The sequence below is a fragment of the Kutzneria viridogrisea DSM 43870 genome (assembly GCF_000525635.1).
GTDB classification, from domain to species: domain Bacteria; phylum Actinomycetota; class Actinomycetes; order Mycobacteriales; family Pseudonocardiaceae; genus Kutzneria; species Kutzneria viridogrisea.
Genome location: NZ_CP007155.1, coordinates 4586168 through 4699342, shown reverse-complemented (window position 1 = coordinate 4699342; position 113175 = coordinate 4586168). Strand labels below are relative to the sequence as shown.

At 68.7% G+C, this 113175-nt stretch carries 107 protein-coding genes and 4 pseudogenes (2 of these 111 only partly in view); 21 read left to right on the top strand and 90 right to left on the bottom strand.

Annotated features, from left to right (window positions below):
- The 5 genes from KALB_RS20580 to KALB_RS20565 all read right to left on the bottom strand — a co-directional run.
- A protein-coding gene (locus KALB_RS20580; RefSeq protein WP_025357604.1) for a hypothetical protein crosses the window boundary here: on the bottom strand, window positions 1-234 show its beginning. The gene continues 528 nt to the left of window position 1, outside the view; 234 of the gene's 762 nt are visible here — the first part of the coding sequence; its start codon is at window positions 232-234; its stop codon lies off the left edge, out of view.
- Between the two features lie 84 nt (window positions 235-318).
- The gene (locus KALB_RS20575) at window positions 319-633 is read right to left on the bottom strand and encodes a hypothetical protein (protein WP_025357603.1); all 315 of its coding nucleotides are present in this window, start codon (window positions 631-633) and stop codon (window positions 319-321) included.
- 8 nt (window positions 634-641) lie between these two features.
- A complete protein-coding gene (locus tag KALB_RS20570) occupies window positions 642-1445 on the bottom strand; it encodes a sigma 54 modulation/S30EA ribosomal C-terminal domain-containing protein (protein WP_025357602.1) in 804 nt (267 codons plus the stop codon).
- Window positions 1446-1570: 125 nt separating this feature from the next.
- Window positions 1571-2254 (bottom strand): hypothetical protein, encoded by a 684-nt coding sequence (locus KALB_RS46610; protein WP_148309548.1) that lies wholly within the window; start codon window positions 2252-2254, stop codon window positions 1571-1573.
- A 433-nt stretch (window positions 2255-2687) separates the two neighbouring features.
- Window positions 2688-3080, bottom strand: a complete 393-nt coding sequence (locus KALB_RS20565; protein ID WP_236650299.1) for a DUF2267 domain-containing protein — start codon at window positions 3078-3080, stop codon at window positions 2688-2690.
- A 739-nt stretch (window positions 3081-3819) separates the two neighbouring features.
- Between KALB_RS20565 and KALB_RS20560 the strand changes: the two genes are divergently transcribed.
- Window positions 3820-4308: a universal stress protein gene (locus tag KALB_RS20560; RefSeq protein WP_025357600.1), complete on the top strand. Its 489-nt coding sequence runs from the start codon at window positions 3820-3822 to the stop codon at window positions 4306-4308.
- Window positions 4309-4450: 142 nt separating this feature from the next.
- On the opposite strand, the gene KALB_RS20555 is transcribed toward KALB_RS20560, so the two are convergent.
- From KALB_RS20555 to KALB_RS20425, 30 genes and pseudogenes are all read right to left on the bottom strand, one after another.
- The gene (locus KALB_RS20555; protein ID WP_025357599.1) at window positions 4451-4906 is read right to left on the bottom strand and encodes a hydrogenase maturation protease; all 456 of its coding nucleotides are present in this window, start codon (window positions 4904-4906) and stop codon (window positions 4451-4453) included.
- Window positions 4903-6195 (bottom strand): Ni/Fe hydrogenase subunit alpha, encoded by a 1293-nt coding sequence (locus KALB_RS20550; protein ID WP_025357598.1) that lies wholly within the window; start codon window positions 6193-6195, stop codon window positions 4903-4905. Before KALB_RS20550 ends, KALB_RS20555 begins: the two co-directional genes overlap by 4 nt.
- Before the next feature lie 21 nt (window positions 6196-6216).
- The gene (hypE, locus tag KALB_RS20545; RefSeq protein ID WP_201771950.1) at window positions 6217-7266 is read right to left on the bottom strand and encodes a hydrogenase expression/formation protein HypE; all 1050 of its coding nucleotides are present in this window, start codon (window positions 7264-7266) and stop codon (window positions 6217-6219) included.
- On the bottom strand, window positions 7266-8372 hold the full coding sequence (gene hypD / locus KALB_RS20540; protein WP_025357596.1) for a hydrogenase formation protein HypD: 1107 nt from the start codon (window positions 8370-8372) through the stop codon (window positions 7266-7268). The genes hypE and hypD overlap by 1 nt, the downstream gene beginning before the upstream one ends.
- Window positions 8369-8617, bottom strand: coding sequence for a HypC/HybG/HupF family hydrogenase formation chaperone (locus KALB_RS20535; protein ID WP_025357595.1), 249 nt, complete (start codon window positions 8615-8617; stop codon window positions 8369-8371). Before KALB_RS20535 ends, hypD begins: the two co-directional genes overlap by 4 nt.
- Window positions 8618-8623: 6 nt before the next feature.
- A complete protein-coding gene (hypF, locus tag KALB_RS20530) occupies window positions 8624-10906 on the bottom strand; it encodes a carbamoyltransferase HypF (RefSeq protein WP_025357594.1) in 2283 nt (760 codons plus the stop codon).
- A gap of 97 nt (window positions 10907-11003) precedes the next feature.
- A complete protein-coding gene (locus KALB_RS20525; RefSeq protein WP_025357593.1) occupies window positions 11004-11753 on the bottom strand; it encodes an NADH-quinone oxidoreductase subunit B family protein in 750 nt (249 codons plus the stop codon).
- Window positions 11753-12583, bottom strand: a complete 831-nt coding sequence (locus KALB_RS20520) for an FAD/NAD(P)-binding protein (RefSeq protein ID WP_025357592.1) — start codon at window positions 12581-12583, stop codon at window positions 11753-11755. Before KALB_RS20520 ends, KALB_RS20525 begins: the two co-directional genes overlap by 1 nt.
- Window positions 12573-13037: a Crp/Fnr family transcriptional regulator gene (locus KALB_RS20515; protein WP_025357591.1), complete on the bottom strand. Its 465-nt coding sequence runs from the start codon at window positions 13035-13037 to the stop codon at window positions 12573-12575. Before KALB_RS20515 ends, KALB_RS20520 begins: the two co-directional genes overlap by 11 nt.
- The gene (locus KALB_RS20510) at window positions 13024-14097 is read right to left on the bottom strand and encodes a 4Fe-4S dicluster domain-containing protein (protein ID WP_025357590.1); all 1074 of its coding nucleotides are present in this window, start codon (window positions 14095-14097) and stop codon (window positions 13024-13026) included. The genes KALB_RS20515 and KALB_RS20510 overlap by 14 nt, the downstream gene beginning before the upstream one ends.
- Before the next feature lie 248 nt (window positions 14098-14345).
- Window positions 14346-16556 carry a sensor histidine kinase gene (locus KALB_RS20505; protein WP_025357589.1) on the bottom strand — a complete coding sequence of 737 codons (2211 nt, stop codon included), beginning with the start codon at window positions 16554-16556 and terminating at the stop codon, window positions 14346-14348.
- A complete protein-coding gene (locus KALB_RS20500) occupies window positions 16553-17143 on the bottom strand; it encodes a V-type ATP synthase subunit D (RefSeq protein ID WP_158510779.1) in 591 nt (196 codons plus the stop codon). The genes KALB_RS20505 and KALB_RS20500 overlap by 4 nt, the downstream gene beginning before the upstream one ends.
- Window positions 17070-18551, bottom strand: coding sequence for a V-type ATP synthase subunit B (locus KALB_RS20495; protein ID WP_025357587.1), 1482 nt, complete (start codon window positions 18549-18551; stop codon window positions 17070-17072). The genes KALB_RS20500 and KALB_RS20495 overlap by 74 nt, the downstream gene beginning before the upstream one ends.
- Window positions 18552-18553: 2 nt before the next feature.
- Complete coding sequence (locus tag KALB_RS20490; RefSeq protein WP_035975586.1) at window positions 18554-20272, bottom strand: V-type ATP synthase subunit A; 1719 nt, start codon at window positions 20270-20272, stop codon at window positions 18554-18556.
- Window positions 20269-20778, bottom strand: a complete 510-nt coding sequence (locus tag KALB_RS20485) for a V-type ATP synthase subunit E family protein (RefSeq protein WP_025357585.1) — start codon at window positions 20776-20778, stop codon at window positions 20269-20271. The genes KALB_RS20490 and KALB_RS20485 overlap by 4 nt, the downstream gene beginning before the upstream one ends.
- Entirely contained in the window at window positions 20775-20945 is a 171-nt protein-coding gene (locus KALB_RS20480; protein ID WP_201771949.1) for a hypothetical protein, read from the bottom strand. Before KALB_RS20480 ends, KALB_RS20485 begins: the two co-directional genes overlap by 4 nt.
- 54 nt (window positions 20946-20999) lie before the next feature.
- Window positions 21000-21425, bottom strand: coding sequence for an ATP synthase subunit C (locus KALB_RS20475; RefSeq protein WP_025357583.1), 426 nt, complete (start codon window positions 21423-21425; stop codon window positions 21000-21002).
- Complete coding sequence (locus tag KALB_RS20470) at window positions 21422-22762, bottom strand: V-type ATPase 116kDa subunit family protein (protein WP_025357582.1); 1341 nt, start codon at window positions 22760-22762, stop codon at window positions 21422-21424. The genes KALB_RS20475 and KALB_RS20470 overlap by 4 nt, the downstream gene beginning before the upstream one ends.
- On the bottom strand, window positions 22749-23669 hold the full coding sequence (locus tag KALB_RS46600; RefSeq protein ID WP_025357581.1) for a hypothetical protein: 921 nt from the start codon (window positions 23667-23669) through the stop codon (window positions 22749-22751). The genes KALB_RS20470 and KALB_RS46600 overlap by 14 nt, the downstream gene beginning before the upstream one ends.
- Window positions 23669-24097, bottom strand: a complete 429-nt coding sequence (locus tag KALB_RS20460; RefSeq protein ID WP_148309547.1) for a hypothetical protein — start codon at window positions 24095-24097, stop codon at window positions 23669-23671. Before KALB_RS20460 ends, KALB_RS46600 begins: the two co-directional genes overlap by 1 nt.
- Before the next feature lie 170 nt (window positions 24098-24267).
- A complete protein-coding gene (locus KALB_RS48560) occupies window positions 24268-24996 on the bottom strand; it encodes a hypothetical protein (protein WP_201771948.1) in 729 nt (242 codons plus the stop codon).
- Window positions 24997-25005: 9 nt separating this feature from the next.
- A pseudogene (locus tag KALB_RS48555) lies at window positions 25006-25356 on the bottom strand (transposase); the annotation flags it as partial.
- Window positions 25319-25411, bottom strand: a pseudogene (locus KALB_RS50205) (hypothetical protein); the annotation flags it as partial. The pseudogenes KALB_RS48555 and KALB_RS50205, both read right to left, overlap by 38 nt.
- 57 nt (window positions 25412-25468) lie before the next feature.
- Window positions 25469-25936 (bottom strand): nuclear transport factor 2 family protein, encoded by a 468-nt coding sequence (locus KALB_RS20450; RefSeq protein WP_025357578.1) that lies wholly within the window; start codon window positions 25934-25936, stop codon window positions 25469-25471.
- Between the two features lie 403 nt (window positions 25937-26339).
- Window positions 26340-28019: an AMP-binding protein gene (locus tag KALB_RS20445; RefSeq protein WP_025357577.1), complete on the bottom strand. Its 1680-nt coding sequence runs from the start codon at window positions 28017-28019 to the stop codon at window positions 26340-26342.
- Between the two features lie 115 nt (window positions 28020-28134).
- On the bottom strand, window positions 28135-28611 hold the full coding sequence (locus KALB_RS20440) for a LuxR C-terminal-related transcriptional regulator (protein ID WP_158510778.1): 477 nt from the start codon (window positions 28609-28611) through the stop codon (window positions 28135-28137).
- Window positions 28612-28619: 8 nt separating this feature from the next.
- Window positions 28620-28928: a histidine kinase gene (locus KALB_RS20435; protein ID WP_148309546.1), complete on the bottom strand. Its 309-nt coding sequence runs from the start codon at window positions 28926-28928 to the stop codon at window positions 28620-28622.
- Window positions 28929-29450: 522 nt separating this feature from the next.
- Window positions 29451-29900 carry a nuclear transport factor 2 family protein gene (locus KALB_RS20430; RefSeq protein WP_025357574.1) on the bottom strand — a complete coding sequence of 150 codons (450 nt, stop codon included), beginning with the start codon at window positions 29898-29900 and terminating at the stop codon, window positions 29451-29453.
- A 151-nt stretch (window positions 29901-30051) separates the two neighbouring features.
- Window positions 30052-30219: pseudogene (locus KALB_RS45460) on the bottom strand (IS5/IS1182 family transposase); the annotation flags it as partial.
- Between the two features lie 269 nt (window positions 30220-30488).
- Window positions 30489-31391, bottom strand: a complete 903-nt coding sequence (locus KALB_RS20425; RefSeq protein WP_051913245.1) for a LysR family transcriptional regulator — start codon at window positions 31389-31391, stop codon at window positions 30489-30491.
- Between the two features lie 77 nt (window positions 31392-31468).
- On the opposite strand from KALB_RS20425, the gene KALB_RS20420 reads away from it, so the two are divergent.
- The 4 genes from KALB_RS20420 to KALB_RS49865 all read left to right on the top strand — a co-directional run bounded on the left by KALB_RS20420 (window position 31469) and on the right by KALB_RS49865 (window position 37107).
- A complete protein-coding gene (locus KALB_RS20420; RefSeq protein WP_025357572.1) occupies window positions 31469-32545 on the top strand; it encodes a 1-aminocyclopropane-1-carboxylate deaminase/D-cysteine desulfhydrase in 1077 nt (358 codons plus the stop codon).
- A gap of 399 nt (window positions 32546-32944) precedes the next feature.
- On the top strand, window positions 32945-35542 hold the full coding sequence (gene rph / locus KALB_RS20415) for a rifamycin-inactivating phosphotransferase (RefSeq protein WP_025357571.1): 2598 nt from the start codon (window positions 32945-32947) through the stop codon (window positions 35540-35542).
- A 399-nt stretch (window positions 35543-35941) separates the two neighbouring features.
- Window positions 35942-36604, top strand: coding sequence for a DUF6461 domain-containing protein (locus KALB_RS20410; RefSeq protein ID WP_025357570.1), 663 nt, complete (start codon window positions 35942-35944; stop codon window positions 36602-36604).
- A gap of 368 nt (window positions 36605-36972) precedes the next feature.
- Window positions 36973-37107, top strand: a complete 135-nt coding sequence (locus tag KALB_RS49865) for a hypothetical protein (RefSeq protein ID WP_268872260.1) — start codon at window positions 36973-36975, stop codon at window positions 37105-37107.
- 104 nt (window positions 37108-37211) lie between these two features.
- On the opposite strand, the gene KALB_RS49860 is transcribed toward KALB_RS49865, so the two are convergent.
- Both KALB_RS49860 and KALB_RS20405 read right to left on the bottom strand, forming a co-directional pair.
- Window positions 37212-37343 carry a hypothetical protein gene (locus tag KALB_RS49860; RefSeq protein ID WP_268872259.1) on the bottom strand — a complete coding sequence of 44 codons (132 nt, stop codon included), beginning with the start codon at window positions 37341-37343 and terminating at the stop codon, window positions 37212-37214.
- A gap of 691 nt (window positions 37344-38034) precedes the next feature.
- Window positions 38035-39600 carry a GMC family oxidoreductase gene (locus tag KALB_RS20405; RefSeq protein WP_025357569.1) on the bottom strand — a complete coding sequence of 522 codons (1566 nt, stop codon included), beginning with the start codon at window positions 39598-39600 and terminating at the stop codon, window positions 38035-38037.
- Window positions 39601-39708: 108 nt separating this feature from the next.
- Between KALB_RS20405 and KALB_RS20400 the strand changes: the two genes are divergently transcribed.
- On the top strand, window positions 39709-40362 hold the full coding sequence (locus KALB_RS20400; protein WP_025357568.1) for a TetR/AcrR family transcriptional regulator: 654 nt from the start codon (window positions 39709-39711) through the stop codon (window positions 40360-40362).
- Window positions 40363-40483: 121 nt separating this feature from the next.
- Here KALB_RS20400 and KALB_RS20395 read toward each other — a convergent pair whose 3' ends face one another.
- Window positions 40484-41104, bottom strand: coding sequence for an NAD(P)H-dependent oxidoreductase (locus KALB_RS20395; protein WP_025357567.1), 621 nt, complete (start codon window positions 41102-41104; stop codon window positions 40484-40486).
- 76 nt (window positions 41105-41180) lie between these two features.
- Window positions 41181-42020, bottom strand: coding sequence for an NAD(P)H-binding protein (locus tag KALB_RS20390; RefSeq protein ID WP_025357566.1), 840 nt, complete (start codon window positions 42018-42020; stop codon window positions 41181-41183).
- 82 nt (window positions 42021-42102) lie between these two features.
- Here KALB_RS20390 and KALB_RS20385 point away from each other — a divergent pair, with 82 nt between their 5' ends.
- Window positions 42103-43104, top strand: a complete 1002-nt coding sequence (locus KALB_RS20385; RefSeq protein ID WP_025357565.1) for a cupin domain-containing protein — start codon at window positions 42103-42105, stop codon at window positions 43102-43104.
- Here KALB_RS20385 and KALB_RS47645 read toward each other — a convergent pair.
- The 18 genes from KALB_RS47645 to KALB_RS20305 all read right to left on the bottom strand — a co-directional run bounded on the left by KALB_RS47645 (window position 43092) and on the right by KALB_RS20305 (window position 59857).
- Window positions 43092-43319 carry a hypothetical protein gene (locus KALB_RS47645; protein ID WP_025357564.1) on the bottom strand — a complete coding sequence of 76 codons (228 nt, stop codon included), beginning with the start codon at window positions 43317-43319 and terminating at the stop codon, window positions 43092-43094. The genes KALB_RS20385 and KALB_RS47645 overlap by 13 nt on opposite strands.
- A 76-nt stretch (window positions 43320-43395) precedes the next feature.
- Window positions 43396-44316, bottom strand: coding sequence for an SAM-dependent methyltransferase (locus KALB_RS20375; protein WP_025357563.1), 921 nt, complete (start codon window positions 44314-44316; stop codon window positions 43396-43398).
- 187 nt (window positions 44317-44503) lie between these two features.
- A complete protein-coding gene (locus KALB_RS20370; RefSeq protein WP_025357562.1) occupies window positions 44504-45730 on the bottom strand; it encodes a cytochrome P450 family protein in 1227 nt (408 codons plus the stop codon).
- Window positions 45727-46047: a putative quinol monooxygenase gene (locus tag KALB_RS20365; RefSeq protein ID WP_025357561.1), complete on the bottom strand. Its 321-nt coding sequence runs from the start codon at window positions 46045-46047 to the stop codon at window positions 45727-45729. Before KALB_RS20365 ends, KALB_RS20370 begins: the two co-directional genes overlap by 4 nt.
- Entirely contained in the window at window positions 46044-48317 is a 2274-nt protein-coding gene (locus tag KALB_RS20360) for an FAD-dependent monooxygenase (RefSeq protein ID WP_030107820.1), read from the bottom strand. The genes KALB_RS20365 and KALB_RS20360 overlap by 4 nt, the downstream gene beginning before the upstream one ends.
- Window positions 48314-49555 carry a beta-ketoacyl synthase N-terminal-like domain-containing protein gene (locus KALB_RS20355; RefSeq protein WP_025357559.1) on the bottom strand — a complete coding sequence of 414 codons (1242 nt, stop codon included), beginning with the start codon at window positions 49553-49555 and terminating at the stop codon, window positions 48314-48316. Before KALB_RS20355 ends, KALB_RS20360 begins: the two co-directional genes overlap by 4 nt.
- On the bottom strand, window positions 49552-50832 hold the full coding sequence (locus tag KALB_RS20350; RefSeq protein ID WP_025357558.1) for a beta-ketoacyl-[acyl-carrier-protein] synthase family protein: 1281 nt from the start codon (window positions 50830-50832) through the stop codon (window positions 49552-49554). The genes KALB_RS20355 and KALB_RS20350 overlap by 4 nt, the downstream gene beginning before the upstream one ends.
- Window positions 50829-51260, bottom strand: a complete 432-nt coding sequence (locus KALB_RS20345; RefSeq protein ID WP_025357557.1) for a cupin domain-containing protein — start codon at window positions 51258-51260, stop codon at window positions 50829-50831. The genes KALB_RS20350 and KALB_RS20345 overlap by 4 nt, the downstream gene beginning before the upstream one ends.
- A complete protein-coding gene (locus KALB_RS20340) occupies window positions 51257-51715 on the bottom strand; it encodes an SRPBCC family protein (RefSeq protein ID WP_025357556.1) in 459 nt (152 codons plus the stop codon). Before KALB_RS20340 ends, KALB_RS20345 begins: the two co-directional genes overlap by 4 nt.
- Entirely contained in the window at window positions 51712-51972 is a 261-nt protein-coding gene (locus KALB_RS20335; protein ID WP_025357555.1) for an acyl carrier protein, read from the bottom strand. The genes KALB_RS20340 and KALB_RS20335 overlap by 4 nt, the downstream gene beginning before the upstream one ends.
- Window positions 51973-52135: 163 nt before the next feature.
- Window positions 52136-52807: a TcmI family type II polyketide cyclase gene (locus tag KALB_RS20330; protein WP_025357554.1), complete on the bottom strand. Its 672-nt coding sequence runs from the start codon at window positions 52805-52807 to the stop codon at window positions 52136-52138.
- Between the two features lie 631 nt (window positions 52808-53438).
- The gene (locus KALB_RS46595; protein WP_148309545.1) at window positions 53439-53705 is read right to left on the bottom strand and encodes a hypothetical protein; all 267 of its coding nucleotides are present in this window, start codon (window positions 53703-53705) and stop codon (window positions 53439-53441) included.
- Window positions 53706-53837: 132 nt separating this feature from the next.
- On the bottom strand, window positions 53838-54374 hold the full coding sequence (locus KALB_RS20325; RefSeq protein ID WP_025357553.1) for a hypothetical protein: 537 nt from the start codon (window positions 54372-54374) through the stop codon (window positions 53838-53840).
- 357 nt (window positions 54375-54731) lie between these two features.
- A complete protein-coding gene (locus tag KALB_RS20320) occupies window positions 54732-55103 on the bottom strand; it encodes a hypothetical protein (protein WP_025357552.1) in 372 nt (123 codons plus the stop codon).
- Window positions 55104-55222: 119 nt separating this feature from the next.
- A complete protein-coding gene (locus tag KALB_RS46590) occupies window positions 55223-55465 on the bottom strand; it encodes a hypothetical protein (protein WP_148309543.1) in 243 nt (80 codons plus the stop codon).
- A gap of 1266 nt (window positions 55466-56731) precedes the next feature.
- A complete protein-coding gene (locus tag KALB_RS20315; protein ID WP_025357551.1) occupies window positions 56732-57382 on the bottom strand; it encodes a TOPRIM nucleotidyl transferase/hydrolase domain-containing protein in 651 nt (216 codons plus the stop codon).
- 137 nt (window positions 57383-57519) lie between these two features.
- A complete protein-coding gene (locus tag KALB_RS20310; RefSeq protein ID WP_025357550.1) occupies window positions 57520-58560 on the bottom strand; it encodes an ArsR/SmtB family transcription factor in 1041 nt (346 codons plus the stop codon).
- Window positions 58561-58912: 352 nt separating this feature from the next.
- The gene (locus tag KALB_RS20305; protein ID WP_025357549.1) at window positions 58913-59857 is read right to left on the bottom strand and encodes a hypothetical protein; all 945 of its coding nucleotides are present in this window, start codon (window positions 59855-59857) and stop codon (window positions 58913-58915) included.
- 268 nt (window positions 59858-60125) lie between these two features.
- On the opposite strand from KALB_RS20305, the gene KALB_RS47640 reads away from it, so the two are divergent.
- A complete protein-coding gene (locus KALB_RS47640) occupies window positions 60126-60266 on the top strand; it encodes a hypothetical protein (protein ID WP_158510777.1) in 141 nt (46 codons plus the stop codon).
- A gap of 77 nt (window positions 60267-60343) precedes the next feature.
- Here the strand turns inward: KALB_RS47640 and KALB_RS44055 are convergent, their stop codons facing one another.
- From KALB_RS44055 to KALB_RS20290, 3 genes are all read right to left on the bottom strand, one after another.
- Complete coding sequence (locus KALB_RS44055; protein ID WP_025357548.1) at window positions 60344-61303, bottom strand: LGFP repeat-containing protein; 960 nt, start codon at window positions 61301-61303, stop codon at window positions 60344-60346.
- 194 nt (window positions 61304-61497) lie between these two features.
- Entirely contained in the window at window positions 61498-62160 is a 663-nt protein-coding gene (locus KALB_RS20295) for an SGNH/GDSL hydrolase family protein (RefSeq protein ID WP_025357547.1), read from the bottom strand.
- Between the two features lie 34 nt (window positions 62161-62194).
- Complete coding sequence (locus KALB_RS20290) at window positions 62195-63721, bottom strand: FAD-dependent oxidoreductase (RefSeq protein WP_025357546.1); 1527 nt, start codon at window positions 63719-63721, stop codon at window positions 62195-62197.
- A 181-nt stretch (window positions 63722-63902) separates the two neighbouring features.
- Between KALB_RS20290 and KALB_RS20285 the strand changes: the two genes are divergently transcribed.
- Window positions 63903-67106: an AfsR/SARP family transcriptional regulator gene (locus KALB_RS20285; protein ID WP_236650297.1), complete on the top strand. Its 3204-nt coding sequence runs from the start codon at window positions 63903-63905 to the stop codon at window positions 67104-67106.
- Between the two features lie 171 nt (window positions 67107-67277).
- On the opposite strand, the gene KALB_RS20280 is transcribed toward KALB_RS20285, so the two are convergent.
- Window positions 67278-67721 (bottom strand): hypothetical protein, encoded by a 444-nt coding sequence (locus KALB_RS20280; RefSeq protein ID WP_025357544.1) that lies wholly within the window; start codon window positions 67719-67721, stop codon window positions 67278-67280.
- 442 nt (window positions 67722-68163) lie between these two features.
- Here KALB_RS20280 and KALB_RS20275 point away from each other — a divergent pair, with 442 nt between their 5' ends.
- Both KALB_RS20275 and KALB_RS45450 read left to right on the top strand, forming a co-directional pair.
- Complete coding sequence (locus KALB_RS20275; RefSeq protein WP_025357543.1) at window positions 68164-69363, top strand: MFS transporter; 1200 nt, start codon at window positions 68164-68166, stop codon at window positions 69361-69363.
- Between the two features lie 360 nt (window positions 69364-69723).
- Window positions 69724-70008, top strand: coding sequence for a transposase (locus KALB_RS45450; protein WP_201772016.1), 285 nt, complete (start codon window positions 69724-69726; stop codon window positions 70006-70008).
- Window positions 70009-70019: 11 nt separating this feature from the next.
- On the opposite strand, the gene KALB_RS20270 is transcribed toward KALB_RS45450, so the two are convergent.
- Window positions 70020-71270, bottom strand: a complete 1251-nt coding sequence (locus KALB_RS20270; RefSeq protein WP_025357542.1) for an FAD-dependent oxidoreductase — start codon at window positions 71268-71270, stop codon at window positions 70020-70022.
- An 89-nt stretch (window positions 71271-71359) separates the two neighbouring features.
- Between KALB_RS20270 and KALB_RS20265 the strand changes: the two genes are divergently transcribed.
- Complete coding sequence (locus KALB_RS20265) at window positions 71360-71950, top strand: TetR/AcrR family transcriptional regulator C-terminal domain-containing protein (protein ID WP_025357541.1); 591 nt, start codon at window positions 71360-71362, stop codon at window positions 71948-71950.
- Between the two features lie 12 nt (window positions 71951-71962).
- Here KALB_RS20265 and KALB_RS20260 read toward each other — a convergent pair whose 3' ends face one another.
- Complete coding sequence (locus KALB_RS20260) at window positions 71963-72430, bottom strand: TetR/AcrR family transcriptional regulator (protein ID WP_236650296.1); 468 nt, start codon at window positions 72428-72430, stop codon at window positions 71963-71965.
- A 25-nt stretch (window positions 72431-72455) separates the two neighbouring features.
- Window positions 72456-75248 carry a helix-turn-helix transcriptional regulator gene (locus KALB_RS20255; protein WP_025357540.1) on the bottom strand — a complete coding sequence of 931 codons (2793 nt, stop codon included), beginning with the start codon at window positions 75246-75248 and terminating at the stop codon, window positions 72456-72458.
- A gap of 169 nt (window positions 75249-75417) precedes the next feature.
- Between KALB_RS20255 and KALB_RS20250 the strand changes: the two genes are divergently transcribed.
- Both KALB_RS20250 and KALB_RS20245 read left to right on the top strand, forming a co-directional pair.
- Window positions 75418-76332: an MBL fold metallo-hydrolase gene (locus tag KALB_RS20250; protein ID WP_025357539.1), complete on the top strand. Its 915-nt coding sequence runs from the start codon at window positions 75418-75420 to the stop codon at window positions 76330-76332.
- 21 nt (window positions 76333-76353) lie between these two features.
- Window positions 76354-77844, top strand: coding sequence for a carboxylesterase/lipase family protein (locus tag KALB_RS20245; protein WP_025357538.1), 1491 nt, complete (start codon window positions 76354-76356; stop codon window positions 77842-77844).
- A gap of 52 nt (window positions 77845-77896) precedes the next feature.
- Here the strand turns inward: KALB_RS20245 and KALB_RS20240 are convergent, their stop codons facing one another.
- The 9 genes from KALB_RS20240 to KALB_RS20200 form a co-directional block, all read right to left on the bottom strand.
- Entirely contained in the window at window positions 77897-78748 is an 852-nt protein-coding gene (locus KALB_RS20240; RefSeq protein WP_030107673.1) for an oxidoreductase, read from the bottom strand.
- 163 nt (window positions 78749-78911) lie between these two features.
- Entirely contained in the window at window positions 78912-80345 is a 1434-nt protein-coding gene (locus tag KALB_RS20235; protein ID WP_025357536.1) for an amidase, read from the bottom strand.
- Between the two features lies 1 nt (window position 80346).
- Complete coding sequence (locus KALB_RS20230; protein ID WP_025357535.1) at window positions 80347-81096, bottom strand: glutamine amidotransferase-related protein; 750 nt, start codon at window positions 81094-81096, stop codon at window positions 80347-80349.
- A gap of 42 nt (window positions 81097-81138) precedes the next feature.
- Window positions 81139-81729: a carboxymuconolactone decarboxylase family protein gene (locus KALB_RS20225; protein ID WP_025357534.1), complete on the bottom strand. Its 591-nt coding sequence runs from the start codon at window positions 81727-81729 to the stop codon at window positions 81139-81141.
- 6 nt (window positions 81730-81735) lie between these two features.
- Window positions 81736-82692 (bottom strand): VOC family protein, encoded by a 957-nt coding sequence (locus KALB_RS20220; protein ID WP_025357533.1) that lies wholly within the window; start codon window positions 82690-82692, stop codon window positions 81736-81738.
- On the bottom strand, window positions 82689-83135 hold the full coding sequence (locus KALB_RS20215) for a nuclear transport factor 2 family protein (RefSeq protein WP_025357532.1): 447 nt from the start codon (window positions 83133-83135) through the stop codon (window positions 82689-82691). Before KALB_RS20215 ends, KALB_RS20220 begins: the two co-directional genes overlap by 4 nt.
- On the bottom strand, window positions 83132-84058 hold the full coding sequence (locus KALB_RS20210; RefSeq protein ID WP_025357531.1) for a fumarylacetoacetate hydrolase family protein: 927 nt from the start codon (window positions 84056-84058) through the stop codon (window positions 83132-83134). The genes KALB_RS20215 and KALB_RS20210 overlap by 4 nt, the downstream gene beginning before the upstream one ends.
- An 11-nt stretch (window positions 84059-84069) precedes the next feature.
- A complete protein-coding gene (locus tag KALB_RS20205; RefSeq protein ID WP_025357530.1) occupies window positions 84070-84879 on the bottom strand; it encodes an MBL fold metallo-hydrolase in 810 nt (269 codons plus the stop codon).
- 59 nt (window positions 84880-84938) lie between these two features.
- The gene (locus tag KALB_RS20200) at window positions 84939-85799 is read right to left on the bottom strand and encodes an NAD(P)H-binding protein (RefSeq protein ID WP_025357529.1); all 861 of its coding nucleotides are present in this window, start codon (window positions 85797-85799) and stop codon (window positions 84939-84941) included.
- A gap of 79 nt (window positions 85800-85878) precedes the next feature.
- Between KALB_RS20200 and KALB_RS20195 the strand changes: the two genes are divergently transcribed.
- On the top strand, window positions 85879-86331 hold the full coding sequence (locus KALB_RS20195) for an Rrf2 family transcriptional regulator (protein WP_025357528.1): 453 nt from the start codon (window positions 85879-85881) through the stop codon (window positions 86329-86331).
- A 59-nt stretch (window positions 86332-86390) separates the two neighbouring features.
- On the opposite strand, the gene KALB_RS20190 is transcribed toward KALB_RS20195, so the two are convergent.
- Window positions 86391-86774, bottom strand: coding sequence for a hypothetical protein (locus tag KALB_RS20190; protein ID WP_025357527.1), 384 nt, complete (start codon window positions 86772-86774; stop codon window positions 86391-86393).
- An 818-nt stretch (window positions 86775-87592) separates the two neighbouring features.
- Between KALB_RS20190 and KALB_RS20185 the strand changes: the two genes are divergently transcribed.
- The 3 genes from KALB_RS20185 to KALB_RS45440 all read left to right on the top strand — a co-directional run bounded on the left by KALB_RS20185 (window position 87593) and on the right by KALB_RS45440 (window position 90993).
- Window positions 87593-88519: a glycosyltransferase family 4 protein gene (locus KALB_RS20185; protein WP_201771946.1), complete on the top strand. Its 927-nt coding sequence runs from the start codon at window positions 87593-87595 to the stop codon at window positions 88517-88519.
- A 38-nt stretch (window positions 88520-88557) separates the two neighbouring features.
- A complete protein-coding gene (locus tag KALB_RS45445; RefSeq protein ID WP_081789418.1) occupies window positions 88558-89913 on the top strand; it encodes a glycosyltransferase family 2 protein in 1356 nt (451 codons plus the stop codon).
- Window positions 89914-90222: 309 nt separating this feature from the next.
- Window positions 90223-90993 carry a phytanoyl-CoA dioxygenase family protein gene (locus KALB_RS45440; RefSeq protein ID WP_081789417.1) on the top strand — a complete coding sequence of 257 codons (771 nt, stop codon included), beginning with the start codon at window positions 90223-90225 and terminating at the stop codon, window positions 90991-90993.
- A 141-nt stretch (window positions 90994-91134) separates the two neighbouring features.
- Here KALB_RS45440 and KALB_RS20175 read toward each other — a convergent pair whose 3' ends face one another.
- The 3 genes from KALB_RS20175 to KALB_RS20165 are packed head-to-tail and all read right to left on the bottom strand — an operon-like array spanning window position 91135 to window position 94885.
- Complete coding sequence (locus tag KALB_RS20175) at window positions 91135-92397, bottom strand: MFS transporter (protein WP_025357524.1); 1263 nt, start codon at window positions 92395-92397, stop codon at window positions 91135-91137.
- A complete protein-coding gene (locus tag KALB_RS20170; RefSeq protein WP_025357523.1) occupies window positions 92394-93686 on the bottom strand; it encodes a glycosyltransferase in 1293 nt (430 codons plus the stop codon). Before KALB_RS20170 ends, KALB_RS20175 begins: the two co-directional genes overlap by 4 nt.
- Window positions 93687-93688: 2 nt before the next feature.
- Window positions 93689-94885 (bottom strand): glycosyltransferase family 4 protein, encoded by a 1197-nt coding sequence (locus KALB_RS20165; protein WP_025357522.1) that lies wholly within the window; start codon window positions 94883-94885, stop codon window positions 93689-93691.
- Window positions 94886-95110: 225 nt separating this feature from the next.
- Here KALB_RS20165 and KALB_RS20160 point away from each other — a divergent pair, with 225 nt between their 5' ends.
- Complete coding sequence (locus KALB_RS20160; RefSeq protein ID WP_063750685.1) at window positions 95111-95899, top strand: class I SAM-dependent methyltransferase; 789 nt, start codon at window positions 95111-95113, stop codon at window positions 95897-95899.
- A gap of 400 nt (window positions 95900-96299) precedes the next feature.
- On the opposite strand, the gene KALB_RS20155 is transcribed toward KALB_RS20160, so the two are convergent.
- The 10 genes and pseudogenes from KALB_RS20155 to KALB_RS48545 all read right to left on the bottom strand — a co-directional run bounded on the left by KALB_RS20155 (window position 96300) and on the right by KALB_RS48545 (window position 107626).
- On the bottom strand, window positions 96300-96893 hold the full coding sequence (locus KALB_RS20155) for a pyridoxamine 5'-phosphate oxidase family protein (RefSeq protein ID WP_025357520.1): 594 nt from the start codon (window positions 96891-96893) through the stop codon (window positions 96300-96302).
- A 212-nt stretch (window positions 96894-97105) separates the two neighbouring features.
- Window positions 97106-98791 (bottom strand): carbamoyltransferase C-terminal domain-containing protein, encoded by a 1686-nt coding sequence (locus KALB_RS20150; protein ID WP_025357519.1) that lies wholly within the window; start codon window positions 98789-98791, stop codon window positions 97106-97108.
- Between the two features lie 65 nt (window positions 98792-98856).
- Complete coding sequence (locus tag KALB_RS20145; RefSeq protein ID WP_025357518.1) at window positions 98857-99966, bottom strand: glycosyltransferase family 4 protein; 1110 nt, start codon at window positions 99964-99966, stop codon at window positions 98857-98859.
- Between the two features lie 34 nt (window positions 99967-100000).
- Complete coding sequence (gene folE, locus KALB_RS20140; RefSeq protein WP_035966504.1) at window positions 100001-100600, bottom strand: GTP cyclohydrolase I; 600 nt, start codon at window positions 100598-100600, stop codon at window positions 100001-100003.
- Window positions 100601-100602: 2 nt separating this feature from the next.
- A pseudogene (locus KALB_RS20135) lies at window positions 100603-101238 on the bottom strand (7-carboxy-7-deazaguanine synthase QueE); the annotation flags it as partial.
- Between the two features lie 134 nt (window positions 101239-101372).
- Complete coding sequence (locus tag KALB_RS20130; protein WP_025357516.1) at window positions 101373-101738, bottom strand: 6-pyruvoyl trahydropterin synthase family protein; 366 nt, start codon at window positions 101736-101738, stop codon at window positions 101373-101375.
- 386 nt (window positions 101739-102124) lie between these two features.
- Entirely contained in the window at window positions 102125-103015 is an 891-nt protein-coding gene (locus tag KALB_RS20125; RefSeq protein ID WP_201771945.1) for a class I SAM-dependent methyltransferase, read from the bottom strand.
- Window positions 103016-103052: 37 nt separating this feature from the next.
- Window positions 103053-103769: a 7-cyano-7-deazaguanine synthase QueC gene (gene queC / locus KALB_RS20120; RefSeq protein WP_025357514.1), complete on the bottom strand. Its 717-nt coding sequence runs from the start codon at window positions 103767-103769 to the stop codon at window positions 103053-103055.
- A gap of 153 nt (window positions 103770-103922) precedes the next feature.
- On the bottom strand, window positions 103923-106793 hold the full coding sequence (locus tag KALB_RS20115; RefSeq protein ID WP_042220582.1) for a LuxR C-terminal-related transcriptional regulator: 2871 nt from the start codon (window positions 106791-106793) through the stop codon (window positions 103923-103925).
- Window positions 106794-107497: 704 nt separating this feature from the next.
- Window positions 107498-107626, bottom strand: coding sequence for a hypothetical protein (locus tag KALB_RS48545; protein ID WP_411931097.1), 129 nt, complete (start codon window positions 107624-107626; stop codon window positions 107498-107500).
- A 1243-nt stretch (window positions 107627-108869) separates the two neighbouring features.
- On the opposite strand from KALB_RS48545, the gene KALB_RS20110 reads away from it, so the two are divergent.
- Window positions 108870-110090, top strand: a complete 1221-nt coding sequence (locus KALB_RS20110) for a GNAT family N-acetyltransferase (protein ID WP_025357512.1) — start codon at window positions 108870-108872, stop codon at window positions 110088-110090.
- A gap of 123 nt (window positions 110091-110213) precedes the next feature.
- On the opposite strand, the gene infA is transcribed toward KALB_RS20110, so the two are convergent.
- The 3 genes from infA to KALB_RS20095 form a co-directional block, all read right to left on the bottom strand.
- Window positions 110214-110438, bottom strand: a complete 225-nt coding sequence (gene infA / locus KALB_RS20105) for a translation initiation factor IF-1 (protein WP_025357511.1) — start codon at window positions 110436-110438, stop codon at window positions 110214-110216.
- A 47-nt stretch (window positions 110439-110485) separates the two neighbouring features.
- Window positions 110486-111283 (bottom strand): GNAT family N-acetyltransferase, encoded by a 798-nt coding sequence (locus KALB_RS20100; RefSeq protein WP_025357510.1) that lies wholly within the window; start codon window positions 111281-111283, stop codon window positions 110486-110488.
- A 220-nt stretch (window positions 111284-111503) separates the two neighbouring features.
- Window positions 111504-112166, bottom strand: coding sequence for a GntR family transcriptional regulator (locus KALB_RS20095; protein ID WP_201772014.1), 663 nt, complete (start codon window positions 112164-112166; stop codon window positions 111504-111506).
- A gap of 164 nt (window positions 112167-112330) precedes the next feature.
- Between KALB_RS20095 and KALB_RS20090 the strand changes: the two genes are divergently transcribed.
- A protein-coding gene (locus tag KALB_RS20090) for a YbhB/YbcL family Raf kinase inhibitor-like protein (RefSeq protein ID WP_025357508.1) crosses the window boundary here: on the top strand, window positions 112331-113175 show its 5' portion. 169 nt of this gene lie beyond the right edge of the window; 845 of the gene's 1014 nt are visible here — the first part of the coding sequence; it begins with the start codon at window positions 112331-112333; the stop codon falls past the right edge of the window.

The following is a 113175-nucleotide window of genomic DNA, read 5'->3' as shown; positions in this document are numbered from 1 at the left end:
CTCCGCCTGAAACCCCATGCCCTGCAGCGCACAGACGAGTTCGGCCAGCGTCGTACCACAGGACAACAACCGGTCCAAGCCCGCGCTGTCGTGCCGCTCGTGTCCGCCGTGGTCGACCAAGTCGATTGCCCGACCATCGAACTCCAGCAGCCAGGGCGGTTCCTGGGAGAGCATCGGAGCACGCCGCACCTGGGCGACCAGCCAAGCCCGCTGTTTGCGGGTCCACCGCCTCATCGCCAACTCCTCCCCACCAGCGGCCACCGAGAACCTCCCCTGCTTCCACCGAATGTCGGTGCGGCGCCACTCCCGAGTCCACTGTCAGTCTCGCCAGCGGTTGAGGGGCCAGCGCGGCAGCCGGTACCGCCCGTACAGGACCAGTTCAGCGCGCGCGTATGCGTCGTCCGGTGCCAGTGGCGCACTGGTGAGCTCACCATTGGCGTCAATCCAGATCGGTACCTGATCGCCGGTGTGGTGCCCGAGCGTGACATCGATGTGCCAGCACGCCTGCCATCCGGTGTCGGCCGCGAAGGAGGCCGCCACAGCTGGAACCGTGTAGACCGAGGCGACCTGGTGGCCGGTCCGCGGCAGCTCGGTGAGGGTGTGCTGAGTGGTGGGGGTGATCGGCGTGGTCATCGCTTCCCCTACTCGGCTGGCGTGATCAGGCCATAGTGCCCGTCGTAGCGGCGATAGAGCACCCCTGCGCGCGCGTGTTCGGCGTCGAGGAAGAACACGAACGGCTGGCCCGACAGGTCGAGCCTGTCGATGGCCTCGGTCGTGCTCAGCACCGGCGCGTCCTGGTCGCTTATGGTCAGTGACACGGTGAAGGGAGTCAGGTGTTCGCGGGGCGCCGGGTTGACCTGGGCCAGCCGGTACCCGGTGGGGTCCGTCCGGTAGAGCACGCTGTCCTGCTCGCTTCCGGCCTCGGTGAACAGGTGGAAGTCGTAGTCCATCATGTCCATCTCGAACGCGGCCTCGTCGATACCGATCCTGGACAGCGTGTAGGACTTGTGGCGGATGATCTCGCGTTCACCCGCTGGCCGGGGGAAGTAGGTAAGGCGGGATGTGCGCGGAGTGTCGTGCCGCCACTCGTGGGCCACAGGGGTGGACATCCTGCCGCGCCTGGCCTCCCAGTGCTGGGCGATCCGTTCCAGCCGGTGGGCGAGTCTTGTCTCGAGCAGGTCCACCGCCTCCCGCGCGGTCGGCGCTTCGACCTGGGCGCGCACGATTCTTCCGCTGATATCGAGGGTCGCCTGGGCTACGACCGGCCGCGCCACGGCGGGATCGCGATGCGTGGTCAGTCTCACCTTGGCGTACAGAACGCGATATCGGACGCGCCGGGTCACGCGGGCAACCTTGTCCCGCGCGTACTGCACGACGTCCTCGGGTATCGCCTTGCCGACTGCTACCTGCACGTCCTGAGGCGAGATCGGTTCCACCCGGTGCATGAGACCTCCTCGGCTAGGACACTCTCACTCTGAGCCGAACAGCCGCAGTGCCTAAGGTCCTGACCCGGACATGCCGGAAGTCGTTGGTCTTCAGCGGGCATCAGGCTGGTTGCCCATAGCGTTGATCACGGGTGGCGACCCGCAGTTGGAGTGCTGGTCGCCACGTCCGTCGGGGCCGTCGTAACGCTGCCGTTGCTGGTCGTCGACGGGGCGGTGGAGGCTGACGCCGTCGTTGTGGTGGACCTGGCCGGGGTGCTGCTTGCTTGCGTCGTGGTTGTCGGTGATGGGTTCGGTGTGCTGGTCGGGCCCGGAGTTCGCGTTTGGGTTGGGCGCTGCGTGGGCCGCCCGAACAGACTGCCCACCGTGGTCCCCGCGTTGCCTCCGGAGATCGGGCCACCATGGAGCAACTCCACGCCGGTCAACAAACCCATACCCAGCACGAACGCCGCTACGGCCAGAACGATCAGTGTCGGCCACTGGTGCCCGCGCCATCCGTTGCCCGTCGGTATGTTGATCGGTTCAGGCATCATGGCTGACAAGCGCTTGTCCAGCGCAGGTCGGTCTGCGGAATCACTGGAACCAGGTCGCGGCGCCTGCCGCGAACGCAGTGATTGCCATGCACGATCCAGTGAGTGCTGGTAGACGGTAGCACCGACCGCCGAGACCAGGCTGGCGAGACCAGCGCCGATCACTGTGCCGGCGACACCGAACAGAGAGCCGAGAAGCGCGGCGGTGACAGCAGCCAGAGCGCCAGCGATCAACTGGATCGGGCGCAGTGCGGATCTGCTGGTGCCCTTGTCATCAACCATGGTCCCGCGAGCGACTTTGAACGGCGCAGGGTACTTGGACAAACCGGGTGAGTTGGAATAGGACGACCTCTTCCTGGCCACCAGGGCCGATCGATTGGACACCGAAGGCCGGTACCGATCTCCAGCAGGTGCTGCGCATCGGTGAGGACGAGGCCCTCGATCACCCGCGCGGACCACGACGGCTGCGTGGTGACCTGGTTGTCGCCGCTTGGAATGACCGCATCGTGAGTGGCGAACGTAGCGTGGTCAGCGGGGGCGAACTCCGCCTGGATCGTGTCAAGCGGGGTCTCGTCGCCGACACCGGCCAGGCTATGTGCGTGAACCAGAGCCTGCCGAACCGCTCAATGAAGATGCCCATCCCGCCGTCTGGCGCGATTTGTGCACACCGTCGACCGAGAAGTGAGCGGTCCTCTGCTCCCCCATGAGCGCATCGCTACACCTGCGGCCGCAGCAGTGCGCGTATGCCGTCCGGCAACCGGTCGAGTGCCTTGCTGACCTGACCTGGGGATAGATGGCGCTGCGCGACCGCTGTCACCGCCGGTGCCGCGCGGTGCACGTCCTGCAGGGAGATGTTGGCATCCCGCGCGAAACGCGACTCATAGGCGCTGGCGTCGTACCGCTGTGGGACCGAACTGGGATCCCACCCCTCGTAATAGATTCCGCGCAGCAGTTCGGGCAGTTGCGCGGCGAAGTGCGCGCTGGCTTCTACCGTGAGCCGGTCACGCAGGGTGTGCAGCCACGCGCGAAGGACCCGGTAGGCGAACTTCCGGTCGTCGGTGTCGAACTCGCTGGCCACATCGCGCACCCACTCGTTCGCGGCCTGCACCGCGTGATCGAAGACGGACGCTTTCGTCGTTGGCATGATCAGCCTCCCAGGGCATCACTCCCCGGCAACGAGTGTCCAGCCCTCCCGCACGAGGGCTACAGAGGCGAAAGTCCACCCTGGCTCGGTGCACTGTAGGGCGACCTCAGGTACGGCGTGTGCGGGAACGCACGCCGCTACCCACTGAATCCGCGCTGCGACTGCCTTCACGACCACGAGTGCGGACCGGCCGGGCATCGGCCGTGGTCATGCGGTGAACCAACTCGCCGAGTCGGCGTTGGGCGATACGGACCAGAGTCCTCGGGTCGTAGGGCTGTACCGATTCACTGGCCCGCGCGGCGGGGCAGAAGTCCCTGCACAGCAAGGGACCGGGACCCTAGGGGCGGCAGCGCGGTCCGAACAGACTGGGAATGAGGAGAGAAGCGATCACGCTGCGCGACCGACCGTGGATCGGTGGGCAGTCGAGGGAGTGCGGAGATGGCAGGCACGGTCGTGGTCGGCGCGGACGGTTCGCCCGACGGTGCAGCGGCTTGGGAATCTGCCTACCAGGAGGCGGTAGCACACGATCCTGGAGCGACGTGATGCCGGAGTGGGCCCAGTCCTCGCCGTTCCAGGGGGCCGACTGGCTCGCCAGGCAGAGATCGGAATGCCGCACGCTCACCGAGCTCCTCGCCGATTGGTCGAGGCGGCGACAGCGCGGAGCTGCCTCCTCCCCTGCTGGACAAGTGAAGGAGGCCTCCTGATGCGTGTCAGGAAGATCGTTGTCGGGGTTGACGGCTCGCAGGCCAGTTTCGCCGCGCTGCGTTGGGCGGTGGCGGAGGCCGAGCGGATCGACGGCGCCGTGGAGGCCGTGACCGCCTGGCAGACCGATCCGCCGCTGCTTGGGTCGGCCTACAAGTCGCCCGACGAGGCGATGGCTGAACAGGGCGAGCGGCTGAGCAAAGCTGTCGAGCAGGTCTGCGGCAGGACATCCCGGGTGCCGGTACGTGAGGTGCTCGTTGACGGGTGGCCCCAGAAGGCACTGGTGGCGCAGGCTCGGAACGCCGACCTGTTGGTGGTCGGCAGGCACGGGCACGGCTGGCTCACCGAGAAGCTGCTGGGCTCGGTCAGCACGTACTGCCTGCGGCACGCGTCCTGCCCGATCGTAGTCATCCCCAGTCCGGTGGCGCCGGACCAGGCCACACCGGCGACCGAGCAGGAGACACCGCTGACTCCGGGGCCGTTGCTCTGATATGCGAGCTACCGTGTCCTGGTACTGGGCGAGGAACGACACCATAGCGCGGCGCGTTTTCCGAACGTCCGCTTCGCCCGCCAGGGCATCCACAGTGCTCGGTGGTCCGATCGGGCGGCAGTGGTGAGCGAACCCCGTCCCGTCAGCAGGGACCAAACGCCCTGCCACCGGACAGTTCGGCCATCGCCTGGCTCACCAGTGCGGGCAGGGCAGCGGCGACAGCGGGCGACAAGCCCGTCCCGAGACTGATGTCGGCGGCTTCGACGGCCAGGACCACCAGCCGGGCCGGCATCCGGCCGAGCGCACGGCCGAGCGCGACGGCCTCGGGAATGCCCAGGCCGTGCGAACTGGGTGCGCCACCGGCCAGGGGCAACTCGTCGACGCTGGTGCGATGGACGCGGCCGGGAGTCGACGGTTCGCAGACGACGGCGTCGACGACGATCGCCAGATCGGCGTTCTCCCACGCGAGCAGCATGCCTGCGGGTTCGCCGTCGGACTGCACCGCGTTGCCGCCCCTGCGGGCGACCTGGTCGGCGACCAACGGCCCGACCCCGTCATCGCGACGGTAGGGATTGCCCACCCCGATCAGGACGTTCACCGCTCGGTCCGAGTCAGGTCGAGGAAGTGCGCCGAGCACGAGATGCACGGGTCGTAGTTGCGGATCGCCCGTTCGCACAACGGGGTCAGCTGCTCATCTGGCAAAGCCAGGTTCGCCGCTACCAACGCACGGAGGTCGGCTTCCACCGCGGCCTGGTTCTGCGAGGTGGGCGGCACGATCGTGGCCGTGGTGACCAGCCCGTCGGTCCCGATGCCGTATCGGTGGTACAGCACGCCTCTCGGCGCCTCGGTGACCCCGTGGCCGATCCCCGCGCGGGGTGGCACCGGGTGGTGGGCCGGTTGGAACGGCTCGTACTCGGAGAGCAACCGCAGTGCCTCGTCCACGGCGTAGACCAGCTCCACCGCGCGCACCACGATGCTGCGGAAAGGATTTCTGCACGAGGACCCCAAGCCCGCCGCCGTGGCGGCCTGCCGGGCGATCGGCGAAAGTTGCTCGAAATTGAGGGTGTACCTGGCCAGTGGGCCGGTCAGGTAGCGGTGTCCGTCGAGCTCGGCGTGCAGCGCGGTCGAGTGGGGTACCTGGTGTTCCACGACGTGGTCGGGGAATTCGGCGACCGGGAAGTCCAGGCCGCTGCTCGAGCGCAGCCGGCCTCGTGTGATCGCGTATTGGCTCTCCGCGTGTACCGCCAGCAGGTCGTGATCCAGTTCCAGATCGGGGAACTCGAAGCTGGCGACCCAGTCGACCGTGGCCAGAGCGGTGTCCAGGGCGGACCGCAGCTGCTCGGCGACCGGCGCCAGCGTGGCGCGAGTCGGGGCCTGGTAGAAGCCGCCCACCCGGACGTTGACCGGATGGATGGCCCGTCCGCCGATGGCCGCCAGCAAGGCGTTGCCCGCCTTCTTCAGCGCCAGGCCACGTTCCAGCGTGTCCCGGTGCTCGGCGGCCATCGCGATCGCGTCGGGATAGCCGAGGAAGTCCGGCGCGTGCAGCAGGTAGACGTGCAGGGCGTGGCTGGAGATCCACTCGCCGCAGTAGAGCAACCTGCGCAGCGCCTCGACCTCGGTGGACACCGCCACGCCGCAGGCGTCCTCGATGGCCAGGCAGGCGCTGAGCTGGTAGGCGACCGGGCAGATGCCGCAGATGCGGGCGGTGATGTCCGGGGGCTCGGTGTACGCGCGGCCCCTCAACAGCGCCTCGAAGAACCGGGGTGGTTCGTAGATCCGCAGTTCGGCTCGTTCCACCGCGCCCTCGTGCAGCACTACGTTGAGCGCGCCTTCTCCTTCGACCCTGGCCAACGCGCTGACCCGCAGTTGACGTGCGCGGTGACTCATCGGTCCGCTCCCTGTCGTGAGTCAGCAGATCCGGGGCAACTGTTCGCCGACGAGCATGTCCACCACCCGGTGGGAACCGATCAGCGTCCGGGCCAGCACCCGGCCGACCGGGCCCTGGGTGAGCACTCCCACGCGGCGGGCCTGTTCACCTTCGGGCAGGGCACGCATCGCGGTCAGCACTCGATCCGCTGCCTCGGGGGCGACGAAGGCGACCAGGCAGCCCTCGCAGGCCACGTGCAGCGGGTCGAGGCCCAGCAGCTCGCAGGCGGCGGCGACCTGAGCCGACACGGGCAGGTGCTGCTCCACGAGCTCGACGCCAACACCCGAGGCGGCCGCCAGTTCGTTCAGCGCGCTGGCCAACCCGCCCCTGGTGGGGTCGCGCAGGCTGTGCACCGCGGCCCCGCCGACTTCGATCATGGCGGCGACCAGGCGGTGCAGCGGCCGGCTGTCGGAGATGATCCCGCTGTCGATGCCCAGCTCCGCCCGTGCGTCGAGGACCGCCATGCCGTGCTGCCCGAGCGGGCCGGACACCAGCACCACGTCGCCGGGCTGACCGGATCCCGCCGACGGGTAGGCTTCGCGCAGCCGCACCCCCAGCCCGGTGGTGGTGACGTACAAGCCGTCCGCGGCCCCCCTGCCGACCACCTTGGTGTCGCCGGTGACCACTGGGACCCCGACCTCGGCGGCGGCCCGGGCGACCGAGCGCGTCACGCGGCGCAACTCCTCGATCGGCAGTCCCTCCTCAACCAGGTAGGCCAGGCTCAGCGCGAGCGGGCGGGCGCCGCGCATCGCGAGGTCGTTCACGGTGCCGTGCACGGCCAACGACCCGATGTCGCCGCCGGGAAAGAACCTCGGCGTGACCACGTAGCCGTCGGTGCTGAACACCAGGTCCAGGTCGGCGATCCCGACCAGGGCCGCGTCCTCCGGCGGCGCGGTCACACCCAGTTCGGTCGCGATCACCTGGTCGATCAACTCGGCCATGAGCCGGCCGCCGGAGCCGTGGCCAAGCAGCACACGCTCGTGCTCCGTGGTGGGAGCCGGACAGGTCGCCGCGAGCGGATCACCACTCATCATTCCTCCACAGTGGACATTCGGGTGCGGCCGGCGTTGTGGAACGCGGCGCAGGTGCCCTCGCTGGACACCATCGGAGCGCCCAGTGGTGTGCGTGGCGTGCAGGCCGTGCCGTAGACGGGGCAGTCAGTGGGCAGCCTCGTACCGCGCAGGATCTCGCCCGCGATGCACTGCGGGTTCTCCGCGACGCTGAGCTCGGCGGTGGCGAAGCGCAGGTCCGCGTCGAAGGCGGTGAACCGCTCGGTGAGCGCGAGCCCGCTGTGGTCAATGGTGCCGATACCCCGCCATGTTCTCCTGGTTACGCGGAAGACCCGTGCCATCACCTCCCGCGCGGCCTGATTTCCGTTGCGGCGCACGGCACGCACGTACTGGTTCGCCACCTCGGCGCGGCCCTGTTCGAGCTGGCGCACAGCCATCAGAATGCCCTCGACCAGATCCAGCGGCTCGAAACCGGTGACCACGATCGGCACGCCGTAGCGCACGGCGATGGGCTCGTACTCGGTCCACCCCATCACCGCGCACACGTGCCCCGCAGCCAGGAACGCCTGCACCTGGTTGTCCGGGGAGTCCATGATCGCTGTGATCGCCGGCGGCACCAGCACGTGGCTGACCAGCACGCTGAAGTTGGTCAACCCGGCCTCGGCCGCGCGCAGCACCGCCATCGCGTTGGCCGGAGCGGTCGTCTCGAAGCCGACCGCGAAGAACACCACCTGCCGCCCTGGGTTCTGCTCGGCCAGGCGCACCGCGTCCAGTGGTGTGTACACCACGCGCACGTCGGCGCCTCGGGCGCGCAGCCCGAGCAAGTCGCCGTGTGAGCCTGGAACCCGCAGCATGTCACCGTAGCTGGTGAAGATCACCTCCGGCCGCGCGGCGATGGCAAGCGCCTTGTCCACGGCCGCCAACGGGGTCACGCACACGGGACACCCCGGTCCGTGGATCATCCGGACACCAGCCGGGAGCACCTCGTCGATGCCCTGGCGCACGATGGTGTGCGTCTGGCCACCACAGACCTCCATGATGGTCCAGGGCCTGGTCGCCGTCCGGTGCAGCTCGTCGAGCAGTCGCCGGGCCAGCTCGGGGTCGCGGTACTCGTCCAGGTACCTCATGCCGTCCCCAGTTCGGCGGCCAGGGCGTCCGGGATGGCCCGGATCACCGCGAGGGTGCGGGCCGCCTCATCGGGATCGACGGTGCTGATGGCGAAGCCCACGTGCACGACCACGTAGTCGCCGGGCCGTGCTTCGGGCGTGTAGGCCAGGCACACCGAGCGCCGCACGCCGTCGAAGTCCACGGTTCCCATCGCGCGGCCGTCCGGCTGGATCTCGACGATGCGACCGGGGATTCCGAGACACATCCGTGCTCACCTCCTGTCCAGCCGGGCCGCCGCCACCGCGGCCTGGCCGTAGCTGATGCCCCCGTCGTTGACGGGGACCTGTGCGCTGACCAGCCCGTGCAGTCCCACCTCGCGCAGGCCGTCGAGCACCTGGGTGAGCAGCCGCCGGTTCTGGAAGACCCCGCCGCCGAGGCACACCGTGCGCACGCCGCTGTCGCTGGCGACCTGCTCGGCCAGTGCGACGGTCACCTCGGTCATGGTGGTGTGGAACCGAGCGGCGACAGCCCCGGGTGGCGCGTCGATGGCTGCCTGGAGCAAGTGGCGCAGGGTCGGTACCGGGTCGAAGACCCACAGGTCCTCCTGCCTGCGCAGCGACCAGTGCAGCACCTTGCCGTCGGGATGCCCGGCGGCGGCCGCCTCCAGCAGCACCGGCGCCTCGCCTTCATAGCTGGCGCTGTCGCATACTCCGAGCAACGCGGACACGGCGTCGAAGAGCCGGCCAGCACTGGAGGTGACCGGGCAGTTGAGCCGCTTGCCAACCGCCGACCGGATGCCGCGCACCTCGATCGGGTCGAGTCTGTCCAGCAGCACCGCCGCCTCCGCGGCGTGCAGCGGCTCGGCGCGGGTTTCCGCCCCGTAGAGGTAGCCGAGCGCCATCCGAGCCGGTCGGCGGATGGCCGCTGCCCCGCCCGGCATCGGCGCCAGACCGAACCGCCCCACCCGACGGTGCTCGCGGAACGTGGCCAGCAGGATCTCGCCGCCCCAGAACGTGCCGTCCTCGCCCAGACCGAGCCCGTCGTAGGCGATACCGATGAACGGGCCGTCCACCCCGTGCTCCGCGGCCGTCGCGGCGACGTGGGCGTGGTGGTGCTGCACCGGAATTCGCCGGCCGGCCGGCCACCGCTCGGCGAACCTGGTCGACAGGTACTGAGGATGCAGGTCGCACGCGCAGTACTCGGGACTGACCTGGTGCAGGCGCAGCGTCCGCGCCACCCCCCGCTCGAAGGCGGCCAGCGTCTCCGCGTTCTCCAGGTCCCCCAGGTACGGTCCGAGGTAGGCGCGGTCCTCGACCGCGAGCGTGGTGGTGTGCTTGAGCTGTGCCCCGACCGCGAGCACCGGCGCGGTGGTCGCGCAGGGCAGCCGGAGGAAGTCCGGAGCGTATCCCCGGGCACGGCGCAGGAGTGTGGTACGACCCGACACAACCCTTGCCACCGAGTCGTCGCAGCGGGACCAGATCGGGCGATCGTGCCGCAGGACGCCGTCCACCAACGGACCGAGCTCGGTGGTGGCCGCGAGGTCGTCGATGACGATCGGTGAGCCGGCCACATTGCCGCTGGTGACGACCAGCGGCCGGGCAAGGCCCGCCAACAGCAGGTGGTGCAACGGGCTGGTGGGCAGGAACAGCCCCAACTCGGCCACGTCGGGGGCAACCGAAGGAGCGAGCCGCGCAGACGTTCCCGCGCACAGCACGATGGGCGCCTCCGCCGAGGCCAGGACGGTGGCCTCGGGCTCGGTGAGCGGGGTCAGTCGTCGGGCTTCGGCCACCGATCCCGTCATCACGGCGAACGGCTTGCGCTGACGGGCCTTCAGCCGACGCAGTCGCCGTACCGCCTGATCGTCAGTGGCGTCACAGACGAGTTGGTACCCACCGATGCCCTTGACCGCCACGATCCCGCCGTCGGCCACGGCCACGATCGCGGCCCCCAGCGCGTCCTCGCCGCGTGCGGTGTCCCAGGCCAGCTGTGGTCCGCAGTCCGGGCAGGCGATCGGCTCGGCGTGGAACCGCCGGTTCCCCGGGTCGTGGTACTCGGTGGTGCATCGCGCGCACATCCAGAAACCGCGCATCGAGGTCCTGCTCCGGTCGTAGGGCAGGCTTGTCATGATTGTGGCGCGCGGCCCGCAGTTCGTGCAGTTGACGAACGGATATCGGTAGCGACGGTCGGCCAGGTCCCACAGCTCGCGCAGGCAGTCCTGGCAGGTGGCCAGGTCGGGAGTGACCGTACCGGCGCTGTGGTCCACGCTGCTGCCCGCGATGGCGAACCCCGCACCGAGGTGCGTCGAGGGATCCGGAGTGACGTCCACGCGGTCGATCCGCGCGTGCGGCGGCGCGGTCCGCTCCAGCCGGGCGACGAACTCGTCCAGGTTCTGGCGGCAGCCGGACGCGGAGATCACCACGTGCCCACCGGCGTTGCGCACGAATCCGTCGATGCCGAGCTCGGTGGCCAACCGGTAGACGCACGGTCGGAAGCCGACCGCCTGCACGCGGCCGTACACCTCGATGCGTGCGCACACGCGCTCAGCTGCCTCCATGGTGGTCCCGTTCCATGTCGTTCGCTCGGGTACCACCTCATCGAAGCGCCACCTCAGACCCGCGTGCAGAGGCGAAAGCCCCCGACGCGCGTCGAGGTCACCGCCGGAATTCCGGTGCCGTCGCGTTGAACGTCCGGAACGCGCGGTCGATCGCCCGCTCGTCGAGCCCGCAAGCCCGCAACTGGTCCACCAGCGCGGTGATGTTGGGCTGGTTCATCGGGCCGAAACAGCCGAAACAGCCACGATTGTGCGCGGGGCACAACGCGCCGCAGCCGGTGTGGGTGACCGGCCCGAGGCACGGGATGCCGTCGGCGACCATCACACAGGTCAGCCCGCGCCGTTTGCACTCGGTGCAGACGCTGGTGTCGGGCAGGTTGGGCTTGCGCCCCGCCAGGAACGCGGTGAGGACCTCCAGCAGTTGGCGGCGGTCGATGGGGCAGCCGCGCAGTTCGTAGTCCACCGGCACGTGGGCGGAGATAGGCGTGGAGGTGGCCAGCGTCTCGACGTGCTGGGGGCTGGCGTAGACCAGTGACTGGTACTCGGCGATGTCGCTGAACTCGCGCAGTGCCTGGATGCCGCCCGCGGTCGCACATGCGCCGATGGTGACCAGGATCTTCGACTGCTCGCGTACTCGCTGGATCCTCGTGAGTTCTTCCGGCGTGGTGACCGAGCCCTCGACCAGCGACACGTCGTACGGTCCCTGGATGACCGTGCTGCTGGCCTCGGTGAACCGCGCGATGCGCACCGCACCGGCCAGTGCGAGCAACTCGTCCTCGCAGTCCAGCAGAGTGAGCTGGCAGCCGTCGCAGGAGGTGAACTTCCAGACGGCGAGACTGGGTGTGCCCATCACAGCTCCTTGATCGTGAGCAGTGCACCGACGGCGGCGTAGTTCACCACCGGGCCGTCCCAGCACACCAGGAGCGGGCCGAGCTGGCAGTGCCCGCACTGGCCCAAGCCGCACTGCATGTTGCGCTCCAGGGAGAGCCGGATCTGGCCTGCCAGGATGCCTCTGCGCAGCAGCGCCGAGGCGCAGAACCGCATCATCGGCTCCGGTCCGCACAGGAACGCCGTGGTCGCGGAGGGATCCAGCGCCAGCCAGGACAGGGGTTCGGTGACGAAGCCGACCTGTCCGCGCCAGCCCTGGGTGGGACGGTCCACCGTCAGCACCACGGCCATGTCCTCGCGTCGCGCCCATTCGTCGAGCTCCCGGCGATACAACAGGTCATCGGGTGTGCGCGCGCCCACCACCAGGATGAGCCGGCGGTAGCGCCACCGCTGGGCCAGCGCGGCGAGGACCACCGGGCGCAGTGGGGCCAGTCCGAGCCCGCCAGCCACTACGAGCACGTCGGTGTCGCAGGCGCTGGGCAGGTCCCAGCCGGTGCCGAAGGGTCCGCGCACCCCGATCACCGTGCCGACGGGCGCGGCGCACAGGGCACGGCTGACCGCGCCGACCTCGCGCACGGTGTGCGTCAACGAGCCGTCCACAACGGACAGGTTGCCGCTGATCGAGATCGGGATCTCGCCGACGCCCCTGACGTAGAGCATGGTGAACTGGCCGGGCCGGAGCCGGGGGATGGTCAGGCGCACCGGCTTCAACCGCAGCGTGACCGTGTCATCGGTCTCCGGGGCCCTGTCGGTGACCACGTACGGCAGCGGCAGCAGAGGATCACCGCTCATGGGGGCGTCCGTACAGGTCGAGCAGCCGTGCCCTCGTCGCCTGCAGGCGTTCCAGCAGCGTGGCCAGTAGTGTCATCGCCACCGGGTAGCCGAAGGACGGGTCGTGTTCTGCCCAGGCCCGCAGCTGCTCGGTGTCCAGCTCCACCGCGAGCGTCGGGGTGACGGCCACCGCGCCGAAATGCCAGCGGTACGGCGGGACGAGCCAGGACCAGCCGACCACCTGGCCGGGTCCGAGGGTCTGCACCACACCGGGAGCCTGGCCGGGGAGCACCGTGTCCACGGCGACACAGCCCCGGCGGACCACCCAGCAGCCCACCGCGGGTGCGCCCTCCTCGAACAGCCGCTGGCCCTCGGCGAAACTCACCTCGCGGGCGGCGCGAGCGAGTACTTCCAGGTGCGATTCCGCCAGCCCCGCGAACGGGGTGCCCTCGCCGAACAGGTCACGCGCGCGCATCGGATCCGCTTCTCTCGGCGGCCAACGCCGCCGCTTCCTCGGTGATGTCGATGCCGACCGGGCACCAGCCGATACACCGCCCACAGCCGACGCATCCCGAACTGCCGAACTGGTCGTACCAGCTGCTCAGCTTGTGGGTCAGCCACTGCCGGTACCGGCTGGCCGCGGAGGTGCGCACGCTGCCGCCGTGCAGGTGGGAGAAGTCGATCTCGAAGCAGGAAACCCAGTGCTGCCAACGCTCGGCGTGCTGACCGGTCAGGTCGGTGACGTCCTCGGTACTGGTGCAGAAGCAGGTCGGACACACCATGGTGCAGTTGCCGCAGGTCAAGCAGCGCTGGGCGACGTCGTTCCACCGCTCGGCCGCCGAGGAATCGCGCAGCAGCGTGCGCAGGTCCACCTCCGGCATCGCCCGTCCCATCCGCCCCGTGGCCGAGGCCACCTGCGACCTCGCGCTGGCCACCTCGGGGCCGCGGGCCGACCGGCGGGGCACCGGTAGCAGCGCACGAGCACCCCTCGGCGTGCCCACCTCCACCAGAAATCGGTGCGGGTCGAGGAGTTCGGTGAGCACCAGGTCGTAGCCCGGTCCCGCCGCAGGCCCGGTGCCCATCGAGGAGCAGAAGCACAGCCCACCGGGTTCCGTGCAGTTCGCCGCGATGACCAGGGGGCGCGGGCCATCGCCGAGCACCTGGCCGAGGATGCCGAGCGCGGCCAGGTCGCAGCCACGCACTCCCAGAAACGCCAGCGGTGTGCGGTCCTCCTCCGCAGGCACGTATTCGCCGTCCCGGTCGGTCTGCCAGAGCTTGCGACGCGCTGGATGCACGAACTGCTTCCAGGACTGCGGACCGGCGCTGTGCGCGAACACCGCCATGTCCTCCCTGCGGCGCAGTCGGTAGCTGCCCGGCGCGACCTCGACGCCCCAGCCGTCGGGCAGTTGCGCGCCGCCGGACAGCTCATCGAGCACGATCGCGCTGTCCCGTACGGTCGGGCCGATCACGCGGTGGCCCGTCGCGAGCAATGAATCGACGAGGTGGTTCAGGCCGTCCCTGTCGAGGATTTCCACGCCAGCCTCAGCTCCTCAGCAGATCCCGCTGCCCGATGTACACGGCCACCGCGAGCGAACCTGCCCAGAACAGCAGCATTCCCAACGCCGCTGTCACCGACGCCAGCCAACCGCCATTGGGTCCACCGCACCATGGAGTCATCGCGCACCTTCCCAGCTTGACGCGTTCAGCCTGACCAACGGGCACACGCGGTGAACAGATCTGAAAGCCCTTGTGCGGGAGGGGCCACCGCCCCTGAGACACCGCGTCACCGTGCCGAGGGCAACCGGACGATCACGCGGAGCCCACCGCCCTCGGTGCGCGCACACCGGAGCTGGCCGCCAATCGCCTCGATGAGTCCGCGCGCCACCCGGAGCGCGACGCTGGCGACAGTCGCGGGATCGACCGCGGAGTCGTGGTCGAGGATCTGGATCTCCACATGCCCCGGCGGTGTGGTCACGACAATCGACGGTGGCCTGCCGGGCAGGCTGTGCCGCAGCGCACGAGCGGTGAGCGTGGTGACGGCGCGGATCAGGGTGGCGGCATCCGCGATCACGTCGGGTACGTCCTCGGCCATCCGCAGCTCGATGTCCGGGCCACCAGGACCGAGCGCCTCCAGTGCGGCGGCGATGACCTCGTCCACGTCCACGGCGCGCAGGTACAGGTCCAGTGCGCCGGCACGCAGTCGGGTGAGCACCAGGAGATCGGCGACGAGCAGGCCGATCCGTTCCACCGCTGCGCTGGTGGCGGCAACGTGCTCGCCGTCCTGGTCGGCCAGTTTCGCGAGCGCGTCGCGGGCCTGGTTGAGCGCGGTCTGGAGGTCGTGGGTGGCAGTCGCCAGCAGCGTGCCACGGGTGCGGTCGGCCGCGGCTCGCTCGTCGAGTTCGGCGGCGTGCTCGGTGATCCGCTGGTGCGAGAGGTCGGCGGCGAGCTGGGTCGCGCAGGCCAGCAGGACCTGCCGGTCGCCGGTGCCACGCATCCGGCCGCGTCCGGCGAGGATCACCGAGCCGGTGGCCGGGACCCGCACGTCGGCCTGGTCGGGTCGTTCGGGCGGCCGGTCGCCCGCGCTGGCGATGACGTACCAGTCCGGCGAACCAGGCCTGGGCTCCAGCAGGCTGACCGCGGCCAGACCCACCGTCTCGCGGACGAGTTCGAGCAGCGCGGGCAGTTCCACCTGGCCCCGGGGCACTCCGGCCGCCAGGGTGGTCAGAGCACTGGCCACCAGTCGGGAGCGAGCCGCGCTGTTGGCCTGCCACGCCGCGATGCCGACGGCGAGGACGGTCAGCGCGGCGGGAAGGAAGGACTGCGGGCCCAATGCCACCGCGACCGCGAGCAGCAGTCCCCCGATCGCCGCCGCGCCGTACCACCGCCAGCGAGTGCTGCGCCCCGGCGAGCCGGCCGCATGTCCGTGCGTGACCACATGCACATCGACCGAGCCCAGCAGGCGGATCACCCGTGAACCGACGCCCTCTCCGAGAAGCAGTGACCGAAGTGGACCTCGGTGCCCCGCGCCGAGCACCAGCTGGGTGATGCTCTCGGACCTGGTGAACCGCCGCAGCCCCTCGGCGACATCCTCGTCAAGCACCTGGTGATAGCTTCCACCGAGGTCCTCGACCAGTTCGCGCAGCGTCGCGAGCACGGCCGGATCCGTCTCGGTCAACCCGTCCACGCTCACCACGTGGACCGCCAGCAGGTCGCTACCGGGGATCCGGGCGGTGATCCTGGCCGCCCGGCGGATGAGCACCTCGTCCTCGAGGTGACCGAGTAGCCCGACAGCGACCCGCTCCCTGGTCTCCCATGTCCCGGCAATGCCGTGTTCAGCCCGGTAGCGCTGCAGCCCCTCCTCCACCCGGTCGGCAACCCACAGCAGCGCCAGCTCCCGTAGGGCGGTCAGGTTGCCGGGCCTGAAGTAGTGGGTCAGCGCGGTGTCCACCCGGTCGGGCGGGTAGACGTTGCCGTGCACCATCCGCCTGCGCAGCGCCTCCGGGGTCATGTCGACCAGTTCGATCTGGTCGGCCCGCCGGACGACCTCGTCGGCGATGGTCTCGCGCTGTCTGATTCCGGTGATGTCCTCGACCACGTCGTTGAGCGACTCCAGGTGTTGGATGTTGAGCGTGCTCACCACGTCGATACCGGCCGCCAGCAACTGGTCGACGTCCTGCCAGCGCTTCTCGTTGACCGACCCCGGCACGTTGGTGTGTGCCAGTTCGTCGACCAGCACGACCTGGGGGCGGCGGGCGAGCACCGCGGCCAGGTCCATCTCGGTCAGGTCCACCCCGCGGTAGGTCAGCGCACGACGGGGCACCGTCCGCAGCCCCTCGGCCATCGCGATCGTCAGCTTGCGACCGTGCGATTCGACGAAGCCGATCACCACGTCGGTGCCGCGATCGAGACGACGATGCCCCTCAGCCAGCATGGCGTAGGTCTTGCCGACACCGGGCGCGGCACCGAGGTAGATCCGCAACCGCCCGCGCGTCATAGCGAGTCGGCACGCGTGGACGGCCCCGGCCGGTGTTGCGCCCAGCGGCGGCGGACGCCCTCGGCCCGTTCCAGTTCCTCCAGTTCGAACTCGACCGCAGCCAGTTCCTGGCGCAGCCGTGGCAGCCAGTGCTGCCGCAGTGCGCGGACCCGCAGTTGGGTGATGGCCAGTTCGGTGGTGATCCGCTCGCACGCCGCACGCGCTACGGCGTGCTCCACGGCAGCGACGGCTGCGGCGGCGTAGGCCGAACCCGCCTGCGCGGTCGCGGCGCCACAGGGTGGGGTCCGCGGCGACGGCCACGACGGGCTCACCCAGCGGACGCCGTCGGGGTGGCGGATTCCCATCGTGGCACCCCATTGCACGGTCAGCTCGGTCGGCGCGACCAGCTCGGCCATGCGCAGCGTTCGCTGGCCGCCGAGCAGCGAAGCCCGCAGCATCAGCGCCTCGGCGTCGGCCACGCGCTCCCGCCAGGCCGCCGCTGTCCGCCGTTCCCGGTCCAGGAACCGCTGCTGTTCACGACGGAGAACGCGTAGCTTCTGTTCGAGCGTCGCCGCGCCCCTGGTGGCGAGGTCCAGTCTGTCCCGCAACCACAGACGGCCCGCCCGCCCCGGCGGTGTCCGCATGCTGAGCACCTCCCTTCGCACGAATGCGGGCATCCACCTGTGCCGTCGGCATCATGGCCAGCTCACGCCTGGGCAGCACGAGAGCCGTTTGCCAGCACCGTTCCAGGGTGTCGTCGATGTCCCGGGTCTCGTCCGGCCGCTGGTTGACCAGTTCGCGGTCGAACGCCTCCTCGAAGCTCAGGTACGGCAGGTCGCGCTCGCTGACCGCGGCCTGCCCCACCAGATCGGCCAGCTCCCGCACCTGCCGGGCCTTGGCCAGCGCCGAGAGCAACTGCGCGGCGAGGTCCAGGTGGTCGGCGCGAGTGTGGCCGGCACCGGCACCCCTGCGCATCAGCCGTGACAGTGAGGCCAGCGCGTCCACCGGCGGATAGACGCCCCGGGCGTGCGCCTGGCTGGAGAGCACGATCTGCCCCTCGGTGATGTACCCGGTCAGGTCCGCGACCGGATGCGTGATGTCGCCCGCGGGCATCGTCAACACGGGCAGCACGGTGACCGAACCAGGCCGGTCCCTGATCCGCCCGCAGCGCTCGTACAGTGAGGCGAGATCGCTGTAGAGGTAACCGGGATACGCCCGGCGGGCCGGGATCTCGCCGCGGGCGGCGGAGACCTCCCGCAGCGCCTCGGCGTAGCTGGTCATGTCGGTCATGACCACCAGCACGTGCCTGCCACCGGTGAACGCCAGTTCCTCGGCGACGGTGAGGGCCAGCCTCGGGGTGATGACGCGCTCGATCACCGGGTCGTCGGCCAGGTTGAGCAGCAGCACCACCTCACCCTCGGCCGTCCGTGCCTCCAGCGCCTCACGGACCAGCGAGCCGTCGGCGTGGGTCAGGCCCATCCCGGCGAACACCACGCAGAACGGCGCGCCACCCGCGGTCGCGTTGGCGGCGATCTGCGTGGCCAACTCCAGGTGCGGCAGCCCCGGCACGGAGAAGATCGGCAGCTTCTGGCCGCGGACGAGGGTGGTGAGCGCGTCCACGGCCGACACACCGGTCAGCACCGGCTCACTGGGCGGTTCCCGCCACGTCGGGTTGAGCGGGTACCCGGACACCGGCGCCGTGGTCGCGCTGAGCACCGGCGGGCCACCGTCGATCGGGTCGCCGCGCCCGTCGCACACCCGGCCAAGCCACCCCGTCCCCACCGGAATGCGCATCGGGTGGCCCACGAAGGTCAGCCCGGTGCCGGTGGGGCTCATGCCCGCGGTGCCCTCCAGCACCTGCACCACGGCAGTGCCCCGATCGACCTCCAGTACCAGACCATGCCTGGTTTCCCCTGAATCGAGACGAATGCTGACGGAATCATCCCATCCGACGCCCCGCACCCCGTCGACCACGACCAGCGGTCCCCGCAATTCGCCGACGCCGGTGTACTCCACGTCTACGACACCTCCGCCTCCGCCAAGCGGGCCAGCACGATGTCCCGGCGCTCGCACACCTCGTCGGCAGTGCGGGCCTCCTCACGGGCGCGCAGCAGCGGACCGAAGTCGAGCTTCTCGACGGCCTGCGCGGCGGTTCCGGAGCCGACGGCACGCCGGCAGCCCTCGATCACCGCGAGCACGGACGACACCAGGGCCTCGGCCCGCTCGTCAGAACAGAAGGAGTCCACAGTAGACAGTGAACTCTGCTGGAGCACCGCCTCACGGATCAGGCGTCCGGCCAGCACCGCGACCCGTTCGTGATCGGGTAGTGCGCCGATCCCGACGAGCTCGGCGAGGCTGCCCACCCGGTCGGCCTCGCCGAGCAGGCTGACCAGGGTGGCCCGCATGGAGACCCAGCCGGGATGGCCGGTGTTCGCCCGGTACACACCGATCGCGGCGGCGTCCCGGGAGAACGATCCCGACCACGAAACGGCCGGATAGTGCCTGGCATAGGCAAGATCGCGATCCAGCATCCACCGGCAGCGTACGAACCGCTCGGTGTGCGCGGTGACGGGTTCGGTCATGTCCCCGCTTTGGGGTGAGACCGCACCGACGACCGTCACCGAGGCGTGTCGGCCGCCCAGCGTGACCACCTTGCCCGCGCGCTCGTAGAACGCGGCCAGCGCGGAGGCGAGTTCGGCCGGGTAGCCTTCCTCTGCGGGCAGCGCCCCCGTCCGGGAAGCGAACTCGCGCAACGCCTCCGCCCACCGGGAGGTCGAGTCGGCGATGACCACCGCGTGATAACCCATGTCGCGGAAGTACTCCGCGACGGTGATCCCGGTGTGGACGCTGGCCTCACGAGCCATCATGGGCATGTTCGAGGTGTTGGCGATGACCACCGTGCGGTCGGCGAGGCGGCCACCGGTCCTCGGATCCGCCAGCTCGAACAGTTCGGCGACCACCTCAGCCATCTCGTTGCCGCGCTCGCCGCACCCGACGTACACGATGACATCGGCATCGCACCACTTCGCGAGCTGCTGCAACAGAATCGTCTTTCCGGTGCCGAACCCGCCGGGGACCGCCGCGGTGCCGCCCTTGGCGACCGGGAACAACAGGTCCAGGATGCGCTGACCGGTCCGCAGCGGCTCCCCGATGTCGGTGCGGGCCCGGCAGGGCCGTGGCCGCCGCACCGGCCAGCTGGTCGCCATCGCGACATCGATCCCGTTGATCCTCGCGACCGGCTCGTCCTCGTTGTAGCTGCCAGGTGGCGCGATCGTGTCAACCGTGCCACCGGCCTGCGGTGGCACGAGCACCCGGTGCGGCAACAGGCCGCCATGACCCACGATGCCGACACAGTCGCCGGCCGAGACCTGGTCGCCGGAGTGGGCCGACGGTGTGAAGGACCAGGTGCGATCCGGGGCCTTCGCGTCGGCGGCTCCCGGAACCAGCCAGGTCGGCGCACCGGACAACGGTCGCAGCAGGCCGTCGAACACGTTGCCGAGCAGACCTGGCCCGAGCCTGGCGGACAACGGCTCACCACGGGTGGCGGCGGGCGCACCGGGGCGGAGGCCACCGGTGTACTCGTAGGCCTGAACCGTCACCACCCCGCCGCGGATCGACACGACCTCACCGGGCAGTGCGTGATCGCCCAGTGCCACCAGGTCGGACATCGCCGCGTCGCCGAGATCCTCGACCTCGACCAGTGGCCCGGCGACCCGACGGACACGTCCGGTCGTCATGACGTCCAGAGCTCCGACAGCCGTCCGCTCAGGCGACCGAGCGCCGCGTCGGTAAGCGCTTCGGCGGTGTACGCGACCCGTCGGCCCGGAGCCTGCCCCAGGACGCCACCGCCGGGCAGTTCGGTGATGGCGGCATCCGGCCCGAGCTCGGTTCGGACTCGGGAACACATCGTGTCCCGCAGGGCGTGGTCGCCGGACAGCAGGATGGCGCGCACCGCGGCGACGGCGCTGCTCCTGAGCTTGTCGTAGATCTCCCGCTGGGCGGAGAGGACAATGCCATGTGCCGTTCGCCGGGCTCGGGCCCGCTCAGCGGCCAGTGCCGTGGCCGCGTCTCGTTCGCCCTGGCCACGGGCCTCGGCCAGGATCTCGTCGGCCACCCGCTCGGCCTCGGCGATCCTGTCCTGGGCACTGGTCTCGGCCTCGGCGAGAGTGCGCGCGGCGTCGGCGCGTGCCCCACGCAGCAGCGCCTCCTGCACGGGCATGAGCTCGTCGGTGGCCGCGGTCATGACGGCAGCACCACCGAGAGCGGTCCACCAGGTTCATCGACGGCCGTACCGAGTACGGCGGCCGCGGCCGGGGTGAGCACGACGACCTCTACCCCGGCGGGCCGGGACTGCCAGGCACGTCGCACCTGCTCGGGTTCCGTGGCCGGGAGCACGACGGCGCCGGCCATCGCGAAGCCCTGAACCCGCAACGGTTCCCCTATGGCGCACAGTGATCCCATCGCTCATGCCCTTCCGATCAGGATGATCGCGACGATCAGCCCGTAGATCGCGATGCCCTCGGCCAGACCGACGATGACCATCGCCCGGCCGAACAACTCGGGGCGCTCACTGAGCGCCGCCAGCGCCGCGGCCCCGGTGTAGGCCACCGCCACCGCAGCGCCGATCGACGAGCCCGCGACCGCGATCGCCGCCCCCAGCAGCGCCGACCAGTTCCCGTTCCCGGCCGCGGTGCTCGTGGTCTCCGCGGCGTGCACGATGCCGGTGCCGCTGTTGAAGGCCGTCAGCGCGACCACCAGTGCACCGACGGCCAGCAGAGCGTTGACCGCCGTCAGAACTCGCACCGCGGCCCGCTTGCGACGCCACAGCAGCAGAACCGATGCCGTGGTCGCCAGCACCAAAACCGGCAGCATGACAAGCCATGCGTTCACGACGATCGCTCCTCCAAGGTAGGCACGCGCCAGGGCCGGAACGGTCGACCCTCGATCTCGAACATGCGTGAGAACAGCTCGTAGAACTCCAGCCGCAGCGCCTGCACCCCAGCGACGAGCGCCTCCAGCGAGAAGGCCACCGCGTTCCCCACCACGAACACCAGCACCGCGGCGATCGCCGCCACCACGCCACCTGTCCACAACGCCGCCGTGGCCTGCCACACCAGCAATCCCAGTGCGGCGTGGGTGAGCCCGAACGCCGCCAGCCTGGCGAAGGACACGAGGTTGGCCCCCAACCGGATCACCAGGTCGAACAGTTGCACCGCGGTCTGGAGCACGCCCGCCGCCCCGCCGCCCGAACCCGCGAACAACCCGATCGCCGCGAGCACCAGGCCGATCCCGGCCGTGCAGGCACCGATCACCAGCAGCAAGCCCGCACCGAGGTGTGCGCCGCCCGCGAGCAGACCCAGACCCAGGAACACCGAGCTTCCAGCGATCCCGGAGGAGGCGTAGAGCGCGGTCCGCATTCCGCCCTCGCGCCACCTGTTGACGATGGCCATCACGTAGGCCAGCGACAGCAGCACCGCGCCGAGGCCGACCGCCCAGATCAGCAGCCGCAGCGGCTGCTCCATCGGGGCGATCCACAGGACCGGCAGCACACCGGTCGGTCCGAAGAACTCACCGTAGAGCGCACCGAACAGGGCGCTGGCGAGCCCCGCGCCCGCGATGAACGGCCACACCCTCCGGAGCCTGGCCGGCAGGCGCCACCAGCCGGTCCGCAGCGCGAGGGCACCGGCCAGCAGGAGCAGGCCATGGCCGGCGTCGCCGAACATCATCCCGAACATCACGACGTAGGCGACGCCCGCGAACAGGCTGGGATCGACGTCGGGATAGGCAACCGTGCCATACGTGCGAACCAGAGGAGTGAACGCTGCCTCGCGCAGCAGGCTGGGCGGATCGATGCCACGGGGTCTGGCCAGCCGCACCACGGCGCCGCCGAGCCCGGCCAGCCGTTGCCTCAACTGCGGGCACCGGTCCGCGGGGCACCACCCCGCCGTGGCGAAGACCGCTCCACGGCGTACTACCGCGTCGGCGCGGCGGCGCAGTTCCTCCTCCCCCGCCAGGAGATCGGTGCGACCGGCACGGTGGAGTTCCTCGAGGTCAGGCTCACCAGGGCTGAGCGCGCGCCGCTGGTCGGCATGCGCGTCGGCGTCGTCATCGAAGTCGACACCCCCGAATTCGGCGACGGCGACGAGGACCGGCCGCAGTGCGGCCAGCGGCGCCGCCACGGCGATGCGTTCCATGCGCACCGGGAACACCATGTCAGTCAATGGCATCGAACGCCTCCAACGGCTTGCCGCCCCGTGCCGCGACCTCCAGCGCAGCCTGTACCCGCCAGGCATCCACCGCGAGCATGCCGACCAGTCCCACCACCGGGCCCGCACCGAACTTGGCGCCGTGCACCAACGTGTACCCATCCCGGTCGACCCGACGCCACCAGGCACGTTCGGCCCGCCACAGGTCGGCGGGCTGGGAGATGCCAGTCAGCACCCATCGGGCGGACGTTGGAAGGCCGCGGGAGAACTCGACGAGGCTGCCCGTCCTCTCGGCGCCGCCGATGACCCGCCGTGCGAGCAGGCTCTGCCGGTCGGTCAACGGGCGCCTGAGCAGGAAAGTCTCGGTGGCGACGAGCAGCGCGGCAGCGCCGGCCGCCCACTCGGCGGCCTCGGGCACGCGGGCGAGGACTCTGCGGGCCCAGACCAACCGCATCGCCACCGCGATCCCCGAAGCCGAATCGGTTCCGGGATCACGCCATGCCGACGCGGCCATCACCCGTCGCAGCGAGGACAGTGAGTCGGCCGCCGCAAGCCGTGTCTCGGCGGTGCCGAGGATGCCCAGGTCAAACCGAGGGCCAGTCGACGGGCCCGCGAGCCGCCGAATGTCGTTGTCCACGTTGGCGATCTCGAATCCGGCCGCCAGTACCCGCACAACGGCGGCGCCGCCACGTGGCTGCCAGCCGGCCAACACCCGCATGTGCCACAGCAGGCTCGCCCACACCGCGTGTTGTGCCTGCTCAAGGCCGTGTCCGGCGCGCACGTCGTGCCCGTACGCCGTCCCGGTCAGCGTGCGTACCGCCTCCTCGAGCGATACCGAGGCAGCGAGCCTGCGGGCACCGTCAGGCCCGACGCGGCGGCTGAGCAAGGACTTGGCCCGTGTGCACCCCGCAACCCACTGTGCGCGCATCAGCGCAGTCCCGAGGTTGCCTCGGCTACGACCAGGTCCAGGTAGTTCGGCATGAGTTTTCCGGCGCGCGCGAGCAGGCGTTCACGCGCGGCTTGTGCCTCGACGAGCACCGAAGACAGCTCTGAGCGTGCCGCGGCTCGAAGAGCCTGCATGCTCTCAGCACGGACCGTCCCTGCCCGCGACCGGGCCTGGTCAATGATCTCCTTCACACGGACGGCGGTCTCGCCCCGGCGCAACTCAACTTGCTCTGCGGCGCCCGCCCAGATGTGGTCCGCCTGTAGCTGAGCGTCGGCGAGCTGATCGAACAGTTCAGCGAGTTCAGTCTCGGACTCGGGCAGTCGTGTGGCAGGCACCGCGCCAGGCACGGGTGCGCCAGGAGTCCCGGCCGGGCGGAACCGTTCGAGGAAGTCCGCAAGTGCAACGCCCATGACCCGGTGCCCGTCTGTTGAGAACGAATGTCGCGACTAGCACGCTAGGTCCGGTGAGTTCACCGGTTCAGAGGCGCACGGACCAGGCGGACAAGGGCTTTGTCCTCTGCTGCCGGTGCTGGTCAGAGTGGGGTGGTTCGGGAGTCTCGGACAGGCCCTCTGAATGTTGATCACGTTGCGGTAGCTGTGGGCGAGTAGTCCAGACTGCTGTAGAGGCGTTTCCGGAACACCTGATAATAGGACTTTGTCAGGTGCTGTTGAGTTGCGGTGGGGCGGTTGGTGTCCAGGTGGGGACGGGTTGTCGGCAGGTGTGGCGGATACCGGTCCAGGCGGCGAGTAATCGTTGGAGTTGGCGCAGGACGGCGTAGAGGCTCAAGCCCCGCAGGGGCTTGTGGGGTACGGCGGAGCTTCGTGCAGATGGCCTGGGCAACGGAGGCGAGGGTGACGTGGCGGTGCCAACTGGTCCAGGATCGGCCCGCGAAGTGGTCCAGCCCCAAGCCGTCGTTGAGTTCGCGGTAGTCGTGCTCGATGCGCCAGCGGATCTTGGCCAGTTTCACCATGTCTGGTAGTCCGATGTCGATCGGCAGGGTGGACAGCCATTGGTCGGTGGGTTCGGGCGTGCCGGTGGGCCACTCGGCCAGCAGCCAGCATTCGGGCGGACTGCCGTCTGCGGATTTGGGGAGGTGGCGGTCGGCCGGGCGAACCCGCAGGGCCAGGAAGCGGGATCGCATCCGGCCGGTGGGGTTGCCCGCGCTTGTGTGGGAGCCGTGGCGCCAGACCACGAACCGGCCCGCGGCCATCACGAGGGTCTTCAGTCGGTCGGCGGATCGGGGTAGCGGGGTTCGGGTCGTCGGCCGATGCCGCCGTAGTCGGGGGTGAACGGTGGCGATCGGGTTCACGGCCACCACTTAGGTCAGGCCGCGTTCGGTCAGCCCCTGACGGAAACCGGCGGCGTCGCCGTAGCCGGTGTCGGCCACCGCCGGCCGCGCTGGCTGCCCCCACTGCCTGAGTTCGTCAATCATGTCCAGTGCCAGCCGCCACTTCTCCCGGTGCCGCGCTTGGTCTGGGATCGCGCACCGCCTTCGCTGAGCACGGATTCGTTCGTCCTGCCGTTCGTCGGCGGTCGTGTGGTCGTCCCAGGACTTGGGCAGGAACAACCGCCAGTCCAGCGCCGCTGACGCCCAGTCGGTCACCGCGTGCACACTCACCCCGACCTGACAGTTACCCCGCTTGCTCAACGCCCCGCAGTACATCCGCCATGGGCTGCATCGACTTGCGCTTGCCGTCCATCAGCAGCCCACGCAGATACAGCTCCCCTTTGGACCGCTGGTCACGACGGGCGAACCGCCGAGTAGGTCCCCGGCGAACTCCTCAATCACTGGGCGAACCAGTGCCATGTAGAGGTGCGGCGTCGCCGAGTCCCTGTGACCAACTGCGCTGATGGCTGCGTCGGGAAATCCGCCAGCCCTGCGGTGTGCGGACGTACTCGTCGAGGTACCACAGGCCCTGCAGCGCGACCGATGGATCGCCGTCCTCAACTGGCAGTGCGAGCGAGTTCAGGCACATCACCCGCCCTGTTGCCCGGTCACCGTCGACCCGGATGTCCGGGTTGGCGACCAGATGCTGGATCGCGGGAAGCTGAGCCAGGCTCCGCGCGATCCATTCCTTGACCTCGGCGCGATTGCCCGCGATGCCACCGAACGCCGTGTAGTCGAGGTGGGCATCGTCGGCGATTATCTGGTCCAGGGCGTCGAAATCTCGACTGTCGACGGCGGTCGCGTACGCCACCAGCAGATCCTGGATCTCCAGCCGGTCCGAAATCTCCTGAATGTTGAGCATTTGTCCTCCTAGAACGCCATAACGCGTACGTAGATCATGCTGTCCACCGAAAACGCTGTTGGAAAAATCTTAGACGGCGCAGCATGGCACGCGCCGACTAGGAACCTGACAACACCTTCGTTATCGAGCTGGTTGGAGCTGTCAGCCTGGAACGTCTGATACAGCTCCCTCTTCTGATCGGCCAAGCCGCAGACCCCTCACCAACTCATCCAGCACACCTCCACCGGCTCGATCGGCGCCGGTGGTTGGCACCAGGCCCGTGCTGTCGAGCCACCTGACGGTGTCCGCGCGACCACGGCCAATACGGGCTCCGCCAGTCCCGGCGAACTCGCCCTACTCGGCCTTACCGGATACCGGCCCCTGTGGATGAGCGACACCCTCGCAAGGGCTCGGAGCCCGTCCGTCAGCGGATCGCTGTCTGAGCCGGTGGTGTCCGGGGTTGTCGTTGTAGTTCCTGGAGCCCGACGTGATCGACTTGCTCGCGGAGTCGGTGTTTCTGGACCTTTCCGGAGCCGGTGAGGGGTAGTTCGGTGGTCTGGAACCAGCGAGTCGGTGTCTTGTGGGGTGCCAGTTGTGCGCGGCAGAAGTCGTGTAGCTCCGTCACCGTGGGTGCTTGGCCAGGCTCGGCAGGCACGAGCACGGCGGCGACGATCTCGCCCCAGGTAGGGTCTGGCAGGCCGATGACGGCGACGTCGCGCACCCCCGGATGGGTGAATAGCACCTGCTCGATGTCGGTGGCGTAGATGTTTTCCCCGCCCCGGATGATCATGTCTTTGAGCCGTCCGGTGACCTTGAGGTATCCACGTTCGTCGAAGGTGCCCAGGTCGCCGGTGTGCACCCAGCCCGCCTGGTCGATGGTCTCGGCCGTGCGCTCGGGCATCTCGAAATAACCGAGCATGGCTTGGTAACCACGGGCACAGATCTCCCCAGGCTGCCCAACCGGGACGATGTCTCCGGTCTGCGGATCGCGGATAGTGATCTCGACCTGCGGCAGTGGACGTCCAGCGGTGTTGGCCTTGTCCTTGGGCGAATCGTCGGGGCTGGTTTGTGTTATCACCGGTGAGAGTTCGGTCTGGCCGTAGACGGCGGTGAACCGGGCGCCGAAGCGGTCCTCGACGTGACGGACCAACTCGGGCGGGATGGGGCTGCCACCGGAGAGCACCTGTGACAGGTGTGACATGTCGAACTGCTCGAAGTCGGGGTGGTTCAGTATCGCCGTGAGCATCGTCGGGACCCCGCCAAGCAGGTCCGCCCGATGATCCTGAGTCGCGGTGAGCACGAGCGTGGGGTCGAACAGCTGGCACAAGACGTAGGAAGCCCGTTGGTGGGCACTGCCGAGCACGCCCATCGCGCAGCCGGCCGTGTGGAAGAGCGGCGCGGCCGATGCCATAGTGCCCCGCTCGGGCAGTTGGGCCCGGTCGATCATGAACTTCGCGTTGGTCACTAGTCCGCGGTGGTGCAGCAACGCTCCCTTGGGAAACCCGGTGGTGCCGGAGGTGTACTGGATCTGGGCAGGGTCACCGGGGCGTACCTCCGGCAGCGACCCGCTGTCCTGATGGGCACGCACGGTTGTCTGCCAGTCTGCGAAACAGACGGCCGCTCTGAGGTGCGGGAGTCCGCGCGCGGCGTCTTGAGCGATCGCGGTCATGTCACTGCCGCGGAACGCCGCGGTGTGAAAGAGCCCGGCCGAGCGGGATTGTTCGAGCACATAGCGCAGCTCCACAGCCCGCAGCGCTGGGTTGGCGGTCACCACCACCAGGCCGGTCAAGGCCGCCCCATACTGGAGAATGATCCATTCGGGGATATTGGGAGCCCAGACGGTGATCCGCTCGCCCGGAGAAAACCGGGTCAGCAACCAGTGCGCGCATTGCTCGGCCTCGGCCAGCAGCTGCCGGTAGGTCCACTGGCGGTCGGTGCGTTCAGCGCCGGACAGCGACCGGGTATCCGGCGGCGCGATCTCGATCAGGGCGGTCTGGGACCCGGCGTCCCGCACGGCCTCACGCAACAGGTCTCCGGTGGTCAAGTCCAACACGGGTGCGCTAGGGTCGGCAGGCCAGTACGACTCCGTCATGGCTTTCAACATGGTTCACTCCTTGCTGAGTTCTGTCGTGGTGCGGGTCGGTCCCCCGCCGTCGGGAATCGGTGGATCCGCCACGCGCATACCGCCCATCCTGTCGCGCCGGTACGGCGGAATACCCTCAGCAATCCAGGAACCCGTCATCTTTGCTGTGCTTGGCTAGCCGTTCCGTGGCGGTGTTGTTCACGGTGCTCGACGGCGTGACGAGGCCGAGTTCGTAGGCGTACACCACGGCCTGCAGCAGGTCACGCAGCTCCAGTTTGTCGAGTACCTGACCGAGATGGGTCTTCACCATGGTCCAGCCGATGAACAGCCGCTCGGCGATCACGGCGTTGTTGAGTCCTCGCGCGACGAGCACGTCTCGTTCGCGGTCGGTGAGCCGGGTGAGACGCCGGTCGTCCGAGGGCACGGGGTGCGCGGCGAGGTAGCGTTGCATCATCCGGTCGACGACCGTCGGCGCGAGCACGCGGTCGCCGCGCAGCACAGCACGCATCGCGATGAGCACCTCCTCGCCGCTCGCGTCCTTGAGCAGGAACCTACCCGCGCCCGCCCTGGTCGCGGCGAGGACGTATTCGTCGGGGTCGAAGGCGGTCCGCATGAGCACCTTCACCGTCGGATCCCGCCAGCAGATCCGCTCGGTCGCCTGCACACCGGGCGCCCGGCGGGGCGTACCTTGCCGATGAGCTCGCCGAGCGCGCCGACACCCGACTGAGGTTTTGTGCCGGTCTCGGATTCACGCAGCAGACCGAGGATCCGCCTCAGTTCGGCGACGGCTTCCCGTCCGGTGACGGCGATCGTCCGCAGCGCGTCGGCCAGCTGCTGCTTCCGGTTGCGCGTCAGCTCACCGGTGGCCACCGCGGCCACCATGATGGCGGTCTCCGCCACGAAGCAGCCCACGTCTGCTGATGCCCTCATACTGCGTCATGCAATTCAGCCTCCCTGGCCGACCACGTCGTCACCAACGCAAATTGCGCATCACTCAGATGCATCCGGCGCATGACACGCGTGCGGTTCGAGCTGTCGGTGTCGGCTGACGCGGCCGATGCCGACGTCCACCCCGACGGCCGCTCCATGCTCCCCGCCGGGTTCGCGCTCGAAGGGCGGCGGCTCAGTGTCCGCAATGGACCGCGGCCCGAGCCGCTGACCGACGGGGAAGTCGTGCGGGTCGGTGTCGGACGGCATGTTGGCCTGTGGGCGGCGGAGCCCCGAGCGCGACGCCCCGCGGTCTCGATGCGAGCGAGCGCTCACTTACTCGCCGGGACCGAACGGCTCCGGCAGGGGTGCCGTGACAGGTCGGCTCCGGGCGGATGCGCGACTGGCACCTGCGAATGCGTAGTCGATGCCCATGACGTCATCGTCCCGCAGTGGTGCGCTCCGGGACTTGGACAAATGGGAGCCCACGTTCGTCGTGGGCTCCCCGCCGCTCGGGAACGCGGGTCAGCGTGTGTGTTCGGCGAGGTCGCCGAGCCCCTGCGTCCAGCTGCGCTCCTGGCTGCGCCGGGAAATCCGCCAGCCCTCCGGCGTGCGGGTGTACTCGTCGATGTACCACATGCCCAGCAACGCGATCCGCGGGTCGCCGTCCTTGACCGGAAACACGAGCGTGTTCAGGCACATCACCCGCCCCGTCGCGCGGTCGCCGTCGAAGCGGATCTCCGGGTTGGCGATCAGGTGCTGGCAAGCGGTGAACTGCGCCATGCTCGACGCGAGGAATTGCTTCATTTCGGCGCGGACACCCGCGATGCCGCCGAATGTCGTGTAGTCGATGTAGGCGTCGTCGGTGAATATCTGGTCCAGGGCGTCGAAATCCTGGCTGTCGATCGCGGTCGCGTAAGCCACCAGCAGCTCCTGGATCTCCAGCCGGTCGGAAATTTCCTGAATGTCGAGCACCTGACCTCCTAGGATACTGCAGTGGTTCACGATCACCCTACCCAGCGAATACGTCAGGGCCGTTGTCGCGCGGAGAACGGGCAGAAGGGTGTACCCGTTGGTGCAGCCGTGCCCGCACCGGCCGAACGGCGGGGTTATAACTGAGCCTTTTTCATCCTGCGGCGAGCTCGCGGTCCTGTAGGACGCGGATGGCTTTGGCCAGGTGACAGGCACGGTGCGGGCCGCACCGCAGCTTGCGGAGCACGCGCCAGGTCTTGAGTTGAGCGTTGGTGCGTTCGCCCGGCCCGCGGAGCTGGACATGTGCACGGTTGGCCTCCTCGGACACACTCGCTAACCATACGAGGCGAAACCTTCACACCGCCGGTTCGCTCAGCAGGGTGTTAGCTCAGCTCCAGCCGAAGATCCCGGTAGAGCCGACTCAGGTTCTCCGGGGTTTCTTGTTTCAGAGCCCTCCTCACATCACCCAATGAGTCGATCATCGCGTGCACCTCGGCTACCGTGAGAGCGTTCGGCGCAGGCATTCCTTCCAACTCGGCTCACGCTGCTGCACGGCGCTGCCATGGCTCTGCGGAGGCTCGGTGCGGTATTTCAGAGTTCCGCCACTGCCTCCCGCAGGTACACCTCCAGCCTCCTGATCGACGCGGATACGCCTGTCGTGTCGAGTCGGCAGGTGTAGAGACGACGGAGGAGTTCGGGCTGCCGCATGGGGAGGACCACCACGCTTGGGGGAGCGTCCAGCAACAACAACCGCGGCAGTAGCGCGACACCGAGGCCCGCCGCTACGAGATTGAGAGCGGTGCGGAAGTCCGTACCGTCGAAGTCCAGACGATGTCCGCTTCCCCGGTCGCCGTCGGCGGCTGACGCTGTCAAGCCGGCGACGTCGACCTCGGTGTTGATCCACGCGTCCGACGGTAGGTCGGCCGGGGCGACACTGTCGGCTCCCGCGAGGGGGTGACCGACGGGAAGGACGATCAAGATCGGATCGTCCATGAGGTGTTCTTGCACGAGCCCGGCTGGCGCTGACTCGGGAGCGTGTTCGTAGTCGAAGGTGATGGCCAGGTCGATCTCACCCCGGAACAACAGGGCATGCGTGTCGCGCTGCTCCAGTTCCCGGAGCGTGATGTGGACGGCCGGATGGCTCGCACGCAGGCGTGCGAGCGCAGGAGGGACGATCGAGGCTGCCGCCGAGATGAACGCACCGAGCCGCACCTCGCCGCCGGTGCCCTCCGCGAGCGCCGCAAGTTCGGTGGCAGCGCGGCTCATCGAGGCGCTGATCGCGGCCTCGGCGTCGAGAAGGACCTGTCCGGCTTCGGTCGCACGGACGGGACGCCGGACCACGACTCGCGCGCCGACCCTTCGTTCCAGTTCCGCGACCTGCTGCGAGACCGCCGACTGGGTGTAGCCCAGCTCCTCCGCAGCAGCGGCGAACGAGCCGAGCCGCACGACAGCCGCAAGGGTCAGCAGATGGCGCGGGTCGAACAGCCAGGACATGTAGTTAAGCCTAACTTATCGACCAAGAAGAAATCATCGCTTGTGCTTATCTGAAGGCCTGGTTGACGCTGGACCGCATGGACTTCACGCAATTCGACACCGCCATCGACAAACTCCCCCGACGTCGGGTCGGGTTCTATCCCACTCCGTTCCACGCCTTGCCCAACCTGTCGGCGGCGTACGGGATCAACCTCTTCATGAAGCGCGAGGACCTGGCCGGCCCCAGCGCGATCAGCGGGAGCAAGACGCGTCTGGCTGAGTTCATCCTGGGGCGGGCCGTCGAGGAGGGGGTGACGCACCTGATCACCCAGGGCGCGTACCTGACCAACTCGGGTCTACAGTTCGCTGCCGCCTGCCTGAGCGCGAGGATCACGCCGATCCTGGTCCTGACGCGGAACGTGCCCCGGCACGGTGAGCTAGCCGAGTTCCGCGGCAACTACCTGCTCAACAAGACGATGGGTGTGGAGACCCACGTCATCAACGTCAGCGGCAACGTCTGGACGGTCCCAGAAGCGGCCGCGCGGATCACCGACGCCATCACCGGCCGCAAGGCCGAACTTGAAGCGCAGGGGCACAAGGTCCTCGTCGTCGGAACCGGTGGTGCGCACCCCGACGGCTTCATCGCGCACGCCCTGACGTTCCGGGAGATGCTGGAGCAGTCCGGTTCCGCGGGAGTCGACCTCGACTTCGTCTACCACACGATCGGCACCGGGACCGCGCTACCGGGGATGCTGGCCGCCAAGCTGAGTCTGGGTCACCCGGTGAAGTTCCGGTCGATCTCGATCCAGCAGTACAACGACGGAGACTGGATGAACCCCGGCGTGATCGTGGAGCGGACCAAGGCCGTTCTGGCCACGTTGGGCGCTCCCGTGCCCGACGACGCGACTATCCGCGCCGAGATCGACATCGACCAACGCTTCATCGGCGAGGACTACGCCGTCGCGTCCCCCGAGAGCTCGGCCGCCATCCGCGAGCTGGCCAGGGCAGAGGGCATCTTCGTCGGCCCCGTCTACACCGGCAAGGGACTCGCGGGATTGCTCGACCACGCCCGCAGCGGACGGATCCCCGTCGACAGCAACGTCGCGTTCCTGCACACAGGAGACACCGGCAACCTGTTCGAGATCCCCGAAGTCGTCGGCCACATCACCGACTGAGCCCACAGCCCATCAGTCGCGATCGGCAACGCGCTGCTGCCCGCCGGCCTGGGAGACAGCCGCGCCACCGCTTCGTGAGAAGCTCGTCAGTTCCATCGGGCTGCAAAAGGCAAAGGCAAGGAGAGCCCTCTCCTTGCCACTTTCAATATATAGCGCGCTGGGGGGCTTGCCGCAAGACCCGGGTCACGGCGCAGAATCGTCGGCCGATGCCACAACCTGCGGAAATGAGGGCACGACGTTCATGTGTTGTTGTCGACGTATGGGGGGCGCGGTGACGTCGAACCAGTGGTGGGACCAGCAGTGCGGTTGCGGGTGCTCGGGTCGGAGGTGCGGAGGTGCGCCGGTGATCCGATCGGCCACCGCAGTGCAACAGAGCACGGCTGCCTTGGAGGCATCGCAATGATTGAGCAGTACGTGTTGGACCTTCAAGAGGTCGACGAGAAGCAGGTCGCGGTCGTTGGCGGCAAGGGCGCGCACCTGGGCGGGCTGTCGCGGATCGAAGGCATCCGCGTGCCGGGTGGCTTTTGCGTGACGACGGACGCCTTCCGGCGGATCATGGCGGAAGCGCCGTCGATCGACGATCGGCTCGATCAGCTGTCACGCTTGAACCCGGACGACCGGGAGGCGATCCGCACGCTCAGCGCGCAGATTCGCCGGACCATCGAAGGGATCGCCATCCCGGGCGATCTCGCGGCGGCGATCACCCGCGCGCTCGCCCAGCTCGGCGAGCAAGCCGCCTACGCCGTCCGATCCAGCGCGACGGCAGAGGACCTGCCGACGGCCTCCTTCGCCGGCCAGCAGGACACGTACCTGAACATCGTGGGGCCGACTGCGATCCTCCAGCACGTCAGCCGATGCTGGGCCTCGCTGTTCACCGAGCGGGCCGTGACCTACCGCCAGCGCAACGGCATCGACCACCGTACGGTCCACATGGCCGTGGTCGTGCAGCAGATGGTCTTCCCGCATGCGGCCGGCATCCTGTTCACGGCCGACCCCGTCACGGGCAACCGGAAGGTCGCCACCGTGGACGCCAGCTTCGGCCTCGGCGAGGCGCTGGTCTCCGGCCTGGTGAACCCGGACGTCTTCAAGGTGCGACACGGCGAAGTCCTCACCAAGGCGATCGCCGCCAAAGCGCGTGCCGTTCACGCCCTGCCGGCCGGCGGTACGCAGGAAGTGGTGATCGACTCGCAGCGGCAGGAGCAGCCGGCGCTGACGGATGCGCAGGTCGTGCGGCTCGTGCAGCTCGGGCGGCGGATCGAAGCGCACTTCGGCCGCCCGCAGGACATCGAATGGTGCTTGGTCGATGATGGCTTCCAGATCGTTCAGAGTCGGCCGATCACGACGCTGTTCCCCATCCCCGAGACCGGCGACCAGGAGAATCACGTCTACGTCTCCGTTGGTCATGGGCAGATGATGACCGACCCCATGAAGCCCCTGGGGCTGTCCGTGTGGCATCTGACGGCCATGGCGCCGATGCACGAGGCCGGCGGGAGGCTGTTCGTCGACGTCACCCGGCGCCTGGCCTCGCCCGCGAGCCGCGCCAGCCTCCTGGACGTCATGGGGCGAGGCGATCCACTGATCAGGGACGCTCTGGAGACCGTCCTCGACCGCGAGGATTTCGTCCCGTCGCTCCCGGACGCGGGTCCCGGCGGGCGGCCGGCCAGCGGTGCGCCCGCCCCGATCGAGACCGATCCGGCCATCGTCACCGAGCTGATCGAGCGCAGCCAGGCGTCCATCGCCGCCCTGGAACGCGACATCCGGACGTTGACCGGACCGGCGCTGTTCGACTTCCTGCTGGAGGCTTTCGAGGAGCACAAGCGAGTCCTCAGTGATCCGCTGAGCCTGCAGGCGATCATGGCGGGGATGGAGGCCACGTGGTGGCTCAACGACAAGCTGCAGGAGTGGCTTGGCGAGAAGAACGCGGCTGACACGCTCACGCTGTCCGCCCCCGACAACGTCACGTCGGAGATGGGACTGGCGCTGCTCGACGTCGCGGACGTGATCCGCCCGCAGCCGGAGGTGGTGGCGTTCCTGCAGGGCGTCGAGGACGAGGGCTTCCTGGACGAGCTGGCGAAGCTCGCGGGCGGGACCGAAGCGCGCGACGCCATAGAGGCCTACCTCGACCGGTACGGCATGCGCTGCGTCGGCGAGATCGACATCACGAGGCCGCGTTGGCGCGAGCGCCCCACCACACTCGTGCCCGCGATCCTCGACAACGTCAGGAACTTCGAGCCGGGCGCCGCCGAGCGGCGCTTCGAGCAAGGGCGGCAGAAGGCGCAGCAGAAGGAACAGGAGGTGCTGTCACGCTTGCGGGCCCTGCCGGACGGGGACCAGAAAGCCGACGAGGCCAAGCGGATGATCGACCGGGTCCGAACCTTCATCGGGTACCGGGAGTACCCGAAGTACGGCATCATCAGCCGCTACTTCGTCTACAAGCAGGCCTTGCTGGAGGAGGCCGAACGCCTCGTGCGGGCCAACGTGGTTGCTGAGAAGGAGGACATCTTCTACCTCACGTTCCAGGAGCTCCACGAAGTCGTGCGCTCGAACCAGGTGGATGGCCAGCTCATCCAACAGCGCAAGGACGCGTTCCGGTCGTACCACGCGCTCACGCCGCCCCGGGTGCTCACCTCGGATGGCGAGGCCGTCACCGGGGCGTACCGGCGCGAGGACGTGCCAGCCGGCGCCCTGATCGGCCTACCGGTTTCCGCAGGGACCATCGAGGGAAGGGCCCGCGTCATCCTTGACATGGCGGAGGCCGATCTCGAAGCGGGCGACATCCTGGTCACGACCTTCACGGACCCCAGCTGGTCGCCACTGTTCGTCGGAATCGCGGGCCTGGTGACGGAGGTGGGCGGCCTGATGACCCACGGCGCAGTGATCGCCCGGGAGTACGGCTTGCCTGCCGTAGTGGGCGTGGAGCAGGCCACCCGGCTGATCCGGGACGGGCAGCGGATCCGCGTGCACGGAACCGACGGGTACGTCGAGATCCTGCCTTGACCGACCACACCGAGAAGCCCCATCGGCGTGTCGGTCCTGTGTGGACCGGTGCTGGCTGCTGATCATGTCTGTCGATCTGGCGGGCGTAGTCACTCGGTGTGGGAACCTCGGTCGCGTCGTCTGGCCTGCCGTTCTCCTCAGAGGCGCTGCGCCCTGGCGTGGACAGCGGGCCGTTGTCAGACACGCGCACGCCGACGCTGTCGTGCGCATGGTTGGTGCCTGTCGGCTCACCGATACCGTCATCGGCGCATGTGCGACGGGGGCGACCGGGCCAGCCCGGTCGCCCCTGGGCGCCCCACCGGATCGGCGAGGTGCTGCGTGCGTGGGCATGTCCCTGGGAAGCTGACCTTCCGACCGGCTTACCAACAACGATCCGTTCTGGATGGTGGTGACCGTGCCATGACCGCGTCCGAGTCGGCGTGGAGCTGGGTCCTGGACGCCAGCGACGGGGCGTTGTTCAGCCTGGCCGGATGCCTGACCTTCGTGCGCGGCCGGTCCGCGTGGCAGGTGTTCGACGGATTCGGTATCGACCCGCGGACCGCGCGCGAGATGACGCACGACCAGCTGTGCGCCGACCCGCTGTTCGTCGACGCTGGTTTCGACGCGGGCCCGTTCTGGGTGCGGGTGGCCGAGGTCGGGGACTGGGCGGTCGGGATCGAGTACCTGCAACTACGCGGCTGGTTGGGCAACATCGGCTGCAAATTGTCCCGCGGCACCGAGGCGGTGACGGTGGCCCGCACCATCAAGGGCCCGGGAACCGTCAACTACTTCCGAGACCGCGAATGGGTCACCTCTTTCAGCATCGGCGAGGGGTACGACACCCGCGCCGGAGTGCGACCGGACCACTTCCATGACGCGCTGGCCGCGCACGGGCTCGCGGGCTTGGACGATGGGACGCTGCCGCAGGACGGCCCAGGGCTGCGGGAGCAGCTGATCGGTGTGCTGGAGATGCTCACCGACGAGCTGGGAAACCGGCTGCCCTACGACAGGTTCGCCGGGCCGCTACCGGCCGGGTACCGCAGCGCGCCCTACACCTTTCACCCCGCCCACCCCGACGACTGAGCAAGTATGCGCGGCAGGCCTGGCCCGTACACGTTCTCGCGCCACCAACTGCCGCCAGTGTCCTCGCGCGCCAGCCCGGCTCGAGCCCGTCGCCGGGCGCCCCTTCTCCCCCACCGTGATCCCGAGGTACTGGGCAACGTATGCACGCGCCACGTCGTGTGAGCTGCTGACCGCACCACAGTTGGCGAGCGTGGGCTCGCCGGCCACGAGGTGGTCTAGGTTCCCACCCGTCTGACCGCGCGTCCTGGTCGACTACCGAACCGACCTCCTCAAGCGCCGCACTATGGCGATCAACCAGCTCAAAGCCCGACTGCACGTCTGGCTCGACCACACCCGGCGACCTGTCCCGAGCCAGGAACCTGGCGTCAGTGACCGCATTGGTGCACACCGCGACGATCAGGCCCCACGTCCACCAGGCGCTGACCGACATGATCTCCGAGATCGCCGAGGTCAACCGTCGGGTCCACGACCTTGGTGCCCACACCGCACCGACCGCAGGCTGATCAAGGACACCTCTGGAAGGAAGCCCAGGTCAGCCGGGCCACCATGAACCGCGCCCACCAGCTCCTGGCCGAGTGGGACGCCCGAGTTACCGAATGCGGCGGGCTCACCAAGGGCGAGGCGCAAACACGACGAGATCACCGAACTGCGCACGAAACTGGCCGAGCGGACCCGCGAACGCACCGACCTCCACCGTCAGTTGGACGCCGCCGCCACCGCGATCGCGGCCCTGCACCACGACAACACCCTGCTACGCCAAGAACTCGACGCCACCGGCATCTTGGTCACGCTCGACTCTCACCGTCCCCGATCGGAAGACGTCATGTTTGCCCGTTCGACCCCTCGCCGCGCGAGCAGCGCCGGACCTGAGGTTTGCTGTGGCAACGCCTTGTCATGCCGAATTGAGGACGATCTCAGAGCGCCCGTTGGCTGGGGCTTGCCGCCTGGTCATGACCGGCGGTCGGGTACCTGATCCTCGGTGAATGCGGGACCAGTCGCCGCGGCATCCGACGCGCTGTTGCTCGATGCCGACCCCTACGTGGACATCGCGCACCTGATCGACCGTTCCCACCACGTCGGGACGTTGCGGGCTGGCCGGCCAAGCTGGGATGAGGGCCACCCCGCAGCCTGACACGGCCGATTCCAAGCCCAGATGCGCCAGCACGGCAGCTGAGGGCTCTTCGAACCCTCCACGTTGACAATCTCCTGCATGACACAGATCTTGTCGTCAAGAAGCCGGTCACGGTGTCGAGGGATCTCCGATTCCTCGATGCGCTCGGCGCGCCGTGTCCGCCGGACAGCCGCCCGCGTCGAGGCAGGCGAGACAACGGTTCCTGGTCTCAGCGCTACGAGCACGCGTTGCCGGTGACCGATCTCCTCCCGATCACCGCGGACAGATCCAACGGGTCCTCGCCGCTTCCAGGCGCTCGTCAGGCCGTGGCGCCGACGATGCGGGTGGCGGCCCGCTCGGCGATCATGATCGTCGGCGCCTGAGTGTTGCCCCGGGTGATGGTGGGCATGACGGAGGCGTCGGCGACGAACAGGCCGGCCACGTCGTGCACGGCCATGGTCCGCGGGTCGACGACGGCGCCGGCGTCGGTGCCCATCCGGCAGGTGCCGACCGGGTGCCACTCGCTGCCGACGTTGCCGCTGATCCAGGCGTCGAGGTCGTCGTCGGACCAGTCCTGTGGGGTGCGGGGCTCGCCACCGGTGGCCTTGGCCAGCGTGGGGGTGCGGAACAACTCCCGCGCCCGCCGCAGCCCGGCCCGTAGCCGCGCCCGGTCGTTGTCCTCGGTGAGGAAGCCGGGGTCGGCCAGCGGGGCGCTGGCCGGGTCGGCGTCGGCCAGCCGCACCGTGCCCCGGCTGTCCGGGTCGAGCAGGCTGACCGCGCAGGTCACGACCGGGTCCTCGATCAGGGTCATCTCAGCGGTCATGCCGAGCAGGGTCAGCGTCAGCTGGATGTCGGCCACCGGGCGGTCGGCTCCGCTGCGCAGCAGGCCGGCCGCCTGGGTGAGCGAGGCCAGCGGACCGCGGCGCAGCAGCTGGTAGTCACGGACATCGGCCTCGGTCAGGGTGTTCCACAGTGGACTGCCGTCGAGGACCGGCCAGACCGGCGTGACCATCGGGTGGTCCTGCAGGTTGGCGCCGACGCCGGCGAGGTCGCGGACCACGGGGATGCCGTGCTCGGCAAGGTGGCCGGCCGGGCCGAGGCCGGAGAGCATCAACAGCTGCGGGCTGCGCAGCGCGCCCGCGCACAGCACCACGCCCCGGCGGGCGAGGACCTCGGTGTCGCCGACGCGCACGCCGAGGGCGCGCTCGCCGTCCAGGATGATCGAAGTGACCTGCTGGCCGGTGGCGACGACCAGGTTCTCCCGGCTGCGGGCCGGCTTGAGGTAGCCGTGCACGACGCTGTGCCGCCGCCCGTCGCGGGTGTTGCTCTGCGCGAGGCCCACGCCCTCGTCGAACGCGCCGTTGAAGTCCTCGACCAGCGGCAGCCCGTGCTCGACCCCGCCCGCCACGAAGGTGAGCGGCAGAGCGCCGGCGTCGCGCACCGAGCTGATCGCCATCGGCCCACCGGTGCCATGCCGGTCGTCGCCGCCGCGGTCGTTGTCCTCGATGTCGCGCAGCACGGGCCGCACGTCGTCCCAGGCCCAGCCGGTCGCGCCCTGGGTCAGCCAGGCGTCGTAGTCCTCGGGACGGCCGTGGAACCACGCCATCATGTTCATGCTGCTGCCGCCGCCCAGCCCGCGGCCCTGCGCCAGCCCGATCCGGCGCCCGCCGAGCGCGGACTGCGGCGTGGTCAGGTCGCCCCACGACATGGGGCCGGTGAGCAGCTGGAACGCGTTCCCCGGCGTGATGGCCTCGGGCTCCTCGCCGGTGGTCGTCCCGGCCTCCAGCAGCAGGACCCGGCAGCGCGGGTCCGCGCTCAGCCGGGCCGCCAGCACGCACCCGGCCGCGCCAGCCCCCACCACGACGAAGTCCGCATCCGTAGGCATGTCTCGGATCACGTCCAGTCACCTCATTCAGTTCGGTCAACGAGCTGAAGCGTAGCTCATCTCAGATGAGTCCGACTTCAGTGAGGTGAGCTTGTACGATGTCGTCCCATGGCTACTGGCACGCAGGGACGGCGGGCGGACTACGCGGAGGCGACCCGTCGAGCGATCATCGATGCGGCCCGGGAGTTGTTTGACCGCAAGGGGTTCTTCGGCACGAAGGTCGACGAGATCGCGGAGCTGGCCCGCGTCGCGGCGGGCACCGTCTACGCGGCCGGCGGCAAGCAGGGACTGCTGCGGATCCTGGTCAACGAGTGGGGCACCGCGCCGATCTTGCGGGAGAGCCGGACGCGACTGGCCGAGCTGAGCGACCCGCGGGAGGTGCTGGCGCTGGTGGCCTCGGCCAGCCGCGCGGTGCGCGAGGACCACGGGAGCGTCATCCGCGTGCTGCTGGCGGCCGCCCCGCATGACGAGACGGCCGCCGAGGGGTTGCACGGCACCACCAAGCGCTACCGGGGCACGCTGGCCGCGGTCGCGGAGCACCTGCACGGACTGGGCGCACTCGCCGAGGGCCTGGACGCCCGGCAGGCCACCGACGTGCTGTGGTTCTACTTCGGGTACAGCGGCTACCTGTGCCTCACCGAGGACAACGGGTGGCCGCTCGCGAAGGCCGAGCGCTGGTTGCTCGAGCAGTGCGCCGGAGCGCTGTTGCGGGCAGACACCGGTCAGCAGACCGAGGCGATGGACGAGGCCCAGCCCCAGTAGGGGACGGCCGGAGTACGCCCAGAACCTGTGCGGTCCACCCAGCGCGCGGGCTCAAGGTCGGTGTGGTCCTCCACCAGTGTGCGCCGCCCCGGCGGTACTCGGCGCGCGTCTGCATGCAACTTCACGCTCGTGTCGAGTCAGCCAAGATGGCTTCACTGATGATGCGCACCGCGCGTTCGACGCTCTGCGATGTCGCTTCGGAGGAAGCCTGCTCGGATTCGTAGATGAACGCGGTGGCGCCGCGCCTGCTGCCACAGTAGTCGATGATGCCATGCTCGATCTGTGTTCGTAGGGCTTTCTCGTACCCGTGGCGCTCGAATTCTCCAGAATCGGCGCCGGCGACGGGCAAAAGATGTGTAGTGAGCCCCTGAAGCCTCGGTCGCAGACCCGAAGAAACGGAGTAATCGAAGGCCCAGCCGTTGATGAAAACACGATCGATCCAGCCCTTCAGCAGTGCGGGCATTGACCACCAGTACACAGGAAAGATCAATACGAGATCGGTGGCGCGTTCGAGACGACGGTGCTCACGGACAATCTCGGCTGGGTAGTTGCCACCCTCCTGATATGTCCGGCGATCCGCCAAGGTGAATTTGGGGTCGAACTGCTCCTCGTGCAGGTCGGCGACCTCGACCGCCCGAGGGTGTAGTGCTGTCTTGAGGGTTCCAAGCACGTGATGTGTCAGGGACTGAGGGTCTGGGTTCGCGGCGACTAGCAAGGTCAGCGAGCTGGTGGCGGTGCTCATCACAGTCCTTCCGGTATCTGAAGAAAATGGTTCGTGTCTTTGAACGAGGCGTCCTGCGGGCTGAACCGCCAGGCGATCACCGCCGTTGCCACGCTCCGGCAGCCGCGGCCCGTACGACGTATTCCTCGAAGGTTCGGGGCTCGCGTCCCAGCACGGTGGCAAGGTCATCCGTGGTCTCGGCGGCCAGCCCGCGTTCCATCAGCACGAACATCTCGGAGACGTGATCGGCGTCCTCCTTGCTCAAACCCTCCTCGACCAGCGTCGCCGCGTATTCGGCCGGGGTGATCTGCCGGAAGGCGATGGGCTGTCCGGAAGCCCGGGAGATCAGCTCGACGGCCTCCCTGAAGGTGAGTGCACGTGGTCCGCTCAGCTCGTAGATCCGTCCGGCGTGTCGGCCGCTCTCGGTCAATGCCGCGGTCGCGGCGTCGGCCACGTCCCCGATGTCGATGAACGGCTCGGGGACCTCCCCGGCTGGAAGCGCCAGCTCACCGGCGATCAGCGGCGGGTGAAAGACGTCCTCGTCGAAGTTCTGAGCGAAGTTCGACGGCCGTAGGACGGTCCACTCCAGCGAGGAACCACGTACGGCCTCCTCGGCCGACCGCATGTCCAGTCCGAATGTGGAGTCGCCCCAGGTGTCGGCGCCGCGCCCGGAGAGCAGGACCAGCCGGCGCACGCCGGCGGCCTCAGCCCGTACCACGAATTCGTGCACCGGGCCCGGCACTCTCGGGGCTACCACGTAGGCGAGGGCGACGTCCTGAAGGGCGGCATCCCAGGTGTCTGGATCGGACCAGTCGAACGGGGTCCGGCTCGATCGGGACGCGGTACGCACCGGTGTGCCGCGCAGCCGCAGCCGGGCGGCGATCCTTCGGCCCGTCTTGCCTGTCGCGCCGAGGACGAGAGTGGCGTCTTTGCTCATGGCACCGATGAAACACGGCCGGATCGGACGATTCCATGGGTAAGAAGCCGGAATACCTGTGCAGTCGTCTAACCTGGCTGAGGTGGACGTGTTCAGTGACCTGATCCGCGGGGTACGAGCCCACGGCTCGCTGTTCGGTAGCTCGACCCTGTCCCCGCCCTGGGCACTGCACTTCGTGGACGGCGCACCGCTGACCTTGTGCACTGTCCTCACTGGGGCGGGCTGGATCGTGCCCGAACACCATCAGCCCGAACCGCTTCGCGCCCGCGAGACGATCGTTGTGCGCGGGCCTGCGACGTTCACTTTCGTTGACGAGCTCGGGACCCGGGCCGCGCCGATCGCCTGCGGTGAGCACTGCGCGACGCCCGAGCAGGGCGGGACCCGGCATCGGCGCGGGTGGCACGACTCGGGCGGGGGCACCGGTGACAGTCACGGCGCGACGACCCTGATCGTCGGCGCCTATCCGGTCCGCGGCGAGATCAGCCGTCGGCTGCTGGACGCACTGCCCGTCGTGTTGCGCGTGGACGCCGGGGGCACGGGTGACCCGGTGCTGGACCATCTCGCCGCCGAGGTCTCCCTCGACACACCGGGTCAGCAGGTGGTGCTCGATCGGCTGCTGGACTGGATGCTGGTCTGCACGCTGCGCGAATGGTTGGACCGGCCCGGTGGACAGCCCCCCGCTTGGTGGACCGCCCAGCGAGATCCGGTGGTCGGAGTCGCATTGCGCCTGCTGCACGCCGAACCAGCGGCACCATGGACGGTCAGCGCGCTGGCCCAACGCACCGGGGTGTCGCGTTCGACACTAGCCAAACGGTTCGCCGACCTGGTCGGCGAACCGCCGCTGGCCTACCTCACCCGTTGGCGTATGACGCTCGCGGCAGACCTACTGGTCGAGCAGAAGTCCTCGACCATCGCTCACGTTGCCCGCAGCGTGGGCTACTCCGACCCGTTCGCGTTCAGTGCAGCCTTCAAACGGATCCGAGGCGCCAACCCGAGCGAGTTCCGGCGCGGCGCGACCACAGCCTTCCCAGCAGCTGAGCGGACCGCCCTGGCCCGCACTGGCTCTGGCAGTCAGGACAGCTGAGATTCCCGGACGGGCAAGAAGTCGTCCACCTGCGCGAGCAGTGATCGGCCCGAGCGGCTACGGATTTGCTGTGCCCGTCGCACCAGGTGCTCGCCGACGGCCGGGAGGATGTGGACGACGCGGGTTGCCTCGTCTGCCGAGACTCCCTCGTCAACCAGGAGGAACAGGGCGGTCAGCGCGGCGTGCGGGCAGTAGTGCCAGCCGGCGAGGGTCAACGCCGTCTCGGGCCAGGCTGTCCTACCGCCGCGCGGCCGATGGCGTGCCTCGTCGGTCCTCGTGGCTGGGTAGCTGCTACTTCGTGGCCTTGTCGAGGGTGCCGCTGACGTAGAGCAGGCCGCCCATGCGCAAGTCGTCGTTCTTGAGGGGTGGAAGGTCGTTGGCGGCGAACAGGTCTCGGGTGCTGATTGCGTTCAGCGCCCAGCCGTGGTCGGTCAGATAGGGAGCAGCTTCGTTGCGCTCACCGAAATAACGCAGCCTCGCCATGTCGGGATCGAAACCGTGCGCACGCCAGCGTTCGGAGATGCGATGCAGGCCTTCCTTCGTCTTGTCCTCGTCGCCCGGTCGTGGGTTGGGCCTGCTTTCGGTGGCCACCCGGCTTCCCGACGCGCTGAGTTCGGTGATGGTGTCCAACAGGCGGTCCTGCGCCTCAGGCGGCAGGTAGCCCAGCAGGCCTTCGGCGCTCCACGCGCTCGGCCGGGCCGGGTCGAACCCGGCGGTACGCAGCGCGGTGGGCCAATCCTCGCGCAGATCGACCGCGGCCACCCTCCGATCGGCGGTGGGCACAGCACCCAACTCGGCCAGCGCGCGAGTCTTGAACTCGATTACCTGTGGCTGGTCGACCTCATACACCACGGTCCCGGTCGGCCAGGGCAGTCGGTACGCGCGGGAATCCAACCCCGAGGCCAGGATCACGACCTGCGTGATGCCCGAGTTCGTCGCATCGAGGAAGAACTCGTCGTAGAACTTGGTACGCACCTTGGCTCCGTCGATCGCCACCTGCTCGACCAAGTCCTCGGGGGGCAGTTCACCGGTCGCCAGCCGGGTGAGGAGGTCGATGCCGACCGCCCGGACGAGCGGTTCGGCGAACGGGTCGTCGATGAGCGAACGATCCGCGCGGGTCGCTATCGCCCGGGTCATCGCGGCCATGGTCGCGGTCGCGCCGACGCTGGATGCCAGGTCCCAGGTGTCTCCGTCGTACCTGGTGGGAGTCATGTTCTGCCCCAGCTTTCTTTGGACACAGGTCGTGTTCGAGAAGTGGCGTAGCACTTTTCAAGGTGCGGCCAGTGACGGTACTCGGCGACGCGGACGGCTTCGCCACGACGGCAACCTACGCCACCCCATCGACCGCGGCGCACCAGCCCAGTCCCCCTCCCCCGCACTTCGTCACTGTCGCTGCCGATCAGCCCGTGGTGAACTGGACTGGGAGTTCCACCAGGCCGCGAAACGGTGAGGCCGGCGGCAGCCGGTGGAGTTCGTCGACCGCCACCGCGAGCCGCAGCCCAGGCAGGCGGCGCAGCAGCGCCCCGATGCCTATCTGTGCCTCCATCCTGGCCAGCGAGACGCCGAGGCAGTAGTGGACTCCGTAGCCGAAGCCGACGTGCGAGCCGCCCTGCCTGCACAGGTCCAGTTTGTCAGGGTCGGCGAAGTGCGCGGGATCGTGGTTGGCCGCGTTGATCACCACACCGACGATCGAACCACGCGGGATGCGCACTCCCTGGTACTCGACGTCCTCGGTGGCGATCCTGGGACTGGCCACCGGGAGCGGTCCGTCGAACCGCAGGAGCTCCTCGACCGCCGAGGACAGCAACTCCGGGTTGGCCCGAAGCAGTGCCAGCTGGTCGGGGTTGGACAGCAACGCCACCATCGCGTTGCCCAGGAAGTCCGCCGTGGTCTGGTGCCCGGCGAACAGCAACAGGAACGTGGTGGCCACGAGTTCCTGCTCTGACAGCGTCCCATCGCGGTCACAGGCATCGACCAGCGCGCTGATGATGTCGTCACCTGGGTGTGCGCGCTTGTCCCGCACCAGGTCGGCAAGGTAGTGGTGCAGTCGCAGCTGGGCCTGCTGCACCGCCGCCCTGTCATCCTCGGGCCTGCGGCTCGCTCCGGACTTCCTGATCACTTCAGTCCAGCCGATGAGCTGCTTGTGGTCGTTTTCCGGTACCCCGAGCAGTTCACAGATCACCATCATCGGCAGGGGTATGGCGAACTCGCTCATCAGCTCGGACCGGCCGTGTGGGAAGAACGCGTCGACCAGTTCGTCCACGATCTCCACCACACGGGGCCGCAGCGCCTCGATCCGGCGCGCCGCGAACGCCTGGGACACAAGCCGGCGCAGCCTGCTGTGCTCGGGCGGATCCGAGTTGAGCATGTTCTTGTTCAGCGAAGCCGAGTTCGGGCCGAAGATCCGGAGGTAGTGCTCACCGGGGCCGTAGAGATCCTTGGACAGCCTGGGGTCGGTCAGCGCCGCCTTGGCGTCGTCCATCCCGGTGATCAGGTAGGAGTCGAACCGGGGCGAGCCGACCAGGCACACCGGTGTCGTGTCACGCATCCGCGCGTAGGCAGGATACGGATCGGTGGCGAATTCGTGGGTGTAGAGCTCTGACGCGGGTACGGCGTGCTCGGTCACCTGGGCTCCTCGGTGTCGCCTCGCAGGCTGTGCAGGACGTGGTAGGTGTTCCGGTGCGCGGAGTCACGGAGCTCACGGACCACGCGCAGCAACTGGTCGCGGTGCTCGCTGCGGCCGAAGGCGTCCAGCCGTTCGCGGTCGGCCCAGTCACTGATGATCAGGTAGCTGCGCGGGTCGTTGATGTCGCGGAGCAGGTCCTGGCGCAGACATCCGTCCAGGGTGCCGATCTGGGTGGCCGCCGAGAGCCACGCCTCCTCGAACTGCTGCTCGCAGCCCTCCCTGGTGCGCATCGCGAGCACGGTACGCACCCTGGTCATCGCGCACCTGCGAAGACCAGGCCCAGGGTGCTCCTGAGCGCGTCGGCGTCGATCGGGTGACTGCGGAACCCAACGTGTCCGTCCGGACGGACCAGGTACAGGGCTGTGCCCGTGACACCGTAGGTCACGCGGAACTCCTCCCCGTTGTCGCGCAGCACTGGGGGGTTGAGCATCTGCGGCACGCGGACATCCGGGCTGAGCAGCAGGTACGTGTCGAGTTCCCCGCACGCCTGCTCACGGACCTCGGCGCACAGCTTCTCCGCGGCGACCACCGTGGACTCGTCGGCCGAGCCGTCCGCGTAGATCAGCAGCGTGTGCCTGGTGCCGCGGAGCAGGTCGCGCAACCGCAGCGGGTGCCCGACACCCTGCCGGTGCAGACCGCCGACATCGGGAGCGCGGTCACCGGGCCGTGGGCCGCTGCCCAGCGCATCGGGGGCGGACACGGACTCGCCGACCAGCGGACTGTCGGGGTAGCTGAGCAGCAAGGACATCTCTTGCAGGAACTGGCGTTTCAGGTCATCGCGGTCCAGCTCGTCGGTGAAGGCCATGCGCACCGCACGCCCGACCACCTCCTGGCCCGCCGGGCGCCGTTCGATCTCGTAGCTGTCCAGCAGCCCGGGCGCGGCGATCCCCCGCACCGCCAGTGCCAGCTTCCAGGCCAGGTTGTAGGCGTCCTGGATCCCGGTGTTCATGCCCTGGCCGCCTGCGGGGGGATGCAGGTGCGCTGCGTCGCCGGCGACGAACACCCGCCCGTCGCCGTACCGGTCCACGATCCCGTGGCTGATCCGGAACACCGAGGACCAGCGCAGGTTGGACGCGCGCGTGCCGGTCGGAGCGAGCTGGTCCAGCGCCGCCTGGACCTCGGCGAGGGTGGGTTCGGCGAGTTCCTCGCTGAACCCTGGCGGGGCGTCCTGCCCGCCGGTCTGCTCGAGGAACCGGGGCGGCGCCATCGTCGCGATCCGGTACCGGGACTCACCGCGCAGCGGGACACACACCAGCATGTTGTCCATCCGGCCGTCGGTTTCGCGGATGAACCGCAGCAAGTGGCCGTCGGGCATGTCCCACTCCACGTCCACGTCGCCGAGCAGGAACAGCTGCGGGAACCGGCCCAGACCGCCCGCGAAGGTCAACCCGAGCAACTCGCGGACCTTGCTGTGCGCACCGTCGCACCCGACCAGGTACTTCGCCCGAACCGTCTCCAGCCCGGCACCGGTTGTCGCGAGCGTGGCCAGCACACCGTCCTCGTCCTGGGTGAACGCGATCAGTTCAGCACCGCGTTGCGGGCGCACTCCCAGGGTGGCCAGCCGTTCGGAGAGGATGCGCTCGGTCTCGTACTGGGGCAGGCCGAGGTGTGCATAGGGCAGCTCCGGCAGCTCCCAGCTCATCCGGTGGACCTCCACGCCGTTGACGAACACCGCCTGGCCGGTCAGCCAGGTCCCGGCGTCCATCGCCTCCCGCGCGATGTCCTGGTCCTCCCAGATCTCCATGGTGCGGCAGTGCACGCCGATCGCCTTGTCGGCCTGCGCGGGCGGTGCGGCCAGCCTGTCCACCACTCGGCACTCGATGCCGCGCCGGGCCAACTCGATGGCGGTGGTCAGCCCGGTGGGGCCTGCCCCGACGACGAGTACGTCTGTTGTCCTGTGCACGTCGGTCTCCCTGGCCTGGGGCACTCGGTTGGTCACGGGCTGAGCCGCGAGGTGGAAGATGCGGCGCCGGAACTCGCGGAGGAACGGCGCGATCGGCTGGGCCTGCTCGGCGTGTGCTGGATCGTCGACCCACTCGGAGAACGCCGCCTCGCTGGCCCACTCGGCGAAGATGTGGTAAGCGTCAGCATCGGCCTCGCGCAGCAATTCCTCGTGAACGTGTCCGGGGACGGCGCCCATCCTGGCGGCGACTTCGGCGTACCCGCGTTCGAACTCCCGGCGCCTGGGTGTCGGTACGGCGACCGTGAGATCCACGCAGATTGCCGATCCGCTGCCGTCGAGAGCGCGCATCACTTGGTAGCTCGGGGCTTCATCGGTCTCGCACAGTGGACGAACGGCGTCGGCCAGGCACGCGGCGACCGGTCCGTTCTGGTAGTCGCGCAATGCGGATTCGTCGGTCCAGTCAGTGACGAGGACGAACACGCGCGGATCGACGGCGTCGCGGAGCGCGTTGCGGGTGAGGTTGCCGGCAAGCACGCCGATCTGCCCGGCGACCTCACGCCACACCGCTCGCACGGCGTCTTCGCACCCCGGACGCGCGCGCACCCTGAGCACTGCCCTGATCATGACATCTCCTCAGATGGCCTGCGCAGCACGATGGAGCTGTTGAACCCGCCGTAGCCGCGCGCGGTGACCAGGACGACGTCGACGGGCATCCGGCGAGGCTCGCGAACGAAGTCGAGGCCGTAGGTGGGAACGGGGTTGGTGAGGTTGCCGACTGCCGGGACCACGCCGTCCCGCATGGCGAGCACCCCTACGACCAGGTTCAGCGCGGACCCGCCCGCGCAGAGCCGCCCGATGAGGCCCTGCGGCGCCGTCACCGGAACGCTCTCGGCGCGGGGGCCGAAGGTGTCCCGGATCGCGCGCACCTCCAGTGCGTCGAGGTCAGGGCTGCCCGCTCCGTCGGCGAGCACGAGGTCTACGGCCTCCGGCGAGAGCCCGGCGTCCTCGATGGCCAGCCGCATGCACCTGGTCAACTGCGTGCTGTCCTCGGCCGGGCGCCAGAGGTGGTGCGCGTCGTGTGTGGCCGCGTAGCCGGCGACCTCGGCGTACACCCGCGCGGTGCCCCTGCCTTTGGCCTCGGCGGCGTCCTCGAGAACCAGGACGGCGCCGCCCTCTCCCGGCGCGTACCCGTTGGCCTCGACGTCGAATGGCTTGTAGCCGCCTCGCGGATCGCGGCTGGTGGTCATCCGCCCGCTGGCCGACTGGCAGGCGAGCGAGTACGGGCACAGCGGTGCCTCGGTGCCGCCGACGAGCATGACCGACGTACCGCGCCGGATGGACCTGCGCGCCTGGCCGACGCTGTCCAGTCCGCCCGCGCCGTCGGTGACGACCACACTGGACGGACCTTTGGTTCCGTGCCTGATCGACACCTGCCCGGTGTTCGCCGCGTAGAACCAGGCGATCGACTGGTAGGCGCTGACCGCTCGCCGGCCCTGCGCCCACAGCGCCTGGATCTCCCGCTGGCCGAACTCCACCCCGCCGGAGCCGCTGCCGAAGGCGACACCGATGTCGTACTGGTCCTGTCCGGCCACGTCGTAGCCGGCATCGGTGAGGGCGAGCTCCGTGGCGGCCAGTGCCATTTGGGTCCACCGGTCGGTCTGCACGGCGAGGCGGTTGTCGATGTAGTCCTCGACGCGGAAACCGTGCACCTGACCTGCGATGCAGGTGTCGTACCCGCTCGCGTCGAATGCCTCGATCGGGCTGACGTGCAGCTCGCCGCCCATGGTGGACCGCCAGTACGCTTCGGTCCCGATGCCGCTGGGTGCGAGGACACCGACTCCGGTGATCACCGTCGCGTTCACCGCGACCAGCCCGGCTTGGCCAACAGGATCGCCGACTGGAAGCCGCCGAAGCCGCTGCCCACGGACAGCACGACGTCAACCGCCTGGTCGCGCGCTGTCCTGGGTACGTAGTCCAGGTCGCACAACGGATCCGGCTGTTCGTAGTTGGCGGTGGGCGGGACCACCCCGTTCTCGATTGCGAGCGCGCACGCGGCGAGCTCGATCGAGCCGATCGCGCCGAGCGAGTGCCCGACCATGGACTTGATCGAGCTCACCGGTACCTGGTAGGCGTGCTCCCCAAGGCTGCGCTTGAACGCCGCGGTCTCGTGCACGTCGTTCTGCCTGGTGCCGGATCCGTGTGCGTTGACGTAGCTGATGTCCTCGGCCCGCATCCGCGCCTGACCCAGTGCGCGGCTGATCGCCTCGGCCATCTCGGCGCCGTCGGGCCGGAGCCCGGTCATGTGGAAGGCGTTGCAGCGGTTGGCGTACCCGGTGATTGTGCAGTACACGTGCGCACCGCGGCGCCTGGCGTGCTCGGCGTCCTCGACCACGAGCACCGCGGCGCCCTCCCCCATCACGAACCCGTCCCTGGTGGCGTCGAAGGGGCGGGAGGCGTGGGCCGGATCGCTGTTGCGCGCCGAGGTCGCCTTGATGGCGTCGAAGCAGGCCATGGTGATCGGGGAGATCGGTGCGTCACTCGCGCCCGCGATCACCACGTCGGCATCGCCGTCCTCGACCAGCTGGTGGGCGTATCCCACCGCGTCGATGCCGGAGGTGCACCCGGTGGAGATCACGGCGGCCGGGCCGTTGGCGCCGAACCGGATGGCGACCTCGGCCGCCATGCTGCTGGGCACCAGCGCCTCGTACAGGAACCTACTGGCGTAGCGGGGATCCACCAGCCACTTGCGGCCACCATCGGAAAGCGCCACGTACTCGTCCTCGAGCCGGGTGGTGGCACCGACGGCGCTGCCCATGGCGACGGCCAGCCGGTTGTGGTCGACCGAGCCCTTGGTGAGTTCGAGCCCACTGTCGGCGACCGCCTCGCTCGCGGCGACCAGCGCGAACTGGATGAAGCGGTCGTTGCGGTGGATCTCCTGTGGGGTGAGCCCGGCCGCGAGTGGGTCGAAGTCGCATTCGGCTGCGATCTGGGAACGGAACGGGTCCGGGTCGAAGAACGAGATCCGGCGGGTCGCGGTCCGGCCACTAGTGATCAACTGCCAGAATTCCTTGCACCCGTTGCCCCCTGGGGCCACCACACCGACGCCAGTGATCACTGACGCCCGCCCGCGCCTGGTCATCCCGAGACCTCGCCTGGCAGGGGCTCGGTGTCGACGTGGCCGAGTTCGGGCCGGGGCGCGAGCGGGCCCAGGCTGAACACCAGGAATGCCGTGGCACCACTGTCGTTGACCAGCCGGTGCCGGACGCCGACGGGGATGAGCACGCCCTCCTCGGCCCCCAGTTGCCGCGGGTTCCCGTCCAACCGCAACGTGATCGCGCCACGCACGCAGTAGAGGAACTCCTCGGAGTACGGGTGCCAGTGCTCGGTGACCACCTCGCCGGGGTCGAGTGTCAGGGTGCCGAGAAAGCCGGAGGTGGCGCCGGTCGTGGCGGGGGACAGCAGGGTCCTGATGTCGCCGCCACGGCGCCGGTTCGGTGGGACGTCGTGACGGGACACGATGCGGATGTCATCGGCCCGGTTGGCCTTGTTTGGCGGAGTGGTGCTCATGAGGCCCGTCCCGCGGCGCGCTCGACCCTGCGCGCGATGATGTCCAGTTGGATCCGGGAGTTCTTGTTGATGCGGTCGGTCATCGCGGCGTCGTCGAGCGGTGCGTCCGGGCGCATCGCGAAGTCCTGCACCCACCGCATCTGGGTTGCCCCACCGACTTCCTGATAGATCCACTCGATGTCCATGTACTGGAACGGCCCCTTCTCGACCCGGTGCGCCACCACCTTGTACTGCTCGGGATACATGGTCCGTTCGGACACCCAGCTCCAGACGGTGCCGTTCTCGTCGGGGTGCATGGAAAGCCTGAACGTCAGGGTGTTTCCCTCGTGGGCAAGGATTTCCGCCGAGGCGTACTCGGTGAACAGGTTCGGCCAGGACGCCACGTCGTTGGTCATGAACCAGACCACGTCGATCGGTGCCTTGATGAGCACCGAGTTGTCGGTGTGTCCGCTCATGCCACGTTCACCTGGTCGAGCCGCTCGTTGACGGCGGCGACGAGATCGGCGAACGGGGCGTGTTGCAGGCCCTCGTCGGGCAGCTCGAACCCGTATCGCGTCTCGAGCGCTGCCTGCACGGCCAGGAATGCCAGCGAATCCAGCCCGGCCGCCTCGAGTGTCAGGCTCGCGTCCGTGGTGCGGTCGGCTGCCGGGAGCCCAGCTTTGTCCTCGAGGATGTCCATCAGGTCCTCGAGGTGGAACGGTTGCGCGCTCATGGTGCCGCAGCTTCCTTCTCCTGGGTCGCCCTCGCGTCGGCGAGATGGACCGTGTGCTCGTCGCCCTGGTTGCGTGAGAGCGACCTCGGGCGGCCCGGGAGCACCTGTCGGCTTTCCGCAAGCCCTTCAGGCGCGGGGGTAAGTTCGATCGTGGCCATGGTCATCAGCCGTCAACGCGCCAGCGGTAGAACTCCTTGGCCACCGCGTCCACAGGACTGCGCCAGCTCTGCGGGTTGTACGCGCTGATGAACGGGCTCAGGTCGTCCACGATCTTGGCGAACGCCGGCTTGCCGTGGTTGTCCTGCACGGCGCGGGCGAGCGATGCGTCGGTCCGCTCCATCAGGTGCAGGTAGACGTCCTCCAGCGAGTACAGCCAGCGTCCGGCGACACCCATCTCGACCGGCAGCGGCCCGGCGTCGGACTCGCCGAAGATACGGGCGACATCGGGCTCGGCACCGGGTTTGATGCGTGCCACGATGACCGTTTGAAATGTGGGACCTGGTGCTGCTTTCGTCGCAGGAACCCAGTTGTAGAACTCCTTGGAGACGGCGTCGGCCGGCACTTTCCAGTTCTTCGAGTACGGCGTCACGTACGGCGCGATGGCCTCGCCGATCTGTTTGAAGGTGGGTAGCCCGCGGGCCTTGCTCAACGAGGTCTTCGGGTCTACGTTGCGCTCGATCACGTGCACGTAGAGGTCATCCAGCGAGTACAGGGCACGCCCAATCACACCGAAGTCCTGCGGTCGCGTCGTCCTGTCATTGTGGGCAAAGACCTCGGCAACCTTGTCCTCGCTACCCGGAACGATGCGCGCAACAATAACGCTTCGATAGTTCATACCACCCGTCCATGTCATCATCTGCCATGCCATCATCTGCGGCCAGAAAATTCTCACGCTACTTGCGGCCGTACGCAGCAGAAAAAGTGGGCGCCCAGCACTGAACTCACGGGCACCTAGAGCACACTTGGAAAGTTTCTTGAAATTCTGCGGACACCTTGGCTTTGGCAGCGCAAGTCAGGAGAGTCCAGGCGGCACCGAAGACGCGCACGTGCTCCCCCGCAGCTCAGGCGCCCATGGCGGCCACCGTGCCTACCGGGAGAAATCGTATTCTCGCCCCACAGAATCCCCGGGCGTACCGACCATCACCGCCGCGAGCCGAGCCAGTCCGATCGCAGTGGTTCCAGGACGCCGGTCGAGCCCTGCTGTCGACAACAGCCGGCCAACCGCACCGTTCGCAACGCCCATCCCACTGTCATTACTCCTCGCTAAATCAGCACGCCTATTCCAGTTTCTCGCCGAGGTGGCCACACGGCAAGAAGCCGCCTTCCTGGCCCCTCTCCAAATTCTCCTTCACCTGGAGGGAGCTCGCCTCGGGCTTGGTTCACCTTCCTTTGCCGACTCGATCGGCTGGCGCCAGCCGCCGCAACAGGCCGCCTGGTTCGTTGGCCAAGTCAGCTCACTTCGCATGTCACCGAGAGGCGAATCGCCCGTAGCCGGTGAACATCTCGTTTTCAAACTCACGTAGTGGTGTTGGGGTGTACTGGCCCAGGCACCCACACCCGATCAGGCGACGCACCTGCAGCCGATCCTGGTGCCCGGCATCCACTCGCAATCCCTGCCCCATCGCATTGACCAGTTCAACCCAGTCAGCACCTGCGAGTTTCCCCACGGCCTCGCCACCCCGCTTGCCTGCCCTGGACGACGCCGACTGGCTCACCCGCACCCAGCGCACCATTCGGGCCGCCAACCCTCCGCGATCCTGTTCGGCCCCAACGCAAGCCGCACGTCCCCGTGTCGGCACGGGTGCAGGATCCTCAACGCGGTGGTGTCCGCGATCGCGTCGCCGAAGATGTCGGTCGTCGCCTCACTAGCCCGCGGCCAGTCGCGGCGCCACCGGCCGGTGTCCGCGTCGAGGCGAGGCCGGTGCCCACGGGGTCTTGCCCCACGGCTTGGCCACCGACAGCCAGGTCATGAACAGAAACGCGGCGATGTTCAAGCCTGCGCCGTAGGCCAGTTGACCGGCGACCGGGCTCTCCACTCCCCGCGTGCTCGCGGCGATGCTGTCTTCCACCCAGGTCCCCAAGCCGAACGTGCTGTAGCCGATGACGGCCACGGTGAGCACCAGCTTGACCAGAACCCACCAGTACCGGGCCAGTCCCCACGGCGTCACCAGGCACAGCAACACCCCGCTGGCCAGCGCAGCGAACGCGATCGGGATGACCACGAACCCATCGACCTGGTCGATCATCTGGTAGCACACCTGTCGGACCTCGGCACTGGCGGTGTACCCGGCCGTCATCGCCAGCACCACGTTCGCGGCGCCGGCGCCCATCCAGCCCACCGACACCGCCACGTGCACGAACACCAACAGCTGACGAGTCCGCTTCCCCACCCCACGCCCCATGGCAACTAGTGTGCTGGGGCGCAGGCTCACCCGCACAACGATGGTTCAGGACCCCCGCAGCGGCTGGGGCAGGCAAGTCGAAGTACCCCGCCGAGCAGTTCCGCAGGGACGCGGTCGAGCTCGCTCGTTCCTCGGATCATCCGCTGCGGCAGGTCGCCCGCGAGCTGGACGGACATATTTCTCGGCACGTACCGGGATCCCCATGTCTGCGCTTTTCGTAGACATGGGGATCCCGGGGTTCGTGTGGAGCTGAGGGGAATCGAACCCTGCCTGTACGTCGACGGGACAGCACGGTCAGGCCCCGCACCGCAGCCAGCCGAGCCCGACGCTTGGGAGGTTCCGCGGTGTCAATGCCACCTATACATGCAGATCGGATTCGATGCGCTTGAGGTGATGCCGAGCCAATGCGAGGTTCGCCGAGTCTCTTTCCAGCACCAGGTACAGGAACAGTGAACTTCTGGACTTCACGTTGTCCAGCAGCCGGACCAGGTGGTACTGACGGTGCAACGTGATCAGAATATCTTCGATGCTGTCATTGAGCGCGAGCGCGGACATCACCCGGAGCTCCGACCGAACGACCTCGGTGTTGCCGGCCGCCGCGATCTCCAGGTTCAGCCAGTCACCTCCGCCACTGGCGCCGAGCGACATTCCGCTTTCATAGTCAACCAGCGCAACACCGATAGCGCCGGCGATGGACATGGCTTCCTTCAATGCCGTATCGATGTTCATCATCAAACGTCACTTCCTTCAATCAACTGGCGGTCGAGGCGGCGCGGCAAAACACGCCACACCTCGACCGCGTACTGATACATCTCGGCGCAGACAGCGCCATCGACGAGAGCGAAGAATCAAAGACGAACACATGCGCGATGCTCTCCCGCCACCCCACACGCGGGCACCACACATTCCCGGTAAAACGACGAGGAAAACAGAGGCGAGGCAAGTGCGTCCAGCAGGCGTGATGTTCCCCGTAGCAGGGCCGGGGCGACGTCGTCCGCTGCGGACGGCAGCACATCGATGAATTCGACGACGACGTGTTCATTGATGTCGCCGGCTGCGGTGGCGAACGTCCCGTCCCGCACTGCCGCCACGGCAAGGATCTGAAGTTCGGTGGACGCGACGGTACCGCGGATGACAAGCGCCGCTTGACGGGGCCGCGTCCTGACGCTCGCTCGCAGACCTTGTTCTGCTCCCCCTCACCGATCCTGCCCGAGCGCAGCAGCAGCGTCTCCGCTCCGGGCGAGCCGGGGCCGTACTCCGCCAAAGCGTGTGCCAGGGCATCGAATGTGGCTCGATAGTCGCGTCTCAGAGGGCCCTCCGCGCAAACTCGAGGTCTACAGAACGGGGACATCCAGCGAACTGGTCATTTAATCGCGTTTACCCTTTCATCGAAAAAGCTACCACGAGCGTTACTTCCCATCTGCGCATTACACGATCGGGTGAACAATTCAGTTCGGGTAACACATTCACGACTGACTTGTCGCCGACTACCTACCTCAGACACAACCTGAATACTTCTGATTTGCCGTGAACCGCGAGTCTGGTGTCAGACAACCAACGGACATGGCGAGGCGCCACAACGCTCGACCGACGGGTCGGGCCAAAACTCCATGTCAGAAGCCTGGGGCAGTGCCCCCAGATCGGGGGGCGGGTTCCACCCAACAAACGACGAGAGGCCCATACTCGCATTTTCCAGCGAGCATCGGTCCCTTAGACTCGAGTGGAGCCGAAATGAGAGATCGCGCCAGAAGAACCGGACCGAGACCCCACGTAAACAATCAATGGGACCGTCATGACGTCGGCTCCATCGTTCGTGCGGTGAGCTGGTCCGGCACCGAGTGCCTCCACGTGCAGCAGGGTGTGGTCATGGCCTGGCAGAGCGTCCCGATCATCCGCGGTTGGCGCTCACGGTGGCCAGCGGCGCGGCCCGTAGCGAACGTGCGGTGGTCTCGATGCTGTCGCGCAGCACCGCCGCGAACTCGCCTGTCATCTCCACACCCCTTGCTGCCAACAGACGCGCAGGCATCCGCCGACGCGACCGCCCGATGATCCCAAGACTTAAAGAATTTCGCAAGTACCGAGTTGTGCGGAACGTATCACAGCAGCGAGGTGGGGACGTCGACGGGTGGGTCGCGCATGCCGAAAACCGCATCCGCACAGGTCAAGCGGCATCTCAACCCATCGATGACTCCGCCGGGACAGGTCAGGCGGACTGCATGCTCAGCCGCCGTAAACGATCAGCAGGCTGTACGCAGCGGGGACCGCCTCGCCCTTGCATCGCGACTGGCCGGTCGGTGGCCGAGGTGGAGGCCGCGCTGCGGCCCTCACACCGTCGCTGGCGCCTGCCGCACCAGGCGTCAGACCGCGGAGAGCAGGGCGTCCAGCGGCTGCGGCATCTGGTCAAGGTTGATCGTCTCGGTCAGCAGGCGGGCGTAGCGGAGCTTGCGCTGCGAGCCTGCACCGAGGAAGCGCCGCAACTGCGCCGCCTCGTCCTTTCCCCGCCACGCGGGCTGCCGCTGGATGGTGCGGAACGCCCCGAGATCCCCGTGCGCGGCGAGGACTTCCATGACCTGTGCGGGTCCGGCGGTGCGGATGAGCTCATCCTCCAAGTCCTCGACACAGACGAAGAAGCCCAGTCGCTCCAGGTCGGCGCGCGAGCTGGGCGTCCCGAGGCCGGCCGTAGCTAGGCCCCGCTGGACGATGTGTGCCTCGCCGGCGTCGCAGAGCCCGGCGAGGCGTGCACCGGTCCCCTCAGGGCCGAATCGCCGCAGGTAACGTGCGACGCCATGGGCTCCGCCGACGGGCAGGACCACGATGCCCTCGGCCGCCAGATCCCGGCCACGCCGCCCGGCGAGAGTCTCGACGGCGATCTGGTCGCTCACCCCCTCGACAAGCACAACGACACGGGCGCTTTCCGCCCGAGCCAGCGCCACAGCCGTCGCCTCGGTCGCCGCCGCTGGCCCGGTCACGTAACCGGCGAGGAGATCCTTGCCGCCGTCCGCCCGCATTGCTCCACTGTCAACCATGACCGCTGGCAGGCGCTACTCGGTTTCGCGGGAGGCAGCACAGCCGTTTGCCCTGCCCACCGCAAGAAGGCTGAGTCGGGAACCAGCTGACACAGCGGAAGTACGGTGAACAGCCCTCATCATGTTTCCGGTAGCCGCCCGGGGTGCCAGACGGCCGAGGGCGATCGCGAGCCGCCGCTTCTTCGTTCGTGGCAGGCATCCAGCAGCTTTTCGCCGAGCTCGGTCACGATGTGGCGCATGAGGTTGCCGCGACGGACACTGCAGATCAGGCCAGCGTGGCGCAGCACGGTGGCGTGCTTGCTCGCGGCGGCGGGTGAGGCATGAATGCACTCGGCCAGGTCCGTGGTGGAGCGCGGCACGCGCAGTGCCCGCAGGACCTGCGCTCGGGTACCGCCGAGGAGACTGGCCAGTGCTGCCGGATCCTCGGCTGGGGCGGCGGCGTCGGTGATGGGGTAGACCAGCACGGGTGGGAGCTCGGGGTCGATGAAGGCCACCGGAGCGCCCCAGCAGAAGTACGAGGGAATGAGCGTCAAGCCGCGCCCGCCCAACTGGATCTCGCGATCAACGAGGTAGTCGGCGTGCAGGACGGGCGGGACCCACCAAATGCACTCCGACAGGTTGTTGAGCAGCCCCTCGATGCCCTTGGCTGCGATGTCCTGAGACCGCAGGGTCCGGTCGTTGCGGACCACTCGGTCGATGCCGGACCAGTGCGGGGCCAGGACCAGGTCGTGGTACCAGGACATCGCGTCTCCCAATGCGTGCACCGCGTCAAGATCGCCGGTGCCGAGCCGGCAGACCTCGGCTGATGGCTGTCGGCCGAGGTAGGGCGACGTCAGTTCGACGGCCAGCCGGCTGACCGGGGTGCTGAGCACGGTGTCCAGTGAGGTGGTGAAGTCGTCGGTGTCCTGGTACGGCGTGAGGAAGTCCGGGAAGGATCCCCGTGCCGGTGTCAGTTCGGTGAGCAGCGTGAGGTGATGGCGGCTGTGAGGATGGTGGTTCAGGCGTTCGAGCGCCGAGGTTCGCCACAGACTGTGGCGGGCCGGGATGTGGCGGTGCTGGATGACATGCAGGCTGAGCACCAGCTCCCAGGTTGGGTGTGGGTGGGTGGCGATGCGGGTACGTGCCAGATCGCCGGCGGTGAAATGCAGCCGCAGCGCCATGATGATCCCTCGGTTCGCCTCCGTGTCGCGTTGTGGCCACCGAGTTTTCCACCTCGTTCAATACTGTGGACCGCCGATCGGCGCAACAGCACTCTGGTGTCACTGGTCCCGACGTGATGAGGGGTACGCCGGGGCCGAATGTGATAGTGGATCACTTTCGTCATGCTGCTGGTCCCGACGCGTCGAGGGGGCGCCGGGGCCGCATACGACAGGGAATCACTTTCATCACGTGTCTGGTTCCGGCACTCCGAGGAGGCTGCCGGAACCAGACACGACAATGACGCATTTCGGCCATACGCCCGTGATGCAGCAGGGCACTGGGCAGGACGTAACTGGTTGACCGCAGGATCGCTTATCGACCTGGTCTTCCTGACTCGACCGCGGTGACGAGCCGCAGGCCTGCCAGGAGAGTACTGCGCACCTCCTGCAGGTACACGGCGGTAGACCAGATCCGGCCCCCGACCTTCGGCGGTGCGCCGATGGTTTCGACGCACAACTCGTGCGGCAGACCCAACACGCGAACAGCGTCGAAGTGCTGGTACGTCGCGTACAGGTGCGTGGTCACCACCAACAGTCGTGCTTTCGGGGGGAACGCCAGCACGCTTGCTGCCTGCTGGTAGGTGTCGGCGGTATTGGCCACGCGTTGCTCGGGCTGGCTGCTGCGAGCAGCGAACACGTGCATCTCAGGGTGACCGGTTCGCCGAGCGTGCAGCTGAGCCAAACGCGGCGCTGATGCCCGATCACCGTCGAGCTCGATGGTCCACGCCCGTTCGGACGGGAACTCCCGCGTGGCGAGCTCAAGCAACAGGTCAACTTCGGTCGTGGCGTTCGGCGCGAACTCAGCCGCCACGGCGAATTCCGCCTCCCGCAGGTCGCGGAACGATCCGAGCAAGCAGATGCCCCCTGTCTCGATATGGGCTTCCGTCAGTAGCCTGGACAGGTGCTCGGTTCGTCTGCGGCAGCCCGCTGCCAGGCCGCCGAGGACGAACACCCAGTCGTAGTGCGCCTCCGCCGGTAGTGCGTGGTCGCAGAGGCCGAGCTGCTCGACCGCCACCATGGCGCGCTCGCTGTCGAAGCCGCCGCCGTCCTGGATGTCCAGCCGACTGGCTCCCTGGCGGCGGTCCCACACAGCCGAGAACTCGACCAATGTCGCCAGCACCTCCGGCAGCTCGCCCCCTGGCCAGGTGCCCCCGAACTGCTCGACCAACCCGCGCAGCGCCGGGTTTCTGACGAACTCGCGCACGCGGCTGACTGGGTCGTCGCCTGGGACGAACCTCAGTGGCCGGGGCGCGATCATCGAGAACTCCTCCAAACTGGCGGCTGCTTACCTCGTGGACGTGGTATAGCAGCACAGTGCGGCACGCCCTTGACCGGCCCGGCAGGTCGGTTGGTGCGAGAGCGGGCCGCGCCATGAACCTCACAATCGTCGACATCTGCTCACCACGACACCCAACCCACTATGAGGCAACCCGCCGCTCAGCCTGACGGGCGGTACCGGTCGGGTGATCGCCCTTGTCCCAGTACTGGACGCCCAGGCTCACGAGTGCGTTGGCGTGGTGGTAGCAGTGGCTGTGGTTGGTGGGTTCGGCGCGCTCGGCGCCACCCTGTTCGCGGGCGGTCTCCTGCTGGCCCTGGGCGGCGGTGTGCTCCTAGTGGTCCGCGCTCAGCGCAGGCCACCAACAGCCTGGATCCAGCCACCCGCGTGACCCACTTGGCCATGGACGCGGCATCAGCGCAGGCCAGCCCGATGGCTGAGCCAGACTCGGTGCGACTGTCGATTCGGTCAGCGGTAGTCCTGGATGGCGTCGTCCCAGACGATTTCTCCTCGCTCGAACACCTGATGATAGGCGCGGCCGTCCTCGACCTCGTCGGCGACCGGGTAGCCATAGTCACCGGCCTCCGCGCCGTGCCGCTGCCACTTCTCGTAGATCTTGAGCATTACCGCATGTGCTCCGTTCGAGCGCGCGGGGTGAGCGATGATCGTTCCGCCCTGGAAGTCCTGGTGCCGGCCGGCGCCGTCTGAGGTGGCCTGCACGTCGCTGACGGGATAGCCGAGCGGTCCCGTCTCGTTTTTCCTCGCTGCCCAGGTCGCGAAGAACTCGTCGGAGATCGGGTGCGCTCCGTGGGAACGCTGCGGGTGCCAGTACAGCTGGCCGTGCTGAAATTTCTGGCGGCGGCCATCCTGGTCCGGGTTGCGCTCCTCGTCGCCTGTCGGGAATCCGAGTTGTCCGATCTCTGCCTGCAGCGCAGCCCACTTCAGGCCGATCTCGCCCAAGATGGTGTGCGCGCCGGTGTCCTGGCTCCAGTAGATCCTGTCGGAGTACCGCGTGTCGGGGGTGTCGAAGACCGCGAACTGGCCACGGCCGTCCGCGGTGGCGGTCACGGGCCCCAGCGGGCAGCCAAGTGTGGCATCTTTACGCGCCCGTTCCTGTAGGTACTTCTCCAGAATCGGCCCGTGGGCCAGCCACGGCCCACCGCACGACCGGCGCTGCCCGTCTGCCAGTGCCGCCGGCGCGGGGATGGCGGTGTCGCTGCTGACGGTCAGCGCCACGATGACGGTGGCGGCGGCGATGAGCAGTGTCCTCTTCATGCCGGGGGTTAGCCCGGTGTGGAAGTTGACGCCGCCGTACACGTCGCGGGCCTGCATCACCGGGCCGGTCACGTGGGCGGCTACGTTTTTGTGGACCTGCGGTGCACTGCCGGGCACGGGTTCGTTCGGCCGTTGCGGCTGGTTCACCGCCACCCCCGATCATGTTGGGCGCCAGGCGTCCAGGGTCCTCCAGGGGAACCCTCAGTGCGCCGAATACACCGGAGTTCACCCGTCCGCATCAGATCTGTCTGTTGCCCATGGAGATCGTCGACGTGTCGAGGTTCAAACCCATGTCGGAACAGGAGTCGATGGCAGCGGGACAACCTTCACTGACACCAGGCAACGCCTCAGGCGACCAGGCGCAGCCAAGCCGCCGCGAGGGCGGCGTGACCGGCCGGTGTCGGGTGCACGCCGTCCGCGGCCCAGTACTCCGGCCCGGTCGTCACGGCGAGTTCGGCGAACATGTCGTCGGCGGCGAGCAGGTGCGCGCCGTACTTGCGGGCGAGCTCGTGCACGGCCTGGATTTTCGGGTCCAGGTCGGCGCGCCACTCCTTCCGCTCAGTCTCGCCAACGTGCGTGTCGACGACCTGGATCAGGACGCGGATCGGCAGGAGGAACGGCTCGATGAGGATCAGCTCCGTGCCCGCCTCGGCCAGCGGCGCGAGCAGGCGGTCGTAACCTGCGGCGTAGTCCTCAGCGGGGATCACGTAGCCGTCCGGGTCGTACGTGTGCCAGCCCATGTCATTGACGCCGACGAGGATCGACACCACGTCCGGGCGCGCGTCGAGCACGTCCGCCTGCCAGCGGGCTTCGAGGTCCATCACCTTGTGGCCAGCGATCCCGGTGTTCAGCCAGGTCACGGCCCGGTCCGGGTGCTGGAGTCCCCACTCGCCCGCGATGCGCAGCGGGTAGCCGAACCCGAGGCCGTCCTCGCTCTCCAACCGCTGGCAGTCGGTGATCGAATCGCCGGTGAACATCACGGTGGTTCCCGGGCGAAGAGTGATCGTCATGTGTGCTCCTGGAACTCGATTACGGGGTAGCTGTTCAGATCTGGATTTCCGGGCTGCCAAACCATTGGCTGACGGCCCGCTCGAACCCGTCACGATCAGGGTTGCGATCACCAGCCCAGGCGATTACGCCGTCAGGTCGGACAAGCACGGCGCCCAATCCGAGGTCGTTTCGCGCCGGCCCTGCCGCGTACCGCATCCGGCTCTCCCAGCCCATCGTTGAATCGCGCAGGTATCGGTCGGTGCTGAAATCGAGCGCGACGCCTCGTCCGTCCTGCAACAGCTCGCCGAGGCGAGTGCCGTCCTCAAGGCGGAGGTCCGGGGCGTTGCGGCCGACCAGTGGCTGCTCGCTGCCGAGGTCGTAGCGGATCGACAATCCCGACACCTTGTCGAACACGTGGGTCGTTCCGTCACGGGTCCAGAGCAGCTCGCGAATCACTCCTTGGAGCGCCTGCGCATGCGAGTCCGGCCTCATCACCAACGCCTGGGCGCGCGTCCAATCGAGCACCCAAGCGCCGATCGGATGCCGCTCGCGGGTATAGGTGTCGAGAAGCCCGTCCGGCGCGTGCCCGCGCGCGGTCGCCGCGAGCTTCCACCCCAGGTTCAAGGCGTCGCCAATGCCGAGGTTGAGTCCCTGTCCGCCAAGGGGAGAGTGGATGTGCGCGGCGTCGCCCGCGAGCAGGACGCGCCCAAGCCGGTAGGTCGTCGTCTGCATCGCCCGATCGGTGAAGCTCGAGGCGAGGTGGACCTCGCTCAGCGTCACGTCGGTGCCGGAGACACGGCGTAGCACCGCCTGGAGGTGGTCGCGGGTCGGCTGCTGCGAGCGATCGAACGCGCCGCCGTCGAAGTCCATCATGCCGAGGTGCCCCTCGGTGAACAGCCGGAGATACATCCCCGTCGGCGTCAGGTTGAACCCGGGGTTCAGCTTGTCGAGATCGGGGGCAGTGGCGAGCATGACGTAGCCGGTGAACAGCGGCTCGGTGCCGACGAACTCGAAGCCCGCGAGCTTGCGCACCGCGCTGCGTCCGCCATCGCAGCCGACGAGCCAGCGCGCCGCGTACTCGTGCTCGCCGGCGTATGCGACCACGCTCGCATCGTCCTGCGCGATGGCGTCCACCGTGACGCCGCGCCTGATCTCCACGCCGAGCTTGGCAGCCCGCTCGGACAGCACCGTCTCGACCGCTTCGAGGTTCGTCTGCACGCCGTCCATCGCGGGGCTGGGCAGCCGAAACGGCAGGGCGGCGAGGTCAACCTTGGCAGGATCGAGCACCATGCCGGCGAAGTGGCCCACGCCCAGAGGAGGTGACGGCTCGTCCGCATCGGGGTTCGGGCCGGGATCCTCGCTGACGCCCGACGCCGTCAGCAGTGGGTCCAGCATCCCGCGGCGGTAGAACGCCTCGACCGACCCGGCGGACAGGCCCCGCATCCCGAGCGGGTCCGCCCGCCACGGGGAGCCGGGCTCCGGCTCCCGCTCGAGCACCAGGACAGAGCAGCCCGCGAGGCCGAGTTCGCAGGCAAGGAACAGACCGACCGGGCCAGCGCCCACGATCACCACGTCATGCACGAGAAATCCCCTTCCGAAGTCGCGCCAAGATTGCTGCGGGCCGCTCACACGGGGCACACATGGCGCTGACACGGGGATGCACCGGCGCTGCCCTGATGTGGGGACCCGACGGTGCGTACGCGAAGATCGTGGAATGGACGGGGGTGCGCGGCTTTGCGTCACGCTGCTCGGTGCCTTTCAGGTGGCACGCGGTGACGCCGCACTGCCCGTCCCGGGCGCGCGGTTGCAGGGGCTGGTCGCACGACTGGCGCTGACAGGCGGGCGCGCGGTCGACCAGAGCGTCCTGATCGACGCGATCTGGGCCGAGGACCCGCCGGCCGACCCCGCCCACGCCTTGCAGGCTCTCGTCTCGCGGCTGCGCCGGACCCTCGGCTCGGCCAGCGACGTCGCGCAGGTCGCGGGCGGCTACCGGCTGGCCGTGGACGCGGCCGACGTGGACGCACTGCGGTTCGAGCAGCTTGCCGCCGCCGGCCGTGACCGCCTGCGCGCCGGTGACCCGAACGCCGCGGCAGCCGTGCCCGGCGAGGCCGTGGCGCTGTGGGGCGACCGCCCCGGCGCCGAGCCCGCGGGCGTCGCCGCGGTGGCGCCCGCCACCGCCACCCGGCTGGTCCACGCCTCGATCGAGGCCGTCACCGACCTCGCTGACGCCGAGCTGACGCTGGGCCGTGCCGACGCGGCCGCCGCCCGCCTGACCGCACTGCTCGCCGAGCACCCCGTCCACGAGCGGGCGGCCGCGCTGCTCATGGACGCGCTCGCCGCCCAAGGTCGCCAGGCCGAGGCCCTGGCCCTGTACGAGCGGGTCCGCGAAACCCTGGCCGACGACCTCGGCACCGACCCGGGCACCGCCCTGCGCGAGCGCCACCTGAGCCTGCTGCGCGCCGACCGGCCCGCCCCGGACGTCGCGCGGCTCAGCCCGAGCAACCTGCCCGCGCCGCTGACCAGCTTCGTCGGGCGCGACGACGACCTCGCTCGGATAGACACGCTGCTCGCCGCCGGGCGCCTGGTCACGGTGCTCGGTCCCGGCGGCGCCGGCAAGACCCGGCTCGCCGTGGAGGCCGCCCGCCGCCACCGCCACGAGTACCGCGACGGCGCCTGGATGATCGACCTCGCCTCGGTCACCGAGCCGGCCAAGGTCGGCGCGGCCGTGCTCGCCGGGATCGGGCTGCGCGGCGGCGCGAGGTTCGAGGCCCCGATACGCCTCGATGGCGACGAGTTCCATGTGCTCGTCGACCAGCTCGGCGGCCGGGAGAGCCTGCTGCTGGTCGACAACTGCGAGCACCTGATCGACGCCGTGGCCCACCTGGTCGCGGCGCTGCTGTCCCACTGCTCCGGGCTGCGTGTGCTCGCCACCAGCCGTGAACCCCTCGCGGTCGACGGCGAGGCGTTGGTGCCGCTCGGCCCGCTCGCGCTGCCCGGCCCGGACGACGACGTCGAGCAGGCCCGGCGGGCGGCCTCGCTACGCCTGTTCACCGAGCGGGCCGCGGCCGTGCGCCCCGGCTTCGAGGTCGACGAGGCGACGCTGCCCGAGGTCCGGCGGGTGGTCCGCAGCCTGGACGGGATGCCGCTGGCACTGGAGCTGGCCGCGGCCCGGCTGCGGACGCTGTCGCTGCCCGAGCTCGCCGATGGGCTCTCCGACCGGTTTCGGCTGCTCACCACGGGTAGCCGCACCGCGCTGCCCCGGCACCGCACGCTGCGCGCGGTCATCGCCTGGAGCTGGGACCTGCTGAGCGAGCACGAGCGCACGGTCGCCGAACGCGTCTCGCCCCTGCCCGGCGGCGTCACGCTGGCCTCGGCCACCGCGGTCTGCGCCGGTACCGCGGTGCCGGCCGCTGAGATCCCCGAGTTGCTCGCCGCTCTGGTCGACCGGTCGCTGTTGCAGCTCGCGCCCGACCCGGGCCGCTACCGCATGCTGGAGACGCTGCGCGAGTACGGCACCGACCGCCTGGCCGATACCGGCGACCTCGGCACCGTCCGCGACCTGGCCGCCGGGTACTTCGCCGAGTTGATGGCCCGGTACGACCCGCAGTTGCGCGGGTCCGGCCAGCTGGCGGCCATGCGGGTCATCAGCGCCGAGTACGACAACGCGCTGGCCGCCCTGCGCTGGCGATGCGATACCGGCGACGCCACCGGCGCGGTCGCCCTCGCCCTGGACCTGACCTGGTACTGGGTGATGTTGGGCCGGCAATCCGACGCGGCCTACTGGCTGGGCGAGGCGCTGGCGGTGCCTGGCGGCGAGCCCACGCCCGACCGCGACTGCGCCCGCGCGCTCTACCTGCTCAACCGGGCCGACATCCGGCCGGGCATGACCGCCAAGGACGCCGCCGAGGACCGGGCCGAGATACGCGAGCTGGCCGACCGACTGCTCGCGTACCCGGCGCTGCCGGGGCGGGCCAGCGCGCTCGCCGCGCTACCGCTCGCGATCCTGCGGGAGGAGGAGACCGCGCTCGTGATCATCCAGCGGCTGGTCGACGGCGACGACGTTTGGCTGTCCGGGTTGGCCCGCGTGTTCCGGGCCCAGATCGCCGAGAACGCGGGCGAGCTGGACGAGGTGCGCACCGACGTGGAGGCGGCGCTGGCCTGCTTCCGGCAGACCGACGACCGCTGGGGCCAGGCCACCACCCTGCCGATGCGCGCTCAGCTGCGGAGGTACGAGGACCTCGACGGCGCGCTGGCCGACCTGCGCGAGGCCCGGTCGCTGGCCGCCGAGTTCGGCGTGATCAGCCTCGGTGACGAGGTGTTCGTGGACCTGCGCTGGATCGACCTGTACCTGCGGCGCGGCGACACCGACCTGACGGCCGCGGCGATCGGCTCGGCCCGGGAGCGGGCGCTGCGCGCGAACTCGCAGCACATGCTGGTCATGGTCGACACGTGGGAGGCCGTCTTCTGGCTGCGGCTCGGCGACCTGGACCGGGCGCGGGAACTGCTCGACGGCGCCGAACGGGGTCTGCACGAGGACACCACGTTCCCCGGCGACCACGCGCGGACGCTGCTCGGCAGCGTGCGGACTTCGCTATGCCTGGAGTTGGGCGACCTGGCCGGCGCGGACGAGGCGCTGGAACAGGCGTACGCGGCGGCGCTACAGACCAGGGACCTGCCGATCCTGTCGCTGGTGGCGGTGAATGCGGCCGCGCTCGCCGAGGCGCACGGGTGCCATCATGAGTCGGCCGTCCTGCTCGGCGCCGCCTCCCGGCTGCGCGGCGCTCACGACCGCACCGATCAGCAGGTTCGCGAGCTCACCCGCCGAGGGCGGGCCGCGCTGGGCGAGGAAACCTTCGCCGCGGCGTACCGCAAGGGGTGGCAGCTGGACAGGACGACGGCCGTGACCAAAGTCGCCCCAGCTCGGCTGCTCCGGGAACTCAGGACGGCGCACCCAGTTCCCGAGTGATGCTGCTGGCGCTACGCCCAGCAGGACGGGCACCGTGTGGCAGCCACGAATGCCGAGTCGAACTCCTACCCGCAGCGGACCCGGGTGCTGTTGCCGGACCCCGCGGACACTGGCCCCACCGTTCGGGTTCCCGTTCCAGCGGCGGCACACAGCACCCGGTCCCTGGGCGAGTCAGTTGGTGCATTCCTGGTGTGCCAAGGCCAACTCGAACACGGTCACCTTCCCGGCCGGGTCCAGGTTGAAGCGGTACACCGCGCGGGCGTTGCCGGGCACCGAGGCGTGCGCGCCGTTGGTGTTGACCACCAAGTCCGGGTAGGCGGCCCTGACCTGAGCCTTGCTGGCGCCGATACCAATGCGCTCGGGAGTGTGCCATCCGGCGGCCGCGGCGATCTGCACAACGCCCTGGGTCGGCGAGACGTAGACACCCACCGAATCAGCGCCGGTGGCGTGCCCGACGATGTCGTGCCCGGTGCATCCGGCCGGGTCGGAGGCGACCGGCTTGGCCGGCGACAACACGCCACTGGCCAGCGCGGCCGAGCGGCTCATCCCCAGTTTCAGCGCGCCGTACCCGTCCGGACCGAGCACACTCGTGTCCGCGGCGCCCGTTCGCGACATCGCACTCGACCCCACCCCAGCTGCGGGCGCCGTGGTCCGCGTTTCCGTGGCCGACGGTGATGCCGCCGAAGCGCCCGGTGTGGGCTGCTGCGCGGCGGTCGAGCACGCCGACAGCACCACCCCGCACACCGCGGCCAGACACGCCGTCCCCCTGATCCCCCTTCGACGGCCTCCCCTGGCCGCCTCCCCCACTACCGCCACCGCGTACTCCGTTCGTTGATCACCGTTGTCTGCCAGCAAGACGCGTCACCCGAGGCGAGGTTGCCTCACCGGCCGCCAGGTTGTCGCCCGCTGTCGGACACGGGTCCCGGGTGGCCGCACCCGGGCCACGGCTACGGGCGAGGGTGTCGGTGTCGAAATGCCATGAGCCCCTGCGTGACAACCCTTTCGCGTGTCGGCGAAACAGTGAACACGGCCCCGGGCCGCTCCGAGAATTCGACGCATGCGCAGCTACCGCTCCCTGTTCCGCACCCCGGAGTTCACCCCGTTCCTGCTCTCCTTCGCCGCTTCTGCCGCAGCCCAGACGATCAGCGGCCTGGCCCTCGGCACGCTGGTCTTCCGGGCCACCGGCTCCCCCCTCCTGTCGGCGGTGAGCATGTTCGGCCCGCAGCTGGCACAGTTGATGGGGGCCACGTTCCTGCTCTCGGGCGCCGACCGTCTGCCCCCGCGCGCGATCCTGTCCGGCCTCGCCCTTGCCTTCGCGGCCGGTACGGCGGTGCTGGCGCTGCCTGGTCTGCCGGTCTGGGCGGTTTTCGCCGTCCTACTCTTCCAGGGCCTGGTCGCGTCGCTGGGCAGCGGAGTGCGTGGGGGCCTGCTGAACGAGATCCTGTCCAAGGATGGCTACGTCCTTGGCCGTTCGGTGTACAACATGCTCTGGGGCCTGACGCAGATGGCCGGTTTCGCGACGGGCGGCGCACTGTTGGCTCTCCTGTCCCCACAGACCTGCCTGCTCCTCGCGGCGGCGCTGTACGTGCTGGCGGCCCTGGGCACCCGCCTGGGCCTCACGGCCCGCCCACCGCGCTCCGCCGGCCGCCCGTCCGTGTCGGCGACCTGGCGCACCAACGCCTTCCTGTGGTCCTCACGCACCCGCCGCCTGACGTACCTGGGCCTGTGGGTCCCCAACGGCCTGATCGTCGGCAGCGATTCGCTCTACGTCTCCTACGCGCCTCACGCCGCCGGCATGCTGTACGCGTTCGGGGCGCTGGGCATGTTCGTGGGCGACATGGCGGTGGGCCGCCTGGTACCGCCCGCGGTGCGCCCCCGTCTCGCGACCCCGCTGCGTCTGCTGCTGGCGGTTCCCTACCTGTTCTTCGTCCTGCGGCCGGGAGTGGAGCTGTCAGCCGTGGCCGTCACCGTGGCCTCCGTCGGCTTCGCCGCGACCCTGGTCCTCCAGGAACGCCTGATGTCCCTCACCCCCGACGACCTCGCGGGCCAAGCACTCGGCCTGCACGCCACCGGCATGACCGCCCTGCAGGGCGTCGGCGCTGCCCTCGCGGGCACGCTGGCCCAACTGGCCTCTCCGGCAACGGCGATGACGCTGATCGCGGCCGGATCCGTCACCGTGACCCTGATCCTCGCGGCGCTGGGCAGGCGCGAGGCACGACAGTCGGCCATCCAGTCGGAACCCGCCGCCACGGACTAGTGCTGCGTTCCTGAATGCGGGTGGCGATTGGCCCCTGATCGTGATCCGCCAGGCCGGCTGGGGCCCCGTTGATGGGAGGAGGGCCTGGTCGCGGCCGATGAGACCGGACCGGCGTACTGGACACTGGACGCACTGACCGAAGCCGCCCGCGCGGAGGGAATCGAGATCGGCCGTAGCCAGGTGCGGCGGATCCTGCTGGCCGAGGGAGTGCGCTGGAGACGCACGCGCTCCTGGACCATCAGCAGGGATCCCGAGTTCGCCCCACAAGAACACGGATCGTCAGTCTCTACACGGATCCGACGCCCGACACCACGGTAGTCTGCGTCGACGAGCTGGGCCCAGTCATCCCCCGAGCGTTCCCTGCGGAACAGCGTTAACTACCAACGGTTTCTGCAACTGGTAGAAGACGCCGATCCCGAGGGTGAGGTCGTGATCGTCACCGACAACCTGTCCAGTCACAACAGCAAGTCCGCCCGCGAATGGCTGGTCGATCATCCCCGGATCCAGCACGCGTTCATCCCGGTCGCCGCGTGCTGGCTGAACCTTCAGCAGGGGCGGTGGCGACTGTTCCGCCGTACCGCTATTTGGGGGCGTCCGCATCCGCGGCCCCGGAAGCTGCGACGCAGGTTTGTCTACCGGCTTTGAGGAACGCAGCACTAGGCCTTGAGGGTGTGGGAGTAGTTCGGAAGCTGCCAGTCGCCGCCACGGTCTTCTTTTGCGAACCGTGCTGCCAGTTCGGGAAGCCGCAGGAACGTGGCTACCGCGCCCATGGTGCGGATGGCGTTGATTCCCAGCTTGCCTTGCGGGAACCCGAAGCGCAGCAATTTCGGGTTGACCTCGCCCTGAACGTGATCGACGAACGGTTGCAGCGTCGCGTGATACTGCGCGAACGCGGCCGGGATGTCACCCGGGTGCCGGTTGATCTCCCCGGCCAGGACGTAGGCGCCGACCAGGGCGGCGGAGGTGCCCATGCCGCTGTAGGGGGAGCCGCAGTATCCGGCGTCACCGACGAGCGCGACCCGGCCTTGTGACCAGGTCTCGGTCCGGACCTGGACGACCTCCTGGGAGTAGAAGAACTCGGTCTCCCACATGCCGGCGAGGAACCGCTGGGTCTGCCAGCCGGCGTCGCGGAACCGGTCAGTCCAGAACTGCTTCTGCTGCTCGACCGGTTGCCGGTGCACCGCGGTCGCTTCCTCGGAGTTCTCCCACAGCGCGAAGTAGACCTGGGTCTGGGTGGGGTTGTGGCTGCGGCGCATGATCATGCGTCCGCCGGGAGCGTTGTAGGTCTCGCGAATACTGTCATCGGTCGCGTCGCGTGGAATGAACCAGTACGCCATGTGGATGCCGACCGGCCAGTACGGGGTGGGGGCGTCGGCCGCGAGGATGTCCCGGCGGATGCGCGAGCCCTGCCCATCGGCGCCGATCAGTATGTCGAACTCCCCCGACGTGCCATCGGAGAAGTGCGCGCGGACACGGTCGCTGTCCTGCTGGAAGCTCTCGACACCCATCCCGAACACGAAGCGCACGTCATCTTTGGTTGCCCCGTGCAGGACGCGCACCAGGTCTCCGCGCATGATCTCGTACTCCGAGGTCATGGTCTGGCGGCCCTTGCCGGAAGTGTTGGCCAGCACGGTGCCCCACCGGCGGCCCCGTCCGTCCACGAACGCCACACCCGGCTCGTCGACGCGGATGCCACGCACCGTGTCGAGCAGTCCCATCCGATCGATCGCCTCGATGCCCTGTCCGCGCAGGTCGATCTGCGCGCCCGTGGCCCGCAGCACCGGGTGGCGTTCGACGACTGTGACCTGGTGACCACCTCGCACCAGCCAGTAGGCGAGCGCTTGACCGGCGATGCCACCCCCACACACGAGAACCTTCAGTGCTTTCGCGCCTGTCGTGACTGCCATGACTCCATCTCCCTTTCAGTGATAGGCGATGCGGTCAGCATCATCTATCACCGATAGGCTGTCAACCCTATCGGTGATAGAGTTCTGGGATGGCGAAGTTGGACCGCGAGACCATCGTCAACGAGGCACTCGCCCTCCTCGACGAACTCGGACTCGATGAAGTGAGCACCCGACGCCTGGCGAAACGGCTGGGGGTCGAACAGCCCTCGCTCTACTGGCACTTCCCCAGCAAAGCCGCGCTGCTCACCGCCATGGCGGACGCCGCCATGGCACCCCACGCGACAGCTCCCCTGCCCGCGCCGTCAGACGACTGGCGCGACTGGCTCCGGGAGAACTCCCGCAGCTTCCGCCGCGCGCTGCTAGCGCACCGTGACGGGGCACGGCTGCACGCAGGCACCAGTCCCCAGGGCGCAGGACTCTCCCGCGCCCTCCACAAGGTGGACTTCCTGGTCGCCGCGGGACTGTCCGAGCAGGACGCGCAGATGGCGATGCTCACCACCAGCCATTTCACCGTCGGGAGCGTGCTGGAAGAACAGGCCGGCGCCGAACACGACGGACACGCCCCGCAACTGGCCAGGCACCCCAGCCTGGACCCCGCGTCCGCGTTCGACCAAGGGCTGGCGCTGATCATCGATGGCCTGGCGCAACGCACCCACTCCGGCACAGCACGGCGCCGTTGACTCATCTCGTGTTCAAGGCGCTTCAGGCGGACGCCGCACCCAGTGCGCGCAACATGGTGTCGGTGACCCGGTCGAGGTAGTCCGGCTCGACCGGGGCCTGGCGCACCACCATCCGCCAGTAGACCAGCGCGTCCGCATGGTCCTCGCGATGCCCTCGGCCAGCTCCGGCGTGCGCGTGGCCTCGGCTACCAGGTCGGGGACGATCCGGGAGAACGGCGGTTCGGTCAACCACTCGGCGACAGCCACCACCGTGGCGTGGAGATCCCCGCGCAGCGTGCCGGTGTCCGCGACATCAGCCATCGGTACGCCGATCCCGGCGAGGACCGCCAGCACCATCTCCTGCTTGGTGCGCCACCGGCGGTACAGGGCGCTCTTGCCCGAACCGGCGCGCTTGGCCACGCCTTCCATGGACAGCCGCGCATAACCTCGTTCGACCAGCTCGGCGAGCACGGCTTCGGTGATGGCGGTAGGAAGCACCATGCAGACCAATTCACCACAAGCCGTGCTACGAGTGACCGGCCGTCGCGAGGGTGTCCTCGATGAGGTCACGCAGTTGGGACCGGGCGGTGATGCCCAGCTTCGGGAAGCTGCGGTAGAGGTGCGAGCTGACCGTGCGCGGGGAGAGGAAGAGTCTTTCGCCGATTTCGCGGTTGGTCAGCCCGCGGGCGGCGAGCCTGATGATCTGCTGCTGTTGTGGGGAGAGTGCGGCAAGCGCGTCGGGGGCCGTGTCCGTGACGTCGAGGCCGGCGGCGCGCGATTCGGCCCGGGCGCGCTCGATCCACGGGTGCGCGCCCAGGCGGCGGAAGGTCTCCAGCGCCTCAGTGAGCGGCGTCCGTGCTTCGGCGATGCGCCGACGGCGTCGCAGCCACTCGGCGAGGTCGAGCAGGATCTGTGCGCGTTCGAAGGGCCAGTGCGCCAGTACCGGGTCCGCCAGGGACGCCCGGAAGTGCGGCTCGGCGTCCTCGGGGTCCGCCAGCAGGCCACGGGCTCGGTTGATCAGCGCACGCAGGCGGGGGGAAGCGCTCTCCGCGAGCGCCCGTGCGCAACGCTCGACGATCGCGGCAGCCTCCTCACGTCTGCCACAGCGCACAGCGGCGGCGGCCAGATCCGCGACGGCCGGGTAGGAGGCGTGGTAGTGCAGGGGCGCGCCATCTGCCGTGAAGACCATGCGGAGTTGGTCGTACGCGGTCTCGTACGCACCTTCCGCGGCTGCCGCGGCGCCGAGCGCACGACGGGCATAGACGCAGACCGAGCGGCTTTCCAGCGGATCGATCAGGGCGAGCGCCTCCTCGGCCCGGGCTGCCGTCGCGTCCCCCTGGTAGGCCAGCACGGCGGCGTCCACGGTGGCCGCACAGGCCACGGCGTGGTCGAGGCCGACCGACCGGCCGACCGCGATGGTGCGGGCGCAGGCCTCGCGGGCCTGTTCCCACCTTCCTCGTTCCACATAGGCCCAGGCGACCGCGCCGCCCAGCCCCTCCGGCAGCGTTCCCTGCAACTCCCAGCTGGCGAAGGCCTCGTCGAAGGCGCGGACGGCCTGCGGGGTCTCGTCCAGGAGCCACGCCATGATCCCGACGGTGGTGAGCTGCTCCGGTCGGGCTTGCGCCTCGGCGGCCAACTGTGGGAGGAGGGAGACGAGTTCGCTCCGGTCGCCGAAAGGATCGCACACGGCCCTCACCCAGGTACGCAAGCCTGTGTATGAGGCATCCTCGGTTAGGCTCCGCAGGATGTCCTGGATGCGGTGCCGCTGGGTGTCCGCTCCGGAGTAGAAGCGGACCACGGCGGCGTGGGCCAGGAGTTCCAGCCCGGCGGCGGGCTGGCGGGCCGCCAACTCCTCGGCGGTGTCGGCCAGTCGGGAGAAGACCACGGAGTGGCGCACGGTCAGAACCGCCAGCCGTCCGGCCTGTACGGCGGCAGCGGCCAGCAGCTTCGCGTCATCCGTGCGCGCGCGTACTGCGGCGGCCAGCTCCTTGACCCAGGCGATGTCCCCGGTGAACACGGCCGCCGCAGCGGCTTCGACCAGCAGCCGGGCACTGTTCTCTCGCTGCGGTGCGAGTTCCGCGGCGCGTTGCAGGGCCTTGGCCGCCGCCGCATGGCCGCCGCGTCGGCGAGCCCGGGCGGCGGTCCGCTCCAGCTCCGCCGATACGGCCGCGTCCGGGCGCGGGCAGGCGGCGGCCAGGTGCCAGGCACGCCGATCCGGTTCGTCCCGCAGCATCGCGGCGAGCGCGAGGTGAGCCTCGCGCCGGGCACCCAAGGACGCGGCGTGATACACGGCGGACCGGACCAGTGGGTGGCGGAACCGAACGTCACGGCCAGTCCGCCGGATCAGCCGGGCCTGCTCGGCGGGCAGCCAGGCGTCGTCCTCGGCGTTCGGCAGCCCGGCAGAGGCGGCGATCGTGAAGTCGACGCTGTCCATGGCGGCCAGGAGCAGCAGGGCCCGCGCAGTGGCGGCGGGCAGGCCGTTCAGGCGAGCGGCGAAGATCCGCTCCAGGTGATCGCTGAGCGGGAGCGGACCTGCGGTCGGCAGCCCGGTGGCCGCGTCGGCGGCGGTGGCTGTCCTTGTCAGTTCCACCAGTGCCAGTGGGTTGCCGCCCGCTTGGTCAAGGATTCGCGTCCTGGTGTGGCCGGTGGGGCTTTTCGGTTGCAGGTCAAGGAGCTGATTGGCCGCGGCGTTGTCCAGCGGCCCCAGGATGAGCGTCGGTACGTGCCGGTCGAATCCCGGGAGGTGATCGCCGCCACGGGCCCCGATCAGCATCGTGACCGGTTCGCCTTCCAACCGTCTGGCTGCGAAGGACAGTGCATCCAGGGAAGCACGATCGAACCACTGCGCGTCGTCCAGCACCACGAGCACGGGACGCTGGTCGCCCAGGGCTGACAACAGGCTCAGGACGGCGACCCCGATCAGCATGAGATCGGGTGCGCTCGAATACCGGGGCATGGCCGGCCCCGTGCCGAAGGCGTCCAGTATTGCCGCGCGCTGCCTGTCGGGCAGTCTGTCCACTTCGGACAGCACCGGCCGCAGCAACTGATGCAGGGCAGAGAACGCCAGGCTCGACTCCAACTCGCTGCCCTCGGCGCGCAACACGCGAGCGCCGCCAGCTTCCGCGTGACGCACCGCACGGTCCAGCAGCGCGCTCTTCCCCGTGCCCATGTCACCGACCAGCACCGCAGCCGGGTCGGCCGAAGCCGAGTCCATCGCACGAACGAGGCGCGCCAGCTCCGCGTCCCGGCCGACGATCGGCTCCCCTGGATCCGGCTCCGGTCTCGGGACCGCACCGAGGTCGCCTGTGTGCTCGTCCACGGAGTCTCCAGGAATTGTGGCTCTTCGACCTTGGCCCACCCAGGTTACAAGCCGCCAGGCCCAGCGTGCCGGGCCGTAGGTGCAGATGCAGTCACGTTACGGATACCGCGCGCGCCGAGCCACTCGTACGGTTCCAGGGAATCCTCTTCCGCACTCCCCAGGACGCCCCATGGAACAAATCACGCTCGGCAACGTCACCATCACCCGGGTATGGGAATACTTCGGTTCCGTCGAAATGACGCCCGACGCCTTCTTCCCCGACAGCCCGAAGGAAGTCTGGAACGACGACTCCCCCTGGCTGACCCCACATTTCCTGGACTCCGAGACCAACATCGTGAATTCCGCGATCCAGACCTGGCTGCTGCGCAGCGGGGGCAAGACCATCCTGGTCGACACCGGCGTGGGAAATCACAAGGAGCGCCCGTACGCGCCGGTCTGGAGCCACCTTGAAACGGACTTCCTGGCCAATCTCGCACGCGCCGGCGTCCGACCAGAGGACGTGGACATCGTGATCAACACGCATCTCCACATCGATCACGTCGGCTGGAACACGTACCTGGACGGTCGCCACTGGGTGCCCACGTTCCCCAACGCCACCTATCTGATGCCGAAGGAGGACTTCGACTTCTGGAATCCCGAAAACGGTCACAAGCCGCTGCTCGGCCGCGGCAACCAGAACGTCTTCGAGGACAGCGTGGCCCCGGTGCACCAGGCCGGCCAGTCGCTGTTGTGGGAGAACAGCCACCAGATCGACGCCGACCTCCGCCTGGACGCGGCTCCCGGACACACCCCCGGCTCCGCAGTGCTGACCCTCACCTCCGGGACAGACCGCGCGGTGTTCGTCGGCGACATGCTGCACAGCCCTGTGCAGATCCTCGAACCCGACTCCAACAGCTGCTTCTGCGAGGACCCCGCAGGCGCACGCGCCACCCGCCGCAAGGTGCTGGGCTGGGCGGCCGACAACAACGCACTCGTGATCCCCGCGCACCTGGGCGGTCACGGCGCCGCCGAAGTGGTACGCGAGGCAGACAAGTTCGCCATCAAGGGCTGGGCCCCCTTCGCCCCGTACACCGAACAGGCCTGAGGCCCGCGGAGAGGCATCACTGTGAACCATCACCCCAACCCCATCGTGACCACGGCGCAGGGAGCCGTCCGAGGCATCCGCCAAGGTGACACCGCCGCATTCCGGAACATCCCCTACGCCGCCCCACCCCGCGGCGCCAGCCGGTTCGCGCCGCCCCAGCCGCACGAGCCGTGGGACGACGTTCGGGACGCCACCGTGCCGGGGCCCAACGCGCCGCAATCCGAGCGCAAGCTCGGCAGCGTGGACATGTCCCCCTACTTCGGCACCGGTTGGAGTCGCGGCGAGGACTACCTGACCGTCAACGTCTGGACGCCCGCCGCCGGCGGCGGTGACCTGCCTGTCATGGTGTTCGTCCACGGCGGCGGATTCGTCGCCGGATCGACGCGGTCCGCGCTGTACGACGGCTCCGCCTTCGCCCGCAACGGCGTCGTCCTCGTCACCCTCAACTACCGGCTCGGCATCGCCGGGTTCCTCGACCTCCCCGGTGCGCCCGCCAACCGCGGCCTGCTCGACGTCCTCGCCGCGTTGCACTGGGTCCAGGAGAACATCGCCGCCTTCGGCGGTGATCCGCACAACGTCACCCTCTTCGGCCAGTCGGCCGGGGCAACCATCGTCGGTGGCGTCCTGGGCACCCTCGAAGCCACGGGCCTGTTCCGCCGGGCGATCGTCCAGAGCGGCAGCGGCCTGGGGGCGTTCACCACCGAACAGGCCGCCCGCGTCACTGGGGCGGCGGCCGAGTTCCTGGGCATCGAGCCCCATGTCAACGCCTTCGCGGAGATCTCCGACGAGCGTCTCGTCGAGGCCGCCGCCCGGCTCACGGGCATGGACCTGCACACCGAGACGCACCGCGACCCGCTGATCGGCCTCAGCCCCTTCAGCCTGGTCCTCGACACGCAGCCCGCCGAGTCCGTCGCCGTCGGCCTCAGCTCCGACATCGACCTGCTCGTCGGGACCAATACCGAGGAGGGCAACCTCTACCTGGTCCCCGTGGACAAGTACGCCACCTCGACCGCCGGGGATGTCGGCGACGCGGCGGCACGCTCACACCCGAATCCAGCGCAACTCATCGAGACCTACCGGCGGGCACGCCCCGAGGCGTCATTCGGCGAGCTGCGCTCCGCCATCATGGGCGACGCGCTGTTCAGTGCGGGCAGCTGGGCACTGGTCGACGTACATGCCGCCCATCCCCAGTCCGCCACCTACGCCTACGAGTTCGCCTGGCGCTCCCAGGCTCTGCACGGAGAGCTCGGCGCCACCCACGCGGTCGAACTGCCCTTCGTCTTCGATCTCGCGCACCTCCCCCAGTTGCACGGCCCCACAGCCCTACTCGGCCCCGACAAGCCACCCGCGGATCTCGCCGCCCGCGTGCACGAGACCTGGGTGCGGTTCGCCAGGACCGGCGACCCCGGCTGGGACCCGTACGACACCGAGCGCAGGGCCACGATGCGCATCGACGCCGAGTGGACCCAGGTCGACGACCCCCGCAGCCAGGAACGACAGGTATGGAACTGACCCACGTACGCGTCCTTACGCACCCCCTGCAAGGACACCCAATGGGCTGCGCTCACAGGCCGCGATGGCCCGCCCCAGTGCCCAGGGCGTCCAGTCGGGCCACGGCCTCGGCGGGCAACGCCAACGCCGCGGCGGCGACGTTCGCCCGCAGGTGCGAGACCGACGAAGTGCCTGGGATCAAAAGGATCGCGGGAGAGCGCTGCAACAGCCAGGCCAGTGCGGTCTGCTGCGCCGTCACGCCGAGGGCGGCAGCCACCTCGTCGAGCACCGCGGACTGCAGCGGACTCCATCCGCCGAGCGGGAAGAACGGCACGAAGCCGATGCCATCGGCGGCGAGGACGTCGATCAGAGCGTCGTCGCCGCGGGCAACCAGGTTGTAGAGGTTCTGGACAAGGACGATCGGTGCGATGGAGCGGGCCTCGGCGACCTGGTCGGCGGTCACGTTCGACAGCCCGAGATGCCGTACCAAGCCCTCCTTCTGCATCTCGACCAGCTCGCCGAAAGACTCGGCAATCGATCCCGTCCCGTCGACGCGGAGGTTGACGGCGTCGAGCACGTCCAGTCCGAGGTGCTCCAGGTTCGTCTGCACCTGCTTGCGAAGGTCGTGCGGTGACGGATCCCAGCTGCCCTCCGGTCCCCGCCGGAAGCCGACCTTCGTCACGATCCGCAGGTCTTCCGGATAGGGGTGCAGGGCCTCGCGGATGATCTCGTTCGTGACCACCGGGCCGTAGTAGTCGCTCGTGTCCAGGTGCGTGATCCCCAGCTCGACGGCGGTGCGCAGGACCCGCACCGCCTCCGCGCGGTCCCGCGGCGGACCCCAGGCGTTCGGTCCGGCCAGTTGCATGGCGCCGTAGCCCATCCGGTTCAGCACCAGGTCGTCGGCAAGGGTGAGTGCGTTGTTCATGAACTCGATGCTCGGCCTCTGGGCGGCATGGCGGGAGCTACAGGCCATCCTGGTACAGCTCGTACCACGCAGCAGCAGACGCAGCGCGGTCGGAAGGCCGTAGCGGGCGCCCAGGCCGACCACCGCAGGCCGCGGCATGGACAGACTCCAGTGTCATGACAGGTCACGTCGGCAGGGCTGGAGTGCGTCGACCGGCGAAACCTGCTCCCAGGGTCCGCTCGATCGCCGATGCGACACGAAATGCGGTGGTGTCGTCATACTTGGCCGCGACGACCTGCACACCGGTCGGCACGCCATTGCGCGCCCAACCCGAAGGCACCGCGATCACCGGATTCGCGCTGCTGATGTTGAATGCCGGGGTCAGTGAGGCATCGGAGAAGTGTTCGAGAGCAACACCGTTGACCATGAGCTGAGTGTCGGTGTAGTCCTCGCCGGCCGCGAAAGCGGTGGCACCGACGGTCGGGACGATGAAGGCGTCGAAGTGGGCGAAAACAGCATCGAGGTGACCCTGGATGGCTGACTCAAGGGCACGACCGGTTTCGCCGTCCACATGCGGGGCCGTCTGCACTCCTTTGCGGGCGAATGCCAGAGCATACGGGGTGATCGTGTTCGGGTGCTGTCGGTCCAGTTCCACGAGCTCGGCGGCGAGACCACTTCCGAAGTGGGCCCACAAGGCCTGCTTGATCTCGTCGAGACGCCAGGCAATCTCGACCTCCTCGATCACGGCCCCCGCGGATTCCAAAGCCCCCACAGCGGCCCGGGTGTTGGCGCGCACCTCGAGGTCGACGGGAAAGTCGCCTGGGGTGGCGCTGAAAGCCACCCGCAGACCACGCACATCGTCCAGATGCGGCGGGATGATCGTCACTGGCGGAAGGCTGGAGGCGGGGTCTCGCGAATCCTCCCCTGCCATCACGTTCTGGAGGAGCGCGCAGTCGGCCACAGTCCTCGCCATCGGACCGTGATGAAAATACGGATCCAGTCCTGCTGGCGGGAGAACCGGATTACGGCCGTGTGGTGGCTTGAACCCGACCACTCCAGTGAACGAGGCAGGCGCGCGTAGCGATCCACCGATGTCCGATCCGGTGGCGAGCATGGCGGTGCCGGCCGCCAGGCTGGCTGCCGAGCCGCCGGACGATCCGCCCGCGGAGACGTGCGGATTCCAGGGGTTGCGCGTCACTCCCCACCGTCGAGTGTGGGACAGCGGCATGCAGCAGAACTCCGAGGTCGTGGTGCGGGCGTGCAAGATGCCGCCGGCGGCCTCGATCCGTGCGAGCACCACCGCGGTCTCCCCCGCGGGATACGACGAACGCAGCAGCGTGCCGTCGGTGACCGGGTGACCGATGATGTGCTGCTCCTCCTTGGCCGCCACAGGCAGCCCTTCGAGGGGCCTGGGTTCACCGCGTGGCCGGTACCGCGTCTCGGCGGCGGCCGCGGCCCGGAGTGCCTGTTCAAACATCTGCTCGGCGAAGGCGTTGACCGTTGGTTCAACGTGTTCCGCGCGTTCAATGATTGCGCGCATCAGCTCCACTGGGGACAGTTGCCGAGTCCGAAACAGTCGTAGCGCCTCGTTGGCGGACAGATAGTAGAGGGGTGTCATTTCACGCTCCGGTTTCTCGCCGGCCGCCAGCCCCTGCGGTCGGGGACTCCGACACGAGCCGGTCGAGGAAAGCTGTCAACTGGTTGTTCATAGCGGTGAAGTCGTAGCCTTGTAGTACGACGGCCGGCCGCACAAAGGGGTTACCCTCGGGAGAAGTCGGGTCCTCCTCCGCCTGCGCGATCAAGGTCTTGACGAGATCGGGGGTGAACTCCATGTGGCATTGGAACCCGTACACGCGCTTGCCGTACGCGACAATTTGACGGGGACAACCTGCGCTGGTGGCCAGAACGGCGGCATCAGGCGTGAGTCCGGGCATATCGTCATGCCAGTGGCCTGCGATGAATTTCGCTGCGTAGTCAGCGAAAAACTCGTGCCTCTTCCCCGCGTCAGTGAGCCTGACGGGAAAGCATCCGATCTCTCGGTACGGGCTGGGTTCCGCGGCGGCGCCAAGGGCCTCCCCGATGAGCTGGGCACCGAGGCAGACGCCGACGACCGCCTTGTCGGCCTCGATCGCGGAGAGGATCAGGGCCTTCTCCGCGGCGGCGTCGAAGTAGGCACACTCCGTCCGAGTAGTGGTGGTCTGCTGGGGACCACCCAGCACGACCAGCAGATCGATGTCGTCTGCGGCCGACGGCAGCGGGTCGGCGTCATAGAGGAGAGACCACCTGATGTCGTGGCCTCGGGCACGTGCCCAATCCTCGATGATGCCGGGGCCCTCGAACGCTTCGTGAACCACGAAGTGGGTGCGCATGACGGCGCCATCCTTCCTGGTGGCGTGGGGCGGTCTGGTCTTTTACCGTTCTGGGCCGAGAGGATTGGGTGGGTCGAAGACCGCGAGAGCAAGCGCGAGCATCGAGTAGTAGCCGGTGAGCCAGACCAGCTCTGCGAGGCCGCGTTCGCCCAGTTCCGCGACGGTGTCGGCGTAGGCGTCGTCGTCCAGGCTTGCCGTGCGCAGCATGGTGTTCACCGTGAGCAGCGCGCGCGTCGCCGCCTTGGGCAGGCCCGAAGGTGGGGTGCCGCCCCGCAACTGGTCGAGTTGCCGGTCGTCGAGGCCGAGCTTGCGGGCGCTGTCTTCGTGGGCGTGCCACTCGAAGGCGCAGCGGTGATGCGAGGCGACCAGAAGCACTGCCGCCTCACGTACCACTGGGTCCAGCGCGGACGCGTATCGCACCGCGGCGCCCACCTGCTGTACCGCTTCGCCGAGGTCGGGAGCGATGGCCATCAGGGCGAACGGGCCGACGAGGGCACCGCTGGCATCGACCAGAGGAACGTCACCGGCGCGTCCCCGGGGGCCATCGACGAGTCGGCGGTAGAAGGCCGATTGGCTGGCGTCCAGCCCGGTCGGCGGAGGCGGCTGGAACCGCCCCGGTCCTGTCGTGTCCACCGCGGCCTACCGCACCGTGTCGGGGGTACCGTAGACGTGGAACTCGGGTGGCAGGGGTGCGCCCCAGCCTGGTTTTCCCTTCCATTCCTTGGGGTTCCAGATGTAGGGCTCGCTGTCCGGAGCGAACACGAGATAGCCGCCGTGGGCGACCTCGACACGGTTCCCGCCCGGCTCGCGGGTGTAGAGGTAGAACCCCTGGATGGCGGTGTGACGGGAAGGTCCGGCCTCGATCCGAATCCGCGCGTCGGCGAAGATCTCCGCTGCGCGCAACACCTCCTCCCGGCTGTCCACGACGTACGCGAAGTGGTGCAGGCGCCCGTTGGCGCTGGTGTGCTCTCGGGTGTAGATCAGTTCGTGGCCCTGGATGGAGCTGCTCATCCAGGCGGCGCTCTCGTCGCCTCCGTCCGCCGACCGGACGATTTCGTAGGTGCGCAGCCCGAATCCTTCCTCCCAGAATTTCCGGCAGGCCGGTACGTCGCGCGCGAGCAGGTTGACGTGGTCGAGGCGCCGCACGTTCGCGCCCCGTCCGGCGTACCTCTGGAAGCCGGTCGGGATCGCGGGCCGCTGCCCTTCCGGCGCGGAGTACCGCTGGGTGTCGTAGTACAAGCGGAAGACGTGCCCGTCGGGATCGGTGAACTGGTAGGACGGCCCGATCCCGCGATCCCGCGGTGTCCAGCGGCCGGCGTGTCCGTGTGCCTCCAGCCAGTCGATCCGGCGGTGCAGTGCTTGCGGGCTCGTCGCCCGCCACGACACCCAGGCCGGCCCGGCCTGGTCGGAGCCGATCACCTTGAGCGACCACGTCTCGTAGTCACCGTACGCTCGCAGGTAGGTCGCCTCCCCGTCCTGCGCGACGACGTCCATGCCGAGCAGATCCACGAAGTAGTGCAGTGTGCCTTCCGGGTCGGGGGTGAACAGGCCGTGGTGGCCGAGGTGGGCCAGGTCGTGTGTCGGTTCGGTGGTCATCGGCTCACTCCGGGTGTGGAAGGTGGCGCGAGGGTGTCGTTGCGGAAGACCGGGACGATGATCCGCTCGGCAATCCGCCATGCGCCGTTCGCGTCGCTGGTGTAGGTGTCCTGGAAGTCCGCGACCATGAACAGGGGCACGTCCCGCGCCGCGGCGTCGTTGCTCGCGAACGTGTGCCAGCTACTCCAGCCGAGGATGCTTCCCTGGGGGCCGTCCCGCAGCAGCAGGTTGCCCAGGCCGTGCCGGGTGGTCCGCGTCGCGGGGCGCGCCTGGAAGGAAGCGATCACCGAGTCGGCGTCGTGGAATTCGCGTCCCACGCTCACGTAGTGCACGTCCGCGGTGAGCACGTCCCGCAGGGCGGTCCAGTTGTGCGAGTCGAGTGCCCAGGCGAAGCGGGCGTTGAGATCCGCGATCGCCGCGCGGGTCGCCGCACCAACGCTCATCGCAGCTGCACGGGATTGGCCAGGGTGCCGATCCGGTCGATCGACACCTCCACCAACCCACCGAAGCGGTTCAGGTCCAGGTTCTGTACCGCGCTCCCGGCCCCGGGCGAGCTGCGCAGCGCCGTGCCCATGCCGATCACGTCGCCCGGCTCCAGGGTGAGGTACCGGGACGCGAACGAGATCACCTCGGCGACCCCGAACCTCAGGTTCGCGGTGGTGTCGTCGGTGACCAGCCTTCCGTTGTGCGAACACGTGATCCGCAGGTCGTGCGGATCGGGAATGTCCTCCGCTGTGATCACCCACGGGCCGAGGGGTCCGAAGGTGTCCGCTCCCTTGTAGCGGGCCGGGTAACTCACCCAGCTCTCCACGAAGCGCACCCCGTCGGCCGTCTCCGGATCGGGGTGGATGGCTCGGTAGTGGAACGTGTCTTCGCCGCGCAGGGTCGGGGACGTGACGTCGTTGAGGATCGTGTAGCCGAAAACGTGCGACATCGCAGCGTCCTCTGCGATGTCCGCGCCGGCCCGCCCTACGATGACGGCCAGTTCCGGCTCGGGATGCACCCGCCCGTCGTTCTCGCGCAGGCGGATCGGACGGCCGTGACCGACCAGTGACGAGGATGGCTTGAGGAACATCGCGGGCGTGTCCGGGCCGGACAGTATTCGCTCCGGGTTCGCGCTGTTGTTCAGCGCGACGCACAGCACCTTTCCCGGGCGCAGCACCGGTGGCAGCCACGACAGTTCGGCCACGGGCAGGCGCTCGCCCACCTCCGTGGCTTCGCGTATCGCCGCCAGTCGTTGTGCCTCGGACGCTCGGAGGATGGCCTCAACGTCGGTGAATTCTGCTGGGAGAACGGCCACTTCGTCCTCGGAGACCGCGACCGCCGCCGCGGGGCCCGACGTGTGCTCGATGGTTGCGAACTTCATGGCAGGCCTGCTCAGCTCTCCGTGCGGGGACCGGTCAGCGGCACCGCCTCTCCGTCGGCCACGAGGTGGGCCTTGATACCCCGTGCCTCGGCGGCGTGGCGGAACCGTCCCACGATGTCGGGCTGCTCGACGTAGACAGGAGGGTTGTTGAACAGTTCGTAGTGGATCGCGCAGACCTCGGACGCGCCCAGCGCGACCGCGGCCTCGACGGCCTGCTCGGGAGTCATGGTGGCGGGCACGTTCGCCGCATAGCCCTCGAACTGGGCGATGACGCCGTTGACGGGCACGAACGCGACGTCGAACGGTCCGTGATCGCGGGCGATCTGCCACCAGTTGCCGTGCCACATCGTGTCTCCGCAGTGGATGATCCGCCTCCCTGCGCCCTCCACGATCCACGCGACCTGGTCGGAATCCGTGCCCCGCCAGTCCAGCGACACGACCGGTGTGACCGTCAGCGAGCCGATGCGGCGGGACTGCCCCAGCTTCTGCGGGACCGCCTCGATGCCGTCCTCGGCCAGCGCCGGCGCGATCGGCGCGTGACAGCCGATGGTGCCGGAACCGGCCAGACGCGTCATCAGGGCGCGGTCGTAGTGGTCGGGATGCAGGTGCGTGATCAGAGCGTGCGTTCCCGCAGGCGCCTCGATCGGCGGAAGCGGACGCTTGGGCGGCCCGAGGGCGGGCTCCAGGGGCTCGACATTCTCCAGCGCGTCGATCAGCACCCTGGTGTCGTCCAGTCGGATCTCGACGCCAGCCCAGCCCAGGCGCCGCAAACCCAGCGTGGCGGTCGCGGTGCCCGGGGTGTCCTGAGTGTCCGTGGTCATGGTGTTCCTCCTTGTACGGCCGTCCGCCGCGGTAGTCGGTTCAGTGACTCGTTGTCGCATCAGGAGTTCAGTGCCGCGCGCGCCACTGCGGCGAGGGAGACGGGTGCGTGGCCGGTCAGGTCGGCCAGCGCGCTGGAGACGTTCGCGAGGAACCCGCTGCGTGTCGACGCGCCGAACGACGTAACCAACTGCACCGCGGCCTCCGGCAAGCCTGCGGCCCTGAGGCCGTCGGCGAACTCGAGATCGTCGACGTGGACGAGCTCGACGTCGCGGCCACCGATCTCCCTTGCGAGGACAACGAGATCGTCGGCGCTGATCGCCTCGGGACCGCTGATGTCGAAGACGGTGTTCTCGTATCCACCCTGAGACAGGACCGCAGCGGCCGCCGCCGCGCAGTCTTCCCGCCTGACGTACGCGGCAGCACCGCTGCCGCTGTTGGTCACCAGGCGCCCCGAGGTCAGTGCCCGCTCGATGACGGGGACCTGCAGGTGTGCGTACAGGTGGTTGCGCAGCATCGTCCACCGCAATCCGCTTTCGCGCAGCGCCTGTTCGGTGCCGGCGTGGTCATCGACCACCAGGGCCGGGTTCGCGGGCACCGGCTCGGGAACCGAGGTGTAGACGATGTGTGACACCCCGGCCGCGGCCGCCGCCGCAACGGCGGCCCGCTGCTGATCGAGCCGGGAGCCGACGCTGTCGGTGGAGATGAGCAGCAGCCGATCGACCCCGGACAACGCGGTCGTGACGGTGGCGGCGTCGGCGAAGTCCGCGTGCCGGACCTGGGCGCCGATCGTGGCGAGGTCCGCGAGCGCCTCCGGCCGGCGCGTGGTGAGCACGACCTCGCGCGGGTCGACCATCTGCAGAACAGCTTCCGCGGTGGCGCGCCCCAGCGGACCGGACGCACCCGTGATACCGATCATCATCACTGCCTAACTGTAACTATCGCGACTACGAATGTCGGCGAGTGTAGCCACGGTAGTTACGAAATGGCAAGATGCTCGCATGGCCGGATCCACCAACACCCAGTTCGCCGTCGCCGTGCACGTGCTGACCTACCTGGCAGGCGTCACCGACGCGCACGCCGTCAGCTCGGACGAACTGTCCAAGAGCGCCAACGTCAACCCCGTCTACGTGCGTCGGGTGCTGGGACCGCTGCGCCGCGCGGGACTGGTCCGCTCCCGCTCGGGAGTCAACGGGGGCTGGGAGTTGGCGGTCGATGCCCGGCAGATCACCCTGGAACAGGTCTGGCGGCCACTACAGGGCACGCAACCGGTGCTCGGACTGCACGGCCCCGACCCGACGTGTGCCACAGGCCGTAACGTGCAGAAGGCACTCACCGCGCTCGACCGTACGGTCGCCGACGCGGTGGCGACCTCCCTCAAACGGTTCACGGTGCATGACATCCTCGACGGTCAGCCGGAAGCAGCGCAGTCAATACCCATGACCGATGGGTGACATGCTCCCCAAGCGGCTTCGCTGCCTGATCGCGTCACCAGCCAACCAACCCGAAATCCTCACCGGTTAGTACGTGTCTCGTATGGGTGTTCCGGACCTGACGCCGATGCCAGGCCTGCGGCGTGGCTGGTGTGACGAAACGACATGCCCGCAACGGTCTCGGTGGGTGGCTGCCGGACGATGTCGTCGGCGGCGACCACGGCGAACCGGAGGGCCAGGGACGCGGCCCGGATAGCGTTCAGCGCGTCCTGGAGCACCTCCTTGGCCACCGTGGCGCCCGGTTCGGCCGCGGCGCGGGCGATCAGTTCCGCGCTCTGCGCAACCGCGAGACCAGCCGCATGCAGCGGGTCGGACGGGCCGGGACACAGCCGCGCCACCGTCTGGCCGACCTCGGCACACGCGCGTCGCACCAAGTCCAGGTCCGCACTCCGCTCGGTCAGCACGCTGCCTCCACGCTCACATCGGTCCGGTAGGCCACACCGATCTGGTGTGTCGTGTTCATGGCCGCTCCACCAGTGCAGCTGGTCAGCGGGCGAAGGCGATGAGCTCCTGCCTGGCTGCCCCGGACATCATCGCCGGTACTCCCCCACGTCTTCGGCGTCTCGAAAAAGCGGACTACGCTCAATTCTGGAAACTGAGGAATCCAGCGCTCGTACAGCCAGCACGCGAGGTGTTCCGGCGGTCGTGGCCATGTAACCGGAAAACATACCGCATCCTCCTGGATTCATACTCCCGTCCGCACGCTGGGGGCACATCACGGTGCCGACCGAGATTCCAGCTACTGGCCTCCGAAGGTCAGTTCGGACAACGGATGGCGGCGACGCCCACCAGTCTGGCGCATGGTCGCAATCTCGGTCTGATCGGGCGAACACTTCGGGTGCTACCGAGATGTGCGCGAGCACGACCAATGGCGAGAATGTGTTGGAGATCTGTTATCCGATTTCCAGCTTCAGGGGCGGCGCACGGCTGCGGACGACGTTCTGGTCACCGGTGGTACCGGGTTCATCGGTTCACATTCGCCGTCGGCATCAGGAGCATGACGACGAAGAAGGTCGGGGTGGGTATGGACATGACTGTGCGGACCTCCAAGGACGTAGCCTCCGTCGACGGGAACGGGGACGGACACTCCGGCGGCGTCCCACTGAGTGGGGGTGCCCGAGCATCGGCGCCGGGCGAGTCGGTGGCCCCTCTCAAGGTCGTCGTTCGGGTCCACGCGTTTCCGCCGGAGTTCAACGCGGGCAGCGAGCACATGCTCATCAACATGCTGCGACCTCTGGTCGAGCGCGGCCATGACGTCACCGTGTGGCTGTCGCGACTCGGAACCGCCACGGAGGTGTACGAGTACCGGGGCATCCGGGTGGTGCCCTTGCAGGCACGGCTGGACTTCCCGTCGGCCGTCCGGCAGGCCGACGTGCTGATCTCGCATTTCGAGTGCGTGCTGTCCACGGGGTCACTGGCCCGCAGCTACGGCAAACCACTGGTCGTGGTGTGCCACAACACCCACCGGTCGACGTTCCGGGAAGCCGCCGCGGGAGGCGCCGCGCTGGCGGTCTACAACTCACAGTGGATGCGGGTGGAGGCGGAACTGTTCTTCGCCGACTATCCCGCGTCGGTCCGCCCGGCCAACGAACTGGTGGTGCGTCCGCCGGTGGTCGCCGCCGACTACGCGGTGGACAAGCCCGGCGACCGGATCACCCTCGTCAACTGCAACCCGGACAAGGGCGGCCACGTTCTGGAACAGCTCGCCAAACGCATGCCGGACACCAAGTTCCTCGCCGTGACCGGCGCCTACGGGTGGCAGGTCATTCCCGACCTGCCGAACGTGGAGGTCCTCGAGCACGTCCCGGGCGAGGAGATGCGGGAGAGGGTTTACGCCCGGACCCGGGTGCTGCTCATGCCCAGCTCCTACGAGTCGTGGGGCCTCACCGGAGTGGAGGCCCTCGCCTCCGGCCTGCCCGTGGTGGCGCACCCCACGCCGGGACTGTGCGAATCCCTCGGCGATGGCGGGATCTTCGTGGACCGCGACGACCTCGCCGGCTACGAGGCGGTCCTACGGAAACTCGACACCGCCGCGGAGTACCACCTGGCGTCCAAGCGGGCCAAAGCCCGGTCCGCCGAACTGGACACAGCGGCCGACCTGGCCGCCTGGTGCACTGCCGTGGAAGCTTTGGCCTACAAGAACTCCTAACAGAATGGCAGTTTTCTTTGACGAAACGGTGCCCGGCAATGAATCTTCCGGTAATTGCAGTCGTCATTTTGGCACGTAATCGACAGGCATATATCGATATGGTTCTCGCGCGATTGCGCGAGCAGGACCTTCCCCTAAGCTCCTTCCGGGTCATCCTTGTCGACAACGGTAGCTCACCTTCGCTGCAACCGGTAGCCCAGCTTTACGACTCCACATTGCCACTCACATATATTCGGCTAGAAGACGACATCTCCAGGGCGGCGGCCCGAAACCGAGGGCTCACGGAGGTTGTCGAACCCAATGTTCTTTTTCTGGACGGCGACACCCTACCCGATGTCGATCTGATTAGGCGGCATTTGGAGGCCCTCGAGGATGGTCAGGCCGCGGTAAGTCTTGGAGCTCGCAGGGAACCAAGGCGGAGAGCGCTGTTCGACCGGGCGTCAACTACGCATGGTGATTATGGGTCGTTTGCGGCACTGCACGTGGAGGCATGGCAAGACACACGCGTTCCCGATATCAACTTGCCGGTGATTCAAGCAAACTTCGACCGCATTGCTTACCGCTTCTTCTTCAGTCACAATGTCGCGATGCGGACCACTGTGGCTACCGCGGTCGGCGGGTTCAATGAAAAGCTCTCCGGATGGGGGCTGGAAGATCTCGAATTTGGCTTCCGCGTGAAAGAGCAACTTCGAGATGGTGAGCTGATTCGATGGTCGCCACGGGCCGGATCGGCCCACGTCCCCCACTTGCGAGATTTCGCGCGCAACTCCAACGAAATCAAGTCCAACCAGAAGTTTCTGTTGGCGACGTACAAGTCCTTTCATTGGGAAGGGCATTGGTTCGCGCCGCCGAGCCTGGAGTGCCTTCGCATCATCATGCTCGAACGGATTGCCGAAAAGATCCAGAGGCGGACCATTACGAGAAGTCCTGACCTTATGGAGATCGAGAAGTGGGTTGACCGGGATCGGTCCAGGAACTCGTGGCTACTCAGCGCTGGACACGTACAAGGTTGGGATACCGTACCAGCAGGTCGCCGTTCCAACCTCAGTGACTGGCGCGATCGAACCGTGCCAAGCTTCTGCGGGACGCAGCTTCCTTCAGATGACTCTTCGGCATCCGATGTCATCAACATCGATATTTGGCGCGTACTGCCGTGGCATCATGTGTCCGAGATCCTGGCTGAGGCGCTACGTGTCGGCGAGACCGCCTGTTTCGTGGCCACAGCTCAGCATGACTCGGACTTTTCGGGCTTGGAAGCCGAGGCTGATGTTCAGGACTCGTGTTTCGTTCGGGATGCGGAATGGCTCGCCGACGGGATCGGCGAGTTGGGCCTTGTCCACGAGATCCTTCGTACACCGTCGATGATCGCTGTGCGCGTGTCAAAGGCGAGGTAGTGAAATTGTTGTCAGCCAGGGGTGGCCGCTTCCTGGGTGAGTGCTTCGGCACGCGGCGACGACCACTTCGGGTCCAACCGTGATGTGCGGCCGCCACCACACGGCCAGAATTGGCGGATGTGACCCGTTGACCTTCGCTGCCGTTCCGGTCGAACGGGTTGCGCTGACCGCTAATACCGCTACTGAAGTCGCTCCCCTCCCCCGGCCACCACGTCAAGCAGCCTGTGCGGGCGACGGTGGCACCCACCCCGAACGCAGTCATTACCAAGGCCGATCGAGAAGAGGTGTACAATTCTTATCACCGATGAAATGAGGACCTCGTTCCGACAGGATGGCTATCTGGTCGTCCCGAACGTCTTGAGCACGGCACAAATCGCGAAAGCTCGTCGTGCTCTCGCCGAGATGGAAAGGAGCGAAACGCACACCCTTCAGAAGGGTGATGTCGAGGCCCTGCGGGAGGGCCGCGGCGGATACTACATCTGGCACCAGTCATTCATAAGGCAGGAGTCGCGTAGCCTTCTTGACCTGTACACGGAAACAGGTATCGGAAAACTTGCCGACCAGCTTTTGCGGTCCGACATTCCAAGCACTCAACCCCGTGTTGCACAAGTGGTGGTGACCGTACCACCATGGCCGGGTCACGGACCACAGCGCGTCCCTCATTTCGACGGCCCAATGCTCATTCCAGGCACTTGGGAACCCACCTCGTTTTCCCTGTTGGCAGGAGTGTGGCTGACTCAGCACGAGCTTTCCTCCAGCGGAAATCTGCTGGTTTGGCCGGGTACGCATCTTCGATTTGGAGAGTACCTGGCAGAGCGCGGCGCCGATTCCATCGCGGACACGGACGCGATGCATGAGGGACCCTATCCGAAGATCGAACTGGGGGATCCGGTACCGGTGACCGTGGCTGCCGGATCCGTGTATTTCGCTCACTATCTCCTTGCTCATGAAGCCGGAAAGTTCATCGATCCGACTGGAGATCGGCGGGAAACCGTGTACTACCGGTTGAATGCAGAACGTCACGAGTCCAATTGGCGTCAGGCCGTAACTGAACCTTTGTCGGAGTTCGCGTCGGCGTGAGTTCCGCTTGGCGGGTGCTGCTGGCTGGGCGCGGCGGTGGCCTGCTCGACCAGTGGGATGCCGCCCCACCCGGCCGGTCGTGGGCGCCCAAGGGACACACGCCAGTGGTGCGGGCGACCGGGAAACGGCTGCGCGCGAATGTCATGTCCGCGGTCGCGTCCCGACTTCGGTGGGAGTGACCTCAGCCTCCGCCGGCAGTTTCCTGATGGCCGGTGTGCTGAGCGCAACCATCGCGGACAGCAGTTGGATCCCTGCGGCCAACCACAGCGTTGAGTACACGCCGATCGCAGCGGCAACAGGGCCGACCAAGGCCTGGCCGATGGGCTGGCAGGCCACCGAGCCAAAGTTGGCGTACGCGTTCACTCGGGACAGCTTGTCCCCGGGGATGTTCCGTTGCAGAGTTGTGGCCCACACGGAGCTGAAGATGGCAACGCCGATGCCGGCGACAAACGCGAGGGCACACAGCAGCAGGAGTGGGAGCTGAAGCGCCAGCCCGAGTGTGGGCAACGCGCCGATCGTCAGAGCCAGGATGCCCGTGCGCAGCGGCCTTTCGGAGTGGACATGCATGGCGACCATCCCGCCTACGAAGAGCCCCACGCCAAGAACGGCGTTCATCGAGGCCCAGGCCGCTGGGCCACCCAGATCCCGCTTCGCGAGCAACGGGCCGAGCACCGCTATCCAGGAAAGCAGGAGGTTGCCGAGCGAGGAGCTCGCAACTGTCATCCACAGCCAGGTCCTGCCGCGGAACTCGCTCCATCCCTCGCGGAGGTCGTGCGTGAACGAGTTCTTCGTAGTAGGCAGTTGTCTCTCGATCGGTATCACGGAGAGCATGAGCGCACTGACGCCGAAGGTCGCCGCGTCAACGGCGATCGCCCACCCCGGTCCGGACAGAGCCACGAGCAGGCCCGCTAACGCCGGACCCGCGATGCCGCCACCAGAGAACGCCATTCCGCGCAATCCGTTGGCCTGCTGGAGGAGCTCGCCAGACAGCAGCGAGGGAACGAGCCCGGCGGAGGCCGGGTCGAAGGCGGCGCTCGCCATGCCCTGCACCGCCTGGAGGGCTGCGAGCTGCCATATTTGGGCGTCGCCGCTGAGGAGCAGCACTGCCACGGTGCCCTGACTCGCGAAGCGGACGAGGTCGGCCGTCACCATGATCCGTCGGCGCGGGAACCGGTCCGCCATCACTCCGCCGATCAGCAGGGTCGCGACCATGGGGACGGCGCGCGCGGCCAGGACGAAGCCCAGGTCGCTGGCCGACCCGGTCAGGTCCAGCACCGCGAACGACAGAGCGACGGCCGTCATGCCGTCACCGAGTAGGGAGGTGGCCTCCCCGATGAAAAACCGACGGAAGGTTCTCTCCCGCAAGACCGACCATGCCGTCAACCAGTTCTCCTTGGTCTTCACAACAATGCTTCGGTGGCCGTCCGAACCTTGTCGGCCGCCAGCCAGCGGGTGTCGACGTGGCGGCCGATGCGATGGGCCTCGTCGAGGATCCAATTGCCCCAGCGATCCCAGACGCCGGACAGCCGGGAGGTGACGAGGACGTGGTCCACAGACTGGTCCGCGAGCGGAGTGCGGACGCCCAGTGCGTGGCGCACCCTCCCGCCGGATGGGGAAGGCCCCGCGAGTGACCCGTCGAAGTCGAACAGTTCCGCGCTGGGCAGCCCTTCGGGGAAAACGGGGCCACATCCGAACACCGCGACGCGGGTGCCCGCTGGAAGCTCTCGGAGCGCAGCCAGTTCGTTCGTGACCACGCTTCCGCGGGCCTGCTCGGCGGCGCGCAGGACGAGGAGGTACTCGTCCTCCACGTTCCAGTCGTGGCTGATCTCGAAGTGGTCGCGCGGTTCGGCGAACCACGCCCACAGCAACTCGGTCACCGGCTCCGGGTGCTTGCGGGCCATCATGAGCACGTTTTCGGCGCCGCTGCTCAGGTCGTCCTCGACGGATCTCTCATGCGGAGTGTCGAGCGCCCACGCCACCCTGCTCACGGTGAAGGCCGTGCCCCTGCGGTGGAGCCGGTAGCCGAGGTCCAGATCTTCGCCGCCCCAGCTGCGGAAGTCCTCGTCGAAGCCGCCGACCTCCCAGAAGTCCGCCGCTCGCACCGAACAGTTGAGGGACCAGAACCACTGCCACGGGACGACAGCGGTGCCCAGGTCGAAGCCGAACCGTTCGAATGCCAGGTGGCGTACGTCCTGGAAACCGATCTGGTGACCGTGGCGGCGGACGATCTCCTCGGGAGTCCTCGGCAGACCGGTGGCCGATCGCGGCAGCGGATCGGCGTCGGGACGATAGCCGTACGTGTAGCCGACCACGGCCCGGGTCTGCCCGGCCGGCGGGGCTGCGTGGGCGGCGAGGTGGGCGCGGACGAAGCCGGCCCCGGGCCGTACGCCGGCGTCCAGGAAGACCAGTACCGGTGCCGAGGCCAGCCGTGCCCCCGCGTTGCGGGCCGCGGCAGCCCGGAAGCCTCGATCCTCCTGGAACCAGTAACCGAGGTCGAGTCGGTGCTCGAAGTCCCGCACGACCGACCGAGTTTCGTCGGCCGAACCGTCGTCGGCGACGATGACCTCGAAGCCGCCCCCGTCCGGCGGCTGCTGCGCGGCGAGGGCGGCCAAGCTGCCGCGCAGCAACTCCGCGCGGTTGTAGGTCGGGATGATCACCGAGACCTGAGCCCCGGTACGGCGGCGCGCCGGCACCGCTACGCCCTGCCTGGAGCTGTGGCTGGAGTCAGGGAGCCAGCGGTGATGCGCAGGAAGTTCTCCGCGACCGCGGCGGAGGACTGGTCGCTGACTTGGTGCAGGGCTTGGGCTGATGCCGCGTGGTAGGCGTCCGCGTTGTCCAGCAGTTCAGCGGCGGCCTGCCAGAGGCGGGCGGCGTTGTCGGCGAAGTCGACCGCCTCCAGTGTGTTGCCCGTCAGCAGGGACGAGCGGCCGAGCCCACTGAGTACGTCGAGGTCCACCAGTCGCCCTGCGCCGCCGACCAGCACCGGAAGGTGGCCGAAGCGGTAGGCCACGACAGGGGTGCCCACGGACAGCGATTCCGCCGCCACGTTGCCGAACGTCTCCGGCCTGGTCGACGGCACCAGTGTCAGTGCGGCCTCAGCGAGAAAGGGCTGCACTCCCAGCCAGGGGATGGCGGGAAGCACCTCGACGTTGGGAAAAGCGGCCGCACGTGCACGGCACGCGTTTATCAACTCCGTCTGCATCCCGCGCCCCAGTTCGAAGGCCGCCGCCGCGAGCACGATCTGCACCGGTCGCCCGAAGCCCTCGGGAAGCGCGTTGAGAAGTTCCGCGATGCCCTTGTACGGATCAGCCCTGGCCACGATCCGCACCGGACCGGTGCGGCGTAGGCGCTCGCGCTCGTCGTGGCACGGGGCCTGGCCGGTGCTCGGCAGGGCGTTGGGCAGCGCGTGCCAGCCGGTTGTGTCGAGTCCGGTGCGCGCTGCCTCGTCGATCAGGAAGGGGCTGACCGCTAGGACGGCGTCGGGACGCTGGGCCAGACTGCGTCGCATGTGGTCGTCCTCCCGGAGGAAGTGCACCATCAGCGCGGTACGGACACCGGGCGGTGCCGGGCTGAGGAAACCAAGTCCCACAACGGCGTCGGCCCAGCAGACCACGTTGATGTCGTGGGCGGTGAGGATCTCCAGCACCTCCCTGCGCACCGGCTCCGGGTCCGCGAAGAGCTGGGGCAGGTCGTCGAACAGCAACGGGTGCGGCAGGTGCAGCGATGCGAGCCGGACCAGGTCGTGCTCGTCCTCGGCGCGGGGCGGCCCGGCCGCGATGATCAGGGCGCGGTGGCCGATCTCGCGCAGGCCGCTGGCGAGTGACGCGACGGCACGCTCGATTCCCGCGGGTTCGTCGGAACTGTGGGTCAGTAGGACGAAGGCGACGTTCATCCTGGCTCCTTGCTACGACCGTGGGCTGGCGCGTCGGGCTGCCTCTGCGTCTTCCTGTGGCCATGGTGAAGGAATGCGCTCCGGGAAACATCACGGCTCGGTACCGAGAGAAAGTGGTCGAGGTACCGAAGTTCCACCGCGACGAAATCAGGAAACGCGGCATTGACAGCGGATCTGGGCCACGACATACTGGATTCCACCTGTTTCGATATTCAGCCTCTCAGGATGGAAGACCGAAAGGGAAGTATGGTCGACAACATGCGGAGGTGTGATGAGATACCCGATTCCACGATTGTGCCGGTAGCTGCCGGGGCGCCGCGCCGGTCGATGCGGGAGACTTTCACGAGAATCTACGAGAGCAGAGTCCCCGCACCGGTCGACAACGGCACCACCGGGAACGACACCGAATCCTGTTCGGGCACGGGGTCGAATCTGGCCCAGACCGCGGCGGTTCGCACCGAACTGCCGGCCCTGGTGGCCGATCTCGGCGTCAGCAGCTTCCTCGATGTACCCTGCGGGGACCTGTTCTGGATTTCCACGATCGAACTCGGTGTCGACGCCTACCTCGGCGCCGACATCGTTCCCGGGCTGATCGAGCGGAACCGGGACCGCTTCGCGCACTCGAACCGTGAGTTCCGGGTCATCGACCTCACTCGGGATCAGCTTCCGCGGGTGGATCTGATCTTCTGTCGCGACTGCCTCGTACACCTCCACGACGAGGACGTCCACCGGGCGCTGGCCAACATCAAGCGGAGTGGTTCGACATTCCTCGCGATGACCACCTTCACCGAGCGAACCGAGAATGCCGACGTCATCGAGACCGGAGCCTGGCGCCCGCTCAACTTCCAACTCGCGCCCTTCCGCCTGCCTGAGCCTTTCCGGCTGATCAACGAGCGCTGCACCGAGGTCGACGTGACCACCGAGAACGGTGTGCGGGTCGAACACCGCTACGCCGACAAGTCGATCGGCGTTTGGCGTATCGCCGAAATCCCCACAGCGACCTCACCGACCTGACCTGAGAATGGCTGGTACCCGGCGAGGTCTCCCGCAAGGGGCTGTCCCGTACACAAGCTACGGGACAGCCCCTTGTTGGTTCTGATCCTTCGTGCCGGAACTGCGAGCAATGCTCAGAACCTGTGGATCGGCCTGACGGAGGGAGGCGTACCTTCCCAATGGATCGATCGATAGGTCATCGAGCAAGGCCGACGTTCGCAGCGTCGGTCGGGAAGGCACGCCCGCGCCTACGGTAGTCAACGAGGGCGGCACCACGCCAAGTGGCAGCTCGCTGCTGGATGAGATCGTCCGCGCCGGCGCCCGCTTCGAACGCGGCCACCTCGTTGAACGGGAGGAGACTCTGGTGGCGTAACTTCCTTCCGGACAGATCCGCCATGGTGTCCGCCCCTGCGGCTGGGTTCTATTCAGCGCGCGGAAGCGGTGGCAGCGGCAACGGCAACCCCGGCAGGCCGTCGATGCTGGTCGCGATGTGCTCCTTCTTCTGGAAGTACACGTCGAGCGACTCATCGGACTCGCGCGCGAAGCGCGACGCGTGCAGCGGGCGGTCCTCGTCATAGGTCATGAACGGGACCGCGTACCCGCAGGTGTCGCGGATCTTCTCAGCGGTCACGACAATGATCGCGCGCAGGCCGTGCAGGGTCGGGTCGATGTCCGGGAAGTACCCCAACAGCTCCGCCCAACGCGCATCGTCGCGGAAGACCGGCTCTCCGCGGCCGTGCACGCGCACGATGTTGGGCGGACCGTCGAAGGCGCACCACATCAGGGTGATGCGGCCGTTCTCGCGCAGATGGGCGATCGTCTCGGCGTTGCTGCCGGCGAAATCGAGGTAGGCCACGGTGAGTTCGTCGAGCACAGCGAACGAGCCGTTCAAGCCTTTGGGTGAAAGGTTGACGGTACCGCCGCCGTCCAGCGGCGCCGTCGCGGTGAAGAAGATGTGCTGCGCCTCGATGAAGGCACGCAGTCTGCCGTCTATCCGCTCGTAGCTCTTCCCCATATGCCGATTATGGCGGGACTGTGATCCCTCCCCCGCAGCAGTAGGGCAGGGATCACATGCCAAGGGGATCGACCACCGCCAGCCCAGATCACGATCAACTGGATCGCGTGAGCGGCATCTCGTACTTGATCCACAGGTCTTGACAATTGCTCCGGAACTACTGGCGGACCGATCGTGACCGGGCCCCACGTGGTGAGCCGCTCCCACCGCCGTCAGGAGCGGCTCACCGCGTACGGCGGCATGACCAGCAGGTCGACGTCCGGCGACTTGGCCATCAGACCGACCGCCTGATCCGGGGTGAGCACCATTGGCTCGCCCTTGATGTTGAGCGAGGTGTTGATCAGTGCGGGCAGCCCGGAGGCCTCGCCCACCGCCGAGAGCAGGGCACCGAACTCGCTGTCCTCCGCGACGTACTGGCCCCGCGTGGTGCGGTCGACGTGGACCCCGGCGACGGCACGCTCGCACTCACCCTGACCGACCATGTGCATGCACAGCATGTAGTCGCTGAGCCCGCTCACCGGCGGTTCCATACCGAGCTTGCCGAATCCGTCCCCGGTGAGCGACAGCGCGGCCGGACGCCACGACTCGCGGCCCTTGATCCGATTCAACCGGTCCAAGGTGGTACGCGACCGGGGCGAGGCGAGCAGGCTGCGGGCACCCAGCGCGCGCGGACCGAACTCGTTGCGGCCCTCGAACCAGGCCACCACCTGCCCCTGCTCCAGGGAGCGCACCGCCGTCGCCCGCAGTTCCTCGGGCTCCAGCGCCCGCGCGGTGACCCCTTGCCCGTCCAGCGCCGTCTCGATCATCGCGGTGGAGACCGGCGGCCCGAAGAAGATCGGCGGCGGCTCATCGGCTGGCAGCGGTGCCGGGGCCTTGCCCAGCAGGGCCTCCGCGAGCATCGCCGCCCCGAAGACCGTGCCGCCGTCGTTGGGCGCGACGGTGCCGAGGACACGGGAGTATCCGCTCTCCAGCGCGATCCGGCGGTTCAGATGGGCGTTGAGGGCCACCCCTCCGGAGAGCAGCAGAGTGTCCTCGCCGGACAGGCTGCGCAGCCGACGGGCGATGCCCAGCCCCAAATCCTCCACTGTGGACTGCACGTCGGCGGCGAACGGCGCGTAGTCGAAGGGGTTCGCCGAGGAGGGCGTGTAAGGGAAGACACTGGCCTCGTATGCCTCCAGCCACTGCTCCCCCAGCCGGTCCCAGTCCCGCCCGGCGGCCAGCGAGCCGCGCAGCCTCGGATCGAGCCGGAACGAGGCGTCGACCGGGTCGAAGCTCATGAACCGCATGTCACTGGTACGCCCGTAGGAGCTGAGCCCCATGAACTTGCCCGCGCCGAACCAGCCGAGCCGGGCGTACACCGCGGCGGCGCCGTACATCATGCCGAGCGACCAGCACTTGTCGTAGCGCTCCAGCAGACGGAAACGGCCGTTGTCGACATGGAACAGCGAGGTCGATCCGTCTCCGCCCCAGCCGTCGGCGACCAGGACGTCCGCCTTGGCACAGGAGTTGAGGTAGTACGCCTGAGCCGCATGGCAGAGGTGGTGGTCGAAGAAGATGATCTCCCGGGTGCCCAGCTCACCGGCCAGGGTGGGCAGAATGGTTTCGGTGAGCCGGTCGGTGACGTGGACACCGCACGGGATGTCGGTCTCCGTCGCCAGCACCTTCTCGGAGTCTTCGGCCCAGGCGTACCCGATGGCGTCGACCTCGCTGGGGTGTACCCCGTGCGAATCGAGCAGGGCCCGAACCGCTCCTTCCGGCCCCTCCCCCGGTGCGTACCTGCGCCGACTGACGCGTTCCTGTTCCAGCGCGCCGATCACCTTGCCGTCGATCACCAGACACGCGGCCGCGTCATGGCAGAGCGGGACGTCGGGCCGTCCGATCAGTCCGAGAACGATCATTTATGCCTCCATGCAAGGGACGTTTTGGTGCGCGGCGGGACTGGTGCACCACCATCGCGACAGGGTCACGGGGTGCCGACGGTGGTAGCGCGCAGGAACTCCCGCGCCACCGCGGTCGGAGTGTGCGCGGCGACCTGCTGTGGCCCCTGCCGTGCGGCGGCGTGATAGGCCACGCGGTCGCCGAGCAGTTGCGCCAGCGCACACCACAACTGTTCGGCCCCGGCGGCCAGATCGACCGTCCGGCCGGCCTCACCGGTGAGCGTCGCGAGGAACCCCAGGCCGTGGCTGACCACCGGAGTGCCCACCGACAGGGCCTCGGCGGCGACGTTGCCGAAGCTCTCCGGACCGGTCGAGGGGACGGCGGCAACGGCAGCATCGGCGAAGAACGGCTGGACCTCCCGCCAGTCCACGGCCGGCAGGACCCTGACGTCGGGAAGGGCGTCGGCCAGCGCCCGGCACTCGTCGAGGACCTGGTCCTGCATGCCGCGCCACCACTCGAACCGGGCAGACGCGAGGACGATCTCCAGCGGTCGGCCCAGTTCGCGGCCCGGATGGGCGCGCAACAGTTCGGCGACCCCCTTCTGCGGATCGGCCCGTGCCACGACCCGCACCGGGCCGGTGAGCCTCAACTGTTCGCGCCGATCCGGTCCGGGTGGATCGACGAACCGGGGCAGCGCGTTGGGCAGCGCCTGCCAGTTGTCGCAGTCCAACCCGGCCCGCCTGGACTGGTCGATCAGGAAGTCGCTGACGGCGAGGACGGTGTCGGGACGGTGGCTCAGGCTCTGTTGCATGGCTTGGTCGGCGCGCAGGAAGTGGACCATCAGGGCGCGGCGCACGCCGGGCGGCGCTGGGCTGAGGTAGCCCAGGCCCGCGACCGCGTCGGCCCAGACCACCAGATCGACCTGGTGCTCGGCCAGCACCGACCGTACCTCCTGCTCCACGGGAGCCGGGTCGGGCAGCAGGGTCAACAGCTCATCGACCAGCATCGGTCGAGGTAGTGAGATGGAGTGCAGGCGCACCAGGTCAGGAGGGTCGTTCTGGCTGGCCGGACCGGCGGCCACGATCAGGGCACGGTGGCCCAGTTCGCGCAGACCGCAGGCGAGTGAGTCGACGGCCCGCTCGATGCCGGCGGGTTCGTCCGGGTCGTGGGTCAACAGGACGAAGGCGATGTTCACGCAGGGGTTCCCATCAGTGCGGAGGACAGGGCCGTCACCGTCGCCCCGACAGGGCCGGGAAGGCGGTGGCCATCAACTCCTGACGGGCTGGTCCGTCCTGGCCGAAGACTCCGTTGAGCACTGAGGAGGTCATCAGGGCCGGGGTGCGGATGCCGCGCATGGTCATGCACAGGTGCTCGCCCTGCGCGATGACCGCCACGTCGGGCGACCCGCTGACCGCGGTGATCTCCTCGGCGATGTCCTGCACCAGGCGCTCCTGGATCTGCAGCCGGTGGGCGTGGCGATGAGCGATCCTCGCGAACTTCGACAGGCCCAGCACGTCGCCGTTGGGCCGGTAGGCGATGGTGACGGTGCACGAGAACGGCAGCAAGTGGTGCTCGCACAACGACCACAGGTGGATGTCCGAGACGGTGACGGTCTGTCCCTGCTGGGTGCGCAACGAGAAGAGGGTGTTGACCTCGCCCGCGTCGTACCCGCTGAACTCCCGCCACCAGCGGGCGAATCGGGCCGGGGTCTGCTTCAGGCCGTCCCGGTCGGGATTCTCGCCGATCGCGATGAGCAGTTGGCGGGCCACGTCCTCCAACGGGTCCCGGCCCTCCCCGGCTGGGTCCGGGTATGTCGTGCTGGTTGTCACGCCTACTTCCCCCTCCTGTCGCCCCACACGGCGACGTGCAGTCTGGTGGTGAGGTTCCAGCCCCGGGCGATCACGGCGTCACCGAGCGCGGCCAGGCGCAGGCTCAACTCCTCCGGCGTGCGCCCCTCAGGCATGATCCACACCGGCGTGGTTCCGTAGTGCTCGACGACATCCGCCACCTCGGCGAGGTCCTCCGGGCTCCGGCAGACGAACTTGAAGGCGGTCCCCGGCATCGCGGCGAGCGCGGCCAGGGCCCGTGGGACGAGCCGACGTGCCGCCGGATCACCCGAGTGCGCCAGCTTGGGCGAGACGTTGAACCGGACGCCGAGAGCGGCCAACTCGGACAACGGCTCGATGGTCCCGTTGGTCTCGATCTCGACGCGGTGGCCGGTGCCGGTGAGTGCGTGCAGCAGTGGCAGCAGGCGGTTCTGCTGGCTGAGCGGCTCGCCGCCGGAGATGACGACCAGCGGCACCGCGTACCCGCTGAGCCGCTCCAGCACCGCACGCCAGGCCATCGGGTGCAGCTCCGCACGGGGACTGTGCGCGATCCCGGAGTCGCCGACCCCGGTCCAGTCCCAGGTGTAGGGGGTGTCGCACCAGCGGCAGGACAGGTTGCAGCCCCCGAGCCGGACGAACGCGCAGCGCTGTCCCGCGGAGGGCCCCTCTCCCTGTACGGTCCCTCAAGTGGGGCCGAAGATCTCGTTCACGACGAGCTTCGACTCCATCGCGGCACCACCTCCTCCCGCTGCCGCACCGGCCGCGAACGACCGTGTCACGGTCGGTACTCCGCCCAGGTCTTGGCGGTCTCGCTGACGCGCACCGAACTGAGCTCCGGGAAGCGCGGCAGCCATCGCTCGTACAGCCATCGCGCCAGGTTCTCGGCCGAGGGGTTGCGATCGGCGAGCAGGTCGTTGAGGTGTCGGTGGTCGACCTCCTCGTCAAGCCACCGACGGAACGGCGCGAGGTCGCCGTAGTCCCGGACGAAGCCGACTCCGTCCAGGCCGTCCGCCGCGGCGGACAGTTCCAGTTCGACGACGTAGTTGTGCCCGTGCAGCCGCCCGCACGGATGCTCCTGGGGCAGGCCGTCGAGCCGGTGACTGGCTGAGAAGTGGAATTCCTTGCTGATCCGATACGCCATGTCCGACCTCCTGGATCCATCGTGTCGACCTGGTGCACCCGGCACATCACGGCACGCTCCGAAGGCGGCCCCACCGGACGCCGAAGGTCGTCGATCCAACCGGGGCCAGCAGTGGGATCGGGCAATCCTCAACGGGCGGTGGGTGGTTCTTGGGGCGCGTACTTCGGTTGCGCGACGAAGACCACTTCGGGCTCGACCGCGACGAAGGAGAGCCGTACAATTGTTGTCACGGAAGGAATGCGGGCAACCTTCCGAGGACTGGCGGTTCCGAACTTGCTGAGTCCCGCTCAAATCGCCCAGGGACGTCGTGCTGTCGCCGCGATCCTCTGCCGTAGCGGGGCAGGTGGGTGTGAGTCAGTACGAGCTGAGACCGAAGATGCAGGCCATCACAGCACCGAAGCCGTCGACGTGTGGGGGCGGGCGATCAGGACGGCGCCCTGGTCCCCGATGGCGTGCGGGCGGTGCGCGAAGTGCTCGCGCAGTGCGGGTGCGATCGACTGCCGCATCTCCTCGGCCCTGGGGTGACCTTCGAACCAGAAGTTGACCAGGACGGCCGCCGCCGCCGCTACCCGGCCGTCCAGGTCGGGTTCGGGGAAGTGCAGCGCGGCTTCGGTGCGGTGCACCGTGAAGCGCGAAAAGCCGTAGTCGGCAAGCACCTCGGCTGCTGTGGCCAGCAGGAAACCCTGGTGGTCCTGGGGTTCGTCCGCCAGCGGCACGCAGGTTCGGTTGAGCAGTTCCACGAGCTCGTTGTCGGGGGCGCCGCCGATCAACACGATCTTGGCCTCGGGATGGCTGGGGTCGCAGACCCGCGCGATCTCGCGAGCGGACCGCTCCAGATCGTCGACGTAGGGCAGGATCCACGCGGCGAGGACCGCATCGAAGGACTCGTCCGGAAAGGGCAGCGCCTCGGCCCGGCCGGGATGGACATCGAGCGTGCCCGTCCGACCGACCTCGGGTCCGCGCAGCGTGGCCACCCGGCTGCCGTGGGGTTCGACCGTCGTGCAGTGGCCGAGCTGCTCGGCAATGGCACGGGTCAGTTCGCCGGTGCCGCCACCAACGTCAAGCACGGCGTGGTTGGCGTCGGTCGCGGCGCAGGCCAACGCGATCTCCTCGCGGCGTTCGAGCCGGTCGGCGAAGTCCACCCAGCCGTCACGGCTGAGCTGGTGCGGGCCCCGGTAGTGGGCGGGCATGCGGTCGAGCGGTCCGCACAGGGGGTGGGTGCGGACACCCTCGGCGTCGAGAGGAGTCACCGCTGTCCGGGATGTTCCCATGCTCATGTGCGTTCTCCTTGGCATAGAAGCGATGCGGGGGCCGTCACGGAGCGGCGAACAGTGTCACGTCGTCCACGTACCGCGTCGGGTCCGCCACGCCTGCGACGCGGAACGCCTCGCGCCGCTCGTAGCAGGTTCCGCAGGTTCCACAATGCAGTTCACCGCCCTTGTAGCAGGACCAACTGAGGCCCAGCGGAGCCTTGAGGCGCGTTCCGTGCGTGGCGATGTCGGCCTTGGACCAGTTCAGGAAGGGCGCTTCGAGCTGTGGGGTGGGGAAACCCTCGTTGGCCACCGCCACCAGTTGCCGAAGCGCGGTGTGGAACTCGGGGCGACAGTCCGGGTAGATGAAATGGTCGCCGGTGTGCATCCCCAGGGCTACTGTCCCGGCCCTGCGCGCGACCCCGACTGCCACGGCGACGTTCGCGAGAACCGCGTTGCGGTTGGGTACGACCGTCGCACGCATCGACTGCTCCGCGTAGTGCCCGTCGGGAACCGGGACGCTGGCGTCGGTGAGGGCGGATCCACCGAGCACGGCGCCCAACCCGCTGAGGTCCACGAGCAGGTGCTCGGCTCCGTAGTGGGCGGCGACCTGGCTCGCGGAGTCGATCTCCCGGCGATGCCGCTGCCCGTAGTCCACCGTCACGGCGATGAGGTCGTGGTGCAGGGCGGCGTAGTGCGCCATGAGCGTGGTGGAGTCCATGCCGCCCGACAGCACGACCACCGCGGTGAACGAGTCGGGTGTGTTGTTGTCCTGATCCATGAGTCACCTTTCGCTGCAGTGGAAGGCGGCCTCCGTTGCGTAGGCTCGGTCCAGCTTCCAGCCGGGTGGCGCGGTCGCACATCACGGTCCGGGTCCGAAGGACCACGGGCACCGGGCCGAGACGAGCCGGAGGATCTCATGTGGTGGAACGTTTCACCGGGGATCCGGTACGCCGTCGGTGAGCAGCGGCCACAGCCCGGGATTGCGGAACAGTTGGGGGAAGTCTCGGCGCCCGGTGATGCCGAGCTTGCGGTACGCGCTCGACAGGTGCAGTTCCACGGTGCGGCGGGTGATCCGCCGGGCCGCAGCGATGCGCTCATTGGTCCGGCCGCGCATTGCGTCGATCAGGGTCTGCCGCTCCCGTGGGCTGAGCGTCAACACGCCACGCAGCGAGAAGTCCTGGTGAGTGCGATCGCTCGCCGCCGCCAACTGCTGCCGTCCCCGCTCGGCCAGCGACCGGGCTCCGCAGGAGCTGGCCAGCCGGACCGCCCGGGTCAACTCGGCGACCGCCTCCTTGGGCCGGTCCAGTCGGTTCAGCAGGGTGCCCATGTCGCCAAGGGCATACGCCAGGTCGAGTTCGCCCTTCGCCTCCTCCAGCAACCGCACCGCCGTCCGCAGCAGGCGCTCGCCCTCCGTGCCACCGGACACCCGGCCCAGCACCCACCGGGCCCGGCCGCGCTCCTGCGGCGAGCCGATCGTCTCGGCGTACCGCAGTTGGTCTCGGGCGAGTTCCGCGGCCTGTTCGCTCTGCCCCACCTGCTCCAGCAACTCCACTCCATGCGCCCGCCAGGACGCGGCCGAGACCGCGCGCAGTCCCGCGGCCTCGTTGCGGTCGCGCAGTTCGGCGAGGTCGCGCGCCGCGCGCGCCAGGTCTCCCTCAGCGGCCCACAGCCGAGCCCGGCACACCAGCAGATCCCGGTAGCGCCAGCCCGGCGGTAGGTTCTGCGCGCAGCGGCCTTGCCGCAGCAGCTCCTTGGCCCGGTTGTGCTCGCCCTGGCAGATCAGGACGTCCAGCAGCTGCCCCACCACGTCCAGACGGATTGGGTGAACCGGGCTCACGCCGTGGCGGACGAGGTGAGCCAGGCAGTCCTCCAACTGATCACGAGCGCTGGAGAGTTGGCCCCGGGTGCGGACGTGATGCACCGCCACCGGAAGCAGCAGCACCTGGTGCAGCGGCTGCGACCCGGGAGAGTCGGGCTCGGTGTGTCGACGCAGGTGTGCGGTCGCCTCCTCCTGGTACCCGTTGTCCACCAGTACGGTCAGTGCCGCCGCCAGGGCCAGCGGGTGCAGGTACAGCTCCTCGGTGCCGCAGGCCAGGGCCCCGCGCGCGCCCTCGACGGCCGCCCGCGGGTCGTCACCGGTCAGATGCCGGCAGAACGCCGCCGCGGCCGTCGCCGCAGCGCGCAAGCCGCCCGGCGGGCCCTCAAGCAGTTCGCCGAGCCGCTCAGCGGTCACGGCTGGCGGGGCGTCGTGGAGGTCAGCGAGTATCCGGTGCAAACGGGGCCACTCGGCGACGGCGGTCCCGGCCACGGCTGCCGCCACTGCCTCCAGCACCCGTTGCTCGCCCTCGGGCCGGTCCGCGCCGTGCAACAGCGATCCGATGCGCCGCAACAGACTGCTGCGGGTGGCAGCGTCGGCTGTTTCGGCCAACGCCTCGATCGCCTGCGCCAAGCCATTGCCCTGGTCAAGCCGGATGCGCAGGTCGACCAGGGCCAGCACAGCCTCCCGGCGCTCGTCGCCGGTGGCCACCCGCACGGCGTGTTCCAGGCAGCGGGCGGCAGCGGTGGTGTCCTGCGCGGCCAGCGCGGAAGCAGCGGCATCGAGCAGCACCGAGGCCGGCCAGGAGTCGTCCAGCGAGACCGCGGAGGCGGTGAGGTGGTCGGCGATGCGGCTCGCGGGGGCGTGCCGCTCGTGCAGAAAGGTGGCGGCGGCCAGGTGCGCCGCGTTGCGAGCCATCCGGCTCATCCCGCCGATCAGGGCGGTGCGCAGCAGGGGGTGGCGCAGTCGCACCATGTCGTCATCCGCCACGAGTCGCATCCGGACCAGCAGATCCGCGGTGATGAGGGTTTCCCCCGTGGTCATCCCGCACAGATGAGCCACCAGGGGCGGTTCGGCGCCGTCCCGTCCGCCGGCCACGGCAATGGCCCGGATCAGCCGCCCGGCCGCCGGATCGATCCGGCTCAGCCGCCCGGTGATCAGATCCGCGACGACGGGCAGTACCGCGGTGTCGAGGTGCTCCGGGCGCACGGCCGCACCACCGTTGTCCCGAACCCAGCGGGCCAGCTCGACCAGCATGAAGGGGTTTCCCGCGGTCAGCCGGTGGCAGGCGGCGGAGAAAGCGCTATCCCGCAACCGCGGCAGCAGGATGCCCAGCAGGGCAGCCGTTTCCGCCGGGGACAGCCCGTCAAGGGTGAGCCGCTGTGCGCCGGACAGCAGTTGGGCAACTGCTGCGGGCGCCTGCGGGGGCTCACCCAGGCGTAGCGAGGCCACCAGCAGCACCGGTAGGTCGGCGCACGCCTCCACCACGCTGCGCAGGTGGGCCAGCGCGGTGTCGTCGGCCTGGTCAGCGTGGTCCATGATGAGGATGAGCGGAGCCGTCACGGTCAGGTGGACGATCGCGGCGCGCACTGCGGACACGAGCGCGGTGTCCAGGTTCGGCAGAGCTGTGTGCCTCCCCCACTGCCGCTCGGACGCCGCGTGAAGTTCCGCGACATGCACGCTGTCCGCCGGAAGGCTCCGAGCCAGTGCCCGGACGAGAAGGCCGCACGGCTGCTTCGAACCGTGAAAGTGCACTGTCGTACTTCCGAGGCGGCGGGCGGCGAGCGCGAAGGCGTACAGCAGCGCGGTGCGGCCCACGCCGAGCTCGCCCTCCACCACGTACCGCACCAGACCGGTCGTCATGCTGTCGCGGCGTGCCTGGTCCAGCAGTCGTAGCTCATGCTGTCGACCGACGAAACCATGCGATTGCCCCCGTGGCCTGTGCACTCCCTCGGTTTCCCCACGTTTCGAAAATTCCTCGTTCATTGCCAGAGCCCTCCAGAATCGTCGAGGCGTTGAACCGCGCCGGAAGCCCGAGGCTCTAGGCGGTACCGCGATCGCGCGCAGAGGGAGGTGCCGCTGTTCTTCAGGACGCGGACGTGCGCGAGTGGTGCGTCACTGAGGTGGGTGGCCGCTCCGTCGCCGCGGTCGCGCCCGCAGGATGGGCCGCGATGCGGTGCGCTGCTTACGAGCCCAGCTCACTGAGGCTGGTCTCGAGTGTGTTGGGCGCGTCAGTGAAAGACGGAGCGCAGCCCGGCCGACCACCGCAGGCACAAGGCGGGTGGGGGCGCCAATCCGAGCGGACTTTGCCCGGTGGATCGTGCATACGGCGAAGTCCGGTGCGCCTTGTTGGCCTGGATCGCGTGCACGCTTGTACCGACCAGTTCGGCGGCCTTGCTGGTGCCCCAGCTCATGATGTGACTCCCCAGGAAACTGCCCGTACCAAGAGCACCTACCGGTAAGCCCGCCATCGGCTACCGCGTCGCGCTCGAGAACACCACCACTGCGGTGTGATCCGTGACCTCACGTCATGGCGAACTGGCCGACGATGAGGACCGGCGTGCCCCAGACCGAGATGGTGACGAGCCGCCAGGTGGCGCGGCTGCGGGGCGGCGTCTCAGTGGACGGTGTTGTGGCGAGCATCGTCTTCTCCTGGAAACCAGGGCGGAGCACAGACAGGGCGGGCTGCCTCAGTCGTTGTCCCACGGGTGGCAGTGACGTGCTTCGGCGGCGGAGTTGAGGTCGCGCAGCCAGGCCCTGAGGCCTGGGCGGACCCTGGTGAAGTTCCAGACGCGGACGCCGTCGATGCGCAGTCCCACGCCGATCGCGGACCCGGTCCACCGGATGCATTGCCAGACGGTGGGGGGTGATCATCAGCGTTCCAGGGGGCTGGCCGAGGCCAGGCGCTTCATGTCGGACGGCGCGTAGTGGAGCCTTGCTCAAGATCTCTCCGGGACCGGACCTTGGCCGGTGGGGCGACACCCACTCCCCCGCAGGTCAGCAGGACCGGTCGTGGCGGTGGCCAGTGGAATCGCGAGCAGGGCGGCACGCGCGCCACCCAGGCGGCGACGGGGTCGTGAGGTGCGCTGGTGGATGTCGGACACGGCTGTTCTCCTCGTTCGACGGCCGGCCTGGCGAGTCAAGCAATTGACTCTCGCACTAGTTAAATTCTGTAACAACACTTGGTGAGTGTCAATAGGGACGGTGATAATCTCTAACCAGATTGGGGCGCTGTAGCGGCTGCGGGTGACTGACGACGGACACGGCCGGGACGAGCCTGTGGGAGCGCTACCAGGCTCAGGTGTGCGCGGAGATCAAGCGACACGCGTGGGACGCGAGCCTCGCCGACACCGTCCGGGCCGCGCACGACTCCGGAGCCGGCCGAGAGCTTGTCGGCGCGTGGTGCATCACCAAGCCTCAGCAACGCGAACGGCAGCCTCCAGTCCACGGCGGCCAGCGGCAGGCCGCCGACGAGCAGGCGTCGTCGCACCCAAGCGGTCGGCGAGGGCTCCGGACAGCGGAGCACTGATCGCGGTCGCCAGCGATGTCCGCCGCCGTGATCGTCAACGTGGCCGCAGCCAGCAGGGTCGTCTGAGCCACAGGCGCGGGCCTTGCCGGGTTGTGGCCATGGTTCCTCCTCGGCATTCGCTGACGATGTCGAGGCTGGCAGCGGCACCCGAGGATTCGCGTCGGCGAAAACTGCCCATGCGGTCCGCGGCGACGGGATAGGCGGTTTTCACCGACTCGAAGGCCGGCCGAGGATACCAGATAGGGAATATGAACGCTTTGGCATGACCCCGCTGAGCTGATCCAGGTGATGTGGCCCCTGATACTGGAACGCCGTTATGAGAGTTGAGGGACCCCGTTGATTGTGACGGTGGGAAATGACCGCACGGGGCGGTTGCCCAGTGTTGAGCAACTCGGTCTCCCGGGCGGCGGGGATCACCGCAACTCACCCCCAGGCCCGGCCGTAATTCGCTTGATCTGGCCTCGGGTCAAGGCTGCACTGTGGCGGGACACCACGAGTCGTGGTGCCAGTATCCCGGGGAGGCAGCGGCAGCAATGGAGATCCGTTCCACGACCGACCAGGACCTCGACGTCTTCGTCGACACACTCCATGCCGCGTTCGGGCGCTTCCCGGAAACCCCGGCCGAGGGCGGCAGGGTTCGATGGTCGGCGCTCGAAATGGATCGCAACCTGCTCGCCGTGACGGCGGACGGGCGGCCCGTCGGCACCGCCGGCGCGTACTCCTTCGAGCTCACCCTGCCCGGTGAGATCCTCGTCCCGGCCGCCGGGGTGACCGCCGTCGGCGTCCTGCCCTCGCACCGACGCCAGGGTGTGCTCACCGCGATGATGCGGCGTCAGCTCACCGAGTTGCGGGCCCGAGGGGAGTTCCTCTCCGTACTGCTGGCCTCCGAGGCCCTGATCTACCGCAGGTTCGGCTACGGACCGGCGACCTACACCCAGCGGCTGACGGTGCCGCGCCACCAGGCCGCCCTCGCCCTCCCCCGGGCGCGCGGAACGGCCGACTCCCCAGCGACCGGCTCGGTCGAGCTGCTGCGGCGTGCCGAGTGCGGGGAGATCCTGGAAGAGGTCTACGACCGGTACCGCCGCGCACAGCCCGGCGCGCTGTCCCGGCCGCACCGCTGGTGGGCCTTGGGCGCGGGGCAGCCCCCGATCTGTCCGGCACCGCGCTACGTCGCCGTCCACCGGGACGCCGACGGGGTCCCGGACGGGTACGCCAGCTACTCCGTCGGCGAGCACAACACCTTGACGGTCGACGAGACCATCGCCACCGACGACGCCGTCTTCACGGCCCTGGCCCGGTTCCTGCTCGGACACGACCTGGTCGCTCAGGTCGTGTTCAAGCACGTCGCGCCGGATCACCCGCTGCGCTGGCAGCTGGTGGACTTCCGCGCCGGCCAGGTGAGCGAGGACACCGACTGGCTCTGGGTGCGGCTGCTGGACGTCCCGCGTGCGCTGACCGCGCGCGGCTGGTTCACCGACGGCGAGCTCGTCCTCGACGTCGAGGATCCGTTCCTCGGCGAGCAAGGCCGCTACCTGCTGACCGTCCGGGACGGCAAGGCCGACTGCGTCCCGACGGACCGGGAGCCCGACCTGTCCCTGGACGTGAGCGACCTGGGCTCGGTCTACCTCGGCGGCACCGCCCCGAGCACGCTCGTGCGTGCCGGACACATCCGAGCCCACCGCCCGGGCGCGGCCGCCCTCGCTGACGCCCTCTTCCGCGCCGAGCGCTCCCCGCACTGCCTGCACTGGTTCTGACCGGGTGAGTGGGCGAAGGCGGCGGCCGGGTTGGTCCCGGCCGCCGACGAATGGAACTCCGCCAAGGGCTGATGGGTGGGCACGCGGTCGCACACCGCGTGCCAACCACACCAGGGCGCAGAACTACGTCCGGTACCGGAAGCGAATCCGGCCACGGGTCAGGTCGTACTCACTGAGCTCGACGAGCACCCGGTCCAGCAGCCCGATCCTGATGTAGTTCTTCCGCACCTTGCCACTGATGTGTGCGAGCACCTTGTGCCCGTTCTCGAGTTCCACCCTGAAGGTGGCATTGGGCAGGCACTCGATGACGGTGCCCTCGACTTCGATGCCCTTCGCTGTTCGTGCCATGTTCTCCCGCTTCTCCGGTCGATGACTGGTTCGTCCGTGGTGACGTGTCAGCGGCGCACCAACTCCAAGGCGCTTCCCATCCGCCGGGCGCCGAGGCCCGCACACAGCGCCTTGGCCGCCTCGTTGGATTCGTCCACCTCGGCCGATGCCGTGTCGACACCACCGCGATGCAATGCCCCCAACACGTTGGCCAGCAGCGCCCGCGCGATACCACGGCGGTGGTCGTCGGCGCGGACCGCGACCAGCCCGATCCGTGCGTGGTGGCGCCGCGACACCACGCGGACCAGTCCCACGTACCGACCGCCCTGCTCGGCCACCGCATACTTCGACGGGTCCAGCGGGGCGGTCCCGTCTGATCGGACCAGTACTTCGGTCGGCATCGATTCCCAGCCAGCGGTGACGTCGACCTCGGCGCGAATCGCGTCGTACACCTCGCGCAGCGGGCCCTGCCGCGCCGCGCCGATGGGCGTCACCGTCACCCCGGACGGCGGTCGCACCGTGTCGAGCCCCGTCACCCGGGGGTCGGTGGGCAGGTGGTACTCCCACTCGCGGCGGCCGGTGCTGAAGCCGACCCGCCGCCAACTGGAGGTCAGGTCGAGGTCGGCCTCGTCGACCACGGTGTGCAGCGGCGTCGGCAAGATCGCCAGCATCGCCTCGGCGAGTTGGTCGAACACCGTGTCGCGCCAGGAGTCGATGCTGAGGAAGATCCGTCCATCGGGTCGGCGGAACGCTTCGCCGCGGCCGACCACCCGGTCGTCCGCCACGGCGTGCCACTGCATCTCCGCGACCCGCGTGATCACTACCGCGGGCTCGTCGACGCCCGCGGTGAAATGCGCAGAGTTCACAGGTTGTTGCCTTTCGGGAGTGCCTTGAGGCGCTCCCGGCGACACCTACCTCGATCGCCCAACCGTGACGGGGCGAGGGAGCACCCACGTGCGTACAACGTTCATGGGTCTCACCTCCTCGAGTGGTGTCACGGCTTCGCGCACACTATCCCCCGAGCGTCGCCCCGCCCAACCCTTTTTCTGCCGACGATTCGCGCCACGGCCAGGTTGTCCAGGCGTGTCAGGCTTCCTTCGCGGATTCGTGGCGGGTATGGCAGGCCAGTCCGGCCGCGGTCAGCGTGAGGTGCTGGGCCAGCGCCTCGGCCGCGGTGTCGGCGTCGCGGGCCAGCGCCGCCTCCTCCAGCTGACGGTGCTCGCCAAGGTAGTCCCGGTCGGGGGTGCGGTGCGCCGACCAGCGGCGAGCCAGTTCGCTCGCGGACCACAGCCGGTCGAAGGTCTCCAGCAGGACGGGGTTGCCGCACCCTTCAAGCAGTGCGCGGTGGAAGACCCGGTGGGCTTCGGACCATGCGCCGCTGAAGTAGTCGCCCCCCTCCGGCTCGAATGCCGGGGTGCGGGCCAGACGGTGGTGGGCGGCTCGTACCCGGGCCTCCCAGTCGAGGTCGCCGCGCTCGATGGACATGCGCAGCAGGACCGGTTCGATGGTCCGGCGGGCCTCCGCGATCTCCTGCCAGCGGCGATCGGAGAAGGCCGGGACGGCGAAGCCGCGGTTGGGCAGCCGGTCGGCGAGGCCCTCGCCAACCACCCGTACGAGCGCCTCACGCACTACGGCCAGGCTCACGCCCTGTTCCTTGGCGAGGTCCTGCGGTTTGAGGGCGTCACCGGGGGCGTAGTCCCCGCGCATGATCGCGTCCCGCAGGTGTGCGTAGACCCGCTCGGAGAGCATCTGCGTCCCCGAGGAGGTCGAGGTGTGGGCTGTCCGGGTCACGCCGTCAGCATAGACGATCCTGCTAATAATCGATTATCTGTGTTATGGTCGATGAAGTCGGCGGCGATGCCCCGTCGCATCACCGCCACTCCACCAGCACGGCCTGAAAGGAACGCGCCGCGATGAGCGCCAACGACCCCTTCGCCCGCCTCCCCGAGGCGGCCTCCTTCAGCGTTACCAGCACCACCATCACCGACGGCGCCGCCTGGTCACCCGAACAGTTCTCCTCCAGCGTCCCCGGCGGGAAGGACGTCTCCCCGCAGCTGTCCTGGACTGGCGCCCCGGAAGGCACCAAGAGCTACGCCGTCACCGTCTACGACCCCGACGCCCCCACCGGGTCCGGGTTCTGGCACTGGGCGGTCGCCGACATCCCCGCCACCGTCACCGAACTGCCCGAGGGCGCCGGCGACGACACCGGCTCGGGTCTGCCCGAGGGCGCCTTCCAGTTGCCCAACGACGCCCGCGTCGCCCGCTTCATCGGCGCCGCCCCGCCGGCCGGGCACGGCCCGCACCGCTACTTCATCGTGGTGCACGCCCTCGACGTCGAGTCCATCGGCGTCCCGGCCGACACCACTCCGGCCGTTCTCGGCTTCACCATGGCCTCGCACATCCTCGGTCGCGCGGTCCTGACCGCCACGGCGGAAACCCCGCTCGTGGGCGAAGACGCTGAACGGATCGAGGTCTCCCGACTCATCCCCGCCCCCGCCAGCGCCATCTTCGCGGTCCTGACCGACCCGAAGGGCCACGTGGACATCGACGCGTCGGGAATGCTCATGGACGCCGAAGGGGAACCGGTCAAGCAGCCCGGCGACCGGTTCCTGGTCCACATGGACCGGGAAGCCATCGGGGACGTTCCCCTGGGCAAGTACGACGTCGAGGTCGTCATCACCAAGCTCACCCCGGACGAGGAGATCGCCTGGACCGTCGAAGCCCGGATCCGGCCTCACGCCCGCCACATCTACGGCTA

Excerpts from the sequence above, each read along its gene's own strand:
- KALB_RS20575 (WP_025357603.1), bottom strand. The coding sequence starts at position 633 with ATGACCACGCCGATCACCCCCACCACTCAGCACACCCTCACCGAGCTG.
- KALB_RS20570 (WP_025357602.1), bottom strand. The coding sequence starts at position 1,445 with ATGCACCGGGTGGAACCGATCTCGCCTCAGGACGTGCAGGTAGCAGTC.
- KALB_RS46610 (WP_148309548.1), bottom strand. The coding sequence starts at position 2,254 with ATGGTTGATGACAAGGGCACCAGCAGATCCGCACTGCGCCCGATCCAG.
- KALB_RS20560 (WP_025357600.1), top strand. The coding sequence starts at position 3,820 with ATGCGTGTCAGGAAGATCGTTGTCGGGGTTGACGGCTCGCAGGCCAGT.
- KALB_RS20550 (WP_025357598.1), bottom strand. The coding sequence starts at position 6,195 with ATGAGTCACCGCGCACGTCAACTGCGGGTCAGCGCGTTGGCCAGGGTC.
- hypE (WP_201771950.1), bottom strand. The coding sequence starts at position 7,266 with ATGAGTGGTGATCCGCTCGCGGCGACCTGTCCGGCTCCCACCACGGAG.
- hypD (WP_025357596.1), bottom strand. The coding sequence starts at position 8,372 with ATGAGGTACCTGGACGAGTACCGCGACCCCGAGCTGGCCCGGCGACTG.
- KALB_RS20535 (WP_025357595.1), bottom strand. The coding sequence starts at position 8,617 with ATGTGTCTCGGAATCCCCGGTCGCATCGTCGAGATCCAGCCGGACGGC.
- hypF (WP_025357594.1), bottom strand. The coding sequence starts at position 10,906 with ATGGAGGCAGCTGAGCGCGTGTGCGCACGCATCGAGGTGTACGGCCGC.
- KALB_RS20525 (WP_025357593.1), bottom strand. The coding sequence starts at position 11,753 with ATGGGCACACCCAGTCTCGCCGTCTGGAAGTTCACCTCCTGCGACGGC.
- KALB_RS20520 (WP_025357592.1), bottom strand. The coding sequence starts at position 12,583 with ATGAGCGGTGATCCTCTGCTGCCGCTGCCGTACGTGGTCACCGACAGG.
- KALB_RS20515 (WP_025357591.1), bottom strand. The coding sequence starts at position 13,037 with ATGCGCGCGCGTGACCTGTTCGGCGAGGGCACCCCGTTCGCGGGGCTG.
- KALB_RS20505 (WP_025357589.1), bottom strand. The coding sequence starts at position 16,556 with ATGACGCGCGGGCGGTTGCGGATCTACCTCGGTGCCGCGCCCGGTGTC.
- KALB_RS20490 (WP_035975586.1), bottom strand. The coding sequence starts at position 20,272 with ATGACGACCGGACGTGTCCGTCGGGTCGCCGGGCCACTGGTCGAGGTC.
- KALB_RS20485 (WP_025357585.1), bottom strand. The coding sequence starts at position 20,778 with ATGACCGCGGCCACCGACGAGCTCATGCCCGTGCAGGAGGCGCTGCTG.
- KALB_RS20480 (WP_201771949.1), bottom strand. The coding sequence starts at position 20,945 with ATGGCCGGCGCCGTCGTGCTCCCGGCCACGGAACCCGAGCAGGTGCGA.
- KALB_RS20470 (WP_025357582.1), bottom strand. The coding sequence starts at position 22,762 with ATGCCATTGACTGACATGGTGTTCCCGGTGCGCATGGAACGCATCGCC.
- KALB_RS46600 (WP_025357581.1), bottom strand. The coding sequence starts at position 23,669 with ATGCGCGCACAGTGGGTTGCGGGGTGCACACGGGCCAAGTCCTTGCTC.
- KALB_RS20460 (WP_148309547.1), bottom strand. The coding sequence starts at position 24,097 with ATGGGCGTTGCACTTGCGGACTTCCTCGAACGGTTCCGCCCGGCCGGG.
- KALB_RS20450 (WP_025357578.1), bottom strand. The coding sequence starts at position 25,936 with ATGCTCAACATTCAGGAGATTTCGGACCGGCTGGAGATCCAGGATCTG.
- KALB_RS20445 (WP_025357577.1), bottom strand. The coding sequence starts at position 28,019 with ATGTTGAAAGCCATGACGGAGTCGTACTGGCCTGCCGACCCTAGCGCA.
- KALB_RS20440 (WP_158510778.1), bottom strand. The coding sequence starts at position 28,611 with ATGCGGACCGCCTTCGACCCCGACGAATACGTCCTCGCCGCGACCAGG.
- KALB_RS20435 (WP_148309546.1), bottom strand. The coding sequence starts at position 28,928 with ATGAGGGCATCAGCAGACGTGGGCTGCTTCGTGGCGGAGACCGCCATC.
- KALB_RS20425 (WP_051913245.1), bottom strand. The coding sequence starts at position 31,391 with ATGTCCTGGCTGTTCGACCCGCGCCATCTGCTGACCCTTGCGGCTGTC.
- KALB_RS20420 (WP_025357572.1), top strand. The coding sequence starts at position 31,469 with ATGGACTTCACGCAATTCGACACCGCCATCGACAAACTCCCCCGACGT.
- rph (WP_025357571.1), top strand. The coding sequence starts at position 32,945 with ATGATTGAGCAGTACGTGTTGGACCTTCAAGAGGTCGACGAGAAGCAG.
- KALB_RS20410 (WP_025357570.1), top strand. The coding sequence starts at position 35,942 with ATGACCGCGTCCGAGTCGGCGTGGAGCTGGGTCCTGGACGCCAGCGAC.
- KALB_RS20405 (WP_025357569.1), bottom strand. The coding sequence starts at position 39,600 with ATGCCTACGGATGCGGACTTCGTCGTGGTGGGGGCTGGCGCGGCCGGG.
- KALB_RS20400 (WP_025357568.1), top strand. The coding sequence starts at position 39,709 with ATGGCTACTGGCACGCAGGGACGGCGGGCGGACTACGCGGAGGCGACC.
- KALB_RS20395 (WP_025357567.1), bottom strand. The coding sequence starts at position 41,104 with ATGAGCACCGCCACCAGCTCGCTGACCTTGCTAGTCGCCGCGAACCCA.
- KALB_RS20390 (WP_025357566.1), bottom strand. The coding sequence starts at position 42,020 with ATGAGCAAAGACGCCACTCTCGTCCTCGGCGCGACAGGCAAGACGGGC.
- KALB_RS20375 (WP_025357563.1), bottom strand. The coding sequence starts at position 44,316 with ATGACTCCCACCAGGTACGACGGAGACACCTGGGACCTGGCATCCAGC.
- KALB_RS20365 (WP_025357561.1), bottom strand. The coding sequence starts at position 46,047 with ATGACCAGGGTGCGTACCGTGCTCGCGATGCGCACCAGGGAGGGCTGC.
- KALB_RS20360 (WP_030107820.1), bottom strand. The coding sequence starts at position 48,317 with ATGATCAGGGCAGTGCTCAGGGTGCGCGCGCGTCCGGGGTGCGAAGAC.
- KALB_RS20350 (WP_025357558.1), bottom strand. The coding sequence starts at position 50,832 with ATGACCAGGCGCGGGCGGGCGTCAGTGATCACTGGCGTCGGTGTGGTG.
- KALB_RS20345 (WP_025357557.1), bottom strand. The coding sequence starts at position 51,260 with ATGAGCACCACTCCGCCAAACAAGGCCAACCGGGCCGATGACATCCGC.
- KALB_RS20340 (WP_025357556.1), bottom strand. The coding sequence starts at position 51,715 with ATGAGCGGACACACCGACAACTCGGTGCTCATCAAGGCACCGATCGAC.
- KALB_RS20335 (WP_025357555.1), bottom strand. The coding sequence starts at position 51,972 with ATGAGCGCGCAACCGTTCCACCTCGAGGACCTGATGGACATCCTCGAG.
- KALB_RS20330 (WP_025357554.1), bottom strand. The coding sequence starts at position 52,807 with ATGAACTATCGAAGCGTTATTGTTGCGCGCATCGTTCCGGGTAGCGAG.
- KALB_RS46595 (WP_148309545.1), bottom strand. The coding sequence starts at position 53,705 with ATGGTGCGCTGGGTGCGGGTGAGCCAGTCGGCGTCGTCCAGGGCAGGC.
- KALB_RS20325 (WP_025357553.1), bottom strand. The coding sequence starts at position 54,374 with ATGGGGCGTGGGGTGGGGAAGCGGACTCGTCAGCTGTTGGTGTTCGTG.
- KALB_RS20320 (WP_025357552.1), bottom strand. The coding sequence starts at position 55,103 with ATGAACATCGATACGGCATTGAAGGAAGCCATGTCCATCGCCGGCGCT.
- KALB_RS20315 (WP_025357551.1), bottom strand. The coding sequence starts at position 57,382 with ATGCGGGCGGACGGCGGCAAGGATCTCCTCGCCGGTTACGTGACCGGG.
- KALB_RS20310 (WP_025357550.1), bottom strand. The coding sequence starts at position 58,560 with ATGGCGCTGCGGCTGCATTTCACCGCCGGCGATCTGGCACGTACCCGC.
- KALB_RS20305 (WP_025357549.1), bottom strand. The coding sequence starts at position 59,857 with ATGATCGCGCCCCGGCCACTGAGGTTCGTCCCAGGCGACGACCCAGTC.
- KALB_RS20295 (WP_025357547.1), bottom strand. The coding sequence starts at position 62,160 with ATGACGATCACTCTTCGCCCGGGAACCACCGTGATGTTCACCGGCGAT.
- KALB_RS20280 (WP_025357544.1), bottom strand. The coding sequence starts at position 67,721 with ATGTCGCGAACGGGCGCCGCGGACACGAGTGTGCTCGGTCCGGACGGG.
- KALB_RS20275 (WP_025357543.1), top strand. The coding sequence starts at position 68,164 with ATGCGCAGCTACCGCTCCCTGTTCCGCACCCCGGAGTTCACCCCGTTC.
- KALB_RS20270 (WP_025357542.1), bottom strand. The coding sequence starts at position 71,270 with ATGGCAGTCACGACAGGCGCGAAAGCACTGAAGGTTCTCGTGTGTGGG.
- KALB_RS20265 (WP_025357541.1), top strand. The coding sequence starts at position 71,360 with ATGGCGAAGTTGGACCGCGAGACCATCGTCAACGAGGCACTCGCCCTC.
- KALB_RS20260 (WP_236650296.1), bottom strand. The coding sequence starts at position 72,430 with ATGGTGCTTCCTACCGCCATCACCGAAGCCGTGCTCGCCGAGCTGGTC.
- KALB_RS20250 (WP_025357539.1), top strand. The coding sequence starts at position 75,418 with ATGGAACAAATCACGCTCGGCAACGTCACCATCACCCGGGTATGGGAA.
- KALB_RS20240 (WP_030107673.1), bottom strand. The coding sequence starts at position 78,748 with ATGAACAACGCACTCACCCTTGCCGACGACCTGGTGCTGAACCGGATG.
- KALB_RS20235 (WP_025357536.1), bottom strand. The coding sequence starts at position 80,345 with ATGACACCCCTCTACTATCTGTCCGCCAACGAGGCGCTACGACTGTTT.
- KALB_RS20230 (WP_025357535.1), bottom strand. The coding sequence starts at position 81,096 with ATGCGCACCCACTTCGTGGTTCACGAAGCGTTCGAGGGCCCCGGCATC.
- KALB_RS20220 (WP_025357533.1), bottom strand. The coding sequence starts at position 82,692 with ATGACCACCGAACCGACACACGACCTGGCCCACCTCGGCCACCACGGC.
- KALB_RS20215 (WP_025357532.1), bottom strand. The coding sequence starts at position 83,135 with ATGAGCGTTGGTGCGGCGACCCGCGCGGCGATCGCGGATCTCAACGCC.
- KALB_RS20210 (WP_025357531.1), bottom strand. The coding sequence starts at position 84,058 with ATGAAGTTCGCAACCATCGAGCACACGTCGGGCCCCGCGGCGGCGGTC.
- KALB_RS20205 (WP_025357530.1), bottom strand. The coding sequence starts at position 84,879 with ATGACCACGGACACTCAGGACACCCCGGGCACCGCGACCGCCACGCTG.
- KALB_RS20200 (WP_025357529.1), bottom strand. The coding sequence starts at position 85,799 with ATGATGATCGGTATCACGGGTGCGTCCGGTCCGCTGGGGCGCGCCACC.
- KALB_RS20195 (WP_025357528.1), top strand. The coding sequence starts at position 85,879 with ATGGCCGGATCCACCAACACCCAGTTCGCCGTCGCCGTGCACGTGCTG.
- KALB_RS20185 (WP_201771946.1), top strand. The coding sequence starts at position 87,593 with ATGCTGCGACCTCTGGTCGAGCGCGGCCATGACGTCACCGTGTGGCTG.
- KALB_RS45445 (WP_081789418.1), top strand. The coding sequence starts at position 88,558 with ATGAATCTTCCGGTAATTGCAGTCGTCATTTTGGCACGTAATCGACAG.
- KALB_RS45440 (WP_081789417.1), top strand. The coding sequence starts at position 90,223 with ATGAGGACCTCGTTCCGACAGGATGGCTATCTGGTCGTCCCGAACGTC.
- KALB_RS20165 (WP_025357522.1), bottom strand. The coding sequence starts at position 94,885 with ATGAACGTCGCCTTCGTCCTACTGACCCACAGTTCCGACGAACCCGCG.
- KALB_RS20160 (WP_063750685.1), top strand. The coding sequence starts at position 95,111 with ATGGAAGACCGAAAGGGAAGTATGGTCGACAACATGCGGAGGTGTGAT.
- KALB_RS20155 (WP_025357520.1), bottom strand. The coding sequence starts at position 96,893 with ATGGGGAAGAGCTACGAGCGGATAGACGGCAGACTGCGTGCCTTCATC.
- KALB_RS20150 (WP_025357519.1), bottom strand. The coding sequence starts at position 98,791 with ATGATCGTTCTCGGACTGATCGGACGGCCCGACGTCCCGCTCTGCCAT.
- KALB_RS20130 (WP_025357516.1), bottom strand. The coding sequence starts at position 101,738 with ATGGCGTATCGGATCAGCAAGGAATTCCACTTCTCAGCCAGTCACCGG.
- KALB_RS20125 (WP_201771945.1), bottom strand. The coding sequence starts at position 103,015 with ATGAGCATGGGAACATCCCGGACAGCGGTGACTCCTCTCGACGCCGAG.
- queC (WP_025357514.1), bottom strand. The coding sequence starts at position 103,769 with ATGGATCAGGACAACAACACACCCGACTCGTTCACCGCGGTGGTCGTG.
- KALB_RS20115 (WP_042220582.1), bottom strand. The coding sequence starts at position 106,793 with ATGAACGAGGAATTTTCGAAACGTGGGGAAACCGAGGGAGTGCACAGG.
- KALB_RS20110 (WP_025357512.1), top strand. The coding sequence starts at position 108,870 with ATGGAGATCCGTTCCACGACCGACCAGGACCTCGACGTCTTCGTCGAC.
- infA (WP_025357511.1), bottom strand. The coding sequence starts at position 110,438 with ATGGCACGAACAGCGAAGGGCATCGAAGTCGAGGGCACCGTCATCGAG.
- KALB_RS20095 (WP_201772014.1), bottom strand. The coding sequence starts at position 112,166 with ATGCTCTCCGAGCGGGTCTACGCACACCTGCGGGACGCGATCATGCGC.